This is a genomic window from Paenibacillus sp. CF384 (assembly GCF_900106745.1).
GTDB lineage: Bacteria > Bacillota > Bacilli > Paenibacillales > Paenibacillaceae > Paenibacillus_Z.
Genome location: NZ_FNNV01000001.1, coordinates 922,745 through 1,038,087, shown reverse-complemented (window position 1 = coordinate 1,038,087; position 115,343 = coordinate 922,745). Strand labels below are relative to the sequence as shown.

Genomic DNA, 115,343 nt, shown 5'->3' with positions numbered 1-115,343 from the left:
GGAGACGAAGCAGGAGGGCTTAGAACAAATTCGTGCATTTGTTCAAGAACTGCGCGGTTAAATCATCGATTGAGTACCCTTTGAGCTGCCTCAGGCAGCCCGAAGGGTATTCCTTTATTTCTAAGCATCTATAAGTTTCACTGTTATAAGAGAGCTTAGAAATCTCCGGATTGAAACGCGCTGCGCCGTGCAAGGACGGCGTCAGCCGTTTCACCTTGTATGAATCGCTTCTGTACATAAAAGCTTAAAAGCGCGAAAGAAAATGGGGCAAATAGCTTTTAAATGACCCCAACATGTGAGACAATGTTGGAATAGCAATTCTAAACTAAACGCCACATATACGAGGTGACTATTGATGCAACCCAAACAAAGTATCGTTCATTTGCCAGTGTATCAACCGGGCAAACCGATTGAAGAAGTAAAGAGAGAGCTTGGCCTTAAAGAAGTCATCAAGCTAGCATCCAATGAGAATCCATTCGGAAGCTCCGAACATGCGAAGGCTGCCATTCAGAACGAGCTGAACAACATCAGTCTTTATCCGGACGGCGGAAGCGTCGAGTTAACGAAGGATTTAGCACAATATCTCGGCGTAAAACCGAATCAGATTATTTTCGGTGCAGGTTCCGATGAAGTCATTCTCATGCTTGCCCGTGCTTATTTAACGCCTGGCGACGAGACGATTATGGCGGATGAAACTTTCCCTCAGTACAAGCATAACTGCGAAATCGAAGGCGCGACGATTATCGAAGTGCCTCTGAATAATGGCACGCATGATCTGCCAGCGATGCTGGCTAAAGTTACGGATCGTACTAAGATCGTTTGGGTGTGCAACCCGAATAACCCAACGGGTACAATCGTGCGTAAGGAAGAGCTCGAAGCATTCGTACGTCAAGTACCTTCGAACGTACTCGTTGTATTGGATGAGGCTTACTACGAGTACGTAACGGATGCCGGTTATCCAGATGGCATATCGCTGCTGCCCGAATTTAAGAACGTCATCGTATTGCGTACGTTCTCCAAAATTTACGGACTTGCCTCGCTTCGTATCGGCTATGGCGTCGGTCACGAGGATGTTATTCGTTCGATCAATCAGGTTCGCGAGCCGTTTAATACATCTCGTTTCGGTCAAGCTGCTGCGAAAGCATCGCTTGCTGATCTCGAGTTCCTAAACAGCTGCAAGGAGCGCAATGCGGCAGGCATTACTTATATGTACGAGCAATTTGACCGCCTTGGACTAAGCTATTTCGAAGCGCATGGCAACTTTGTGATGGTGGATGTGAAGCTTCCTTCCCAGCAAGTATTCGACGGATTGCTGCGCAAAGGCATCATCTCACGTGCCCGCTGGTCTTACTACCCGACTCATATTCGCATTACGGTAGGCAGCCAGGAGCAGAATGAAGCGTTCGTTCGCGCGCTGGAAGAAGTACTTTCAGAAGCGGCGGTGCTGGGGTAACATCATGACTAAAATTGCGATATTCGGCGTCGGACTAATCGGCGGCTCGCTCGCGCTTTGTTTTAAAGGCAAACCGGGTTTAACGGTCGTCGGTCATTCCGTTCGTGAATCATCCGCAGCCAAGTACCTCGAGAGAGGCGTTGTCGATTACGCGACGACGTCTCTGCGCGAGGCGGCAGAAGGCGCGGATTTTATTTTTCTGTGCGTGCCTGTAGGCTCGCTGGAGCAATATGTACATGATTTAAGCGGCCTCGACTTAAAGCCGGGCTGCATCATTACGGATGTAGGCAGTACCAAAGCATCCGTTGCCGCAACGGCACGCAATGCTCAATTAGGCAATGCCGTGTTTATCGGAGGTCATCCGATGGCAGGCTCAGAGCGCTCCGGTGTAGAAGCAGCCTCCTATTATTTATTCGAGAATGCTTTCTATGTATTGACGCCGGATGCCTCAACAGCGCAGCGTGATATCGATAAGTTGACTGAATTACTCGCCTATACAAGAGCTAATATCGTACATGTGGCTCCTGAAGAGCATGACGAGATTGTTGGCGCCATTAGTCATCTTCCTCATATTATTGCGGTTGCACTTGTGAATCTGGTTCGCGGTTATAATGACACCAATGCATTATACAGCGTTCTGGCAGCCGGTGGCTTCCGCGATCTTACTCGCATCGCCTCAAGTGAACCGGGGGTTTGGCGAGATATACTGGTGAATAATCGTGAAGTGCTGTTAAAGCTTCTGCGTGAATGGCAGGAGGGGACAAGCGGCTTTATTGAGATGCTGCAACAGGAAGATGGAGCGGGCATTGAGCAAGCTTTTCAACAATCCGGGCAATTCCGCAGCAAGCTGCCGGAGCGTCGCAAAGGCATGATTCATTCGGTATATGAATGCTACATTGACGTACCTGACCATCCCGGCATAATCGGCCATGTGGCAACAGAGCTCGGCAATAGCAACATCAACTTGAGCAATATCCAAATTATCGAGAGCAGGGAAGATGTGCCGGGTATACTCAGACTCAGCTTCCGCAAGCAAGAGGATTTGGATCTCGCTGTCCAGAAATTGGATAATATTGGGTACTCTGTTCATTTTTAAATGAGTTGGCATACAAAATGAAAACGCTTATTGACAGAATGAAAACGTATACATATAATAAAGGTACAGTATGGTTTCTCTCCACTCCTATCCAAATCCATCGCATAATTTTGCGGGGCCGCCTTTTAGGCGGTCTTTTTTTTTGTCTAAAACCCATTTTCGATGAAACATTAAACGCGGCTGGTTCGTCACTTACAAGAGAGGGCTAACGGAAGTTCTACAGTTCCTTATCATAGACACTCCCATTAAATTAGCTATAGAGAATGGTTTCTTTGTGAAAAATTTACCCCACCATGGAGCAAGCCATGTTACAATCGGTGTAGATTATGTAAAAAAGTGGGTCAAGGCATTATGTCGAAATAAGCAGGATTTTCGGTTTATATAACGAAATTAATTTAGATGAATAATGCGAGGAAACATTTTTTTGATGATCGCGCAACTTTTCACTCTCGTGCCGGTACAATATAGTACCGAACCGGGAGCACTCCTAAGGCCAAGGAGGGTCGCCCGCGATGACGGATTCCCAGCTTATACGCGAAATCAAAGATGGTAACATACAGCTATACTCCGAATTAATGCGGCGCTACCAACGTAAAATCCTTGCCTTTATCTACCACATGTTAAAGAGCGCCAAGCTCGAACTGCTGGCTGAGGATTTATGCTCGGAAACGTTCTACAAGGCGTATCGTAGTCTGCATTCATTCCGGGAAGTTGATGCTTCCTTCTCTACATGGTTATACACCATTGCACGAAATACGGTACTTAGCGAATTGCGCAAGCAGAAAGCAGGCAGCGTATCCTTTGACGAAGTAGGATACATCCCTATCGCGCCGCCGGAAGCCGTTCCGGAGCAGCGTTTGCTGCAGAGCGAGCGGATGTCGATGGTTCGGGATGCGATCAACAGCCTGCCGGAGAAACAGCGATCAGCCCTTATTTTACGAGAGTATGACCAACTGGATTATCAGGAAATTGCCAATATCCTCGGTCAAACGGTAAGCTCAGTAAAGTCGCTCCTGTTTCGTGCACGCAGCAGTGTTAAAGTACAGCTTGAACCGTATTTCGGCGAATCGCCAATGCTGGAGGAATACGAGGGGATGAAAATGCGATGAAGTGCCTCGAAGTACAACAATCGTTTGGCGTCTATTGGGATTTATCCGAAGATGATAGCGAACGAAAGTCAGTCAACGAACATCTTCTGACCTGCGAGACTTGCAGGGAGGAATTTCGTATATGGGAAGAAAGCGAGCAACTAATCAAGTTCTTCTCTGATCATTCCGAAGAAATCGGCCCGATCGATCATCTGAATACCGGGGTCATGGACCGTATTTATACGGAACAGTCCTGGTATATGCCTGTTTCTAATCGCAGCTACCAATTCTCCAAGTCATTCCGCAGGAATGTGACGGCTATTATTGCCTGCTGTATGGCGATGTTCGTTTCCGGACTTTTCTATTTGTTGAAGGGAATCGGAAATTCCTCTTCGGTCGAGGTAGCCAAACTGACAGGATTGCTTGAAACAGCTAACGTTGCGAGCGATAGTTCCGTCATCAGTGCAGACTTCTACGCAGATGTTCCTGTTGCCAGCATCAGCGATCCAATCGTGCTGAATATAGTGCCGACTGTACCGCAATACTATGTGGCGTTATCGTTACTCGGCATTATCATTACCTTACTTATCCTCAATTGGTTCTCTCGTACGCGGAATTAACGAATACGTCTACATAGATGAAGACTTCTTAATTGAAAGAGGGATGAATGTTGCGGATCGGACTCATACGCCATGGTAAGACAGACTGGAATGGACTTGGCAAAATCCAAGGACAAACCGACATTCCGCTAAACAGTGAAGGAATCAGGCAAGCACAAGCGCTGGCTTACCGGCTGCTGCATGAGCCGATGAAATGGGATGCTGTCGTGTCCAGCGACCTGTCCCGTGCCATCGAAACGGCACGAATCATTGCCGACACCTTAGGCATTCCGTTGTTGGCGGGCGATGCGAGACTTCGCGAACGGTTCTACGGAGAGATCGAAGGCACGACAGAATCCGAACGCCTTGCTAAATGGGGACCGAACTGGAAACGATGCGACTGCGGACAAGAGAACGATGCATCCGTTCGAGAACGATCTCTTGCTTTCGTGGAGGAAGCTGCAGCCGCAGTACCTGCCAGAAACTTGCTGGTCGTGACGCATGGCAGCTTGCTTGCTCAGCTACTGCAAGCGATGTGCACCGATCTGACGGACAAACCGATCCACAATTTATCGTTCTCGATCATGGAGCGGGAAGGAGCAGCATGGACACCGCTGCTTCATAATTGCACGCTTCACCTCGAGCAGCTTCAACAAAGCTGACGACAACGACATATAATGAAAAGACAGCCACCGACCACGAATGACGAGGTCGGTGGCTTTTTTTATGTCCGGAGGTTATAAATTTCGCCAATGTTCCCATAATGGTAGTAAACCTGCAAGCGGGGCCGGGAACGGAGGTTTGGTAGATGAATTTAGCGGACATGCTTAGCTACGCGGATATTGGTCAGCTGAGCCGGATTGCGACAACCTATCAATGTGAGTGCAATGGAAACTCGAAGAATGATTTGATTCAGTCTATTTTGTCCACGGTGAATCGCAGGGATGTATTTGAAGCACAAATTGGAGCTATGAAGCTAGAGGATCTCCGATTTATCAATTCTCTCTTGTTTGATGCTAGAGATGCTTTCAGTCTGGAGGAGCTAATTGCACGTGTGCAGCAAAGCAAATTCAGCAGTCCGGAAGCGGATACGCAGATAGAAACCGGAGTTGGCCAGGTGGCTACCACACCAGAAACGGTGGTCGAGTCTAAGAGAAGCCGTACTACCAAAGCCAAAGCTAATACCAATGCAAATGCAAAGCCGAAGCCAACCAGTAAGACCAAAGCAGCCAAAGAGAAACAACAGCCTGAAGCCGGGCCAAGAGATACGATTTCGAGATTTAAGCAATACGGATGGTTGTTCAACGGATACGCCGGAGCGGACCGTTATTTATTCCAGGTTCCGAGTGATTTGAAGGAACGGTTTAAAGAAACGATGGAACGCAGGCTCGTCTCTCAAGTTACTTATACAGACGAAGAGCCTCACGCATACCGGGATGAGCAAATGTTAATGGGGGACGATGTTTCACAGCTTCTGACCTATATACACTTGAATGAAATCTCCCTGACTTCTGAAGGAAACATGTATAAGCGGAATATTCTGCAGCTTCTTGAGCTCTTTGGCGTGAAGGAGCAGCTTCCTGGTAAAGGGGAATGGCGCTTTGGCTACGGGAGAAGAATCAAGGAATATCCGAGTCGACTGTCTCTCCTGTACGACTATTGCTACTATAAAGGCTGGATTATTGAAACCGAATCGATGCTTGTGCTAACCCCGGCAGGCAGAGACAGACAAGTGTTGAAAACGCCGGAGCCGGCGGACAAGCTCTATCAATTCTGGCTCAGACTGTACAAAGGTCCAATTCCTAATATACGGGCAATTGTACACTGGATCGATAAGCTCGGGAGCCGGTGGGTCAAAGCCCAGACCATCATGAGTACGCTGACCCCCTATATCAAACCTTTCTATTATGATCAGCCCGAAACGATTATCGAACAACGGCTAATCAGCATGATGATGCATCTGGGCTTGCTGAGAATCGGGGAGCATGCTGAGTTTGGACAAGTGATCCGGATGACTCCGCTAGGCAGGACAATCGTAGCGGGTCAAAGTATCGACGATGAAGCGATTGTTCTGAACCGTTAATCAGGCAAATGTCCGGTAAAACGGTAGGCAAGAGCACATTCGTAGCCCTAAGAGGGCCATCGTCCTTAGCGGAGTTCATTGTGATGAATATGATTTAGTAGAGCCGGTTCGCTCAATGATGGGGTTTACACAGATGGAACCCACCTATACGCTTTCACTTATTCGCCTGCGGGAATCGTCACAACTTCAGACAAGAAAGACGATCGGCCTTGATCAACAAAAGACGATGGAGAGCGGCTTATTTAAGGAAAGGAATATAGGATCTCTTAAACGTGGTGTTGGAGGTGTATCCTATGGACAAAATGAAAGTATCGTACGAAGTGATGCTCGGGCTTGCTGCAGAAATGTTACTTGATGAAGCTGTACTCAAATTCCGTAGGGATAAGCTTTATCAAGCTATTGATCAGGCGCTTGCCTCCGGCGACAAGGATAAATTCCGTCGCCTGACTGACGAGCTGAAATCTTTATACGCATAAGCCAGCAGTGTTCATGCTGCCTACAGCCAAGTCTGCATTCCGCTTCGGAGTCATCCGACAAGCGGCTTGCGGGCTTTTTTTTGTGGAACTATGCTAGCTGAGATGCTAGAATACCCTAAGTACGTTTGACGCATGCTTATATGAAGAAGGAATGGTGAGAGGGATGAAATTCAGCGAACTAAGCGCTGAGCAATGGGCGGAACTGCAGCCTTATCTGGACACGGCAGTGCTGCCGGTTACCGGACTAACGGGAGGCGAAATGCCTCATGAAGCAACCGCTGCACTGGAACGGCTTCGGGATGTGCTAGATTTGATCGAGAATCCGTTCAAAGGAAGGATTGTTACATACCCAGCTTGTCAGTATGGCGAATGGGAACCGGCATTCATAGCTCAGCTTAAAGGAATTTGTGACCATTTACGTGGAATCGGCTTTAAGCATGTCATCGTTGTCACTGCGTTTTATGTCGCAACCGAAGGTGTCGAAAGCGGTGCGGACCTGATCGTACAGCCTGTCGAAAGCGGGCATTTACCAAGCGCAGCCGAGGTTAGTGACGCTGTTCGGAAGCTTTGGCTGGGAAGAGCGTAGTAATCTTATGCTGCTAGGGTATCCGATTGCATAAGGTGACAGCTCTTGGGGAAAAACAAATCCCAGACAAGGTCAATTGTGACAAAATGATAACAAATCTTAGAAGCGTTTTTGATCCGAACAGCAAATTGCCCGCCATATTCTTGACGCTCCAAATCACCTAGGCTATTATAGGTAATGTCCTAGTTCATCATATGTTTTGCCTTCTCCGGCAGAACACAAGATATGGCTCAGCAAAGGGGGTAGAACAGAAGATGAGTAACCATGAACAACACGAAAACTCGCATCGCCCGTTGAAACGGAGCGGAATGTCACGACGTCAATTTTTGTCGTATACGCTTGGAGGCGCAGGCGCATTCATGGCTGCAGGCATGTCACTTCCGATGATACGTTTTGCGGTTGACCCGATTTTGAAGAAAAAATCCGGCGGTACCTGGATTAAAGTTGTCGAAGCGAACAAGCTTACGAACGAACCTCAGGAATTTAAATTTAAAATTCATCAGGTTGACGGCTGGTACGTCAGCGATCCGGAATTAACGGCTTGGATTTCGAATGACGATCAAGGTAAAGCATTCGCGCTTTCCCCAGTGTGTAAGCATTTGGGATGCACAATCGCGTGGAACACGGAGAAAAACAACGAGTATGTTTGTCCGTGTCATAACGCCCACTACACCAAGGACGGTAAGAACTTGATTGTAGCACCTAAGCCTCTCGATGAGTATGACCTCAAGATCGAGAATGACTGGGTATATCTTGGACCAATTAAAGCAAATACACGGGTATAAGGAGGCGTAAGCTCAGATGTTAAAAGGTGTATACAACTGGATTGACGAACGTCTTGATATTACGCCGATGTGGAGGGACGTTGCGGACCATGAAGTTCCGGAGCACGTTAACCCTGCTCATCATTTCTCCGCATTCGTGTACTGCTTTGGCGGATTGACGTTTTTCATCACAGTCATTCAAATTTTGTCGGGTATGTTCCTGACGATGTACTTCGTACCGGATATTATCAATGCTTATAAGAGCGTTGACTATCTCCAGCACAAGGTTGCATTCGGCGGTATCGTCCGCGGTATGCATCACTGGGGTGCATCCCTCGTTATCGTCATGATGTTCCTACATACGCTTCGCGTATTCTTCACAGGTTCATACAAGGCGCCTCGCGAAATGAACTGGGTTGTCGGGATGTTGATTTTCTTCATCATGCTGGGCCTTGGATTCACAGGCTACCTGCTTCCTTGGGATAACAAAGCCTACTTCGCGACGAAGGTTGGTATTCAAATCGCAGAATCCGTACCGTATATCGGTACATATATCAAAGAACTGATGCAAGGCGGCGAGATCGTAGGCGCTGAAACGCTGACGCGCTTCTTCGCTATCCACGTCTTCTTCTTGCCAGGCGCATTGCTTGCGCTTCTTGCGGCACACTTCTTTATGATCCGGAAGCAAGGTATTTCGGGACCACTATAAGCCGAAAGGAGGCATTTTGCGAATGGCACACGGCCACAAATCAAACGAAAAAGTTGTCTTCGTTGGTGACTCGCGGGTTCGTAAAAAAGCGGTAACTGGACCGATTACACCACCTGACTATTCCGCTTATCCAGGCAAATCGGAAGCATTTATTCCGAACTTCCTGCTTAAGGAGTGGATGGTTGGTGTTGTCGTACTCGTTGGATTCCTTGTTCTGACGATTTCAGAGGCAGCTCCGCTCGGTTATCCGGCGGATCCTACGAATGCAGCTTTTATTCCGATGCCGGACTGGTACTTCCTGTTCCTGTATCAATTCCTTAAATTGCAATACGTATCGAAGGACTATGTCGTCCTAGGTACAGTAGGCGTTCCGGGTATCGCATTCGGTGCGCTGATGCTTGCTCCATTCTTGGATACAGGGAAAGAGCGTCGTTTCTACAGACGTCCGATTACTTCGATCCTGATGTTCATGTCGCTTATCTCCGTCTTCTACCTTACGAAGCAATCGTGGGATCACTACCAGCACGAGCTGAAGCTGACGAACACGATTCCTGAGCATATCGTACGTGAAGAGAAAGCGCGTGAAGCCGCAGAGAAAGCCGCAGAATCCGGCGGCGGCGGCGGAGAAGCAGCGGCTGTTGAAGTTCCGATCGTGGATAAAGACGACCCAGCTGTCGAACTGACTAAGAAAGCACAATGCGTAGCTTGTCATGGTGCGGACCTGAAAGGTAACGAAAGCGCAGGAATTCCATCTTTCCATGGTATCGGTGATGAATTCAGCAAGGAAGAGCTTGTTGATATCGTAACGAACGGTAAAAACAACATGCCTTCATTCAAAGACAAGCTGACAGCTGAAGAAATCGATCAACTGACAACTTGGCTGGCGAAGCAAAAAGCAAAAGCTGAATAAACATAGCACAAACTAAACCTGATCGTACGCTGCGATCAGGTTTTTTTATCAACTAAATGCGGTGTTTGTAACCTTGCCCTGGTAGAGGAGAGTGTTCTGGTGTTGAAAACTGCGGGATTCTTGTGGAGTCGCGGTTTGTGGACGAATCGGCTGTTTCTGTGGCTGATGGTGTTAACGAATGCTGCAGGAACTGTATACGGTTACATCTGGTACGGGAAGCAGATGGAATATACGCTGCAATTTCATCCGGCGTGGCGGGTTGTTTTCGTACCGGACAGTCCTACGGCCAGCTTGTTTTTTACGTTATCCTTGCTGTTTCTCCTGCTTCCTGTGCTGGCAAAGCCGAATCCCTTCTACATAGGACTACGCTCGATAATTGAAGCACTCGGTATCGTCACTTCCATTAAGTATGGCATATGGGCTGTCACGATGATTGCTGCAGGTGCGGCCCAAGGCGATCCGCTGGAATGGCAGCATTACATGCTGATCGTATCCCATTTGGCGATGGCTGTCGAAGCGCTGATCTATATTCGGTTTATGGTGTTTGGCCGATTTGCTGCTTTTCTGGCGCTATTGTGGCTGCTCCTGAATGATACGATGGATTACACCTGCTTCATCTATCCGTGGCTGCCGGATGTGCTGGAGAATGATTTGCCGGCGATACAGTCCTTTACCATGGGACTATCCGTCGTAAGCGTGCTGGCGACTTGGCTTTTTATCTCATTTCGTAAGGTCTAAGTTGGGACATCCCCCCATACGTTGATAGTGGGGGGGATGAGAGCATGCGTTCATCAACGTTTTTCGCGCTGTTATGCAGTGTAGTGATTATCGTTCTGCTTTCCGGCTGTAATCTGTCCACTTATGCTGCCGGAAATTTGGCCAAGCCTGCATCGACATTGGAGCCTGATTCCGACCAAAAGCCTAATGCGATTGCGCAGTTAAGCGCATTGTCTGACCAAATTTATACGGCTGCATATGGGTCGAACCGCCAGCTGGTGTATACGCTGCTGCAGCGGCTTGAAACGATTTCGGCGGCCAAGGCCGTACGGGAAAGCGGTACGGCTGCAGGCTGGGCTGCTTTTGACGAAAGTATGGCTCTAGCCAAGGATGCGCTCTTACAGAAGCAAGCAAGCAGGTTATGGTATACGCAAGCGGCAAGACTTAAGCTGGCCGGAGATGCGTTAAACAGGCCGAAGGTGCCGCTGTGGCTTCAATATGAAGGTGTATTGCGAGAAGATGAACAACGGATTCGAACGGCTTGGCAAATGCAGTCAGAGGGACGTGCGGAAGCAGCTTCAGTGACGCTCGGCATTTACAAGGAGCATGTGGAACGCTTCGAGGTTGCTGCCTTGATGCAGCGCGATGAAGAGAGCTTGCGGCAATTGAAGGAACAGATGATGTATGCGGAGCAGGTGCTAGTAGGGGTCGATGGTGGAACGGCGAGTCCGGAAGCGGTGCTAATTGCGCTGAGTGGGCTGGAGCATGCTGCAAATCAGGTATTTAAGCGCGCGGACGGGGAAGCCGCAATCGCGGAAGTGATTCCGCCGGGAACGACCGTTGGCAGTCTTCGCAATGGCCGCGCCCAAATCGCGGAAATGTTTATTGCCGCATTCGTCATGGCCATTCTGGCCCTGGCCGGCTGGCGCAAGTACAGGCAGCAGCCGAACAGGATTCCGTTTCCACGCGAACGTTTCAAATAATCCATTTACTCTTCTTTAAACCCTTCACCGAGCACATCATGTACTTCGGATATGACGATAAACGCAAGCGGGTCTATACTGCGAACGATCGATTTCAACTGTCGGATTTCATGACGGGCGACGACGCAGTAGAGGACCTGTTTTTCTTTGCCCGAGTAAGCGCCTTTCGCCGGGAATACAGTCACGCCGCGCTCCATTTCTTTCGTGATTTGCAGGCCGATCTCATCGCCGGATTCCGTAATGATGGAGAATGCTTTCGCCGCATAAGCACCTTCTTGGATAAAATCGATCATCTTCGATGCAATGAATACGGCCACGAGCGTGTACAGCACTTTCTCCTTCGAGATGTAGAGCAGTGAGACGCCGATGATGATAATATCGAGTGTCAGAATGACTTGTCCCATGCTCCAGCCTTTCAGCTTAGAGGCGATGCGCGCAATGATATCAACACCGCCGGTGGTACCTCCGAAGCGGAAGACGATGCCAAGTCCTGCCCCGAGCGTTACACCTGCGTATAGTGCAGCCAGTATGTAGTCATTAGAGGTTTGAAACGGTACAATCCAGCCTGCCTCGATCATTTTCTCCATTAAATAGAGAAAGAACGACAAGGACACACTGCCGAATATGGTATAGCCGGTATGCGAGCGCCCAAGCACCTTCCATCCTAAGAAATAAAGCGGAATGTTGAGCACGAGGGTCGAGATCGAAAGCGGCCAGTCGAGCGAGTAATTAAGCAGGATCGCAATACCGGTGACGCCGCCTTCCATGAGCTGATTCGGAATCAGAAAGTAATGGAGCCCGAATGCATAGATGGCCGTGCCCAGCATGACCATCGGAAGCGTGCGCAGCAGCTGTGCATAATTGGTTTTCAAGCGTTATTCTCTCCTTTCCGTAAGGTCGTAAAATTATGAAGGCTTTAACATAGTATGTCTCTTTGCAGGGATTGTCAAAAGCATTGTTTTCAAAAGCGCTTTGATATAACATATGAAAAGAACCTCATGACTAGAGAGGATGTTTCATGTGTCAGAGAAATCTATGGCCGAGCTGCAGCGGGAAGTCGACGCTTATATCTCGCAGTTCAAGGAAGGTTACTTCAGTCCGCTGTCCATGCTGGCCAGAATGTCGGAAGAAGTAGGCGAGCTTGCGCGTGAGGTGAATCATCAATTCGGCGAGAAACCTAAGAAAAGTGATGAAGCAGACAACTCCATCGAGAATGAGCTGGGTGACATCTTATTTATCGTCATTTGCTTTGCAAATTCTTTAGGGATTGACCTTACCGAAGCACATGACCGTATCATGCACAAGTTTAATACAAGAGATGCCGATCGCTGGACACGAAAAAACGTCGAACCGTAAGTCGTGTCCTTACATATGCTGTACCATCACCTGTGTACAAGGAGGATGGGCGGATGGACGGAGAGAGCAGGATTAAGAAAGCTTACGAAGCCATCCTAAGCGGCGATTTCGAACAGGCAATCCTGTTTTTTGAAGAAGCGATTGCGCTGGAACCGAGTAATGGAGCAGCTTACTATAAATGCTCGATCACTTGTGCCCGCAGCGGAAAATGGCAGAAGGCGCTCCACTATGCAGAACAGGCGGTACAACTGGAACCTTTGCAAGTGATTTATCAGTTTCATCTGGAAACCGTAAAGGCTAAAGCGCTTGTCCTGCAAGCTGAAGGATTGTTGTCTCGTTCACCAACGCATACCGAGGATGCGCTTGCCTTGCTTCATGAAGCAACAAGGCTGGATCCTCTCAATATCGAGGCGCTGCTAATGCTAAGCGCAGCCTATGCGACGGTCAGCCGGTTTGAAGAGGCTTCCCTCTACGCTCGCGAGGCGGTTAGGCTTGAGCCTGAACATGCGGCTGCACGCCGGTTATTCGCCGATATGAATCGCAAGCGGCGGATGCTGAGAGCGAACAGTCAACGTACTAAACGGAAAAGGAACAGGTGAAAGCAGGATGTCAACGGAATTGATTCGAGTAGCAGTAATGGGAGCAAGCGGCCGCATGGGTCGTGAGGTCGTCAAGATGGTACTACAGGATGAAATGCTTACACTGGCGGCTGCGGTATCTCCATCAGCAGGTCCGATCGATGCCGGTACATTGGTCGGACTTCAGCCTTGCGGCGTTACAGTCAGCGCAGATTTAAACGAAGCGCTTGCCGCTGCAAATGCAGACGTGCTTGTTGATTTCACAGTGCCGAGTGCCGCATATGGCAATACGACAACAGCGATTGCTCACGGTGTCCGTCCGGTTATCGGAACGACGGGTTTATCGCCTGAGCAAATGACTGAATTGGACGAGCTGTGCAAGGAGAAAGGCATCGGCGCTCTGATCGCTCCAAACTTCTCTATTGGTGCAATCCTTATGATGCGTTTCGCCGCTCAGGCAGCCAAGTATATGCCTCACGTTGAAATCATTGAGTACCACGGAGATCAGAAGCTCGATGCACCTTCAGGGACTTCCATCAAGACGGCAGAGCTGATCTCTGCTGCGCGTCAGGAGCTGCGCCAAGGGAACCCCAAGGAAGAAGAAATTATCGAAGGAGCACGCGGCGGTTATTATAATGGATTCCGTATACATAGTGTTCGTTTACCGGGTGTGTTTGCACAACAAGAGGTTGTCTTCGGCGGTCATGGGCAAACGCTCAAAATTCGCCATGATTCTTACGAACGTGCCGGTTATATGCCAGGCGTCAGCGTAGCGTGCAAGAAAGTAATGACGTATACGGGACTTATTTATGGCTTCGAGCATTTGATGGACTAATATAACCTATTAAACCGCACAAATAACATCATATGACATGCGGATATTCAGGAGAGGAGTGCGGCTGGTAATGAACATCGCGTTTATTGCGCACGATCGAAAGAAAGATGAAATGGTTAACTTTGTCATCGCCTACGAGCATGTTTTTCAAGGCCATAATCTCTATTCCACAGGTACGACGGGCACGCGGATTATGGAGCAAACGAAGCTGTCGATTCATCGCTTCATGTCAGGACCGCTTGGCGGCGATCAACAAATCGGTGCTCTTGTGGCACAAAATGAAATGGATCTCATCATATTCTTGCGCGATCCCTTGATGGCGCAGCCGCACGAGCCGGACATCATCGCACTACTCAGGCTTTGTGATGTACAGGGTATACCGGTAGCAACGAATGTGGCGACAGGCGAGCTGCTGGTCAGAGCCTTGCAACGCGGCGACTTCGCATGGCGCGAGCTTGTACACAAATATAAGCCGGGTGAAGCGGAATGATCGAAGCCGTTGATATTCTCGCTTTCGGCGCGCATCCCGATGATGTAGAAATCGGCATGGGCGGTACAATTGCCAAACATACTTCAGAGGGCTTCAAGGTGGCCATTTGCGATTTGACTGAAGCAGAAATGTCCTCTAATGGCACCGTGGAAACGAGGCGGCAGGAAGCTGCCGAAGCTTCTTCGGTGCTTGGATTATCACATCGTTCGACGCTTAAACTGCCGGACAGGGGCTTAACGGGATCAGCGGAACAGATCGCAGCTATCGTAACTGAAATTCGCCGATTGCGGCCGCGTCTCGTCTTCGCACCTTATTGGTCGGACAGGCACCCGGATCATGTCAGCTGCAGCAGACTGATCGAAGAGGCCGTGTTCAATGCCAAGCTTCGGAATTACTTGCCTGAACTGCCGCCTGTACAAGTGGAGCAGTTATATTTCTACTACATAAACGACAGCAATGAGGTAAGTCTCATTACCGATATTAGCGAGCATATGGAGACGAAGATTCAATCGCTTCAAGCCTATCGCTCTCAGTTTGCGCCGCCCCAGCAAGGGGAAGACCGCGTACAGACGCCGTTAACCGATCGCTATATTCAGCGTGTCGAAGCGCGGGACATGTTACTCGGGCAGACGAGGGGCTGGGCTTATGCGGAAGGATTTGCAATCAAACGCCCGTTTGCGGTAACTTTATTTTAAAGAATGGTTTGGGGTAGCGAAATTCGCCTAATTAAGGGCATATAATTGATAAAACGAGTTCATTCGCTCGAAGGATGGCGAATCCGTTAATCTTAAAGCCATAGCGTGGTACAACAGGAGGTGGAAGACATGGCCAAACGCTTGAAAATCGGGATTACTTGTTATCCGACACTTGGCGGCTCCGGCGTTGTTGCAACGGAGCTTGGAAAGCTTCTTGCAGAGAAGGGGCATGAAATTCATTTTATTACGCATAGCGTTCCGTTCCGTCTTGGGCAATTCCAGAAAAACATCTTTTATCATGAAGTGGAAGTAAACGATTATTACGTGTTCCGTTATCCGCCTTATGATTTATCATTGGCCAGCAAAATGGCGCAGGTCGTCAAAAATCAGCAGCTGGATGTCCTTCATGTTCATTATGCGGTACCGCATGCCGTCTGTGCATTCTTGGCGAAGCAAATGGTCGGCGATCATCTAAAGACCGTCACGACACTGCATGGAACGGATATCACGGTTCTTGCGCAGGATGAGTCGCTCAAGGATTTGATTCGGATGGGGATTAACATGAGTGATGCGGTGACTGCAGTCTCGAAAGATCTGATTTGCGAAACGCGCGATCTGCTCGATATTACGAAACCAATTGAGCTCACCTATAACTTTGTCGATAAACGCGTCTATTACCCGCGGGAATGCAGCTCGCTGCGAAGCGACTTTGCGAGTAAAGACGAGAAGATACTTATGCATATTTCCAACTTCAGACCTGTAAAACGGCTTAGTGATGTCGTAGATATCTTCGCGAAGGTAGCCAAGGAAGTACCAAGCCGATTGCTGCTTGTCGGCGAAGGACCGGATCTGCCGAAGGTTCAGCAGCGCATTCGTCAGCTTGGCTTGCAGGATCGGGTTCATTTCCTCGGCAAACAGGATGATGTGGCGCAGGTAATCTCCATTGCGGATGTCATGCTGCTGCCTTCGGAGAAAGAGAGCTTCGGACTTGTTGCACTCGAAGCCATGGCTTGCGGCGTTCCGACGATCGGATCGATTGCCGGCGGCATTCCCGAGCTTGTCACGCATGGCGAAACCGGCTACTTATCGCCGATTGGCGATACGGACAGCATGGCTGCCAACGCGATTCAATTGCTTCGTAATCCAGAGCTGTATCGCAAAGTCCGTGAAGCTTGTCTTCACCGGGCACGCAGTCAGTTCTGCAACGATTTGATTACGGCTGAATACGAGCGTATTTATTACAAGGTGCTCGGCATTGAAGCTGAGATTCCGGTACCGGTCTGCGATTAATGAAACAGGATAAACGATAAACAAAACAGAGGAGGGAGTGCCGATGTCGTGGAGTGATGCGCTGACAAGGGCGCTCCCTTTGCTTCATACTCTTGAAAGCTTAGGACATGAAACGGTGTTTGTTGGCGGATGTGTACGCGATACCATCATGGGTCGGACGCTCAAGGATGTTGACATTGCAACCGCAGCATCCCCCGAGCAAGTAATTGCTGCATTTCCGCATACGATTCCTACCGGCCTGCAGCATGGAACAGTAACGGTCGTGCATGAACGAATAACCTACGAGGTAACCACGTTTCGCACGGAATCGGTCTACGAGAAATTCAGGCGGCCTGCGCAGGTGCAATTCGTAAAGAGCTTGGACGAGGATCTGCTGCGGCGCGATTTCACCATAAACAGCATGGCGATGCGAAGTGACGGTTCAATCTATGATCCATTCGGGGGGCTGCGGGATTTACGAGATGGCATTCTGCGGTGCGTCGGCGATCCGGATGCAAGGCTGCAAGAGGATGCGCTTCGCATCGTGCGCGCGGTGCGATTTGCGGCCTCATTTCATCTGCGGATCGCGACTCAGACCTGGCGCGCGATACTGCGCCATAAGCATCTGCTGGCACACATTGCGATGGAACGAATCGGCCTGGAGTTCGACAAAATGATCAGCGGCAGAGATCCTGCACGTGCAGCCGCCTATCTTGCGGTCAGCGGTCTGCTCCTGCATACGAAAGAACAACTGCCGCAGCTCATGATTGAAGCTGCGGAACAGTATAAGGCTTCAATGCAATCTGCCGACTCTAGCAGAACCGCCGTTATACAAACCATAGTTCGGCTGGAGTCCGATGAGGATCGCTGGGCTGCTCTATGCATGGCGCTTCGGCTTGATCAAGGACAAGCCGACGAATTGTTTGCTAGGCTCCGTTATGCTACAGCTCGCAGTACACAGTTGAAGGCTGTAATCGGCATTCATGCCGCGCTGCAGGTTGATCTTCAATTGGATGAGACCGGACGTCGCGAGTGGATCCGTTATATGTTGCAATATGGGAAACAAGCGGCACAGCAGTGGCTGCGTATAGGGAAGGTAATTCCTGAGCTTGTTTCGGCAGAGGCAGGAATGGCCAATAATAGATTAGATCAGCTGCACACATGGTTGGATGCTGTTCCGGCTGCTACTGTTCGGCAGCTTGCTGTCAAAGGAACGGATATTCTAACCATCTCGAAACAATCTTCCGGGCCTTGGCTTGGCAATCTGTTAAGTGAATTGTTGAATGCTGTGGCATTAGGAGATATTCCAAATGACAAACAAGCTTTGCTGAAGGCATCGTCTGACGCATTGCTCCATAACCATAGATCGGGAGTCCAAGAGGAGTTAACATGAATCGGATACTAGAGCTGTTAGAGCAGCAATCGACTGGTTACCTTTCAGGCGAACTGCTAAGTCAAGAGCTCCAAATCAGCCGAACGGCGGTTTGGAAGCATATTAAGAAGCTGGAAGCAGCAGGGTACCAGATTGAGGCATCAAGGCGTTTGGGCTATCGATTAATCGGTCGTCCCGATAAGCTGACACCGCAGGAATTGACGATGAAGCTGCAGAGCAAGGGATCTTCCATTATACAGAAGATCCGGTTGTTCGACTCCGTGGATTCCACGCAAAATATTGCGCAGCGATTAGCAGAAGAAGGTGCTGCAGAAGGCACGCTGGTGATCGCGGAGCAGCAAACAAGCGGAAGAGGACGGTTAGGGCGCAAATGGGTGTCGCCAACCGGTAAAGGCATTTATATGAGCTTTATCCTGAGACCCGGAATGCCCTTGCACTTCGCCCCGCAGCTGACGCTTCTGACAGCAGTGGCATTGTGCCGCGCGCTTAGAGCTATTGCGTCCCCGCTCGATATCGGGATTAAATGGCCCAATGACCTGCTGATCGGCGGCAAGAAGATTAGCGGAATTCTGCTCGAATCCACCGCTGAGGAAGAACGGCTGCGTTACGTCATTGCCGGCATTGGGATTAGCGTCAACCTAACAGCCGAGGACTTCCCTCAGGAGCTGCTGGATATTGCAACTTCGCTCCAAATCGAGCTTGGTCGACCGCTTGATCGGGCTGAAATTATCGCAGGTTTCTTCGAACAGTTCGAGCAGCTTTATACGATTTATCAGAAGGACAGCTTCGGTCCGATTCGAATGTTATGGGAGGCGCTGTCTGTTACGCTGAATAAGCCGACAAGACTGATTCTCTCGAGCGGGGAAACGATTGCAACGCCGATCGGACTAAATGAGCAAGGTGCTCTGCTTGTACGCAAGAGCGATGGGACGATCGTACCGATATTTTCGAGCGAACAAGTGCCCCAAGGATAGGCGAAGGGTTCATAGACGCGGCATCGTTTTTTTGATATACTCGCCTTACTAGCATGCTCCATTAATGGGTGGTATCGTCACGCGCGAACTGCACCGGAAAGTGGAGCTTCAGTTTTCAGTTTGCGGATAGAATTGGATGTATCGTTAGGCAGTGCGCATTCTGCTCTGAGCCGTTAGGGACCGAGACAGAAGGAAGCTCTTCTTGAAACGTGCTTCTCCGCCAATAGGCCGGTGACAGTCGTTTCACCTTGAAACAGGACGTTCCTTTTTGGATTGGACCTTTGTAGCGGGTGCTAGAAGGTTTTTTTGTGTTGATCACATAGGACGACCCGCGATCGTGAAAGCTTAAACTAAGCTTTACAGATCCACGAGAGGGAGTCGGACCAATCCCTGAAGGAGGACGGAGCCATGAAACAACCGTTGACTATTACGAAGCTCAAAAAAATGAAGCAAAGCGGCGAGCCAATTTCCATGCTGACCGCCTACGATTATCCTTCGGCTAAGCTTGCCGAAGAAGCGGGAATTGATGTTATTCTTGTCGGTGATTCACTCGGTAACGTAGTGCTCGGCTATGATACGACAATTCCTGTAACCTTAGATGATATGGTTTATCATTCCAGAGCAGTAGCTCGTGGTGCAACAAATACATTTATCGTCGCGGATTTACCATTCATGACGTACCGGCTTGGCAAAGAGACAACGCTCCGCAATGCGGGCCGATTGCTGCAAGAGGGTTATGCGCATGCCGTTAAACTAGAAGGCGGCGCCGATATTGCAGATGAGGTCGCCGCTTGTGTCAGAGCAGGCATTCCGGTTATGGGGCATATCGGGCTTACGCCACAGTCCGTTCATCAGCTCGGCGGTTATCGCGTGCAAGGCAAGCTTGAACGCGAAGCGCAGCAGCTGATCGAAGATGCCAAGGCGCTTGAAGCCGCCGGGGCATTCTGTATCGTACTGGAGCTTGTGACGGAACCGCTGGCTGAAGCCATCTCGTCGGCACTTTCGATTCCGACGATCGGGATCGGCGCAGGACGCGGTTGTGACGGTCAGGTGCTCGTCTATCATGATATTTTGCAATATGCGTCGCCATACCGGGAGAAACGGTTCGTCAAGACTTATGCGGATCTCGGAACAACGATCCGAAACGCCATCGGCGCATACGTCTCCGAAGTGAAGTCCCGCGAGTTCCCGCAAGAAGCGCATGCGTTCCCCATGGAGCAGGAGATGCTTAGACAGCTCTACGGCTCGGGTTCGAGCGCAAGCGCAAGCGCAAGCGCAAGCGCAAGTGCGACTTCCAACTCCGACAAAGGAGAATCGTCGGCATCAACGTCATCCCAACAGGCGGAGAAGCCTAAGGTAGATGCCGTTAAAGGAGGCGGACCGGTATGATCACTTGTACCACGATTCAAGAACTTAAAGCTCAGCTGGCACAGCAGCGTAAGAATAAACCGGATGGGCTTATCGGGGTCGTTCCTACAATGGGATTCCTGCACGAAGGTCATGCAAGCCTAATGAAGCAGGCACGTGAAGAATGCAATTATACGGTGTTAACTATATTCGTAAACCCGCTTCAATTTGGACCGAATGAAGATTTCGACCGCTACCCTAGGGACTTGGAGAGGGACTCCGCCCTAGCTCAGGCGAACGGAATTGACTTGCTGTTTGCACCATCCGTCCAGGAGATGTATCCGTCCAAACCGTTAACCAAAGTACTGATTACCGAGGTTACGGAACGATTGTGCGGTGCTTCGCGGCCGGGCCATTTCGATGGCGTCGGTATTGTCGTCAGTAAGTTGTTTAATCTGATTCAACCGAATCTTGCCTACTTCGGCATGAAAGACGCCCAGCAAGTTGCAGTCATTGAGCAAATGGTACATGATCTCAATATGCCGGTTCAGATTGTGCGCTGCGAAACCGTACGGGAAGCTGATGGCCTCGCTATGAGCTCGCGTAACGTGTATCTAAGCGCCGACCAGCGCAAGCAGGCCGTAATCCTGTCAGAGACGCTTAGAGCGGCTGAGAGCTGGCTCAAGCAGTCTGGAATGACGCGTCTGAAGCTGTCTGAGTTGATTGCGGCTTCGATTCGATCCGTTCCGCTAGCAGAGATTGATTATGCTGAACTTCTTACTTACCCCAATTTATCGCCTTTGGCTGACAATACCGAATTATCGGCTTTATCTGAAACCATTATTATTGCGCTTGCGGTCAAATTCGGCAGTACGCGCTTGATTGACAATCGTTTATTTCAACTCGGCGGAGGTGACACAAATGTTCAGAACGATGATGAAATCCAAACTTCACCGGGCGACCGTCACGGAAGCGAACCTCAATTATGTGGGCAGCATCACCATTGATGAGGACTTGATGGAGCTTGCCGATCTTTGGGCTAATGAGAAAGTGCAAATCGTCAATAATAACAACGGTGCTCGTCTGGAAACCTACGTCATTACAGGGCCGCGCGGTTCCGGCGTGATCTGTTTGAACGGCGCAGCGGCACGCCTCGTGCAACCCGGAGACAATGTCATTATTATTGGTTACGGCATGATGACCGAGGAAGAAGCCCGGACGTACAAGCCAAAGGTTGTCATCCTGGATGCAGGGAACAAGCCAGTTCAAATGCTTGAGCAGGAATTGCATTCCACAATTCTGTAAACCGGCAGCTGCGCGACTTGATGCCAGCGCTGTGAAACGTCTGGGACAGAGTATGAAAAGCGGTGCCGGGGCAAAGAATGAGCATAACAAATTCACTTCTATCCTGGCGTGAAGGTGGGTGCGTACGATATGTTCAAACATGTATTTGCTACCATGCAGGAAATGCTCGAAGAAATTATTATCCATTATCCGCACGCAAACGGCGCACAGCGCAAGCAGCTTGATGATCAGTTGTCCTCCCTGAAACAATTCAGCGATACCTTTATCGAGGAATGGCTGCAATTTGAAGAGAAGATGGCGGATTTCCGAGATCTGCAGCTGGCACACTCGAAAGGCAGCAGCAGCGGCCAAGCACCTCTGAAGCCGGCAGCGCCTGCATCTGGTTATCCCAAGATCATCTCGGCTGTCCCTGCACCTCCTGTCCAGCAGCATAAGCCTGCCGCTGCAAGCAAAGGGAATCCGCCCGTGGCCGCAGCCATCGAGAAGTCGGATCCATGCGATGATTTCGATGATGATGCCGCGTTCGAGATGCAGCAGGCGATGTCCAAAGGCCAAGGCTATTTTAAATTATTTATGTTTAAAGATGCATTCAAGCATTTCCAAGACGCGGTCAGAAGATCGCCGGACGATAATCGTGCACGGCTGTTCCTCGGCATGACATGCATGCATTTGCAGGAATGGCATGAAGCTCAGCGTCACTTCCAGCTGCTCGTTGAAGTTACCGAACATCCGAAGTGGAAGGCGATTGGTCTTAACGCATTGGGCTGCATACAAGCTGTCCGCATGAATTTAGAACAGGCGGCCGTCTACTTCGAGAAGGCTCATGAAGCGGATCCTAATTTTACGGATCCATTGTCGAATATGAAGTCATGCGAGCAGCATGCAGGCCAGTTATCCCTGTTATTCGGGAGTGGCCAGCTTTAGTTTTTGTGAGAGGATACTTACCGGATGAATTATGCCGTACTGGATTTGGAAACGACCGGTCATAGTGCCGGTGATGAAATGATACAAGTAGGTCTTGTGCTGCTGGATGAAGAATTAAACGTGGTTCAGTCTTACAGCACATTCGTCAAACCGACGATTGCGATTCCGCCTTTCATAACGCAGCTGACCGGCATTGATGAAGCGATGGTTGCGGATGCGCCGGAGCTGGATGAGGTTCTGCTTGAGCTCATACCCCTACTCAGCGATGCCGTTCTCGTGGCGCACAATGTCGGCTTTGATGCAGGCTTTCTTAATTCGGCGCTGGACCGCTGCGGTTATTTGCCTTTTGACGGAAGACGACTGGATACGATCGATTTATTGCGCATTCTTTATCCTACCTTAACGACTTATCAGCTGGGCGCGGTGACGGAATTGTTCGGGATCGAGCATGACCAGCATCACCGCGCGGACAGCGATGCAATGGCTACAGCAGAACTGTTCAGCATTTGCTATAACAAGCTGAAGGGATTACCGCTGTTAACGCTGCAGCGTCTTGCAAACCTGCTCGGTGATGACTTGGATGATTTAGGCTGGTTCGTTTCTCAGATGGCCTTCATGAAAGAAACGCAAACGTCCATCGATCCCGATGCTTATCATTACTTCCGTCAATTTGCCATGAAAGCCGGCGATTGGTCTGAGGAACAGCATCCAAGGGAGAATATGGACGAGGAATCCGATACGTCTGTGACGGACTGGACTTTCCCGCAATTTCTGACGCACATTAAGAGCGAAATTGCAGCCCTTGTTCCCGGTTATGAAGAGCGCGAACCGCAGAATATGATGTTCCAAGAAGTGATCGATGCGCTGGAAGAAGAGCGTCATTTGCTCATAGAGGCGGGGACCGGCACAGGAAAATCGCTGGGCTACCTCATCCCGGCTCTATACTATGGTGTCCAGCACAATAAGAAGATAGTCGTCAGCACGCATACGATTAACCTGCAGGAACAACTGCGGGCACGCGATCTGCCGCTGCTGCAGGCTGTCATGCCTTATCCATTCCGAGCCGCCGTCTTTAAGGGACGCGGCAATTATTTATGTTTGCGCAAGTTTGAAGGTAAAGTAAATATGCGTGACTTCGCTTCACCGGCGGAGGATCGCATTACGGCTTCGCAGATGGTCGTATGGCTGAGCGAATCGAATCACGGCGATCAGGAAGAGCTTAATTTCGGCAATCGCGGTGCTGATTTCTGGGGAACGGTTGCCAGTGATACCGACTCGTGTCTCAATCGTGCTTGTCCGTGGTTCAAACGCTGCTATTATCATCGCGCGAAGCAGGAAGCCAATATCGCGGATGTCGTCATTACGAATCATTCGATGCTGTTCACGGATATACGCGCGGATCATCGATTGCTTCCCGGTTATGAGCATCTCATCCTTGATGAGGCTCATCATTTGGAAGAGGTCGCAGGTAAGCATCTTGGCACGCAGGTTTCCTATTATTCCGTCCAGCATCCCGTACTAAGACTTTGCAAAGATGCACGTAATGGCCAGTTGATTGCGCTTAAGAGCAGATTGGCGAACGAGGATGTCGAGAAAACCCAGAAGTGGCGCGAGGAAATCGACGAGGTTGTTCCGGTGTTCGGCGACTTGCGGGATGAGTGGGATCGTTTGTTTGAAATGCTGTACACGCTGATGGGTAGCGGGGCTTCAGGTACGAAGAGCACCGGGGACGCCTCAAGCGGAGAAACCGGGCAATATGTGCTAAGGCTCCGCAGCGGCAAGCTGCCGGATTATTGGTCGGATGCACAGCTCATTGAGGAAGCGATTAACGGCTATCTGAGCCAAATCATTCGTCCTCTCGATAAAGTGTTTGCAGCGATTAAAGAAGAGATCGATGATCCCGGCATCGCCGCATTGGTGACGGACTTAAGCGGCACGATCAAAGACCTGTCCCGGGCCAGAGATGACTTGAGACAATTCATGAAGGCAGATAAGACCGATACGGTATACTGGCTTGAAGCCAACAGTAATTCAAGAGCCAAATCGATTCAGCTATACGCTGTACCTGCGGATGTGAGCAGCCAGCTGCGAACTTATTTCTTCGATATCAAGAAAAGTGTCATTCTCACTTCAGCGACCTTATCCGTTCAGAAATCATTCCAATATGCATGCGAGCAATTGGGTTTAACGAAAGATGAAGAGCAGGGACGCCTGAAGACGGTTCAACTGCCGTCACCGTTTAATTACAGAGAACAAGCGTTGGTCATTATCCCGCGTAACTTCCCCGTATTGAAAGGTGCTGCAGGAGATCCACAGTTCAATGAGATGCTGGTGAAGTCATTGACAGAGGCGGCGATTGAGACTAAAGGTCGTATGCTCGTTCTGTTCACGTCTTATCGGATGCTGAAGCAGGTCTATGACCCGCTCAAGGAAGCGCTGGCGCCAACCGGAATTCACGTTCTGGGACAAGGAATTGACAGCAGCAATCGCAGCAAGCTCACCAGAAGATTTCAACAACAGCAAGCTTCTGTGCTGCTTGGAACAAGCAGCTTCTGGGAAGGCGTAGACATACCCGGCGATGCACTCACCTGTCTGGCGATCGTCAGACTTCCGTTCCAGCCGCCTAACCATCCGCTGGTGGAAGCAAAGTCTGAATTGCTGCAGGAGCAGAAGCAGAACCCTTTCATGAAGCTTTCTATCCCGCAAGCTGTCATTCGCTTCAAGCAGGGCTTTGGCCGTCTTGTGCGGACCGGTAAGGACCGCGGCATTGTTCTTATCTACGATACCAGAGTGATTGATACGTATTATGGCAAATATTTTCTGTATTCGCTGCCGGGTCCGAAGATCGAGCATATGCATTTAGAGCAGATTGTTCCGCGCATACGCGAATGGCTTGCACCAAGTCCAAGTTCAACTCCAAGTGAAGAAGAGGTGGAGAAATGAAGCCGATGAAAATATCCGAGGCAGTCGTTCGCAGACTACCGGTTTATCTGCAGGTCTTGAACGATCTGAACATGCGGGATGTTCAGACGGTTTCATCACAAGATCTTGGCAACAAGCTGGATCTGAATCCGGCGCAAATCCGGAAGGATCTCGCTTACTTCGGCGATTTTGGCCGAAAAGGGATCGGGTATGATGTCACTTATTTGATCGAGAAAATCCGTCAAATTCTAAAGCTGGACCAGCCGCTGAATGTAGGGCTGGTCGGAGCCGGGAACTTAGGCCGAGCACTCTGCAACTATAATACGTATCTGAAGGATAATATGAAAATCACGGCTGTCTTCGACGTTCATCCTTCTATGGTCGGTGCTTCCATTAACGGGTTGACAGTCATGCCGATGGATAAGCTGAAAGAAACGGTCGCAGAACTCAATATCCGCATCGGAATCATTACAGTACCTGCAATTGAAGCGCAGAACGTAGCGGATAAATTCGTGGAGGCCGGCGTGGATGGCATCTTGAATTTTGCTCCTACGATTCTCAGAGTGCAGGAGCATGTGCGTATCCATTATGCGAATTTCACTACTGAGCTGATGAGCTTAGCGTATTACTTGGACGAAGAAGGGGACGACGAGAATGAAACGGTTGTGGATTGAGAACGGAACTTTTGTCACGATGGACGAGCAGCGTCCCGTATTGAAAGGGCATATGGTTGTGGAAGGCGATACGATTCTATATCTGGATGAGCAAGCACCTGACCCGATTCCGGCAGGAGCTGAACGTATAGATGGACAAGGGCTTGTATTCATGCCCGGTTTAATTAATACGCATGGACATGCTGCAATGTCACTTCTCCGCGGCTATTCCGATGATGAAGCGCTGCAAGTATGGCTCGAGCAGAAGATGTGGCCGATGGAAGGCAAATATACGGATGAGGATGCTCGCTGGGGGACTGCTCTGGCTGTTGCGGAGATGCTGAAATCCGGAACAACAACATTCGTCGATATGTATGATCGGATGCACATCGTAGCTGAAGTTGTCGAGCAATCCGGTATGCGCGGCCTGCTTACTCGCGGTGTAATCGGTCTTTGCCCGCCGGACGTGCAAACGGCGAAGCTGGATGAAGCGAAGCAATTTGCGCAAGAGTGGAACGGAAGAGCAAACGGCCGTATTCGTACGATGCTGTCACCGCATGCTCCATATACTTGTCCTCCGGATTATATCGCTCGTATTGTTGAAGCTGCGAACGAATTGGATTTGCCACTGCATACGCATATGTCGGAAACGGCTGCGGAAGTGCAGTTCAACGTCAATGATTACGGCTGCCGACCTGTCGAGCATTTGGATAAGCTTGGATTCTTCTCCCGTCCGGCTTTGGTCGCGCATGCGGTTCATTTAACGGATGATGAGATCGCGCTTCTTGCTGAGCGTGGCGTAAGTGTTTCCCATAACCCTGCCAGCAACCTGAAGCTTGCTAGCGGTATTGCCCGCGTACCGGATCTGCTGAAAGCCGGCGTAACCGTATCGCTTGGGACGGACAGTGCGGCAAGCAATAATAACTTGGACCTGTTTGATGAAATTCGGTTGGCAGCATTGATTCACAAAGGGATCTCCGGCGACCCGACTGCCGTTCCGGCCTGGGAAGCACTTAAGCTTGGTACCGTATACGGTGCACGAGCGATCTGGCAGGAGGAACGCTTAGGCGCGCTTAAACCGGGTATGAAGGCTGACTTTATCGCGTTGAATATCGAACAGCCGCATTTCTATCCACAGACTGAAATTGTCTCCCATTTGGTCTATTCCGGATCAGGCCGCGACGTGGTCCATGTATGGGTTGATGGTGTTCAAGTCGTGAAGCAAGGCGAATGTGTCTTCCTGGATGAAGCACAAATTCGCGTTGAGGCGCAGCGCTGCTTCGAAAGGCTGCTCTCCAGCTAATGCGTGCCAATCGACGCAAAAGACCGCCGGTAATGTCAGCAGGCCGCTGGATTGCGCTTAGTTGCACCGCGATCGTCCTTATTCTGATTGCGCTAAACTGGTATTATCGGTCTGTGCAGACGCCTGTTTGGAAAGAAGAACAAGCTGCTGAAGCCGAAGCAAAGGATCGCGGCAGTCTCAGCAGCGTGGACAGCTCCTATCATTATGTTTGGGATGAACCGGTCTGGATCGTGAAAGGGAAAGACCATAACAGCCACACTACATATGTATGGTTAAAACCAAATGAGTCGTCCATTACACTGCGCGAGGATGAAGGTATTACGAAAGACGAGATGAAGGAACGGTTTCTCCTTGGGAAGCCGGACGCCTCCATCTCGCATCTTAAGCTCGGACTATTCGGCGGCGAGCCGGTGTGGGAAGTGTTCTATTCCCGTGATCAAGCCGGCGTGACGAATCATTATTACGAGTTCTATCGCTTCCGCGATGGCGTGTTTCTGATTACGTACAAGCTTCCTGCCAGGTAGGAGTAGAACCATAATCATGCTGTAAGATCGACCATAGTTCCCTTTTATTACACGTCCTCTGTATCTGCAGGTTGTGATATACTTTCGTATAGCAGCAAGTGATAGACGAAAGTGCAGCGCAAATTGTTCGATGAAGGGGGCTTTTTGCTATGAAAATACGTTTGCTTCCAGCCATTATTACTGCAGTTATTACTGCCGGATTATTAGTTGGCGGTTGGTATATACACCGTAATGTGGCGACGATTGAGCCGCTTGAACGCATCGTTGCCGAAACACCGGGAGTCATAGAAGGCGTGCCGGTCATTGACCGAAGCTCGGTTACGATCGCATTGAAACTAGACCGTGATGCAAGTCTTCGGGATGTGTATGATACGATTGCAACGAAAGGCGATGACATGATCGGGAAACGTGAGCTGAAGCTTGAATTCCGTAATGACAATACGACGAAGCAATTGGATGCTGTGTGGTCCACGATGCTCTTCGATATCGCGCAGGCTATGGAGCACCGTAATTATGCGGATATTCCAGCAACCTTGAAGCAAGTCCAGAACAAGTTCGCCGGCGTGACGGCAGAATCTGAGATGGATGACGTGAATGTATATATAACGCTGAAAGACAGCAAATCTGAGAAGCATATCGTGCTGCCCCGTACGCCAAATACGTTAGGAGCGTGGCCGAATGTTTAAGTATGGAAAAGAAATGGCGATCGGCTTCGTGCCGGTCTTTATCTTATTTCTACAGTTCTTTGTGGGTTTGAATACAATTCCGCTCGTATTGCTAGCTGTAATTGTTGGCGGATTACTGTATATGGCCAAGACGCGCGGCAATCTGGCTACGGTAGGCGGCTCAAGCAGAGGGAAGGCAAGACCGACAAAGCCGCTTTCGTTTGACCAAATCGGTGGTCAGGACCGAGCGAAACAGGAGCTCGTCGAAGCGCTTGATTTTCTGATCCACGTCGATCAAATTTCGAAATTCGGTATTCGTCCGCTCAAAGGTATTCTGCTTACAGGTCCTCCGGGAACAGGGAAGACATTACTCGCGAAAGCGGCAGCGCATTATACGGATTCGATCTATGTGGCCGCATCCGGTTCCGAGTTCGTGGAAATGTATGTCGGCGTCGGCGCTAGCCGCATCCGTGAATTGTTCAAGGAAGCCCGTCAGAAGGCGGTTAAGCAGAACAAGGAAAGCGCCGTTATTTTCATTGATGAAATCGATGTTATCGGCGGCAAACGCGACGGTGGACAGCAGCGCGAGTATGACCAGACGCTGAATCAGCTCTTAACGGAGCTAGACGGTATCCATACGTCGGATACACCGCGAATTCTGTTGATCGGCGCGACGAACCGCAAGGAAATGCTGGACAGCGCATTGCTTCGTCCGGGCCGGTTCGATCGTCATATCGCCGTTGATTTGCCGGATAAGAAAGGCCGCTCCCATATTCTTAATATCCATGCGCAGAATAAACCGCTTCATACCGAGGATGTGAACCTCGATAAGATTGCGGAAGAGTCATTCGGCTTCTCCGGCGCACAGCTGGAGAGCGTCATGAATGAAGCAGCCATCTATGCCATGCGTGAAGAAGGCGAAGTGATTAGCCAACGTCATCTATCCATGGCTATCGATAAGGTGATGATGGGTGAGCGTACGGATCGCGAAGCGACGAGCGAAGAGCGTGAACGTGTGGCTTTGCACGAATTGGGCCATGCGATTGCAGCGGAGCTCATACGTCCGGGCAGTGTTTCTCAGGTAGCCTTGCTGCCTAGAGGACAGGCGCTGGGGTATGTGCGTCATAATCCGCAGCAGGATAAGTATTTGTATACGAAGCCTTTCCTGGAAGGCCAGATTATGATTGCGTTAGGCGGAGCTGCAGCGGAAGAGATCTTCTATGGCGGACGCAGCACAGGCTCCAGAGGTGATTTCGATCAGGCGATGAGTATCGTTCGTTCTATGGTGGAATCGGGTCTTACCGACCTTGGCATTATCGACAGCTCGATGATGACGCCGGACAAGTGGGCGGATGTGAACGGACGCATCTTAAATGAGCTTATGGAACGCGTGAAAGGCATGCTGGAGAATAATCGTGAAGTGTTTACGTCTTCACTAGACGTGCTGACTGCAGAAGAAACGTTAAGCGGCGACCGCTTCCGTTCTTTGCTTGGCCAGGTCGTTTCAGAGGAACAGCTGCTCGCAGCACAATAATGGATGACCAAGAAGGCGGAGCCCCTCCGCCTTCTTATTTGATTTAAAAATATGTATAATAGACACAGAACTATGGAGGTGTGAACGTTGACAGCGGTACGTAAAGCAGGCGTCGTTGGCGCTGGTACGATGGGGCAGGGCATTTGTGAAATGCTGGCCTTTAACGGTCTTGAGGTCTACATGGTAGAACAAGACCAAACACGATTGGATCATGCGATCAGCATGATTGAACAAAGCTTAGACAAGCAGATGGAGCGTTGGGCGCTTACGTCAGCGGAGAAGAAGCTGGTTATGAACCGGATTCATCCGATGGAGCAGCTTTCCGATTTGGCTGAATGCGAGCTTGTCATTGAGACGATTACGGAGGATTTGGACAGCAAGCTGGACATCTTCAAGCAGCTGGATCAAATTTGCGCGCCGCAGGTTATTCTGGCGAGCAATACGTCAACACTAAGCTTAACCGAGCTTGCAAGTGTGACGAACCATCCGGAGCGTGTAATCGGCATGCATTTTGTCTATCCGGTCAGCAAGACGGATTTGGTAGAGATCGTGCGCGGTCTCAAAACCTCAGATGAAACCTTCGAGCAAACCAAACATTTTGTCGAGGATACGATACATAAGAAAGGCGTCATGGTGTTCGAGTCGCCCGGATTCGTCACTACGCGGCTTATCTGCCTGTTCATAAACGAGGCGTTGCATGTGCTTGAGGAAGGAGTCGCCTCGGCGGACGATATAGACAGCGCCATGCGCATTGGCTATTCGTTCCAGCATGGGCCATTCGAGATGGCGGATCGATTCGGTCTCGACGCGGTGCTGGCGGCCCTTGAGCGGATGTTCCGAGAATATGGGGAGCTCAAGTACAGGCCATCCTTCATTCTGAAGAAAATGGTGCGAGGCGGGCAGCTCGGCGTGAAAAGCGGCGCCGGCTTCTTCAGTTACGATAAAGATGGAGGCCGAGTATGATCATTCTCGTTATGAATGCAGGCAGCTCTTCGTTGAAATATCAGTTGTACAACATGGAGGATGAATCGGTTCTCGCCCAAGGCCGCGTAGAGCGAATCGGCATGGATGATTCGATTCTGACCCATGAACCGACAGGCGGTATTGAGGTGAATCGGGTTAGTGAAATTCTCGATCACAATGAAGCTGTTCGCAAAGTCAGCAATATATTGATCCATCGCGAACATGGCGTATTGAAATCGTTGGATGAAATCAAGGCCGTCGGTCATCGGGTGGTCCACGGCGGCGAGAGCTTCAAACAATCTACCCTCGTTACCGTGGATGTGAAGAAAGAAATCAGGCGGTTGTTCGACTTGGCGCCGCTTCATAATCCGCCGGCGATGATGGGCATTACTGCCGTTGAATTGAACCTGCCGGATGTGCCGCAGGTTGTCGTATTCGATACGGCGTTCCACCAATCCATGCCGATAGAGACGTTCTTGTATCCCATCCCTATGGTGCTGTACCGTCGCCACAAAATCAGACGTTACGGCTTCCACGGCACTTCGCATAACTATGTAAGCAAGCTGGCCGCGCAGAAGCTTGGCAAGCCGCTGAACGAGCTGAAGATCGTAACCTGCCACATCGGCAACGGCGCCAGCTGCACGGCCATTCTGAACGGGCAGTCCTTTGACACCAGTATGGGATTAACGCCGCTTGAAGGGCTGATGATGGGGACGCGGAGCGGGGATTTGGATCCGGCAATCGTACCTTTTACGATGAACAAAGAAGAACTGACGCTGAATGAAGTGAACTCTATGCTTAATAAACATAGCGGACTCATGGCCATCAGCGGCATCAGCAGCGATATGCGTGAAATCGTGACCGCGATGGAAGAAGGCGATAAGCATGCGAAGCTGGCTTTCGATATGTATACCTACCGCCTTCGCAAGTATATCGGTGCCTATGCGGCCGGCATGAATGGCTTGGATGCGGTCGTGTTTACAGCCGGTGTCGGCGAGAATTCCGTTGCCGTCCGTAAAGCGGTCTGCGAGCAGTTGACGTTCCTTGGGATCGAGCTCGATGAAGAACGCAACGCAGAGCGATCGAAGGAAGTGCGGTATATTACGAAGGATGGCTCACGCGTCAGCGTGCTTGTCGTTCCGACGAATGAAGAGCTATTGATTGCAAGAGATACGTATGAGATCGTGAAAGAATAGATGATGAATGGAATAAGTAGATCCGTATAGACGGAAAGGGCGGAAAAGAACGATGAAAACATTAACGACGATCGGACAATTAAAGGATCATGCCGGACAATCCGTATGGATTGGCTGCTGGCTAAACGGGAAACGCTCCAGCGGTAAAATCCAATTTCTACAGCTGCGCGATGGAACAGGTTATGTGCAAGGTGTCGTTGTAAAAAGTGAAATCGAGGAAACGATCTGGAATTCCGCGAAGGAATTGACGCAGGAGAGCTCCCTTTACGTGAAAGGCATCGTGCGTGAGGAGCCGCGCAGTCAATCCGGCTACGAGCTAACCGTTGAAGATATCGAAGTGATTCAAATTGCGCAGGACTATCCGATCACGCCGAAGGAGCATGGCGTCGACTTCTTGATGGATCGCCGTCACTTATGGCTGCGTTCGCCGAAGCAGCGGGCTATTCTCGTTATTCGTGCGGAAATTATCCGCTCGATTCAGCAGTTCTTTGACGATCGCCAATTTACGCTCGTGGATCCGCCAATTCTGACGCCTTCTTCTTGCGAAGGCACGACGAACCTGTTCCACACGAAATATTTTGATGAGGATGCTTATTTGACGCAGAGCGGGCAGCTGTACATGGAAGCCGCAGCGATGGCGCTTGGCAAAGTGTATTCCTTCGGCCCGACGTTCCGTGCTGAGAAATCGAAGACTCGCCGTCATTTGATCGAATTCTGGATGATCGAGCCCGAGATGGCGTTCGTGGATCATGAAGAAAATTTGCGCGTGCAGGAGCAATTCGTTTCTTTCGTGGTGCAAAATGTCGTTAAAAACTGCCGTAAGGAGCTTGAAACGATTGGCCGCGATATCAGCAAGCTGGAGAATATCGTAGCGCCGTTCCCGCGTATTACGTATGACCAGGCGATCGATTTCTTGCAGGAGAACAAGCATGAAATTAAGTGGGGCGAAGATTTCGGGGCGCCGCATGAAACAGCAATCGCGGAGAGCTATGATCGACCGGTGTTCATCACCCATTATCCGGCATCGTTCAAAGCGTTCTATATGAAGCCGGATCCGAACCGTCCGGAGGTTGTCCTTTGTGCGGATATGATCGCGCCAGAAGGGTATGGCGAGATTATCGGCGGTTCGCAGCGGATCGACGATCCGGAGCTGCTGGCAGAGCGCTTCTCTGAGCATGAATTGTCGACAGAAGCGTACCAATGGTACCTGGACCTGCGCAAATACGGCACAGTGCCTCATTCCGGCTTCGGACTGGGCCTTGAGCGTACAGTGGCATGGATCTGCGGTTTGGAGCATGTGCGTGAAACGATTCCGTTCCCTCGTTTGCTGTACCGTCTGTATCCGTAAGCGCAAGGGGAGGGAGGACGAACGGTGAAAACCGAAATGTGGAAGGCCTACGCACGCGGAATGGCTGCCGCCATGAACGGCGGCGGCGTCGTGGTGCCGGCCGGTCTGCTCCGTGCTTATCGCGGCATCGGGCTGACGGATACGGAGATGCTGCTTATGCTGCAGCTTATGACGTACCGCCAGGTCGAAGGCATCGATTTTCCGACGCCGGAGCAGCTGGCCGAGCGGCTCGGCATTCTGCCCAATGCAGCGCATCAGCTGCTTAGCCGCTTGATGAAGGAAGAGCTGCTCGCCATCGATGAGGAAATCGACCCGGTGAGCGGCATGCAATTCGAACGCTACAACTGGAACGGCTTCATTATCCGCAGCGCGGAATGGCTGGCCGAAGAGGCGCGATTGACGTTTGAGAATGATCGGGAGCTGCAGCGCGCTGCGAGCGTCGGGGTTGGTTCCGGTGCTGGAGCGGTTTCAGGCGCAGGAGCGGGTTTAGGAGCATCAGGTGGATATATGGCTGGTGGAGCGGGTTCCGGCGGCGTAGGAGCAGGTGCTGGCGGAGCGCATGCCGGGGTAGCAGGCGAGTGGCCGAAGCAATCGGATTTATTTTCTGTATTCGAGCAAGAATTCGGCAGACCGCTATCTCCGATGGAATGCGAGACGATCAGCGCGTGGGTGGATCAAGATCGTTATCCGGACGAGTTGATCCGATTCGCACTTAAGGAGTCGGTCTTCGCCGGTAAGCTGCATTTTCGCTATATCGACCGCATTCTCATTGAATGGAGCCGCAACCGGGTGACCAACACCGATGAAGCCAAAGCACATACACAGAAATTTCGCGGTGGCCGCGGGTCTTCATGACCTGCGGTTTTTTTTGTTCCCGGACACGCTTGATTGCTCCGCCAGAGTGAAATGGTGGGGAATAGGACGGAAAGAGGAATAGTCGCTTACAGCGGTGTGATGCGTGAGGCTGCTGCTGTGTTAAGCGCATGCTTATCCGTAAACGAAATAGGGCGAAGTTGCATAAGCTGTGTCATGGCTGTGTGAGTGGGCTTCACCCTAGGAAAGCGGAGAGGATGACAGGACAGCGATGCCGGATTATTCGTTTTGGCAAGGTAGACAGGTGTTTGTGACGGGGCATACGGGTTTCGTGGGAACATGGCTTAGCTTATGGCTGCACCGCTTAGGGGCGGTTGTAACAGGCTACAGCGATGAATTGCCGACTACGCCGTCGATGTACCGTCTGTGTGGACTTGAGCACATCATTCCATGGACGAGAGGCGATATACGGGATACCGAGAAGCTTACGGCCGCACTGAGGGATGCGAAGCCGGAAGTGGTGTTTCATTTGGCAGGACAATCCGAACATCAAGGGAAGCATAGTACGGTTGAAATCTTTGATGTCAATGTTGCTGGGACAGCTGCGCTGCTGGATGCGGTGCGTATCGTACACGAGGATCACCCGATCCGCGCTGTAGTGGCTTTGACCGCGGCGGATTGTTACGCGCCGCGCGATTGGGTGCTCGGCTACCGCGAAGCCGACGGCCTCGGCGGAGCGGAGCCCGGCTCCGCGAGCAAAGCATGCGCGGAGCTTGTCGTGTCCGCCTTCCGGCGCGCGTACTTCGCCGGAAGTGCTGACGGGCCCGCGGTTGCGACCGTCCGCGCGGGCCATCTCATCGGCGGCGGCGACTTCGCGAGCGGCCGCCTCGTGCCGGACTGCGTGCGCGCCGCGGCCGGCGAGCGCGCAGCGCGCCAGAACCAGCAGCCATGGCCGAGCGGCTTCCGGCCATGGCTGCACGTGCTTGAAGCGCTCGCGGGCTGCCTCGCGCTCGCGCAGCGGCTGTTCCCGCCCGGCGGCGGCGATTTCGCCGAGGCGTGGAACCTGGGTCCGCGCACATGCGAAGCGCGGACCTCGACCTGGCTGGCCGAGGCGCTGCGCGCTCGCCTCGGCGGCCAGGCGGCAGTGCCTGCCGGCGGCGGAGCTGCAGGCGCATCAAGGGAGCGGCAGCATACGGATGCGGCAGCGCCGATGCTGCTCGACACGACGAAGGCTGCTTCTCGCCTAGGCTGGCGGCCCCGCTGGGATGCCCAGCTGACTGCTCAGCTCACGGCGGACTGGTATGCGGCTTGGTTGCAAGGCGCGCCGATGCGCGATGTCAGCGTTTCGCAGATTGTGCAATATGAAACGTGATTACGAATAGGTCGTGAAGAGAGCAGCCGCTTGGCTGCTCTCTTTCATGCTATGTCATACTATCGAAATATGCTAAACTAAGGATATCACTTCCGAAATAGCAGCTGTAACAGCGTGAACCTTCGGAATATTGGAAGGACGTTTATCGATGTCAGAACTTCATTCCCATTCCCATACTCATAACCATTCGGATGCTCATAAATCGCAAGATACCGTTAAGCAAATGATTGAAATCATGTCGCAAAGCGGCTGGCGCATTACCGAGCAGCGCAGAGAGCTGGCTGAGATTTTCGCGAAGACGGAGGGGTATTTGTCTCCGAAGGACGTATATGACCATATGTCGCGCGCTTATCCGAGCGTGAGCTTCGATACGGTTTACCGTAATTTGCGTCTGCTGAGCGAGATGGGTGCGCTGGAGCAGTTTTATTTTATGGATGGGGGCTTGAAGTTCCGCGTGAGCTGCCTGTCTCATCATCATCATCATTTGATTTGCATCAATTGCGAGAAGACACTTACTTTCGAATATTGTCCGATGGACCAGCCGCTTGATCTGCCGGGTTCGTTCAAGATTATGAATCACCGATTTGAAGTATACGGCGTCTGCGAGGTCTGCCAACGGGAATCGGGTGCATGATGTTCATGTATCCGGCTCCCGTTTTTTTATTAGCCAATCAAGGATCGCAGCTGGGCTTGGACATCTCCGCGGAACAAACCGCCATGGTAGCAAATAACCTGGTCGATCGGATAGGAGAGGAATTGCTCCAAGGAACGAAGAGCGGCGTCGTTGTCAGTGTTCAAACGTGAATCGGCAATTCGCAGCGTGCCATCTTGAAGAATAAGGGCATCCCCCGCAATCAACGTACGGCTTGCTTCATGAAAGAGGCTAATATGACCAGGCGTGTGGCCGGGAGTGTCGAGTATGAGCAGACCGTCTAACGCGGAGAAGCGGTTTCCGTCGCCGTAGCCAATTAGCTGTGTGACTTTCCCTTTGGGCGGATGCTCCAGGGCATATCGGAATGCTTGACGTTTCTCTTCCGGCACCTCGGGCGGGAGTGAACGAACAGCTTGTTCAATGGCAGCTTGCGAGATTTTGATGAGCATTTTCTCTCCTTGAATATAAGGCTGCTCCATTCTTGAGGCCCACACTTGAAGTGGGGATTCGGATGTCTGAAGCAGGGTTGGAAGACTGCCGATATGATCGATGTCTTGATGCGTGAGGATAATATCGGTCAGTTGCTGAAGGGGAACCCCGATCTGGTTTAATGCTTCTTGAATGAGTGGAAGCTGACCGGGATAGCAGGTGTCAATGAGGACTGCCGTGGATTCATTCCATATCAAAACGGGATGTAAAGTATCCTGCCTGCCCATGACGGTAGCAGTGATTTCAAGCATGGCAATTCCTTTATCGATAAACACGGATATCCCTCCATTAAGTAAGATAAGGAGTATGATATCGTAAGAAATAATTATTGTAAACATAAATTTTTAATTATACCACAAAATAATTAATAAGTCAATATAATTATTTTGGAGAGTGAATTTGAGTGCGCGGCAAGTAAAAAATCGTACATTCAAGTGGGATGGCTATGCATTTGTCAAAGCATAAATTCCAGCGAAATCAAAAGGCATAACCGGCCGATCATCAGCCGGTTATGCCTTATTTATTTACACGATGAACATCGCAACGATCGTCGTCACAGCCAGCCCGAACATAACCGGCTTTAAGTTGCGGCGAGCGAGTTCGAACGGATCGACACCGCAAATGGCTGCAGCGGGAATGAGGGCCCAAGGGATCAAAGTGCCTCCGCCGACCCATATGGCAGCAACCTGGCCGAGTGCAGTGAGCGTTGCCGCACCGGAGCCGATTGCGGATGCGAAGAGCTGCGCAATCGAGCCGGCAAGCGATATCCCTGAGAAACCGGAGCCGTCAAGGCCGGTAATGGCGCCGGTGACTGCAAGCGTAACCGACCCGATTGCTTGATTAAGCGGTACGTGATTGGCGAGTGCCACGCCTAGGTCATTCACAATGCCATGCGATCCTTCCGGCAGCCCCCCGCCGAACAGTGCGGTGAACGCCGAGTCTCCCAAGTAGAAGAAGGCTGCGATTGGAATAACGGGACCAAATACTTTGAATCCAAACTGAAAGCCCTCGATGAGGTACGCGGTCGTCTGCTCCAATCCTTTGTTGCGATGGGCCAGCATCGTGACGAGGATCAGAATAAACACGGCTGTACCTCCGATTAAGGCCGTCGCATCGCCTCCTTGGAGATTGAGCACGAACATCGCGACGACATCGACAATAAACAAGAGCGGAATGAGAATGGCGAGCGTCTTCTTCCATGTCGCCGGCATGCTGACTCGATCTTCGGTTATTGAATTTACGGGATTCGTATTTGCCGCGATCAGTCCATCTCTCCATTTGCCTGTTCGCATATCTCTGCGCATCATCCAGAAGGCTGTAAGCGTGGTCACTACTCCCATTACAATGACAAGCGGCACGCTTGCCTGCATGACACTGGTAACGGATAATCCTGCTGCATCGGCGGTCAGCTTCGGCGCACCTTGAATGATATAATCACCGGATAGTGCAATGCCATGACCGAACAGGTTCATCGCCATTGCAGCACCAAGCGCCGGAAGTCCGACACGGACGGCAACCGGCAGCAATACAGCCCCGATTAACGCAACGCCCGGAGAAGGCCAGAAAAACCACGAGGTCACCATCATAATCAATCCGATTCCCCAGAAAGCGAGAGCCGGTGTGCGTAAGAAACGCGTAAGCGGTTCTACCATCACTTCGTTAATGCCGGTAATAATCAAGATCCGGCTCATCGCAACGATGATCGAGATGATGAAAATCGTGCCGAGCAGCTCCTTAGTTGCATAGATAAAGCTGTTGAAAATACCGCTCACCGAATCGCTTAAGCTTTCAGTAGCGATAAGGCCAAGCGCAAAGATGCCGACCACGCAAACGAGCGTCGTATCTCGTCTTTTGATCAGCACACCCAAAATAAAAACGATAAAGGCAAGATACACCCAGTGTATTGGAGCTAAATGCAATTCCACCAACCATCACCCTTTCCAGCGGCTGCTGCCTATATCGTATGCTGGCGGTTAATTAGGCGTTCATCCTGGCTGCAGCACCGGTCTGGGACGATTGCCTGTGACCAAGCTGGTACGAATCTCATATATATGTTAATAGGTTGCTAGTTCGAAATGGTAGGGAGGTGTCGTGTTCAGATGGACAAACAATCCTTTTTTGCCCTGCTGCTCCCGGTTGTGAAACAGCTTTATACAGAAGGCTCACCTGTATTCCCATCCGTGCGGTTAGCCCAAAGTTGGTTGGAAACAGGCGGCAATATTCCTTACTGGAATAACCTTGCAGGTTATAAAGTCGGAGCAGGAGTGCCCAATGGATATTGGAAAGGCGCGATCGTGGATAAACGGACATGGGAAGTCATTGACGGTAAACGAGTTACGGTGACGGCGACATTCCGCGCTTATGATAGCATTTATGATTTCTATAAGGACCAAGATTTGTTATTTGCACGCAGCCGGTATGAGCGAGTGCGGATGGCTAAGACGCCTTTTGAACAAGCCCAGATGCTGCTTGCATGCGGCTATGCGACGGATCCTGCTTATGCGAGTAAATTGACTGCTATTATCAATGGGAGCAACTTGACGCAATATGACAACAAGAGCAAAGGGGATGAACCGATGACTGCAGAAGAGAAGAAGGCATTCGATGAGCTGCAGAGAATGGCCTTGAAGCTAAAGGCAGACAATGATCAACTCAAGATCGCGCTGCTAGACCAGACGAATGCATTAAAAGAGCTGCAATTATGGGCGCTTAAAATCGATGCCACCAATGAAATGGATACCGTGCCAGATTGGGCAAAAGATGCTGTCGATGCAGCAGTGAAATCGAAACTGATCGATACGCCAAAAGGCGGCAGCTATGATTTTTACCGTTTACTGTCCGTGCTGCACAGGAAGAAATTGATTTAACGATGTATATATTCGCCTGAACTGGGCATTCTTAAGATATCGGCGTCGCGAGATGCCGTAGACAACCGCGGAGAAGACTTACGTTTCCCCATAAGCTCTTCGTCCGGTTTCTCCTCTCCCATGAAAGGGGCCCCAGCAATGGGGCCCCGGATTTTTTTGTAAAAGCTCAAGTAAGTTGGATTAGTCACGTTATTATTAGTGTAACAGGCTGCATCATCATGATGATACAGGCTGTTTTCCAAGTAGATATGAACAAGAGGCAGCCTGCTTATAGGTTGCCTTTTTCTGTTGAGAGCTCAATCTAAGAAAGGTTCATAAAGACTTTACAATTAGCTGTGAATTGCAATTGATGAGGAAGTGCTCCTATGTTAGAGTGATTATCGTTACCGAGGTGAGATCGGTTGTGAGAATGATTATAATTTTGGGGGACAAAAAATGGCAAAAAAATCGAAACCAACGCCTTCGCGAAAAGGCAATGGACCTTCAAGCAAGCAACTTGTTCTTTTTACGCTGCTAATCGTAGGCTTATTCGTACTCATGTTTGTCATTAACCAAGCAGCAGATAAGACTGGAGATTCATTTGAACATGCACCTGTGATTAGCAATCAACCTATTGAAGGCAACAAAGACGCCAAAGTCTCCATCATTGAGTTTGGCGATTATAAATGCCCGTCTTGCAAAGCTTGGGGCGAACAATTGTATCCGAAATTGAAGGAAGCATATATGGATAACGGGAAAGCCAATTTCTCTTATATCAACGTTTTATTTCATGGTGATGAATCCAAGCTTGGAGCGCAAGCCGGAGAGGCGGTTTGGTCCCAGAACCCTGAAGCATTCTGGTCGTTCCATAAAGCGTTGTTCCAAGCGCAGCCGTCGCAAGATCATGATGCTTTATGGATTACAACGGACAAAATCAAAGAAATTGCTGCAACCATTAAGCCGGCAATTGACTTGGACAAACTGATTGCTGCGATGAGCAGCGAAACGGTTCAAAACGAAGTAAGCAGTGACGAAAAATTGGTTCAGGAATATAGAGTGACGCAAACACCGAGTATCATGATTAATCAAGTGATGGTGAAAGATCCTTTCGATTATGCGGCCATTGTTGAGCTGATCGAGAAACAATTAAACGAGTAAATTAGGGATGCCGACATGTTCATAACAGTAGTTTAATCAACAAAACCGCGATGGCCAATCATCGTGGTTTTTTTGTTGTTTCACTTGCAAGCTATACGAAATTATCCTTGACGAAAATAAATCCTAATGATAGGATAATTTATATCCTAAATATAAAATAAATAATAATAGGATAAAATAAAAGTGGATAAAGGGAGAGAGTTGCGTGTTTTCAATCATTCTTCAAATTGTACTGGGTATTGGCTTTCTGATGTTTGGCTTTATGAAGTTCGGGTCTCAAATGGTCGAAGAATTCAAGCGTTATGGTTATTCGGCAGGGTTTAGGGTATTTACAGGTCTAGTTGAGATCATTACCGCAGCATTGCTTATTTCAGGGATTTGGAGTGAGCAATTAGCTGTTTGGGGCGGTTGGTTCGTTGTTGTAATCATGCTAGGTGCTATCGTTACGCATATTAAAGTGAAGGATGCGGCAAACAAAATGATGATGCCGTTCATTTTATTCATTCTGGGAATCGTTGTATTACTTATCAACTATTGATCCTTGTATCTCAAGGGTTTGAATTGATATAACAGGCTATGTTAATCATTAGTACAGCCAGAGAGTTGCTATTAAAATGCTGTCGATCTTTGTATCGACGGCCTTTTTTTTATGACCGGAAAGTCTCGGCAGCCCGGGAAATTCCTGAGGAGTTAGAGTTAACGGTCGCAGCTGAGGGTCGCCAAATGGAACTCTCAGCATCATTTTGGCGAGGTATTAGCGCTGAGAGTTCAGTTCTGCACGCTTAGCATACATCGCAGGGGAGGGGTTAAATTGTTCCGCCGATTTGATCCAAATTAGGGATCTCCACTCTCTGAGGCTGTACTATTCACAATAGTACAGCCTCTTTTTTTGTTCAACGCCAAGGTCTAGATAATTCCGCCACTCAAGTAGGAGCCAATGAACCTTAAGCTTCTCACTGTGCCGGTTGGGGTTAACGTCTCCGTTTCAAAACATGCAAAAAACGCTATATATAATGAAGAAACTTTTTTGAGAAAACGCGTTACAGCAATAAAGCTACACTCCGTATATGCGTTGAAGTAATAAAGGAGTCTGAAAAGTCGCTGAAATCATCTGAAATTAGTTCGCATCCAGGCATTTATGCGGTATGATCAACGTAGTGGCATGCCGTAAGAAATACTCGGATTATTGCAGAACGAAGGGGAGAATTAAGCGATGAGAATTGTAGTCTTGGATGGATTTACGTTGAATCCGGGAGATCTGGATTGGGCTGAATTCAGCAAGCTTGGAGAGTTGATTGTATATGAGCGGACAGCGCGCGAGGATATCGTGAATCGAGCGTTAAGTGCCGATATTGTGCTCACGAACAAAACGCCGATTTCTGCGGAAACAATCGCTAAGTTGCCGGAGCTTAAATACATCGGAGTACTAGCTACCGGTTATAACATCGTGGATACGAAAGCAGCTGCAGAGCATGGCATCGTGGTGACGAATGTGCCGGATTACAGCACGCATTCCGTTGTTCAATTGGTCTTCGCGCTTATGCTGGAGCTGACTTATCATGTAAGTGCCCACAGCAGTGCCGTACATAGTGGACGTTGGTCCGCAGGACCTGATTTCACATTTTCGCTGCATCCTCTGATGGAGCTATCGGGCAAAACGATGGGGATCGTCGGCTATGGCCAAATCGGTCAGCAGGTTGCCAGAGCGGCGCTGGCTTTCGGTATGAAGGTTGTCGTACAGACGCGCACGCCTCGCGAGGTTCCGGGTCTTGAATCCGTTACCTTTGTCACGAACAGTGAATTGTTCCGCACAGCAGATGTGATCTCGCTGCACTGTCCTTTGACGCAGGACACTACCGGACTTGTGAACCAGCGTACATTAGGACTCATGAAACGTTCGGCGATCCTTATTAACACTGCTCGAGGCGGTCATATCGTGGAGCAGGATTTGGCGGAAGCGCTTAACAGCGGTCGGATTGCCGGAGCGGGACTGGATGTCCTGAGTGTGGAGCCGCCTGCAGTCGACCATCCGCTGCTGCATGCCGCGAATTGTACGATTACCCCGCATATCGGCTGGGCAACAGTCGAAGCACGAAGAAGATTGATGGGGATTGCAGCCAATAATTTGCGCTCGTTTATGCAAGGCGATATTCGCAATCAGGTGAACTAAGGCGATGCGCGGGTTTTGCATTATTATAGGGTTTGATGGATTGGGCTGGCTGCTGCATCAATTTGCTTCAGTTCCGCTTCCCTCACATGTTTTAGGGCTGCTGCTTCTGTCGGCAGCTTTATTTATGGGAATCGTGAAGCTGGAGTGGGTGGAACAAAGTGCGGGGTTTCTGAATCGGCATATGATGCTGTTCTTTATCCCGTTGCTGGCCGGTGCAGCAGCATTCGGACCGCAAATCGGATCATCCTGGTTAGCGGCGCTTGTTAGTCTTACCGCAGGGACATTAACGATCGTCATCCTAACAGGATTATCAACCAAGATGCTGGTTAAGCGGAAGGAGCGTGCAGGGAATGAGGAGTGAACTGTTCGCTGATCCGATGTTCGGCATCGGACTGACGCTGGCCGCCTACGCTGTCGCCGTACTCATTAGGCGTCGATGGGGTTGGCTGCATCCGCTGCTAAGCGCACCGATCCTTGTTTATTTGGTGCTGCAGCTTGGCGATATCTCCTATCCTGCCTATAGGGCAGGCGGTGATATCGTGACCTTTTTTCTCGGCCCTGCAACGGTTGCGATGGCGGTTCCATTGTATAAGCATGCCATGAGGCATCGCCGCATGCTTCCGTCTTTATTGCTAGGTGCTCTTGTCGGAAGTTTTGTTGGCCTTCTGGTGAATGCTCTGTGTGTAGTGCTGTTTGGCGGAACGGAAGACTTTCTTCGCTCGGCGCTGCCCAAGTCGGTAACCGCCGCGGTAGCCGTTGATTTATCAGGATGGCTGGGTGGAGCGCCGGAACTCACTGCTGCTCTTACCGTATTGACCGGCCTTGTCGGAAGTATTGCAGGTCCTCCGCTGCTGCGATTATGCGGTGTACGAGACAACATTGCATCGTCGATCGCAATAGGTGCTGCCGCACATGGAATTGGGTCGGCGAAGCTGCTTTCCGAATCGGAAGAGCAGGGAGGTCTCAGCGGATTCTCCATGGCTGCTTGCGCCATGTTTACGCCTGTACTTTTGCTGCCTGTGCATGCTTGGCTGTTTTGACGAATTTCCGATTATTTCGTCATATTTCATCTTATCTTAAGGTTTAAGCGGGTTATACATGATATAGTGTCACAGTAATGTTAAAACTGATTGCAAATGCCGGAAGGGAGTTTTCAAGTTGAACGAGAAAGATAAAGAGAAAAATTTGAATGACAATGAGCTTGAGGCAGTAACGCAAGAAACGAACGAAACGAAAGAGGATATGTCCTCGAATGAAACGGCTGAGGTTTCAGCTGTTGAACACAACGAATCGACAGAGAGTGACAAGGTACAACCTGCAGTTGTTCACCCTGTATCAGAGGCAGCAGCTCCTGCAGCAACGAATAGCGGCAAGGCATGGATGTACATTTCGATCGGACTAGCTGTTATTCTGATCTTCACCATTGTGAAAATGCCATTTGGCGGCGGCAGCAGCGATACAGTGGGCTCCGTTAACGGCGTGGCGATCACGAAGGATCAATTGTATGACGAGATGGCGAAGGTTGGCGGCGAGCAAACGCTTGACAACATGATCCAGGACGAGCTTATTAAGCAAGAAGCAGATAAAGCGGGCATCGTGGTTGGCGATGCTGAAGTGACGAAAGAAATCGACAGCATCAAGAAACGTTTCCCATCCGAAGCGGAATTCGAGGGGGCGCTGCAGCAAGCAGGCATGACGCTCGACGATTTGAAGAAACAAACACCAATGCAGCTTCGTATCCGCAAAATTCTGGAGCCGCAGGCGAAAGTAACGGACGAGGATGTTAAAAAATATTTCGAAGAGAATAAAGCGCAATTCGATGAGCCGGAACAAGTGAAGGCTTCGCATATTCTTGTAGCAACCCAAGAAGAAGCGGATGCAATCGAGAAACAGCTTAAAGAAGGCGCGGATTTTGCAACGTTGGCCAAAGAAAAGTCCACTGATCCAGGCAGCAAAGAGCAAGGCGGCGACCTTGGTTTCTTCGGCAAAGGCGCTATGGATCCGGCATTTGAAGAAGCGGCATTCAAGCTGAAGAAAGACGAAATCAGCGCACCTATTAAAACGCAGTACGGCTTCCATATCATCAAAGCAACCGATCATAAAGCTGCGAAAGCGGCAACGCTTGATGAGAAGAAAGCCGATATTAAAGAGCAATTGATAGCGCAGAAGGTACAGGAACTGTCGCCGACTTGGCTCGAAGATCTGAAGAGCAAATCCAAAATTACGAACACGATCAAAGATGCAGCTGCTAAGGATGCAGCGCAAGAACCAACTACGGGCAATGCTGCGACAAACGGTTCGACAAACGCGAAGTAATCCCGAAACCCAAATAAATAAGACGACCATCACAGGTAAAATTTGGCCTGTGGTGGTCGTCTTATTTTGTGGCACAATAAGTTCGTAAAAGCTAGTAAGCACAAGGGCTGAATACGCTACCAGTCACGTTCTTGTTAACTTATATGACACGAAAAGATAGTAAATCTTTACAACTGTTCAAAATGTGTTTTACAAATGTTTAAAATCGTTGTATTATTGGCTCTGGGTTTAAAAAATTACATTTATCAACATGGAGGCGGGTTCTAAGAATGAAAAAGAAAATGCTAGTTCTAGTTTCACTCATGCTCGTTCTAACAGGCGTATTGTCTGCCTGCGGGAAAAGCGGATCGGGTAGCGATCAAACGTTCCGGATGAACCTTACATCCGAGCCGCCTAGTCTCGATGTTGCACAAGCACAGGATCAAGTATCCTTCACTGTGCTGAGCGGACTCTTCGAGGGTCTGACACGTATGGACGACAAAGGTAATATCGTTCCAGGCGTAGCTGAGAAATGGGACATCTCTGAAGACGGTAAGAAATTCACGTTCCACCTTCGCGACGATGCGAAATGGTCCAATGGTGACCCTGTTACTGCTGGCGACTTCGAATACTCCTGGAAACGTACTTTGGATCCTAAGCTAAACCCACCGGCTCCATATGCTTACCAGCTCTATTACATCAAAAATGCACAAAACTATAACATCGAGACTGACAACCCAGATCACATCGCTGATCCGGCACAAGTCGGCGTTAAAGCCCTCGATGATAAAACACTTGAAGTACAGTTGGAAAACCCAACTCCTTACTTCTTGAATATCACAGCATTCTTCACTTCCTTCCCGGTTCACAAATCGGCGAAAGAAAATGCTAACTGGGCTGCTGAGTCCAAAGACTACATCAGCAATGGTCCTTTCAAATTGGCATCGTGGAAACACGGCGATTCCATTGAGCTTGTACCTAACGAGAACTACTGGGCTAAAGACGAAATCAAATTGTCCAGCGTTAAATTCTCGATGGTTAAAGACGCTAACACCGAGCTGAACATGTACAAAACAGGTCAACTTGACTGGGCAGGCGCTCCGACAGGCAGCATCCCGCCGGAACAGCTTGACAAGTTCCGCAAAGAAAACAACAAAGAATTGTCTGTAAAAGGTATCGCAAGCACATACTACTACAACTTCAACAACACGAAGAAACCTTTCAACAACGCGAAAGTGCGTAAAGCACTTGCTATGGCTGTAGACCGTCAAGCAATCGTTGACAACGTAACTAAAGCCGGTCAAGTACCTGCTTACGGTTTCGTTTCCACTGGTATCCACGGCGTGAACGGCGAATACCGTGCAGAAGTGAAAGACGACTACTTCAAAGAAGACGTAACAGAAGCTAAGAAATTGCTTGCTGAAGGTTTGGCTGAAGAAGGCATGACTTCGATGCCTGAATTCTCGCTTTCCTTCAACGAAGGCCTTCACAAGAACGTTGCTGAGGCAATCGCTGACATGTGGAAAACAAACCTTGGCATCACAGTTAAACTGGATCTTCAAGAGTGGAAAGTATTCTTGAAAAACCGTCAAAGCTTGAACTATGATGTTGCACGCGCTGGTTGGGGTGCTGACTACAATGACCCGATGACTTTCATCGACATGTTCACATCCAAAGGCGGTAACAACGATATCGGCTTCAAGAGCCCAGAGTACGATGCACTGGTTAAAGAAGCTTACAGCACGAACGATCAACAAAAACGTGTAGACGCAATGGCTAAAGCAGAGAAATTGCTGATTGGCGACAATCAAGCTCTTATGCCGCTTTACTACTACTCCTCTGCACAATTGGTTAAATCGTACGTGAAGAATGCAGTTGTAGATTACAGCGGTAACGTTGACTACACTCGTATCTCGATCGAAAAATAATAGCAGCAAGAAAATACTAAGGGGTATAGGGATATATGTGGGTTCCCCATATATATCCCTTCTCTTTGATTGAGGGGGGCTTGGGATGGCTCGGTATTTAGGTGGTAAGTTCGTTAATATTGTGATTTCGTTGCTAATTCTAGCCACCGCAACCTTTTTCTTGATGAAGGCTGTCCCAGGGGACCCTTTTACACAGGAAAAAGCAATTCCGCCGGAGATTAAAGCGCAAATTATGGCGCATTACGGCTTGGATAAACCGATTGGCACGCAATACGCGATTTACATGAAAAACTTGTTCCAACTTAATCTTGGTGAATCCATGAGAAGTCAGAACCGTACTGTATCGAGTATTATTACGGATTCCTTCGGTACTTCGCTTAAAATTGGTTTGATTGCAGTAGTTGTTTCGGTAATTGTCGGGATTTACCTCGGTATGATGGCAGCGCTAAGACATAAGAAATTGATTGATAACCTGGCGATGTTCATTGCCGTTATCGGTATTTCAGTGCCAAACTTCGTTATCGGTGCCATGATTCAATATTACCTTGCCGTTAAGGTGCCGATATTCAATGTTGCAGGGTTGGAAAGCCCGCTTGATTACGTGCTTCCTGTTATCACCTTGTCGACACTCCCTATTGCATTCATCGCGAGACTAACGCGTTCAACAATGCTCGAGGTACTGACCTCGGACTATATTCGTACTGCTAAGGCAAAAGGGTTGACGCCGTCAGCTATTCTGTGGCAGCACGGACTTCGTAACGGTATTTTGCCTGTTGTTACCTATTTGGGTCCAATGACAGCGAACATCATTACAGGTTCCGTCGTAGTTGAACAAATTTATGGTCTTCCGGGTTTGGGTGCTCACTTCGTGGACAGTATCACTAACCGTGACTACACGCTCATTATGGGTATTACGATTTTCTACGCCGTAATTCTTATGGCAGCACGCTTCTTGACAGATGTGGCTTACATTCTTGTCGATCCGCGTATCAAAGTCAGCGGAGGTGTCGTTAAAAAATGAGTACGCGTCTGAAAGAACTGCACCTGGAAGAGCAGATTGCCAAAGCGCCATTCGAGAAATTGACCCAAAGACATACGGAAGCTGAAGTGATTACAGCTCCAAGCCGTTCCACGTTCCAAGAGAACTGGGCACGTCTTCAGAAGAACAAATGGGCGATGACAGGGATGTATGTCCTGATCGTCATGATAATTTTGGCAGTTGTTTGTCCGATGTTTTCGCCTTATGATTCATCTACGAACGATTTGAAGAATACCTATGCTTCGCCATCGGGCAAGCACTGGTTCGGAACAGATAACCTTGGCCGTGATCTCTTCACGAGAACATGGATGGGCGTTCGTATCTCGCTTCTTGTTGGTTTTACGGCTGCTTTTATCGACCTTGTAATCGGTGTTGCTTATGGCGGCGTTATGGGCTTTGCAAGCAAACGTGTCGGCGATGCAATGAACAAGCTTGCTGAAGTGCTTTATGCGATTCCGCATCTGCTTGTCGTTATCTTGCTGTCCGTCGTAATGGGCTCAGGTCTTTCGACCATCATTATCGCATTATCCATCACCGGTTGGATTACGATGTCGTGGATCGTTCGCGGTCAGATCCTGCAGCTGAAGAACCATGAATATGTGCTTGCAGCACAATCGATGGGCGCCAGCGGTTCCCGCATTTTGTTCCGCCATTTGATTCCGAACACACTCGGTCCGATCATCGTTACCGTTACGTTGTCGGTACCGTCCGCTATATTTGCAGAAGCATTCCTAAGCTTCTTGGGTCTAGGCGTTCAATCGCCGGCAGCTTCGCTTGGTACATTGATTGGCGAAGCGATGTCCTCTTGGACACTGTACCCATGGCTGATGCTGATTCCTGCATCCTTGTTGAGTATTACAATGCTTGCCTTCAACATTTTCGGTGACGGTCTTCAAGATGCGTTTGATCCGAAAATGAAAAAATAACAGCGCAGGGAGTGAGCTTATGAGTAATCCGATTCTAAGTATTTCTGATTTGCATATCTCGTTTCACGTGCGCGGTGGAGAGGTTCAGGCTGTTCGCGGGGTCGATTTGGAGATCAACCCCGGAGAGTCTGTTGCGATCGTCGGCGAGTCCGGCAGCGGCAAGAGCGTTACCGCTCAATCTATTCTTCGTCTGATCCCTACACCTCCTGGTGTGTACAAGAAGGGTTCCATTGAATTTATGGGCGAAGATCTACTAAGCAAAAGCGAGAAAGAGATGGAGTCCATTCGCGGCAAGGAGATCGGCATGATCTTCCAGGATCCGATGACTTCGCTTAATCCTACCCTTACAGTAGGTCGCCAAATTACGGAAGTACTCATCAAACATCAGAAAATGAGTGCATCGGATGCAACCGGCCGTGCAGTAGAATTGCTGAATTTGGTTGGTATTCCGAATGCGGGCGAACGCGTTAAGCAGTTCCCGCATCAGTTCTCAGGCGGTATGCGTCAGCGCGTTATGATCGCAATCGCACTTGCTTGTAACCCGAGATTGCTTATTGCGGATGAGCCGACGACAGCGCTCGATGTAACGATTCAAGCGCAGATCATGACGTTGATGAAGGATTTGCAGCAAAAAACCGGTACATCGATCATCCTGATTACGCATGACCTTGGTATCGTTGCCGACATGTGTGACCGTGTTGTTGTTATGTATGCGGGTAAAGTTGTCGAAACCGGCACGAAGCAAGAAATTTTCAAAAATCCACAGCATCCATACACGAGAGGGCTGCTTCGTTCCCTTCCTCGACTGGATCACGATAAGAATGAGCCGCTTATTCCGATTGTCGGAACACCGCCGGATATGTCATCGCCGCCGACTGGTTGCGCGTTCTGCGCGCGTTGTGATGAAGCGATGCGGATCTGTGTAGACAACGATCCTGCTGCTTACACAATCAGCGAAACGCAAGCAGCTAAGTGCTGGTTGCATGACGCGGCCCTCAAAGGGGGAGAAAGTGCATGAAATCAAACAATGAAATGTTGATCGAAGTCGATCATTTGATGAAGCACTTCGATATTGGCAACGGCAAGACGGTCAAAGCGGTTAATGATATCTCATTTGGTATCCGCAAAGGCGAAACGCTTGGCATGGTGGGAGAATCCGGCTGCGGTAAATCAACAGCGGGACGTACCCTTCTTCGTCTATACGAACCGACTGCAGGAGCTGTGAAGTTCCAAGGTCAAGACATTATGACAGCTAAAGGCTCCAAGCTGAAGGCGCTCAGACGCGAAATGCAAATGGTCTTCCAAGATCCATATGCTTCGCTGAACCCACGCTGGAAAGTTGAAAATCTGATTGCCGAGCCGCTTGATATTCACGGTTTGGCTGGCAGCGCTAAAGAAAGAAAACTGCAAGTCGAGCGTCTGCTTGACCGTGTAGGCCTTCGTTCGGATCACGCGAAACGTTATCCGCATGAATTCTCCGGCGGTCAGCGTCAACGGATCGGGATTGCTCGCGCACTTGCGCTCAATCCGAAGTTTATCGTTTGCGATGAGCCGATCTCTGCTCTAGACGTTTCCATCCAAGCGCAAGTAGTTAATTTGCTGCAGGATTTGCAACGTGACTACGGCTTGACATACTTGTTTATCGCGCATGACCTTGCGATGGTTAAGCATATCAGTGACCGTGTAGCGGTTATGTATTTGGGTAAAATGGTTGAGCTTGCAAGCAGTGAAGACCTCTATGCCAATCCGAAACATCCGTATACCAAAGCGCTGATGTCCGCGATTCCGGTGCCGGATCCAGATGTGGAAGAGAACAAAGAGCGTATCGTCCTGACAGGCGAGCTGCCGAGTCCGGTTAACCCGCCTAGCGGCTGTAATTTCCGGACACGCTGTCCGTTTGCAACGGAGAAATGCGCTGCAGAAGTGCCTGCATTCCGAGAGGTTGCACCTGACCAATGGGCTGCCTGCCATTATGCATAATGAAATGAGAAGGACGGTTCGCATCTCATGCGAATCGTCCTTTTTGGCGTATTCGGTTCACTTGTATCTTCTATAATATACGTTCCCCGAGCAATGAGCCGATGAGCTCGACAGCGAGTCTGGCCGTGCGGCCATTCGTATCCAGCAGCGGGTTTACTTCTACGATATCGGCAGAGGTTACCATTCCGCAATCGAATAACATCTCCATGGCCAAATGCGCTTCTCTGTAATTAAGGCCGCCGCGTACGGGAGTGCCCGTCCCCGGGGCTTCGCCGGGATCGACGCTGTCGATGTCGAAGCTGACGTGCACGCTTTCGGAGCCATACGAAGCGATTGCGATCGCTTTCTCCATCACGCGCCCCATCCCGAGTCGATCGATATCATGCATGGTGAAGCAGGTAATGCCGCTTTCGTATATATTTCTCTTCTCACCTTCGTCGAGTTCTCTGACGCCGACAAGGACGACACGCTTGGCTTGTAATTTAGGTGATCGCCCGAGCAGATCGGTAAACCGCGGATCGCCAAGTCCAAGGCTCGCGGCCAACGCCATCCCGTGAATGTTGCCCGTCAGAGACGTTTCCGGCGTGTTCATATCGGCATGTGCATCAATCCAGATGACGCCTAACTGCTGAATATGCTCTGTAATTCCGGCGATGGTGCCGATTGCAATGCTATGATCTCCTCCTATAGTGAGCGGGAAGGTTTCGTTTGCGATGGCCGATTGCACCGATCGTGCGAGAACTTCACTCATCGCAAGCACGCGTCCCCAGTTGCGTAACCGATCCAATGTCCGGCGTTCGATCGCGGATTCGGCGGATTCTATCCAAGGTAATAGAGAGTAATTCCGATTCAGCAGCTGAAGCTTCTCGGGTAATCCTGCTTGAAGGACGGCCTCCGGACCGCCGCTTGCACCGGGTCTGCTGGCTCCGTAATGAAAGGGGACGGGAAGGACTGTGACGGGCTGCCGCTCTTTGTTCATGGGAATCCCTCCTATGGAATGTGTTGCGCCTGCATGGTTATATATAGACGCGAAGGGGCGAAGACATGACAATCCGGAGGCAATCCTTTAATATGCCGGCCCAATTGTGGTACGATACAAGCAGCAGTAAGGATGGCTAAGGTGAAAGGGGAAAGAGCGGCTTTGAGAGTAATTGCAGGCACGGCAAAGGGCCGGACCTTAAAGGCGGTACCGGGCAAGAATACACGTCCGACGACCGATAAAGTAAAAGAAGCGATTTTCAGTATGATCGGTCCTTTCTTCGATGGGGGGCTTGTGCTTGATCTCTTCGCAGGCACCGGAGGTTTAGGTATTGAGTCGTTAAGCAGAGGGATGGAACGCGCGGTTTTTGTCGATTTGGATGGAGGAAGCATCGAGATTATCAAGCAGAATGTACAGGCTGCCGGGGTGGCGGAACAAGCGGAAATTTACCGTACGGAGGCGGTGCGAGCGGTGAAAGCGCTGGCGAAGCGCGGGCTTAAGTTCGAGCTTGTTTTCCTTGACCCGCCTTACCGAATGAAAGAAATGGACACTTTAATGAATGAGCTGGCAGAACGCGACCTGTTAGGAACGGCCGCGACGATCGTCGTCGAGCATGATGCAGACCATGTTTATCCGGAGACGATGGATGTTTTCCGACAGATCAGACATGCGAAGTATGGCGACACGGCAGTGACGATTTATCGGTTTGAGAAGAATGCAGAGTCGAATGTACATATGGAGGCGTAAGCATGACAACACCAACAGGAATGCCGAAACAGCGTGTGGCCGTATATCCGGGCAGCTTTGATCCCGTTACATGCGGGCATTTGGATATTATTAAACGCGCAGCTAAGCAGTTTGATCATTTGATCGTTGCCGTCCTGAACAATTCCAGCAAAAATCCGCTGTTTACGGTGGAGGAGCGCAAAGCGCTGTTAACCGAAATCACCAAAGAACTGCCGAACGTGACGATCGACAGTTTCCGTGATCTGCTCGTTAATTTCATGCGCTCGCGCAATGCGGATTGTATCGTGCGTGGCATTCGTTCGGTTACGGACTTTGAATATGAGCTGCAGATGGCTTCGACCAATCATCAGCTTGATGGCGAAATCGAGACGATATTTATGATGACGAATCCCAAATATTCGTATTTGAGCTCCAGCATCGTGAAGGAAATTGCCAAGTTTAAAGGTAACGTGAAGGATCTGGTGCCTGATGAGGTGCGAGAAGCGCTGATTGCCAAATATGCGGATCAGGATTAATGGGTCTTGGATTGAGGTGCGGCGAGCATAGAAGCGATCAAGAGTGCCAGCAGGATGAAGAGGAATAGGACTAACAGGACAGGTGTATACGGCCACAGTGAATGTAAATCTCCTGCGCGGATGATGGCATTCGAGGCGGCGCCTGTCTTTTCTGTTTGTAACATAGCAGGAGCGGCAGAAGGGATGACGCGTCCGAGCAGTGAAGTCATCGGATTCCATGCTGCAAGGGTTAGGATGAACGCGAGCAGGCTCTGAAAGAGCCGTGTAGCGGCGAGCCGCTTCAGGGATAAACCGGTACCGGTGATGGCGCTGCCGGCTTGGAGGAGGGCGCTAAGACCGCCGAAGCTGAGTACGGCTGCGATAGCTGCCGCGTTCCAAGGCAGGCCGCCTGTGAAGGTAGATGAAGCCGCGGCGTACGTGCCGATATGGCTTTCGATTAGCCCGGGCAGCAGGAACGCGGGCGTACCTTGCGGCAGCAGCGGCTGCGCGAGCTTAACGAGAACGGCGCCGAACATCATGAAGCCGCCTATGGCCATCAACTTGTAGACGGAGACGGTAACGGAATCGCCAAGCGCTTTGCCGAAGGTTCGGCCATCGCGTTTTCTTGCGGCCTGCATGGCGACCGCTGCTTGTTTCAGCAATGTGGATAGGGATGCGGATTCTGATGGCTGAATTGGCTTGCTTGATGCAGCAGATCTATGTTTGGTGAAACGAGCGTGTAAGAAAGCTGTGAGCAGTGCGGAGACCCAGACGGCTGCGGCAATTGCGGCTCCGATTGCCGGTTGTTTTAAGAAACCGGCTCCGACGACGAGGAGCATGAACAGAGGGCTTGGCATATGGGTCAGCGCGAGCAGTCTCTGTCCTTCCTGGGCAGTTACCGTTTCGCTGCGGCGCAGTGCTGCTGTCGTCTCCGCACCGCAGGGGAAACCTCCGGACCATCCCAGTGCGATCGCAATGCCGGCTTCGCCCGGCAGACGAAACAGCTTGCGCATGAGTGGCTGCAGCAGTGCTCCGAAGCCGTGGATCGTCCCGAAGGCGAGCATCAGCTCAAGTAAAGTAAGGAACGGGAGCAGTCCGGGGAAGACGAGATTCCACCAGACCGTCAACCCTTGCAAGGACGCTTGAAAGGCTTCTCCCGGCCGAAGGATAATAGATGCGACGAGCAATATCGACAAACATGCGAGCATGATGGATCGCGTCATGGGTTTCACTCCATTGATTCATGTAGGGACTGGGACAAACACAGCCACTACATTTTTACGCTTGTCTGCGTAAGGATAGACCAAAGTCATGGAATCCGTCTTAGATTTAGATTGTGATCGGTCTCTCGTAATAGTCACGGAAGAGATCATGAGGGCTTGCATCCGGCCAGCCGAGCGCATATACCGAAGTTGCCTGAACATCAAGCTCCAGATAGGGAGCGTCTTGCTGTGACCTTGCAGCGCTGTTTAAGATCGGAAGCTTAGCCGTCTTGCGCATGCGCTTAAGCAGCTCTTGCCCTCGAGGGCTGTATCCGAGTATCCTTATGTATTGAATGCCGGTGCGCAGCCGCTCCGGTGACAAGAGCTCCTTCGAATGACCGAGCAGTACGGAGAGGAGCGCGCGCTGCAATTTCGTGCGCGTGTAGCGTTTCGTCTTTAGTTTATCGAGCAAGGGTTCGAAGGCAAGCGCATCAAGCGCGGGAAGTGTCTTCTTCAGCCTATATTCCAAGCCTTCGGTCATTTCGTGATAGCTGCCAAGCGTGGCTGCCGACTCGCTGACAAGCTTATGAAACAGCTGTGATCTATATTGCTCCCAGCCGCCCCGCCCTCTGCCGATTGCATGATCGCGCAGCAGCAGCTCGAGTGTTGAACGCGGCACGTAAGGTGCGGCTCCTTCGGGGGAAACTGCCTCGAGCGTCAACTTGCGGATCGCCGTTGCGCTTGCGATTTGCGCATCCGTAATGGTTGTCTGCGAGTAGCCTGCTTTCTCGCGCTTCAGAGAGAAAGGCTCTATAGCGCTTCCAAGCCTCTCGAGCGCAAGCAAATAATGCAGCCCCAGCGTGTTGTTCGGCTGGGCGAGCGGGAAAGCAGCCGCTTCAGCGTCGCCTTCCGCTTCCATATACAAGCGAACAGCTTCGCTGTAAGCTGCGGGATAGCTGGCGCCGGTCCGCAGGCAATCCGCCATGAGCGCGCTGAAGGCCGCCGGCTCATGTGCGAGCGTCCGAGCAACCCGGCGCAGCGGATCGATCTCGCCGGCCTCGCTGCCGAAGCAGAGCGCGTCTACGACGCCTGTCGCCTCCAGGAGCGCGACCGCGCCGTAGCCGAACCATTCTGCCGCCTGCGTAGAATAGGCGACAGGCAGCTCGATGACGACGTCGCAGCCTCCGCGCAGCGCCATCTCGGTCCGCGTCCATTTATTAAGCAGCGCAGGCTCGCCGCGCTGCAGGAAGTGGCCGCTCATGACGGCGATGACGGCGTCGCTTTCCGTTATTTTGAGCGATTGCTGCAAATGATAGTGATGTCCGTTATGAAATGGGTTATACTCGACAATGAGCCCGACGGTTCGCATGAATGTAAGCCTCCAAAAGGGGATAGGGTATTTTTTCACTATATCACGGCGTGAAAATGTTGACAAAACGATTCAATAGTCGATATAATAAACTTTGTTTGTTTGGAGTGATGGTATGGAGATTTATGTCCGGGAATTAATCGCCAAAGGATTGAAAGTTCCCACTCAGTCTAGCTTAAATACGGATTGGCTGCTGCAAGTTCGTAAAGACGTATTACATGCAGACCCTATGCAAGTCAACATGACAGCTTGGGGCGAAGACGGTATTGCTCATGTGGAGGGCGAACTGTCCGTTGATGTCGATCTTGCATGCTCGCGGTGTTTGGAGTCGACGAAAGAACATGTTGTCGTTCCATTTCACGAGCGTTTCAAGCCGAAAGCCGCTTTAAACGGAACTGAGGAAGAAGAAATCATTCCGGTGGAGGAGGACAAGCTTGAGTTTGAGCCATTTCTTGAAGAAATGCTGATGCTCGCTTTGCCTTTCGTACCGCTTTGTTCAGAGGACTGCAAAGGACTTTGCCACACATGCGGCACCAACTTAAATGAGACAAATTGCGGATGCCAAAAGGACGATATCGATCCCAGACTAGCCGCGTTGAAAGATTTGTTTAAGTAAGAACAAAGCTGGATTTTTTTCTAGCCAGGTTTGTTCCAAGAAGTATGGAATTCTGTTAAGGAGGTGGGAAACATGGCAGTACCACAACGTAGAACATCCAAAACACGTCGTGACAAACGTCGTACGCACTTTAAACTCGCGGTGCCGGGTATGATTAAATGCGATCAATGCGGAGAGTTGAAATTGGCTCACCGGGTATGCAAAGTGTGCGGAACTTACAAATCAAGAGAGATCATCAAACAATAGTTATAAGCGTAGTAATAGTACTTCATCCCGTGATGAGGTGCTATTTTTTTGCCCAAAATGGCGGTCAAACATTGCGCTCGGCTGCTTTCTTGACTATACTATTAGTACCTGGTTATAATAGCTGATTGTAATCAGTGTGCTCAAACATGGTGTATGATAATCAGCCGAGGTACATACTTAGAACATTAGGCAAAGGTGGTGCGGACCATCGAACGTCTTCCGAAAAGACAAAGGCATCAGCTGCTGACCGGACTTATTGAGGATAATCCGTTCATCACGGATCAGGAGCTGACGCGTCAGTTGAAAGTAAGCATCCAAACGGTGCGGCTTGACCGGCTGGAGCTTGGCATACCAGAGCTGCGGGAGAGAATGAAGCTGATGGCGGAGCGTTCGTATGACGCCGTCCGTTCACTGCCGCTGCATGAGGTAATCGGAGATATAGTGGATTTGCAGCTGGATAACAGCGGTATTTCTATTTTTGAAATTAAGGAAGAGCATGTATTTTCAAGAACCGGCATCGCACGCGGTCATCATGTCTTTGCACAAGCGAACTCACTCGCGGTAGCGGTGATTAACGATGAAATTGCTTTAACGGCAACAGCTGACATTAGATTCGTACGATCCGTGAAGCTTGGTGAGAAATGCATCGCCAAAGCTTACGTTCGTTCCGGCGGCCGCAGCAAAGCAAAGGTTGAGGTTTGCTCGTACGTAGCTGACGAATTGGTGTTCCAAGGCCATTTTGTCATCTATCGTTCCGCAGGCGCAGGCGAACCGGGTATCGAAGGAGGAATGGATGGTGCGGATCGCAATTGACGCGATGGGGGGCGACCACGCTCCTTCTCTGATTGTTCAGGGAGCGCTGGAAGCAGCACTTGAGTGGCCGGCAGTACACTTGATTCTCGTTGGGGATACGGCTCAGATTGAAGCGCATCTTGGCTCTAAGCGGCCCTCGAACATCGAGATTCTGCACGCGGAGGATGTAATTGGTCCTGATGATGAACCGGTTAAAGCCGTTCGCCGGAAGAAGAATTCTTCGATGGTTATGGCGGGACAGCTAGTGCGCGAAGGCAAAGCGGAAGCGATGCTTTCAGCCGGCAACACCGGCGCACTGATGACCACGGGACTTCTGGTAGTAGGACGGATGGAAGGCATTGAGCGCCCTGCGCTCGTCACGATGCTCCCGACTATGGATGATAAAGGCGTTCTCGCACTCGATCTTGGTGCGAACATGGATGCCAAACCAGAGCATCTGCTGCAATATGCCATCATGGGCAGCTTATATCGCAGCAAGATGAATGGCATGGATAAACCTCGCGTTGGTCTGCTCAATGTAGGGACAGAAGCGATGAAAGGCAATGAGCTGACAAAGGCGGCTTATGAGCTGCTGGAAACAGCGCCGATCCATTTTATCGGCAATGTCGAGGCTCGCGATGTTCTGGTGCGTAATTGCGATGTGCTGATTTGCGACGGTTTTGCCGGCAATATCATGCTCAAAGCGATGGAAGGTACGGCAGGCACATTATTCAAAACGATGCGTGACGTGTTCACGAGCTCCCTGTTATCCAAACTCGCGGCAGCTATCGTGCAGCCTAAGCTCAGAGCGCTTCGGAACAAAATGGATTACAAGGAACATGGCGGTGCGCCGCTTCTTGGCGTAAACGGCCTGGTCGTTAAATGTCACGGCTCCTCGGATGTGAAGGCGGTTAAGAACGCCGTGCGTCAAGCGAAATTAGCCATCGAGAGCCATTTAATATCATCTATTGCAGCGGAAATTAGCAGGAAGTGAGTGGGACCATGCAGCTACATCCCGTAGGCATTATCGGCACAGGCAAATATGTGCCGGAACGCATTTTGACGAATAAAGATTTGGAACAAATGGTAGAAACGAATGACGAGTGGATCGTAACGCGGACCGGCATGCGTGAACGCCGCATTGCGGCTCCGGATCAGGCGACATCGGACTTGGCGCTGCATGCATCCAAGAAAGCGCTCGAAGCAGCTGGCATTTCGGCAGAAGAGCTGGACTTGATCATCGTAGCAACCATTACACCGGATATGTTCTTCCCTTCGACAGCTTGTCTGCTGCAAGAGAAGCTCGGTGCTAAGAAAGCTGCTGCTTTTGATTTGTCTGCCGCTTGCTCGGGCTTTATCTATGGTCTTGCAACGGCTTCAAATATGATCGCGACGGGTATGTACAAGCATGTTCTGGTCGTTGGAGCAGAATGTCTCTCCCGGATTACGGATTATACGGACCGCAACACTTGCATTTTGTTCGGTGATGGTGCAGGTGCGGTTGTTCTTGGACAAGTGGCTGAAGGCCGCGGTTTCCGCTCATTCGAGCTTGGTGCAGACGGCGCCGGCGGTGAACTGCTGAAAGTGTGTGCAGGCGGCTCCCGTACTCCTTCCTCGCCGGAGAGCATCGAGAACAAGCAACATTATATTTATATGGCTGGTAATGAGGTCTATAAATTTGCAGTACGGATCATGGGGAACGCAGCCGAAGAGGCGCTTCGCAAAGCAGGTCTCGATAAGAGCAAGATCGATCTTCTCATCCCGCATCAAGCGAACATCCGTATCATTCAATCCGCTCTTAACCGTCTGGATCTCTCGGAAGAGAAGTGCATGATTAATTTGGATAAGTACGGCAACGTGTCGGCGGCATCGATTCCGATTGCCCTTGCTGAAGCGGTCGAACAGAACCGTGTGAAGGAAGGCGATCACCTGGTGCTGGTTGGCTTCGGAGGCGGTTTGACTTGGGGCGCTTCCGTTCTTGTCTGGTAATGAAGCAATGCCATCATACATGCATATTTAGATTCATTTATTAGCACGGAGGTGCAGTGAAGCTTGGGTAAAATCGCATTTGTTTTTCCCGGTCAGGGGGCGCAAGCCGTCGGCATGGGCAAAGACGTATATGAAGCATTCGACGCATCGAAAGCTGTAATTGACGCTGCGGACGAAGCGCTCGGCTTTAAACTGAGCGATATTATTTTCAACGGACCCGAAGAGCAGTTGAAACAAACCGCGAATACGCAGCCGGCACTGCTGGCAGTGAGTATCGCTCTGCTGGAAGCATTGAAGGATCGCGGCTTGAAGCCCGACTTCGTTGCAGGCCACAGCCTAGGCGAATACAGTGCACTCGTCGCTGCCGGTACGCTCTCATACCAAGACGCAGTGCGTACCGTACGCGCTCGCGGTGAGTTCATGGAGCAAGCTGTGCCAAGCGGTCAAGGCGCAATGGCAGCCGTTCTCGGTGCAGAACGCGAAGCGCTTGCAGCACTCTGTGCAGCAGTATCTTCTGAAGTAGGCGCAGTGGAGCTGGCTAACGTCAACTGCCCTGGCCAAATCGTAGTCTCCGGCACAGCCGCAGGCGTACAGGGCGTAGTCGAACGCGGCAAAGAAGCAGGAGCGAAACGTGTTATTCCGCTCGAAGTCAGCGGACCGTTCCACTCTTCGCTAATGAAACCAGCAGCCGATCGTCTTGAAGGCGTACTGGCATCTATTTCACTTAGCGATGCTTCCGTACCCGTCATTGCAAACGTAACGGCTCAGCCGGTAACAAACGCAGACGAAATCCGCAAGCTCTTGGCCGAGCAAGTATACTCGCCGGTGCTCTGGGAAGACAGTGTACGCTACTTGATCGAGCAAGGCGTAGACACCTTCGTCGAAATCGGATCAGGCAGCGTACTCGCTGGCCTAATCAAGAAAATCGACAAAACCGTCAACATCATCTCGATCAACAGCCTAGACTCGCTGAAAGCAGCCGTTCTTTAAAAGCCGCTTGCGGCTTGGTTTGGTTGGTCTGGGTCGGTCTAATTCGCCAATCAGGCGAACGGCCCTGTGGCACCGCAGGTGCCATGCCCTTGACCTAACGGCTAAATGCGAAGCAGCCGGCCCAAGAAGCCAGCCGCAGGCGCAGGCTGACCCAACGCCTGCACCAAAGGTAAAGCGTGTCCCGAATGGGACGAAAGCGAGCATAAGCACGTACCCCCACCGGCGCGTCTCTGGAGCAGTCCACGTTACCAAGTGTCCCGCAAGGGACAACAGGTAGCTAAACGGCACAAAAGGTAAAGCGTGTCCCGCACAAGGGACGAAAGCGAGGACCCGCACGTACAACACACGCGAGCGATTCTCTGCAACTCCAACGTTATACCTTCCGGGTGTCCAGAGGGTCGGAGACCCTTGGGGTCCCCCTATATAGGGGGATTTAGGGGGTAATTAAAGGATAGGAGGTAAGTTCTCAATGTTTGCAGATCTCTCTGGCAAAATCGCATTAGTAACAGGAGCATCCCGCGGAATCGGCCGATCCATCGCAATCGCATTGGCAGAAGCCGGTGCAGACGTGGCAATCAACTATTCAGGTAGTGAAGCGGCAGCAGCAGAAACAGCGGAAACAATCCAAGCGCTCGGCCGCCGCACGCTGGTGCTGAAAGCTAACGTAGGCAAGACCGATGAGTTCGACGGCATGGTCAAGCAAGTCGTGGAAACGTTCGGCAGCATCGATATTTTGGTGAATAATGCGGGTATTACGCGCGACAACCTCATCATGCGGATGAAGGAAGAAGAGTTCGACCAAGTCATCGAAACGAACCTCAAAGGCGTATTCAATGGCATTAAAGCGGTCACTCGACAAATGATGAAGCAGCGTTCCGGACGCATCATCAATATATCGTCCGTAGTAGGTGTTCTGGGCAATCCGGGGCAGGCTAACTATGTGGCTGCGAAAGCAGGCGTCATCGGACTCACGAAAGCGTCAGCTCGCGAGCTGGCTTCCCGTGGAATCACAGTGAACTGTGTCGCACCGGGCTTTATTCAAACCGATATGACAGACAAATTGCCGCAAGAAATGCGTGAGAAGCTTGCTGCGGACATCCCGCTTGCAAGGCTCGGCGACCCGCAGGATATTGCTGCTGCAGTTCGTTTCCTTGCTTCGAACGCGGCGGGATACATGACCGGACAAACGATTCACGTGGATGGCGGCATGTACATGTAATCTAGGCGGAAAGTCCGCAGGGACGCCGCTGGGACATGGTCGGTATGGCATTTTGTCCGCAATTCTCGTATAATACCATGGAGGAGGTGAACCGGATGTCCGATGTATTTGATCGTGTGAAGCGCATCGTTGTCGACCGCCTTGGCGTTGACGAGTCGGAGGTGTCTCTTGAGGCTTCTTTCAAAGAAGATCTTGGAGCTGACTCTCTTGATGTCGTTGAACTTGTCATGGAGCTGGAAGATGAATTCGATATGGAAATCTCTGATGAAGATGCAGAGAAAATTACCAGTGTGGGAGAAGTAGTGAACTACATAGCTTCCCTAGCTAAGTAATACAAATGATTAGTCCCGTTGTTATAGGCGGGACTTCTCTCCATATTCTTGTGCTTTACCATAATAACTGCTGTAAGCGCATTAGCGTTTTTATAGATAGATTAACCAATTGGGTTTCCCATCAGAGGTGAATAGGTATGAAACAGAGAGTAGTCGTTACGGGCATGGGGGTTATGACTTCGCTCGGTTCCGATTTGAATACGTTTTGGGGTAATTTAATGGAAGGGAAATCAGGCGTCTCGTTAGTGGAAGCTTTCGACGTTTCTGAGTATCCGACTCGAATTGCCGCAGAAATCAAGAACTTTAACCCGGAAGATTATCAGATCGATAAGAAAGAAGCGCGTCGTATGGACCGTTTCGTGCAATTCGCAGTTGTTGCGAGCACACTGGCTGTTAAGGATGCCGCACTCAAAATCGGCGAAGAAGTCGATGCAGAGCGCGTTGGCGTTATGATCGGCTCGGGTATCGGCGGTCTGGGCACTTGGGAGGACCAGCATAACATTTTGCTGGAAAAAGGTCCGAAGCGCGTTAGCCCATTCTTTATTCCGATGATGATTGCGAACATGGCTTCCGGCCAAGTTTCGATGAATACCGGTGCCAAAGGTCCGAACAGCACAGCGGTTACAGCTTGTGCAACAGGAACGCATTCCATTGGTGATTCCTACAAAATGATCCAGCGCGGTGACGCCGATGTCATGATTTGCGGCGGCGCAGAAGCGACGATCAGACCGACAGGTATGGCTGGATTCTGTTCCTTGCGTGCAATGTCGACAAGAAACGATGAGCCGACTAAGGCTTCCCGTCCTTTCGATGTGGACCGCGACGGATTCGTTATGGGCGAAGGCTCAGGCGTATTGATTCTGGAATCGCTGGAACATGCACAGAAACGCGGCGCTCGCATTTATGCGGAGATCGTCGGTTATGGCATGAGCGGCGACGCTTATCATATGACAGAGCCGGATCCGGATGGCGCTGCTCGTTGTATGGTGAAAGCTCTTCGCGACGGCGGAATCGAACCGTCCCAAATCGATTACATTAATGCACACGGTACATCGACTCCGGTTGGTGACAAGTCCGAGACAACGGCCATTAAGAAAACATTCGGTGAGCATGCCTACAAGCTGGCTGTAAGCTCAACGAAGTCGATGACCGGTCACTTGCTTGGCGCTGCCGGCGGTGTGGAAGCCGTTATTCTCGGTCTTTCCCTGCAGAATGGCGTTATTCCGCCGACGATCAACCTGGAGAATCAAGATCCGGAATGCGATCTCGATTACGTGCCGAACACTCCGCGTAAAGCCGATCTCACTTATGCATTGTCCAATTCCTTCGGATTCGGCGGTCATAACGCAACGATCGTGATGAGAAAATATGAAGCATGATAAGTTTGATGAGCTGCAGCAGCGTCTGCAGCTCCATTTTCGTACCATCCGACTTCTTAGACAGGCATTTACACATACCTCTTATGTGAACGAACATCGCCAAACCGCAATGGAGCACAATGAACGGCTGGAGTTTCTCGGCGATGCGATTCTACAGTTAACTGTTTCCGAGTTTCTGTACAAGACATTTCCGGAACGGCCGGAAGGTCAGTTGACTCGCATGCGCGCTTCGATCGTTTGTGAACCTTCGCTTGCACGGTTTGCGGATCTGCTGGATTTAGGCTCCCATGTTCTTCTAGGACGCGGTGAGGAACAGCTGGGCGGACGACAACGTCCTGCACTGCTTGCGGATTTATTCGAAGCATTTGTAGGTGCCATTTACTTGGATCAGGGCTTGGATGCGGTTCGTGCGTTTCTGACTGCGCATATGTTTCCGCATATCGATAGCGACGGCGGCTTGCTGGTGAAGGATTTTAAATCGAACCTGCAAGAGAAAGCACAGCACGCCGGAATGGGCACGATCGAATATCGCATAGTAGAAGAACGCGGTCCGGCGCATGATCGAGAGTTCATTGTGGAAGTCTTTATCGGAGATACCAGCTATGGCTCCGGTTCAGGCCGAACGAAGAAGGAAGCCGAGCAGCAGGCAGCCGCAGAAGCATGGCGTAAGTTGGCATAGCATCGATGTGAAACAAAATTCTGGTCGCCACTGGTAACCGGGATTTTTTGCATTTACAGGGCGAGGTGGATGCAGGACTTGGAAACGCCTTCCTTTAACAGATGCTTAAGGCATGCGAACTGCGGATTTCGGGCATTTTTCGACGTTTTTCGACCTGACCTTTTGGGACAGTTATGGTACAATAATCGTTGAGGTGAAGGTAAGCGATGTTCCTGAAAAGGATAGAATTAGCAGGCTTTAAGTCGTTTGCCGACAAGACGGAATTGGAATTCGTCCGCGGTATCACGGCGGTCGTTGGCCCCAACGGCAGCGGTAAGAGCAATATCAGCGATAGCATTCGCTGGGTATTAGGGGAACAAAGCGCGAAGAGTCTTCGTGGCGGCAAGATGGAAGACATTATTTTCGCGGGAAGCGATGCGCGTAAAGCGGTCAATTTCGGCGAAGTATCGCTCACGTTGGATAATTCCGATAACGCGCTTCCGCTTGATTTTAACGAAGTAACGGTCACGCGCCGTGTGCATCGCAGCGGTGACAGCGAATATTTGATCAACAAGCAGTCATGCCGACTGAAAGATATAACAGAATTGTTTATGGATACAGGGATAGGTAAAGAAGCCTATTCCATTATCGGACAGGGCCGTATTGAAGAAATTCTAAGTACGCGCTCCGAGGATCGACGCGGAATCTTCGAGGAAGCTTCCGGAATCGTCAAATATAAATCACGCAAACGCGAGGCCCAGAAGAAGCTGGAGGAAACAGAAACCAATCTGCTTCGGATCCACGATTTGGTCACGGAGCTGGAGGATCAAGTTGAGCCGCTGCGCGTGCAATCCGAGAAAGCCAAACAATTCAAGCTGCTGCGGGAACAGCTGAAGCAGACCGAAATTTCGATGTATGTACATAACATTGAAACCGTTCATCATTCATGGAGCGATTCCAATGCGCGCATGAGCAAGCTGCAAGAAGAACAATTGTCCTTATCAACCGTAGTAAGCAAGCATGATGCGGTGCTTGAGAAAGATCGGTTCAAGCTTCGCGAACTGGAGGAAGCGCTAGATCGTTTGCATGAATCGATGCTGCAATACAGCGAAGAGTATGAGAAATGCGAAGGCTACGGCGAGGTACTCAAAGAGCGCAAACGGAACCTGGAGCAGAATCGCACGCAGCTGGAAGCAACGATTGCGACGCAAAACGAACGGATCGGTGCATTGACGAAGGAAGAAGCGGAGTTCCGCGGCAAAGCAGCGTCATTGGAGAATGAGTTGAATTCGATTCGCTTCAAGCTTGCGGAAGAAGAGGCGCAGCTTCTTGGTACGTCGGCTTCCGCTTCGGGCGATGCCGAAGAATCACTCAAAGGCGAGCTCTTGGATGTGCTGAGCACGATGGCGCAGCTGCGCAACGAGATTCGTTACGCTCTCCAGCAAGAAGAAGCGCTGCAGCGCAGAATGGAGCGGCTGGGCGACGAGCATTCCAAGTGGCAGGAGCAGCATGAGCGCGTAAGTGCCAGACGAATGGAGCTTAAGCAACGACTCGAAGCTACACTTGCTGAGATTAATAAAGTCCGGAATCGCTACATTACCGAAGCGGAGCATCTCCAGAACGGACAGAAGCTGCTTGAAGAAGCCCAGTCTGCTGTGCGCAAATGGGAGCAGAAGCTGGAGGCGCTCACCTCAAGGCGCGATACGATGAAGGAAATGCAGGATGATTTGGACGGCTTCATGCAAGGCGTCAAAGAAATCCTGAAAGCATCTCGTCGCACAAGCGGCGGCGTGGAAGGCGTACATGGTGCTGTAGCGGAGCTGATTCGCGTTCCTGAGAAAGTGGAACTTGCCATTGAGACTGCACTCGGCGGAGCGCTCCAGCATGTTGTCATGAACGATGAACGCAGCGCGCGCGCAGCGATTGCTTTCCTGAAGCAGCGACAGCTTGGACGTGCAACGTTCCTCCCGCTGGATGTCATTCGCGGACGTCATATTCCGGAGCATGATAAACGCACGATCTCGGGAATGGACGGTTTCGTAGGCGTAGCGGCAGAGCTGATCTCCTGTGATGCGAAATATGCGCATATCGCCGAGAGTCTGCTCGGCAACGTACTGGTCTCCGAAACGTTGGAGCATGCCAACCGAATTGCGGCGAAATGCCAATATCGGTTCCGCGTCGTAACGCTCGAAGGCGATGTCGTCAATGCCGGCGGATCCATGACCGGGGGAAGCATCCAGAAGAAAGGCGCCAACCTGCTGGGAAGACAGCGCCAAATCGAACAATTGGACCAAGAGATTCGTTCAACGGACGGGCAGCTCGTTAATCTTCGCGACAAGATCAGCGACTTGCGCAAGGAGCAATCCATCCGCAATCAGAATGTAGATGATCTGCGGGAGCAAGGCGAGAAGCAGCGCATTGAGGAGCAGCACATCCGTGCAGAGCTTCAGCAGCTGGATAACGAGAAGCGTCACTTGGATGAGCAAGCGCAGCTGTTCCAAGCGGACAGCGCCGGTCACAAGTCCGAGAAACAGCAGATTAGCCAATCCGCGCAGGACGCGGAGACCCGCCTTGAAGTGCTGACCAAGGAAGAGGCTCGCTTGCAGGAAGAGATCCGATCCGCGGAGGATCGCAGGAAAGCCGGTGAATCGGCGAAGGAACAGCTGCAGGATCAATTGACGGATCTGAAGATCGCGCTCGCGAAGACGGATCAGGAGAAAATGTCATTCGAGGATCAAGCTACTCGCGTTCGATCGGATATCGGTCGTGCGAAGCAGGAGCTTGCCGGGCTGCGTGAAATGCTGCAGCGCCAAGAGGAAGAAGCCGAGCAGCATCTAACCGAGAGTGTGAAGCAGGTCGAGCAGCTAAACGCACTGAAGCTGAAGAAGGACGGCTGCTCCGAGCAGACGGATCTTAAGCGTGCACAGCGTGCAGAGCTGACTCGTGATTTGGAGCAAGGCGAGAGTGAGACGAAGGAGCAGCGTGCACAGCTTCGCAGCATTGAGGATCAATTGCGGCAGATCGAAATTGCCGCGAATCGACTCGATGTGGAGCTGGACAACCTGCTTCGCAAGCTGAGTGAGGAATATGAGCTCAGCTATGAGCTTGCGAAGGAACGCTACCCTGTGCCGGAGGACGTGCAGGCTGCACAGAATGAGGTGCGTGATCTCAAGCGTCGTATTTCAAGCTTAGGCGAAGTCAGCCTTGGTGCGATCGATGAATACGAGCGTGTCAAAGAACGGTACACCTTCCTGGACGATCAGAAGAATGACCTTATCGAAGCCAAGACAACGCTGTATCAAGTTATACGCGAGATGGATGAAGAGATGAGCAAACGATTCCGTACGACATTCGAAGCGATTCGCGGCCATTTCGTGGTCGTCTTCTCGAAGCTGTTCGGCGGCGGACGCGCGGATCTAATCATGGTTGATCCGGAGCGGGTTCTTGACAGCGGTATCGATATCGTTGCTCAACCTCCCGGTAAGAAGCTGCAAAATTTGCAGCTCCTCTCCGGTGGTGAACGTGCTTTAACCGCGATTGCCTTGCTGTTTGCAATTCTGCAAGTGAAGCCGGTTCCGTTCTGCGTACTCGATGAGGTTGAAGCGGCACTTGATGAAGCCAACGTTGCTCGCTTTGCGCAATACTTGCGCGAGTTCTCGGAATTGACGCAATTTATCGTCGTTACTCACCGCAAAGGAACAATGGAAGAAGCAGATGTTCTTTACGGGGTTACGATGGAAGAAGGCGGCGTTTCGAAGCTGGTATCGGTACGACTCGAGGACGAAGACGAAGCATACTCGGCATAAAAAGAATCAAAATCACGAATACACACGTACTATGAGAAGCCGGAGCTTGGCGCACCCTGCGTCACAGCCCGGCTTTTGCAAGTAAAGGATGGAGGACTGTAACATGAGCTTCTTTAAACGTTTGAAAGAAAGCATTGCCCAGAAAACCGAAGCGGTAACATCCAAGTTCAAAGAAGGGCTGACGAAGACCAGAACGGCGTTCGTTGGCAAAATCGAAGAGCTGATCACGCGTCGCAAAAAAATCGATGAAGCTTTCTACGAAGAGCTTGAAGAAATTCTGATCGGCGCCGACGTTGGCGTGAATACGGTTATGCAGCTAATCGATGATTTGCGTGCCGAAGTGAAGAAACGCAAGATCGAAAATGCAGCCGACTTGCAGCCTGTCCTCTCGGAGAAGCTGGTGGAATTGCTTAAAGGCAATGCGAAAGCAGAGCTGCGTATGGCTGATCAAGGGATGACTGTTATTTTGTTCGTCGGCGTGAACGGTGTCGGTAAGACGACAACGATCGGCAAGCTGGCCCATAAGTTCAAGAGCGAAGGCAAGAGCGTATTGCTTGCAGCAGGAGATACTTTCCGTGCCGGCGCGATTGAGCAGCTTGAGGTTTGGGGCAAACGCGTAGGCGTCGATGTGATTAAGCAAGAGTCCGGCGCGGATCCTGCGGCAGTTATGTATGATGCCGTCCACGCGGCCAAGCAGCGTGGAGTAGATGTCCTGCTTTGCGATACGGCGGGCCGACTGCAGAATAAGCACAACCTGATGGAAGAGCTGAACAAAATTTTCCGTGTCATTCAGCGTGAAGTGCCAACTGCGCCTCATGAAGTACTGCTGGTGCTCGATGCGACAACCGGTCAGAACGCACTCAGTCAAGCGAAGCTGTTCGGCGAGAAGAGCGGCGTTACCGGTCTTGTGCTGACGAAGCTCGACGGGACGGCGAAAGGCGGTATCGTCATTGCCATCCGTAATGAGCTCGATCTTCCGGTGAAGCTCGTCGGACTTGGCGAGAAGATGGATGATTTGCAGGAGTTTGACTCCGAGCAGTTCGTTCATGCGTTGTTCGGAGGCCTTCTGCAAAGCACCGAAGAAGAGACTGAGGAAGGCTGAAAGCTGGTGATAAGCGACGATCTCCATCTTTCAGCCCTAGTGACAAGTAAATATACTTGACAGTCTATAGGCCGCTGAGCTATGATAAACGTCGTGGAATTGATGTAAAGGTATTTGCCTTGACGCAAAGGAGTGGCTGGCATGAAGACGGTCCATGAAGCTGACGCCTCGGTGAAGAAAACTCATCTTCCGGAAGCAGATGCATTGGCGAAGACAAACCGAATTAATATGTTGTTTGACTTCTACGAGAAGCTGCTTACGGAGAAACAGCAAACCTTTCTGAAATATTATTTTCATGACGATTATTCACTTGGCGAAATTGCAGCTGAGTTCGATATTAGCAGACAGGCCGTTTATGAGCATGTTAAACGTGCAGAGACGGTACTGGAGAGTTATGAAGGCAAGCTTCAACTGCTTGCCAAGCATGAAGCGACAGCGCGCATGCTCGCCCAGCTCGAAGAGCTTGTGGAGCAGGTCGTGACGCAGAAGGAATTAAGTATGGAACTGCACAAGCTCACCCAGAGCTTTCGTGCTCATATACAAGGTGTTACATAGCAGCGACTAGGAGGTGACGATCATGGCATTTGAAGGGTTGTCCAGCAGACTGCAGAATGTATTCGGCAAACTGCGCGGCAAAGGCAAAGTGTCTGAGGATGATGTTAACGAAGCGATGCGTGAAGTACGATTGGCGCTTCTGGAAGCCGACGTTAACTTCAAAGTCGTCAAGGATTTCATCGCAAAGGTGAAGGAACGGGCTGTCGGACTTGATGTCATGAAGAGCTTCACGCCCGGCATGGTCGTCGTCGACATCGTAAATAAAGAACTAACCGAGCTTATGGGCGGTACGCAGTCCAAGCTAGCGAAGTCTAATAAGCCGCCGACAGTCATTCTAATGGCGGGTTTGCAGGGTGCTGGTAAGACAACGTCCACTGCGAAGCTTGCGAAGCTTCTACTCAAGGACAAGCATAAGCCGCTAATGATTGCAGGCGATATTTATCGCCCCGCTGCCATCAAGCAGCTGCAAGTATTAGGTGAGCAAATCGGTGTTCCGGTCTTCACGCTTGGAGATCAAACATCGCCGGTTGAGATTGCTCGTGCAGGTCTGCAATTTGCCAAAGATAACGGTCATGATTACGTAATCGTGGATACAGCCGGTCGACTTCATATCGATGAGGCACTCATGGGAGAGATTCGCCAAATCCATGATGTAACTAAGCCGGATGAAGTACTGCTTGTCGTAGATGCGATGACAGGTCAAGAAGCGGTTAACGTAGCGCAAAGCTTCCACAGCCAGCTTGAACTGACAGGTGTCATCCTGACGAAGCTCGACGGCGATACGCGCGGTGGTGCCGCATTGTCCGTCAAAGCCGTTACAGGCTGCCCGATTAAATTCGCGGCAACCGGCGAGAAGATTGAGCCGCTTGAGCCGTTCCATCCGGAACGTATGGCTTCGCGTATTCTCGGCATGGGCGATATGCTGTCCCTGATCGAGAAAGCACATTCTACGATCGACGCTGAGAAAGCGGCCGAGATGGAACGCAAAATGCGTACAGCGGAATTCACCTTTGAGGATTTCCTTGACCAAATGGAACAAGTTCGCAAGCTCGGACCGCTGGATCAATTGCTTGACATGATGCCTGGTATGGGCAAAATGAAGGATATGAAGAACCTCAAGGTGGATGAGAAGCAAATCGGACGTGTCGAAGCGATCGTGAAATCGATGACGAAGGCCGAGAAGCAGAAGCCCGAAATTCTCAATCACAGCAGACGTAAACGGATTGCAACAGGCAGCGGAACTTCCATTGCGGAAGTAAACCGACTCATCAAGCAGTTCGACGATATGAAGAAAATGATGAAGCAGTTCTCGTCGATGATGGGTCCTAAAGGACCTAAAGGCGGAATGAAGGGTCTTAAAGGGATGCTTCCTAAAGGAATGAAATTCCCGTTCTAATATAAAGCTCAGAAATTTTTTGAAGGAGGTGAATTATCATGGCAGTACGTATTCGTTTGAAACGTATCGGTGCGCACAAAGCGCCTTTCTACCGTGTGGTTGTATCGGACTCCCGTTCCCCACGTGACGGTCGCTTCATTGAAGAAATCGGCACTTATAACCCGGTTGCACAACCGGCACAAGTGAACATTGATGAAGAGAAAGCTCTTAAATGGCTTCAAGACGGAGCTCAAGCTTCTGACACAGTTCGCAACTTGCTTTCCAAAGCAGGCGTAATGACTAAGCTTCATGAACTGAAGCTTCAAAAATAACTACTCGATGCGGGGGGCCTATTGTGATGAAAGATTTGATTCTTGTCATAGCGAAGGCTTTAGTGGATTACCCGGAGGACGTACGTGTCGACGTGAAAGAAGACGATCGCGGCACCGTCTATCTGTTATCCGTGAATCCCGACGATGTTGGGAAAGTCATTGGTAAGCAGGGACGGATTGCTAAAGCGCTTAGGACGGTTGTCACATCGGCAGCCGTCAAAACGCAAAAGCGTGTCATGGTCGATATTGTTTCGTAGCGATCGTACATCGAAGCAGGGTTAGGATACGAAGGTATCCTAGCCCTTTTTCGATGCTAAATTACGAAAGAGATAGGTGAACACAATGGATCAATGGCTATCGGTAGGTAAGCTTGTGAATACGCACGGCATTCGCGGTGAAGTAAAGGTCGTATCCCAAACGGATTTCCCTGAGGAGCGGTTTGCTCCGCGTAAAATACTTACGTTGCTAAACCCGGAAACCAAGCAACAGCTTGAGCTCGAGGTGGCATCGGCAAGATTGCACAAAAACATGTATATCATCAAGTTCCGCGGCTTCGAGGATATCAATCAAGTCGAGAAGTACAAAGGCTGGGAGCTTAAAGTTTCCAAGGATGATCTTGTTGAGCTGGAAGAGGGCGAGTACTACCAGCATCAAATTATCGGCTGCACAGTAGTAACGGACGAAGGCGCAATACTTGGTTCTATTACCGAAATCCTCGTTCCGGGTGCTAACGATGTCTGGGTCGTTCAACCGCCAAAGGGCAAACAAATCTTGATTCCTGTCATCGATGAAGTCGTGCTTGATGTCAACGTGAAAGACAAAGTCGTAAAGGTTCACCTGATGGAAGGGCTGATTTAACGTTATGCGCATTGACGTATTGACGCTGTTTCCGGAAATGTTTCACGGCGTGTTCGGAGCGAGTATTCTTGGAAAAGCGAAGGATAAAGGAATTGTCAGCCTGAATGCGGTTAACTTTCGCGAATATGCGAATAATAAGCATAATACGGTTGATGACTATCCTTATGGCGGCGGCGGTGGCATGGTATTGAAGCCGGAGCCGTTGTTCGCTGCTGTAGAGGACTTGATGCCCGAAGGCGCTGAGCGGCCTCATGTAATCCTGCTATGCCCGCAAGGGGAGCCTTACACACAGAAGAAAGCCGAAGAACTGTCGGCTCATAAACATCTTGTGTTTGTATGCGGTCATTATGAGGGCTATGATGAGCGCATTCGTCAGCATTTGGTGACAGATGAAATCTCATTAGGGGATTATGTGCTAACCGGCGGCGAGCTTCCCGCAATGGTTATGATCGATAGTATCGTTCGCCTCCTGCCCGGCGTTCTCGGCAATGAGAACTCGGCTGTGACGGATTCCTTCAGCACAGGTTTACTGGAGCATCCGCATTACACACGCCCGGCAGTATTCCGTGATTGGGAAGTGCCTGAGGTGCTCATGTCCGGCCATCATGCCAATGTAGAAGTGTGGCGTCGTCAGCAGTCTATATTGCGCACATTGGAACGTCGTCCGGAGATGCTTGAGACCGCGGAGCTTACGAAGAAGGAACGTCAATGGCTGAATGAGCAGATCCGTTCTAGGGAACAAAGCAGGAACAACTAGCTTGGCTGCTATGGTTTAAAAAGTTTATGAAATGTTATTGTGTTACTGGGCCTCAGTGTGTTATAATTTCAGATGTTGCTTTTGCAAAGTCGGACGGTCCGCTATAAAGCCATGATCCGGTTTTCAAGTTGTTACCGGTTAGCTTATAAGAACGTCTATGGTGGAAGGAGTGAAAACTACAATGAATCTTTTACAAATCATTGCACAAGAAAATCTTCGTACTGACCTTCCGAGCTTTCGTCCAGGCGATACGTTGAAGGTACATGTAAAGGTTATCGAGGGAACTCGTGAGCGTGTACAGCTGTTCGAAGGCGTTGTTATTAAACGTCGCGGCGGCGGTATCAGTGCTACTTTTACAGTGCGTAAAATCTCGTACGGTGTTGGTGTGGAAAGAACTTTCCCACTTAACTCGCCGAAGATTGAGAAGATCGAAGTTGCTCGTCGTGGTAAAGTTCGCCGCGCGAAACTGTACTATCTTCGCGAACTTCGCGGTAAAGCTGCGAGAATCAAAGAAATTCGTTAATGATCGACAAGAGAGGGGACTTGCGCAAACAAGTCCCTTTTCGTTTTTTTATAATACTAGATTTACTTACATAACTAACAATAGACCCAGCATAGAAGAGGGTGGATTTAATGGATCAACAAAACCGCACAGAAGAGAATGGACAAGAGTCGAACGAACCGAATCAACGTGATCATGGACATGCTGCAGCAGACGGTGTTGATCCTACAATCAACGCGTCCAGATCTAATCGATCGAACGGCAGTCGCGCGCAGAAAGAAGTGTTTGAGTGGGTTAAAGCACTCGCCATTGCAGCTATATTAGTGCTTGTGATCCGTTATTTCTTGTTTGCACCGTTCATTGTAGATGGCCCGTCGATGGAGCCAACCTTCTATACAGGGGAACGACTCATCGTAAACAAAGTGATCTATGATATCCGTGAACCGCATCATGGCGAAGTAGTCGTTTTTCATGTTCCCGATGAGGGAAGGGATTTTATTAAACGGGTTATTGGCGTACCGGGCGATAAAGTCAAATATGAAGGCGATGATTTGTTCATTAATGACAAGAAGGTCGATGAGCCGTATTTAAAGGAATCGATCGAGAATGCTAAAGCTAACGGTGAAATCTTCAACAACCAAGGAACAGACCGTAATTTCCCGAATGCTAATTTTACAACCGACGTTGTACCTGAAGGAATGATCCTTGCATTTGGCGATAATCGCCGCAACAGCAAGGACAGCCGGATGATCGGTTACGTATCGATGAAGGAGATCGTTGGCCGTGCGGATATCATTTTCTGGCCGATGGACAAAATTTCTTTCGTGAAACACAAATGAGGTGAAGTAGTTAGATGACCATTCAATGGTTCCCCGGTCATATGACGAGAGCGAGAAGGGAAATCCAAGAGAAGCTCAAGCTGATCGATATTGCGATTGAGCTGCTGGATGCCCGTGTACCGCTTTCGAGCCGGAACCCGATGATTGACGAAATTTTATTGAATAAGCCTAGACTGATTTTGCTGAACAAATCGGATTTGGCGGATGCGCGTACGACTGAGAAATGGATGGCTTATTTTGCAGACCTTGGTTATACCAGCTTATCTATCGACTCTTCGACTGGTACACGCGTCAATGAAATTCCGGTTAAAGTAAGGCAGCTGCTCCATGACAAAATCGAACGACAAATATCCAAAGGGATTACGCCGAGGGCCATTCGCGGACTCATCGTCGGCATTCCGAATGTTGGTAAGTCGACACTCATCAACCGTTTAGCAGGCCGTGCAATTGCGGCTACCGGAGATCGTCCGGGTGTGACGAAAGGACAACAATGGATTAAAGTCGGCAAGGAAATGGAGCTGCTCGATACGCCCGGTATTCTATGGCCGAAATTCGAGGATCCGCTCGTTGGCCAACGACTTGCTATGACAGGAGCGATTCGTGAACAGGTTCTGAACATCGAAGATGTCGCTTTCTTCACAGTCAGAGAACTGGCGAAGCGATACTGGCCGATGCTGTCGGAACGTTTCGGCTTGAAGGACCCGCCGAAGGATTACGAAGACAATGACGAAATCGTCCGTTTGATGGAGGATATCGGTCGCAAGCGTGGCTGCTTGATTAGTGGAGGCCGCGTTGATTTGGAGAAAACGTCGGGCATCATTTTGCGCGAGATGCGGGCAGGTAATATGGGCCGGCTTTCGCTTGAAGCTCCGGAGGATTTCATGTAGAAGGCAGATTGGATTGCGTATGAAGCCGAGGCTTCACATGCAGCAGTTTGCCATTGGGACGGCTGCCTTGATTGTAAGGTAGCCGTTTGTTTTGTATATGATGGATAATGGATTGCTGGAAATGCAAAAGTAGCTGTTGTGGGGATTTTGTGTTCGGGGGAGCGGGATTGTGATGTTGGAGTTTGAGAAGCCGTTATGGGAGCAAGGCTATCGGAATATTGCCGGCATCGATGAGGTTGGGCGAGGTTGCTTGTTTGGCGACGTGGTGGCTGCTGCCGTTATTTTGCCGGAGGGTTTGATTCTGGATGGCGTCGATGATTCCAAGAAGCTGTCGGAGAAGAAACGTGAGGAGCTGTATGAGCTCATTATGGATCAGGCTGAAGCTTGGGCGGTATCTTGCGTGAATGCAGCAGTGGTTGATTCCATTAATATTAAGCAAGCTGCAAGACTTGCCATGAAACAAGCGGTAGAGCTGCTTGCTGTTCCGGCAGATTATTTGCTGGTGGATGCGGAGAAGGTGGACATCGACCTTCCGCAAGCGTCCATTATTAAAGGAGATGCGAGAAGCCAGTCTATCGCAGCTGCTTCGATTATTGCGAAGGTTACGCGAGACCGGCTATGCAAGGGAGAATGGGATCAGCTTTATCCCGATTATGGAATTGCCATACATAAAGGCTATGCGACGAAGCTGCATCGGGAGAAGCTGCTGGAGCTCGGTCCCAGTCCGATGCACCGGCAGAGCTTCCTTGGGAAGCTGTTTATGGAGCAGCAGGTGCTGTTTTAGTAATGCGTACAGCTGAAGTATGCTAATTAGAGAAGAATAGCTGCGTGTTGACCGTTCGTTCCTATATAATTTGGGATGGACGGTTTTTTATTATCGATGCGTTAATCTGTATCTCATCTGAGCCGATAATAACGATATAGGATAAACATCGGTTCCAGGACAGGGAATAGGAAGTATGACAGGAAGGAAGCGGTCGCGTTATGTCATTATCGATCGGACAATTGATGAAGGGACTGCTTGGCGATGTGCAGCCCGGCGACAGTAAGGCATTAGAGCTTAAGGTCGGCCAAATTGTACGCGGCGTGCTGGTTAAGATGTTAAACGATCAGGAAGCGGTCATTCAAATAAATGGGACACAAGTACAAGCTAAATTGGAAACGCCGCTGCAGCCGGGACAATCGACCTTGCTTCAGGTGCAGCCGCAGTCTGTCGATGGCATGCTTGTTCTCAAGCTGGCTGATCAGCAAACGGCCACTATGAATGAAGCAAGCTTGAAAGAATGGCTGAAAGCATCAGGGCTGCCTGAGCAGAAATGGACGCAGGAGCTTGTGCGCGATTTGCGCCGTGAGGGCGGTACTTTGACTCGCGAGACGGCGAGTCAATTTAAGCAGGCGCTGACTGCTATGCCGCAAGGCAGCGATGCGCAGGCTTGGGCAAAGGCGGCCGCGCTCGCGAATAAGCGCGGGCTGCCGATGACAAGCGCGACGATCGGAGCGCTTGCACAGACGCTCTCCGGCACTCCGGCGCATACGCTGCTGGAGTCGCTGGAGCAGGGGCTTGCCGCTTGGAGCGGCGCGTCGTCCGCCGGCGGCGAAGCGGCGGGCGATGCCGCGCAGCCGCCGTCGGCGGCGCAAGCGGCTGCAGCGAAGCTGCAAACGCTGCTGCGCGAAGGCGCAGCGTTGATGCGCGCAGCGCCGGGCGGGGCCGGGGCGCAGCCGGCGCCGGGGCCGGCGGGAGCAGCGGGGTCCGCTGCTGCTCCCGCCCCCGCTGCGCGCAGCGCAGCGGGCGATGGCGCGGCGGCTGGCACAGCCGCGCCGAGCGGCGGCGGCGCAGCTGCGGCGGCGAGCGCGCAGCCCGCAGCTGCGCCGCGAGCAGCCCCGCCAATCACGCCTGGCGGCGGGGCTGCCAAGCCGGCTTCGCCGGATGGCGCAGCCCACAATCATGCCGCAGACGCTGGCACTACAGCCCCATCGCCGCAGCCGGCTGGATCATCCTCCAACTGGGTGGGCCAGATGATGAAATGGCTGGGCGTCGATCATGAGCGTCTGCTTGCAGCTGCAGTTACAGAAGAGCAGCAGCAAGCAGTGAAGCAGCCGGAGCAGCTGAAACAATCCAGTGATCCCGCGATTCAAACGCATCAAGAAAACAAAGCTGTTGCGACTAGTCAGTCCCCGAAGGATGGCCTGGATCGGAATGCTGTCGTTGCCGGCTTGATCAATGATCGAGTTCAGCTGCAGCAGGGAAACACGTCGCTTCCGACTGTGCTGCCTTCTTCGGATTCGCTCGATGCCGTCAAGAACGCCGCCGACGAATCAATGAAGAGCGCATTAATGACGCTTGCTTCCTCGGATGATGTGCCGCCGGCTCTTCGGGATACGGCGCAGCAGCTCGTTTCCCATATTACGGGGCAGCAATTGCTGTTATCCCCGGAGAAAACCAGCTCGTTGTTGTCGCATGTGACGATGTTTATTCCGATGCACGGTCAAGACGGAGGACAGACAGCCTCGGTACACATTCAAACAAGACGCGGCCGTAAAGGCGAGCTCGATGCAGATAATTGCAGACTTTTATTTGATCTGCGCATGAAGTCGTTAGGTGATACTGTCGTAGATGTACAGGTCGTCGATAAAATCGTCAGTCTTAACTTATGGAATGATCATCCCATGGCTGGTTCACTTATAGAGACATCCCGTGCTGAGTTGTCGGAAGCGCTGCAGCGTGCCGGCTATCAACTGTTATCATTGAAAGCAACTCCGATGCCGGAACGAATGGCGGAACGGATGAACGCTTCGGAGACAATGGCGGCTGGACCGGGTTCGACCGAGTGGTCGACGAAGCCATACAAGGGAGTAGACTATCGCGTATGAACGAGAAAGAGAAACAGGGACAATCCCAAGATAATCTCTTGCATAATAAAAAAGCAGTTGCACTCAAATATGAGCCGGGAGAGCGCAACGCTCCGGTTGTCGTAGCCAAAGGCCGCGGTAAGATGGCGGAGGCAATACTGGACAAAGCAGCAGAGAGCGGGGTACCGATTCAACAGGATTCCTCTCTAGTCGAAGTGCTGTCCAAGCTCGATGTGGATCAAGAAGTGCCGCCTGAGCTTTATACACTGGTTGCGGAGATATTATCGTTTGTTTATCGATCGGATCGTAAAGCGGGTGGAAGCGGAGATTGAAAGCAGATAACCGAACATCCCGGACCGATACGAGACAAGCGATTGGCAAGTTTGGCGAAGAGGAAGCCGTTCGATACCTGAAAGAGCAGGGGTATACGATCATACATCGCAATTGGCGATGTCGAATGGGAGAATTGGACATTGTTGCAAAAACAGATTCCATCCTTATCGTAGTTGAGGTACGAACGCGAAGAGCAGGCGGTAGATTCGGTACTGCTGCTGAATCCGTAGATATACGGAAACAACTGAAAGTCAGGTCTATAACAGAGGTATATTTGTCCATGAATAAGCTGCAGCATACTGCTGTGCGCTTTGATGTTGTTGCAATCACGGCTGTAGCCGTTCAAGGTGAATCACTCGAGCCCTTTCTTGTCACTGAACTCAAACATATTGAATCCGCGTTCTAATTTCACTTCACACATGACAGAAAGAGATGGCCGCGGCCATCTCTTTCTTGTATATATACTTACAAAGCATGAAGCTTTCGATCCAGACTGCGATAACCGATCGCCTCAGCGACATGCTGGCTATCGACGAGATCGCTTGACTCCAAGTCAGCAATCGTTCGTGAAAGCTTGAGTATCCGGTCATGCGCACGTAAGCTGACGCCAAGCGTATCAAAAGCTACACGTAGCAGTTGTTCAGCTTCTCGTGTTAAATGTACGGCCTTACGAAGCGACACACCGGCCAATTCGGTAATCGAACGACCGGTAAGGCTGCCTGCTGTTCGAGCCTGTTGCCGCTCAACTGCCGCAAGCACAATAGCTCTCATTTGAGCAGATGTCATCCCGCTTGTCAGACCCTCGGTCGTCGGTGGCCTTGGTACTTCAATATGCATATCAATACGGTCCAGAAGCGGGCCGGAAATCTTCGCACGGTATCGTGCGAGCACTAACTCGCTGCATACGCAGCGGTGTTCGTCAGTCTCATGTCCGTAGTAGCCGCATGGGCACGGATTCATTGAGGCGGCAAGAAGAAAGGAGGCCGGAAATCGGAATACAGCACGTGATCTGGCTATCGTTACTTCCCGATCCTCGAGCGGCTGCCTAAGCACTTCCAATGAAGCGCGTGAAAATTCAGGGAGTTCGTCCAGAAACAACAGCCCTCGATGGGCAAGTGTAACTTCGCCCGGTCTAGGAATAGACCCGCCTCCAATCAAACCGGCTGCTGAGATGGTGTGATGAGGGCTGCGAAAGGGACGTTCTCTCATTAATGTAGGAATGCCCCCTGGCAGCTTACCGGCAGCACTATAAATCTTCGTAACCTGCAACGCTTCTTCTTCGCCTAGCGGAGGCATAATACCCGGTAACCTTCTCGCGAGCATGGTCTTACCTGTTCCGGGAGGGCCCGATAGAAGGACATTGTGTTTCCCGATGGCCGAGATGAGCAAAGCTCGCTTCGCATGATGCTGGCCCAGCACATCCCCATAGTCCCCAAAGGCAGCCCCATAATCTCTTGAACCCGGTGCAGAGTCGTGCTCCGCAGCGCTATCGTATCGAAGCTGCTCCCAAGAGCGTTCATCCGCATTCGCTTCGCCTAACTCGCGCAAATGAGAAACGGCAAACAGCTGCATGCCCTCTATACATGCGGCTTCTGCAGCGTTCGCCTTCGGCAGAAGCACATTCCTGATGCCGCTAAGTCGAGCCTGCTCAACCATGGCAAGAACCCCGGGAATTCCCCGAAGCTCGCCGTTTAGCGCCAGTTCCCCCAGAACTAATACCTGTTCAAACCACTTGCTCTTCAACTGTCCGCTTGAGGTTAGAACGCCTACGGCAATAGCCAAATCAAATGCAGTGCCTTCTTTGCGAAGGTCTGCAGGCGCAAGGTTGACCGTAATTCGTTCCATCGGAAATGTGAACCCGCAATTCTTGACTGCTGCTCGAACGCGTTCAATGGATTCCCTAACTGCCGGATCGGGAAGGCCAACCACGTTGACTTGGGGAAGACCATTAGAAATATCGACTTCTACGGCGATTGATTTACCTTCCACGCCATAAACGCTTCCGCTGCAAATTTGAGTATACATAACAAAAAACACCTCCACCATATAGTCGGATGAAGGTGCTTCCTCACAGGTCCGTATGCAATAATTGCTCTATTGAAATCATAGCTCAGCTGCAAATCAACTGTCAACGAGGTCGAATTATGCCCCGATAAACCGATCGATCTCATCCAGATGATGCCGATCATGTGCAACAAAGTCATCTAGATAATGGTGAATCGTAAAGGGATTGCCGTCTCCATCGGTGTAATTCCATTCTCTCTTCTCTTCAGAGAGGGCCGTCAGAAGTCTCCATAGTTCTTCTCGGACGGACATGCATTCTGAGAGCAGCTGCTCTTTACTGATCGAATCTGCATATGCAGCAGCATGGCGATTAAATGTATCGTAATCCGAGTGACGAAGTGTCAGCGGTCTGCCTTCGACAATTGGCATAATCGCCTCTTGCAGAAAGTGTCGATCCCACAGCATGATATGACCGATCACGGAGCGGGTAGACCATTTATCAGTCTTAAGCGGAGCGCTCCACATCTCATCTGACAGTGAACGAAGAGAGGCCGCAAATGGAATTAGGGATTGGAAGGTTGACAATAGTCCGGTAAAAGTATTCAATCAATGACCTCCTAAATAATGCTTATTCACAGGATACTAGAACGTATGTTTGGTGTCAATAATTAGTTAAACTTAGGTAATACTAGTCAGGTAATCCTTATTTTAGCCTTTGCATCTCAAAAATGAGTGCATTTCATCTATTCCATATCGAAATGAGATTGATATGAGATGAAACTAATATCAAAAAAGATGGCATTTCAGGCTAAAAAAATAGGAAACACATGACGAAACGTGTTACAATACTTATGGTTTTGTGTACATACGTAGGATTTGACTGCGGATAGGAGGATTTTCGTCAATGAATATCCATGAGTATCAGGGTAAACAACTGCTTAAGCAGTATGGGGTTGCCGTACCGGAAGGTAAAGTGGCGTTCTCTGTCGATGAAGCGGTGGCAGCAGCGGAAGCGCTGGGCACACCGGTTGTCGTTGTAAAAGCGCAAATTCATGCAGGCGGCCGCGGTAAAGCGGGCGGCGTTAAAGTTGCCAAAAATTTGGATGAGGTTCGCACTTATGCCAGCCAAATTCTGGGCAAAGTTCTCGTAACCCACCAAACGGGTCCTGAAGGTAAAGAAGTAAAGCGCCTGCTTATCGAGCAAGGCTGCGACATCAAGAAAGAGTATTACATCGGTCTTGTTGTTGACCGCGTAACTGGACGGATCGTCATGATGGCATCCGAAGAGGGCGGCACGGAGATCGAGGAAGTTGCTGAGCACTCGCCGGAGAAGATTTTCAAAGAAGTTATCGACCCTGCTGTCGGTCTTCAAGTATTCCAAGCGCGCAAGCTGGCATACTCCATCAACATCCCTAACGAATTGGTCGGCAAAGCGGCTAAATTCATGCTGTCTCTGTATGCGGCTTTCGTAGAGAAAGACTGCTCGATCGCAGAGATCAACCCGCTCGTCGTAACAGGCGACGGCAACGTTATGGCGCTTGACGCCAAACTGAACTTCGATTCCAATGCCTTGTACCGTCATAAAGACATCTTAGAGCTTCGTGATTTGGATGAAGAGGATGAGAAGGAAATTCAAGCGTCCAAGTTCGATCTGAGCTACATCGCACTCGATGGCAACATCGGCTGTATGGTTAACGGCGCAGGTCTTGCAATGGCGACAATGGATATTATTAAGTACTACGGCGGCGACCCTGCTAACTTCCTGGACGTAGGGGGCGGTGCGACCAAAGAGAAAGTTACGGAAGCGTTCAAGATCATCCTCTCCGACGAGAAGGTGAAGGGCATTTTCGTTAACATTTTCGGCGGTATCATGAAATGCGATATTATCGCAGACGGTGTTATTTCAGCGGCTAAAGAGCTCGGTCTTGACCGTCCGCTTGTCGTTCGTTTGGAAGGCACTAACGTTGAACTGGGCAAGAAAATGTTGAACGAATCCGGACTAAACATCGTGGCTGCAGACTCTATGGCCGACGGTGCACAAAAAATCGTCGCGCTAGTAAAGTAAGACTTAATTGTCGCACTTTACGCGGCATACGAATTCATTTAGGGGATGTGAGTTTCGATGAGCATTTTGGTAGGCAAAAACACAAAAGTCATTACCCAGGGTATTACTGGTGCCACAGGGTTGTTTCATGCGAAGGGCGCCCTGGAATACGGTACCCAAATGGTTGGCGGAGTTACGCCGGGCAAAGGCGGAAGCAATGTTGACATTACACTAGAAAACGGAACGGTAGTCTCGCTTCCTGTATTCAATACAGTTGCAGATGCAGTTGCCAAAACAGGCGCTACTGCGTCCGTTATCTATGTTCCGCCTGCATTCGCAGCAGATTCCATTCTGGAAGCTGTAGATGCGGAGCTAGACCTGGTTATCTGTATTACAGAAGGTATTCCGGTTATCGACATGATTAAAGTAACACGGTACATGGAAGGCCGCAAAACGCGCCTGATCGGACCGAACTGCCCAGGCGTTATTACGCCGGGTGAATGCAAGATCGGCATCATGCCGGGCTACATTCATACAAAAGGCCATGTAGGCGTCGTTTCCCGCAGCGGAACGCTCACTTACGAGGCTGTACATCAGCTGACTACTCGCGGAATCGGTCAATCCTCCGCAGTAGGTATCGGCGGCGACCCTGTTAAAGGCTCCGAATTCATTGACATCCTGAATATGTTCAATGAAGATCCGGATACTTACGCTGTTATCATGATTGGTGAAATCGGCGGCTCTGCTGAAGAAGAAGCGGCAGAGTGGGTTAAAGCAAACATGAAGAAACCGGTTGTCGGCTTCATCGGCGGCGCTACTGCACCTCCGGGCAAACGGATGGGACATGCAGGTGCGATTATTTCCGGCGGTAAAGGAACGGCAGCCGAGAAAATCGCAACGCTTGAGAAATGCGGCATTCGCGTAGCTCCTACGCCTTCCGAAATGGGTTCTACCCTTGTAAGTGTTCTGGAAGAGCGCGGCATGCTGGACAAGTGCAAAACGCACTAACAGCTGCAACACCATAGCTTCAATTAAAAGGTAAGCAACCTTTCGATTTGCCCTATATGGGCATTCGGAGGGTTGCTTTTTTTCATTATTCTGACCACTTGGCTTGCATTCTCCTTGCTGCACGGTCACAATAAGGTAGAATGCAGGCCGTCACCTTGAAGGGACGGTGCATTATTAATGAAGGAATACATTCAAGAGAGAGAACTTCTGCTTACTCTACATGAAACGCCCGGCATTGGGTGGCATTCGATACGCAAAGCTGTAGAATATGGTCAATGGCGGTTATATGAACGATTTTCGCCTGAAGCGTGGGTTTCATCAGTCGGGTTAAAGCCGGATCAGGCAAAAGCGATTTCACATGCGTTCTCAACGGTTAAGGTGGAAGAACGACAGGAACGAATGTCGAAGCTCGGCATTCAATGGATAACGCGTTTTGATGAATCCTATCCTCATTTACTGCGAGAAACCCCTCAGCCTCCTTGGATCATATACGCAATGGGGCGAGTCGAGCTGCTAAACCGACATGCAATTGCCATTGTAGGAACGAGAGGGCCGACAGCATATGGCCGCAAAACAGCTTCAGACCTAGCTAGGAGGCTCTCTGAGCGAGGAATGACAGTTGTTAGCGGAATGGCGAAGGGAATAGATACACTGGCCCATGAAGGCGCACTGGAGGCCTTTGGAAGCACGGTTGCCGTATTAGGCACTCCGGTGGATCGTATATATCCCACAGAGAACCGTGGGCTCTACGAGCAAATTGTGAGAAAAGGCGTCGTTATTTCGGAGGTCGCACCGGGCACACCTTTTCATCCCGGTTTGTTTCCGCTGCGGAATCGCATCATAGCCGGATTATCACTAGGCACTGTTGTAGTAGAAGCTGCAGAGCGAAGCGGGTCATTGATAACAGCAGACCAAGCACTCGACATGTCGCGGGACGTATTTGCCGTTCCGGGCCCGATCTCTTCCCCGAAGAGCGCAGGGACAAACGGATTGATTCGTCAAGGGGCAAAGCTCATCACATCAGACCAGGATATTATGGAGGAGTACGAGGGATTGCTCCAGCAACCGGGAATATCGAACGCACAAGTAGGTTTGAAGTCTGAATTGCAAGTCGTGCATTTGGATGAGAATGAAGCTGTTTTACTTCAATTCTTACAGGATGGTCCGCTATCTATCGACCGTCTGCATGAGCTCTCATCCTTTCCTTTTGGACTTTTGCATTCAGTTCTGATAAATTTATGTATAAAACGGAAGATTGAACAGCATCCAGGTTCCATATATAGTGTAATGTAGCATGCATTGGAGAGGAGGGCGCATCAATGGCAGATTCACTTGTCATCGTCGAGTCACCGGCAAAGGCGAAAACAATCGGTAAATATCTAGGAAGCAAATTCATCGTTAAAGCATCGATGGGTCATATCCGAGATTTGCCGAAGAGCCAGATCGGTGTAGAGGTCGAGAATGATTTTAACCCCAAATATATAACCATTCGTGGAAAAGGGAGCGTCCTGAAAGAATTAAAAGACGCCTCCAAAAAAGTGAAAAAAGTCTATCTCGCAGCTGACCCTGATCGCGAGGGTGAAGCGATTGCGTGGCATTTGGCACACTATCTCGAGATAGACGAGAGCGACTCCTGCCGAGTCGTATTTAATGAGATTACGAAGCAGGCCGTGAAGGATGCTTTCAAAACACCAAGACCGATCAATATGGATCTTGTTAACGCGCAGCAGGCAAGGCGGATACTAGACCGTCTTGTGGGCTATAAGATCAGCCCGCTGCTGTGGAAGAAAGTAAAGAAGGGGCTGTCTGCGGGACGGGTGCAATCTGTTGCCGTGAAGCTCATTATTGATCGCGAGAATGAGATTGATGCTTTTGTTCCCGAGGAGTATTGGTCGATTACCGCTCAATTGAAACAAGGCTCCACCACCTTCGAAGCGAAGTATCATTCGCTTAATGGCGGCAAGCGGGACCTTGGCAACGAAGCGGATGTTCAAGAGGTGCTGCAGGCCATGGGCTCTTCCGCGTTCACGGTCAGTGAAGTGAAAGAGAAAGAGCGTCTGCGTAACCCTGCGGCTCCGTTTATTACAAGCTCGCTTCAGCAGGAAGCAGCGCGTAAGCTTGGTTTCCGTGCGTCCAAGACAATGTCAGTCGCCCAACAGCTTTATGAAGGGGTTGACCTCGGAAAGGAAGGGACAGTCGGTCTCATCACTTATATGAGAACGGATTCCACTCGGATCTCGACGATCGCTCAAGAGGAAGCGAAAGCTTATATAGAAGAGAAATACGGAGCAGCTTTCGCACCAGAGCAGCCTCGTGTTTATGTGAAGAAGAACAGCAATGCCCAAGATGCGCATGAAGCGATTCGTCCAACTTCCGTCATGCGTGATCCGGATTCGATGAAAGAATTCTGTAGTCGTGATCAATTCAGGTTGTATAAGCTTATTTGGGAGCGTTTTGTAGCCAGCCAAATGTCTTCAGCCGTACTGGATACGATGACAGTCGACTTTAATGTCGGTAATGGAGCGGTGTTCCGGGCAGTGGGTTCCAAAGTGAAGTTCCATGGTTTTATGAAGATCTATGTCGAAGGCAACGATGACGGTACGACGGACGAGGAGAAATTCCTTCCGCCTCTGTCGGCAGGAAATGTTGTCGGCACGGAATCCATCGACCAGAAGCAGCATTTTACTCAGCCGCCGCCTCGATATTCAGAAGCACGTCTCGTGCGGATGATGGAGGAAGTGGGCATTGGGCGTCCAAGTACGTATGCACCAACGCTCGAAACGATCCAGAAGCGGGGCTATGTTGCCATCGAAGAGAAGAAATTCATTCCGACGGAACTAGGCGATCTGGTCATTCAAATGATGGAAGAGTTTTTCCCGGAAATTCTGGACGCCGAGTTTACAGCGCATATGGAAGATGACCTTGACCATGTGGAAGACGGGAAAGAAGACTGGGTAAAGGTACTGGCTAATTTCTATACTTCGTTTGAGAAGCGGCTTGAAGTTGCTGAGGACGAGATGAAGGAAGTTGAGCTTCAGGATGAAATATCCGATGAGATTTGCGAGAAGTGCGGTCGTCATCTGGTATTTAAAATGGGCCGATTCGGCAAGTTCCTGGCTTGCTCCGGATTCCCGGATTGCCGCAATACGAAGCCGATTGTCAAAGACATCGGTGTTCCTTGTCCGAAATGTGCGGAAGGGAAAATTATTGAGCGCCGCAGTAAGAAGGGACGTTACTTCTACGGCTGTGATCAATATCCTGGCTGTGACTACGTGTCATGGGATAAACCGACTACTAAGCCATGTCCGCAATGCAACAGCTTAATGGTAGAGAAGCGGAATCGCAGCGGCGCGAAGCTAGCCTGCACGCAGTGTGAATATAATGAAGAAGTACCTGAGGAGCAAGAACCGGCTGAAGGTTAAGATTGAAAGGATGGTAAGTTCATTGTCAGAATTACAACATGTAACAGTCATCGGCGCAGGTCTTGCAGGCAGCGAGGCTGCTTGGCAAATCGCTTCGCAAGGAGTGCCTGTTACGCTTTACGAGATGAGACCGGCGACCAAGACGCCGGCTCACCATACGAATAACTTTGCTGAGCTGGTATGCAGCAACAGCTTGCGTGCAAACGGTCTTTTTAACGCAGTCGGTGTACTTAAAGAAGAGATGCGCAGAATGAACTCTCTGATCCTCGATTGTGCGGATCGTAACGCGGTCCCTGCCGGCGGTGCGCTTGCCGTTGACCGTGACGGCTTCTCTGGCGATGTCACGAGAATCTTGAAAGAACATCCTCTGATTGATGTTCGGACGGAAGAGATGACGGAAATTCCGAAGGACGGTATTGTTTTGATTGCTACCGGACCTCTGACGGCTCCCCGTCTATCCGCCCAAATTCAAGAGCTGTTAGGTCAAGAATATTTCTATTTCTATGATGCCGCAGCTCCAATCGTGGAGAAGGATTCCATTGACATGTCGAAGGTCTACCTTGCTTCGCGATATGATAAGGGAGAAGCGGCATATCTCAACTGTCCCATGACAGAAGAAGAGTTTGAACGGTTCCATGAAGCTCTTACAACGGCGGAGACCGCTGAAGTGAAGGAATTTGAGAAAGAGCAATATTTCGAGGGTTGTATGCCCATTGAAGTGATGGCTAGCCGCGGCAAGCAAACGGTGCTGTTCGGCCCAATGAAGCCTGTTGGTCTGGTTAACCCGCACACAGGCAAGCTGCCTCACGCCGTCGTTCAGCTTCGTCAAGATAACGCAGCGGGCACTCTGTACAATTTGGTTGGATTCCAAACTCATCTCAAATGGGGTGAGCAGAAGCGGGTGCTATCTCTGATTCCTGGATTGGAGAATGCGGAATTTGTACGTTTCGGCGTTATGCACCGCAATACATTTATCAATTCACCGAGGCTGCTTCGTTCTACCTACCAAACAAACAGTCGCGATAATTTATTCTTTGCCGGACAAATGACCGGTGTTGAAGGTTATGTTGAATCCGCTGCTTCAGGTTTGATCGCAGGATTGAATGCAGGCCGATTGGCGCGCGGCTTAGAACCGCTTGTCTTCCCTGCTGATACTACGCTTGGCAGTATGGCGCAATACATTACAACGGCGGACTTCAAGCATTTCCAGCCGATGAATGCGAATTTTGGCTTATTCCCGCCGCTTGAGAAGCGGATGCGCAGCAAGAGAGATAAGAACGACGCGATCGCCAATCGCGCGTTAGAACAGCTTGCTCGCTTTAAACATGAACACCTTGGCTATCCGGCTGAAGAACCTGCCCAAGTAGAAGCAGAAACAGTCACAGAGTAACCATACAACCAGAACAGGCAAAAGAGCAGCGGCTTCGTTCGATTCCTCGGCCGCTGCTTCCTTTTTGCATATATATGCTCCCTTCTATTAAGAGTTTTTGCAAAACTCGGGCTATTCTAACGAAGTAGTATTGTTATCGTTATCTGAAAGATTATTTTCTTCGCGAAACTTAATCCGATCCTTACGAAGCAGTTTCGCCTATGCGAGACTTTTAGGAGGCTATTAATGATGGAAATGCAATTTCATGCGACGACGATCTGTGCGGTTCGGCATAATGGGAAAGGTGCTATTGCAGGCGACGGGCAAGTGACGTTTGGCAATAGTATGGTCATGAAACACCATGCGAAGAAGGTTCGTCGTTTATATCGTGGGCAAGTCATTGCTGGTTTTGCCGGATCGGTTGCTGACGCGATTGCACTCTTTGAGAAGTTCGAAGGTAAGTTAGAGGAGCATCACGGCAATTTACAAAGGGCCGCTGTTGAGCTTGCGAAGGATTGGCGCTCAGATCGGGTGCTGCGCAAACTCGAAGCCATGATGATCGTTATGGATGCGACTGGTTTACTGCTCATTTCAGGCGGTGGAGAGATTATTGAACCGGATGATGGCATCTTAGCAATAGGTTCGGGCGGCAGCTTCGCGCTTGCGGCAGCACGTGCTCTCTATCAGCATGCGCCTCAGCTCGAAGCTAAGGACATGGTTAAATCCGCACTTGAGATTGCCGCAGATATTTGCGTGTTTACAAACCGGAATATCATTGTGGAAGAAATAGGCTAATATAAGCTTTTAATTCGGACTCAATTGGAGGGATCGGAAATGTCAAATGAAGCGATGACACCGAAGCAAATTGTGACGGAGCTTGATAAATATATCGTGGGTCAGAAGCCGGCCAAACGTTCAGTGGCGGTCGCACTGCGCAATCGTTACCGGAGAAGTCGGCTTGATGAAGCGATTAGAGACGAAATTGTGCCCAAAAACATTCTCATGATTGGACCTACGGGCGTTGGTAAAACTGAGATTGCAAGACGATTGGCGAAGCTGGTAAATGCACCGTTCGTTAAAGTGGAAGCAACCAAATTTACTGAAGTAGGTTATGTTGGACGTGATGTGGAATCCATGGTTCGCGATCTCGTGGAAACTTCGATTCGGATGGTTAAGCAAGAAAGAACCGAGAAGGTGAAGGATAAAGCGGAGAAACAAGCGAATGAACGCATCGTAACGCTGCTGGTGCCATCCGCAGCCAAACCCAAAAGCCAGAAGAATCCACTTGAAATGCTCTTTGGCAGCACGCAAGGCACGAAGGAGCCTGAGGTTGAGCCTGAAGAGTCTGCTTCAGTTATCGAACGTCGCAAACAAGTGAAGGAACAACTAGCAGCCGGGAAGCTTGAGAATGAGATGATTGAAATTGAGGTAGAGGATAACTCGCCGAATATGCTGGATATGCTTGCCGGACAAGGCAATGAAGGCATGGGAATGGGCGCTAACATGCAGGAATTGTTCGGTCAATTGATGCCGAAGAAATCCAAGAAACGGAAACTGCCTGTCAAGGAAGCCCGTAAGGCACTAACGCAGGAAGAAGCCAACAAGCTAATCGACATGGATGATGTCATCACCGAATCAGTCAGCAGGGCAGAGCAGACGGGCATCATTTTCATAGACGAAATCGACAAAATCGCAAGCTCCTCAAGAGGTTCGGGGCCAGATGTTTCCCGTGAAGGCGTGCAGCGGGATATATTGCCAATCGTTGAAGGTTCGACAGTGATGACGAAGTATGGCCCAGTGAAAACAGACTACGTCCTGTTTATTGCTGCAGGTGCTTTCCACATGGCTAAACCATCGGATTTGATACCGGAGCTTCAAGGGCGATTCCCGATTCGGGTGGAATTGACGAATTTGACCTTGGAAGATTTTGTTAAGATTTTAACTGAGCCTAAGAATGCGTTAACTAAACAGTACACGGCACTTCTCGAAACGGAAGGGATTACAATTACCTTCTCCGAGGAAGCCATTCGTGAGCTTGCATCTATCGCAGCAGAAGTAAATAAAAATACAGAAAATATTGGCGCGCGTCGTCTTCATACGATTTTGGAGAAGCTGCTTGAAGATTTATCCTTTGAAGCGCCTGAGCTTTCTCTCGAAGAGCTGGTAATCACTCCGGAGTATGTCCGTGAGAAATTAGGCAGCATTGCGAAAAATCGCGATTTAAGTCAATATATACTGTAAAGGACCGGTAAGGAAAGTAGGGGGCAAAAGGCAATGATTTTATTGGCAAAAACAAGAACGCTTAACCGTCTGCTGCAGCGCGCGGCAGGCGGAGCGCTCAATTTTCGTGAAATGGCAGAGGTGCTCTGCACAACCATTCAAGCCGACGTGTTCGTCGTCAGCCGTAAAGGTAAAGTGTTAGGTTGCGCGGCAGTAGGTCCATTCCAGCATGAACAACTGCGGGCGCTGCCTGTTGCAGATTTACGGTTTTCTACTGAAAGCAATGATCGGTTTATGAATATGCAAGAAACGGTCAATAACGTTGCTCCTGATGAAGGGATCAGCGAGTCTTTCCCTATGATGGCGGGACAGCGTAAGATGACCGTAGTTCCGATAGTTGGCGGCCGCGAGCGTATCGGGACGTTGATTCTACTTCGCAATGCAGAGCCTTTCGGTGATGACGAGTTGATTCTGGCGGAGTATGGAAGTACTATCGTTGGCATGGAGATTTTGCGTGAACGAGCGGAGGAAATTGAACATGAAGCTAGAAGCCGCACAGTTGTTGCGGTGGCAGTAGGCTCTCTCTCGTTTAGTGAACTTGAGGCCGTTGAGCATATTTTCGAAGAATTGGATGGCAAAGAAGGGCTTCTTGTCGCATCCAAAATTGCAGATCGGGTTGGAATCACCAGATCCGTAATCGTTAACGCACTTCGGAAATTAGAGAGTGCAGGAGTGATCGAAACGCGTTCATTGGGGATGAAAGGAACTTACATTCGTATACTAAATACCCAGCTTCTCCAAGAGCTAAAAAAGAACAAAAATTAAAATATTAGACAGTTACATTACAAAATCATTCATAAACCAGTACAATAATCCCATTTCCAGGTCCTATCTTCGACAAAGATAGGGCTTTTTTCTTATTGTAATAAATTAGGAAAGTGAGGAAGATTAACTTGACGGAAAACTTCGACACAACTCTCTCATATTTTTAATAATTCTTTGTCGAAAGAAGGAGGAATGAGAGGGATTCTGTTGAATTGAATATATTACACAGAATGGAAAGTGGGGTTTTTCAGTGAACCTGTTGAATGGCCCTGGATTTAGTCGATTACAGGGTGCTATGAATGCTGCAGAAATGCGCCAACGCATCATCTCCAACAATATAGCGAATGTAGATACGCCGAAATTCAAGCGCTCTGAGGTTGTTTTCGAACAAATGCTGGAGCAAAGCATGGGCGGCAGTAACTTCCAGATTATTGGAAAAAGAACGAACGGTCGCCATATTCCCATCGGTGCTTCATCCTCTGTTCCAGGCGCTCGAATCATTACGGACGAAACAAGCGTGATGAACAATGACATCAACAATGTCGATATTGATCGAGAAATGTCGCTTCTTGCAAAAAATCAATTGAACTATAACTATTACGTTCAACAGATAAATCACGAAGTGAAAATGATGAGATTAGGCATTGAAGGGAGAGCTTGATTATGAGATTAACGAACGGATTTGATGCCAGTGCATCAGCTTTGACTGCTCAGCGCCTCCGAATGGACGTCATTTCTTCAAATATCGCGAATGCAGAAACGACAAGAGCGAATTTTGTGAACGGTCGATATGAACCTTACAAACGTAAATTGGTCGTGCTCGAGCCAAATTCCAAATCATTCGCCGACGTACTAAACGGACAATTGAACGGCAAAGGTTCTTCTCCAGGCGTTAAGGCATCACGTATTATTGAAGACCAGACGCCATCAAAGCTGGTTTATAATCCGAGCCATCCTGACGCTGATGAGAATGGTTATGTGAAAATGCCTAACGTCGACGTGCTGAAAGAGATGGTAGACATGATCTCTGCTTCAAGATCTTACGAAGCTAACGTAACGGCATTGAACGCCACTAAAGGGATGTTTGTCAAAGCGCTTGAAATCGGCAAGTAAACAGAGATAAAGCGGAGGGATACCATTGATTAACCCATTGTCATTGAATATGCTGCAATCGCAAAATGTTAAACTTTTTGATTCAGGTATTGAGAAGACGGATGTGAATGCAGAGGGAGCTGCTTCCGCTTCAGACATGACGAAATCATTCAGTGATTTCCTGAAGAACGCATTGGATGGTGTCAGTGCGCAAGAGAAGAACGTACATACAATGAATGACCAATATTTAATAGGCAATGTGGATATATCGCAAGTAATGGTCGCCTCGCAGCAAGCGGAGCTCGGCTTGCAGCTCACCTCACAAGTCCGCAATAAAGTAATCGAAGCTTATCAAGAGATCATGCGGATGCAAATCTAATAGCAGCAAGAATCGCATTAGAGCATAACAGTGAGGTGAAATTGTGAACGAGAAATTTGCCCAGTATCGAGCTAAAGCGGCTCAATATTGGAACGCAATGGAGAAGAGACAGAAGATTTGGCTGGGAGCCTCGGTAGGTGTACTTGTTCTAACAATTGTATTACTAACCATGATTTTCTCGAGAGTGAGTTATGAAGTCGCGTTTCGCGATTTGGACAGTACGGATGCAGCAGCGGTTATGGAATACTTGGACACAAGCAAAATTCCTTACAAACTCCAAAACGGCGGACAGAGCATACTGGTTCCGGCTGCGGATGCCGCAAAGGTCAAAATCGAAGCAGGTTCGCAGGGGATTGTTCGCAACGGTTCAATCGGCCTCGATATTTTCAATGATACTAATTCCATGTTCGGATCTACGGATCGTGAATTCGATGTCAAATTAAGAAACGCTTTGAACGGAGAAATTCAGCAACTGCTTAACGGTATGCAAGGCGTTCAGAAATCGAATGTTCTCGTAACGATTCCGAATGAATCTCCGTTTATGACAGAAGAAGAGAAAGAACAGTCTTCTGCTGCAATTACAATGACTTTCCGTCCGGGTTATCGTCCAAGTCAGAAAGAAGTTGACGGCTACTATAATCTCGTGAAGAGCTCGATCCCTAATATCAAAACCGACAATATTACGATTTCTAGCCCTGAAGGAGAACTGCTTGCCTCGGATGGGATCGGCGGTGCAGCCACTGGCGGAGATTTAATTGAGACTCACTATCAACTTCAACGAAAGTATGAGAATGATCTCAAACAAAAAATCCAAACGTTCCTAGCACCAATGGTGGGCATGGAAGATTTGGTCGTCAATGTGTCCAGCTCGCTGAATTTCGAGAAGAAAGTTTCTGATCAGAATCTCGTAAGGCCGCTGGATAACAACAATAATAATGGCATTGTTGTCAGTGAAACTCAAAACAATAAAACTGCGACCGGCGCAGGCGGTGCTGGCGGAGTTGCAGGGACCGGCGAAACGGATGTTCCCGGGTATACGGCAGATCAAAGTGCTGGCAGCACCTCTGAAGAAAACAATCGGATAACAAATTATGAGTATGATAAGATTCATAATCAAATTGAATCAGGACCCTATGCCATTAAGGACCTTTCTATTAGTATCGGTGTAGAGAAGAGTAAACTTAATGACGAATCCAAGAACGATATTAATAATTTCTTAATATCTCTCGTTCGCTCGCAATTGATAGAGTCTGGTCAAGATGTTAATGATGACGCGTTACTTGCCAAAAAAGTTTCGATCATGGCACAAACTTTTGTCGACAATGGCAGTACTTCAACTTCTGCAATCTTATCGACAGGCTGGTTAACCGGAATTGGTCTTGCTGCTCTAGCTATCATTGGTGCACTTGGTTATGTCGTTGTAAGACGTCGCAATCAAGCAGCTCAAGCAGAAGAACTTGCAGCAAATCAGGCGAAAGTCGAATACCCGACAATCGATTTGGAAACGGTCCAGAACGAGAGTCAAGTACGCAAGCAGCTTGAAACACTTGCCAAGCGCAAACCAGAGGAATTTGTTAATTTACTCCGGACTTGGCTCGTTGATGAATAGAGGTGGCCAAGATGGCAAGGACGCATGGATTTAGCGGGCGGCAGAAAGCGGCAATATTGTTAATCTCGCTCGGACCTGAAGTTTCCGCGCAAATCTTCAAACATTTGAGAGAAGAAGAAATTGAACAGCTGACGCTGGAAATTGCTAATGTTCGCAAAGTAGATACGCTGGACAAAGAAACGATTCTAAATGATTTTCATCAAATCTGTGTTGCACAAGAATATATTTCGCAAGGCGGCATTACCTACGCTCGTGAAATACTTGAGAAAGCGCTCGGCGAAAGCAAGGCTATGGAAGTTATCAACCGCTTAACTGCGACATTGCAAGTTCGGCCTTTCGACTTTGCCCGCAAGGCGGAAGCGAGCCAAATTCTCAACTTCATTCAGAACGAGAATTCGCAAACGATCGCATTGGTGCTTTCCTACTTGCAAGCAGAACAGGCTTCTCAGATTCTTTCTTCCCTACCTCAAGAGAAGCAAGCAGAGGTTGCTCGTCGCGTAGCGCTTATGGACAGCACTTCACCGGAAGTTATTTCGCAAGTAGAACGCATTCTCGAACAGAAGCTATCCGCTACCGTTACTCAAGATTACACAAGTGCGGGTGGTATTGAATCAATTGTTCAAATATTAAATGGTGTTGATCGCGGAACAGAGCGTACCATCCTGGATGCGCTTGAAATTCAAGATCCGGAACTTGCCGAAGAAATCAAGAAAAGAATGTTTGTCTTCGAAGATATCGTCAATATCGACAACCGTTCGATCCAACGTATCATTCGCGATATTGAGAATGCCGATCTGCAGCTTGCACTTAAAGTTGCTAGTGAAGAAGTTCGTGAAGCGATCTTCCGCAACATGTCCAAGCGAATGGCGGAGACATTCAAGGAAGAGATGGAATACATGGGACCAGTTCGGCTGCGTGACGTTGAGGAAGCTCAAACACGCATCGTAGCAACGATCCGTAGACTCGAAGAGTCCGGTGAAATCATCATCGCCCGCGGTGGAGGGGATGATATCATTGTCTAAGTTGTACAAATCTTCGCATGTCATTTCAGTAGAAGATTTAAAGCGGCTTGAATGGTATAACAGGTATGTTCAAACGCCTGCGGCTAACGAAGCGCAAAGCGAACCAACAGGTCCAAGTGGAGAAACGCTTACTTTGCGAGATCAAATCCTGGGTGATGCCGAACAATTCGCGATGCAGCGCATTCAAGAAACAGGCGAACAGATTGAGGCCATGCACGCAGAAGCGAATGCTCAAATTGACCAATGGTGGTTAGAACGTCGACTGCAGGACGAACAGCTGATGGAACAAATCCATCAAGAAGGTTTTCAGCAGGGCTACCAAGAAGGGAAGGCGCAAGCTGAAGCGGATGTACAGGCTCACTGGGAAGTGATGCTGACGGAAGCCAGATCGATTCTCGATTCTGCCTATGACACGAAGGAACAAATCATTCAAGAAGCGGAACCCTTCGTTGTTACGCTCAGTACGGCAATTGCTGAGAAGATCATACAGAAGCAATTAACGATAGATCCCAATTGGTCACTGGACATTATTCGCAAGTCGCTGGAACGGCGTCGGGAGCAAGGCGTTATCACCTTGTGCGTGTCCCCTCTGCAACTAACTTTCGTGCAGGCAGCCCGCGAAGAATTGTCACTCGTCATTGATTCCCAAGCTGAATTGCAAATTGTGCCGGATGTTTCGGTCAAGGAATTCGGTTGTGTCATCCGCTCTTCATTTGGCAGCATCGATGCACGAATTGATACGCAGTTGACTGAAATTAAACGTGAACTCATCCAATTAGCACACCAAGCGGATGAGCGAGGAGCAGCTGATGTCAACTAATAGGTTGGATGTAGATCGCTACATTGAACATTTACGTCCAATTGATCCCGTTCGCGTCAATGGCAAAGTCACACAGGTTATCGGTTTGACCGTAGAATCCGAGGGTCCAGACGCCAGTATCGGCGATGTTTGCTTGATCTACCCTGCCAAGTCTACGAAACCGCTGAAAGCGGAGGTCGTCGGTTTCCGCAATAACAAGGTCATACTTATGCCGCTTGGTGAGCTCCAGTCTATTGGACCTGGCTGTGATGTAGTAGGTACAGGTAAGCCTTTAACAGTGCAGGTTGGTTCTGACTTGCTAGGTAAAGTGCTAGATGGTCTCGGTCAGCCGTTAGATGGATCTTATATCTCGAGCCGTATGCCGCATCATTCTACTCATAATCTGCCGAGCAATCCACTATCAAGACCGAGAGTTAAAGATCCTCTCAGCATCGGTGTTCGTGCGATTGATGGCTTGTTAACGGTAGGGCAAGGTCAGCGGGTTGGTATTTTTGCAGGCTCCGGTGTAGGGAAGAGTACACTTCTCGGCATGGTCGCAAGAAACACCTCGGCAGACGTCAACGTTATCGCATTGATCGGTGAGCGTGGTCGGGAAGTTCTTGAGTTCATAGAGAAGGATCTTGGCCCCGAAGGACTTGCTCGCTCAGTGGTAATTGTTGCAACCTCTGATCAACCGGCATTAATTCGAATTAAAGGTGCGCTTATCGCCACGACCATCGCGGAATACTTCCGTGATCGAGGACTGAATGTCATGCTGATGATGGATTCCGTAACACGATATGCAATGGCACTTCGTGAAGTCGGTCTAGCCATCGGCGAACCTCCTGCAACCAGAGGTTATACACCTTCTGTGTTTGCAAATCTGCCCAAGCTGCTGGAACGTGCAGGTACAGGCGAGCGAGGTTCCATTACAGCGTTCTATACCGTCTTGGTTGATGGTGACGACATGAATGAACCTATTGCCGATGCGGTTCGAGGAATACTCGACGGACATATCGTACTCAGCCGTGCTTTAGCACATAAAGGTCATTTTCCTGCAATCGACGTCCTTCAATCCATTAGTCGAGTCATGAAGGAAATTGTGCCTGAAGAACAGCAGGAAGCTGCGAATGAACTGAAACGTTTGCTCGCTATTTATAAAGATTCGGAAGATCTGATTAATATTGGGGCGTACCAACGCGGATCTAACGAAAAAATTGATCAAGCCATTGATTCTATCGATAATATCTGGTCTTTCACTCGTCAGAAAACGAACGAAAAGGTTGACTATCAAGAATCAAAGAAGAGGCTCATTGATGAATTTCATGCCTCACACGGGAGATGAACCAGCTAGATGGCACGATTTCATTACGCCTATCAAAAAATCGTCGACTTAAAAACGAACGAGAAATCGCAAGCAGAATGGCAATTGTCCGTTGTCGTCGGTGAGCTTCAGACGGAGGAACAATCACTCTCGAAGCTTCATCGGGACCGATCCGAGTGGAGCGACCGTTTACAGCTTTCATCGAATCAAGCAGTGACGCTCTCTGAACTTATGGTCATACAAGAGTATATCGATTATTTGGATATTTGCATCAGGCAGAAAATGATGGATGTCAAGAAAGCTGAAGCTGCCGTCGAAGTGAAGCGGAATGAATTGTCTGAGCGAATGAAAGACGAGAAGGTATGGCAGAAATCGAAGGATAACGCGCACCAGCGTTTCCAAGCAAACATGTTGCTGATCGAACAGAATGAGCTTGATGAAATGGCATCTATGCGGTTCATGTATGCAGCGCACTAACAGTTGAGATGTTTTGCGAATCGGGAGCCAATACCCGAGGGAGGGACTTATTTTGGCGGATTTGGAAATGGAAAAGCAGGGGTACAGCGGGTTTGAACGATTTATGTTTTTTGTTACCCCGATCTTGTTTACACTCATTCTTCTTGGCGTACTGGTTACTTTGTTTAATTTCGACTTGCGGAATAAGGCACTAGAAATCGGAAATTCCGTTCCGTTCTTAAACAAAGTGCTTCCGGAGCCTGCGACGAATGAGAATGCGGCTGTTGTCGATGAAGGCAAAATTAAAACGGAAAATACGACAGCTAAGATCAGTGAGCTGCGGGCGCAGCTCACTGTTAAAGAAACCGAGCTCAGCAAGACTGCGGATGAGAAAACGAGATTGTCCCTGCAGCTTAAGGATCTTCAGGCTCAGGTAGAGCAGCTCAAGCAAGATGGAACGAAGAAGGCGCTTGAGGATGCAGAGTACCAGAACAAAATCAATGAGCTTGCAGCCATGTACGGCAAGATTACGCCTAGCAAAGCTGCACCGATCCTGGAAAGCATGGAGATGGATGAAGCGGTGCTCGTGATGGATGCGATGAAACCGGATGATCGAGTTCGGGTGCTTGAGAAGATGAATCCGAAGAAAGCGGCAGAAGCCACCGTGAAGTTGAAAGATGTGAAGACTGCGAAGGATCGCCAAATCGCTGCGCTGCAAGCTAGAATTAAGAAACAAGATTCCGCAGTGGCGCAACCAGAGATTGTTCTTAGCAAAGCACAGCTCAACACCACATTCTCGACAATGGATCCTGCAAGTGCCGGAGAGTTGCTGCTTAAGATGGCGGATGTGAGTCCAAGTAAAGTACTTCGCATTCTAAACGCTGTTGACGATGCATCACGCTCCAAAATTATCGCGGAAATGTCAGGCTTAAACAAAGATATTACGGCACAACTAGTTTCCAAACTCATGTTAGGCAAATAACAGTTTGCTGAAGGAGGTGAAAACAATATGAAAATGCCAGTATCCAATGCAACACCAGTTCATGCACCATCTACTGTATCAGGCACATCGACTGTCAAAGGGACGGAAGGCAATGAGTTTAACCAGACCTTAGTTCAGACGCTTGCCGGTAACGGAGCCGGTTCGACTCCTGCACAGCCATCCAAAGAAACAGCGGTTGTCTCCCAATTACCTGTGAATTCGCTAGCCTCTCTACTAGGCGACAATGTTTCGGCTGGCGATTTGCTTGCTGCAATAGAAGAGCTGCTCAAGAAGCTTGACGCTGCGGACTCAGAAGAGTTGGCTCAAACGACTACGGAAGGCAGTTTGAGTGATGCTTTGGCTCAATTAGACAATCTACTGAGTATGTTGTCTGGCATGCCAGCAGCACAACCGGTACTTGCGCTAACAACCAATCAGACAGCGGATAGTAATAACGCACCAAACCAAGGCGAATCAAACGGCGGGATTAATGAACTGCTAACTATCATTGCGGGATTGAATAATGGCCAATCGATAGCAGCCAACATTCAGGGTCAAGCGTCTCCAATGACTACAGATGCTTCGAGCACAGAGTCAGCCAATCTGGAAGCAATCGCTGCATTGAAATCAGGCTTGCAGGATGCATTATCCGATTTGCGGTTACTCTTGCAGCAACAAAAAGGAAATGCGGCCGATAGCGAACAAAATGGTTTGGTTAGTAAGCAGCTGATTGCGATTGAACAATTGATTAATGGGAAGAAGTCGGAGGCGGCAGTTATGGCTGCAGCACAGTCTTCCAATCCATCAAACGAAATCGATTCCGTTCGAGCTTTACAAACAGCGCCTTCTACTAATAATCATCTTCAGCGTATGGCGCATCAATTGCTTCATGTAGGACTAATGAAAGCAGCAGCCAAGCCTGAAGGAACTGAACAGTTTGAAGTTGAACCTTTTCAGTCACTATCTGAGCCAAGCAGTATTAATCTAGCTCTGTTAGCCGGCAATCAAGAATTGCAACGCCAGACGCTGACAGCAGCCAAGCAGTTGGTTGAACAACCTGTTCCCATTCAACAATTTGCTTCCACGATCCAGAAGATGGTTGTGAGTCAGTTCAATGTAACGGCTAGCAATGGCATGTCCAACGCGCAATTGACTTTATTCCCTGAGCATCTCGGTCAAGTTAATGTCAACATCTCGATGCATAACGGTACATTGACAGCGCAGTTCGTGACAGATTCCGCTCTTGCTAAGGATATGCTGGAGAATCAAATGGCACAGCTTCGGACCTCACTGCTATCGCAGGGGATGCAAGTAGAGAAGCTTGAGGTAACGCAAGCTCCTGTATTGCCGAATATGTTCCAAGACCGACAAGGTCAAAGCGGTAGAGATCAAGGAACGTCCAAACGTCAATCCGGCGACGAGGCAATCGGAGAGATTGATTTTGAATCCGGTCTGGAAGAAGTGACTATGGAGCAAGCGGTTGACCGTGATCTAGGCTTAGGCCGGGGCATTCATACGAGAGCATAACCTTTCGCGGTTATGAATGATAACGATGAACCTATAGATCGGAGGTGACGAGAAAAATGTCCGGTGATAATATTTCAACCCGCAACGTTTGGCCTTATTACAGTGCCAGCAATGTGCAAGCAGCAGCTGAGAAGAAAGAGGATAAATCCCTTGGCAAAGATGATTTTCTACGGATTCTTGTAACCCAGCTGCAGAATCAAGACCCTATGCAGCCTTTGCAAGATAAGGATTTCATCGCGCAGATGGCGCAATTCTCTTCTGTCGAGCAGTTGGTTAACATGTCAGATCAGTTAACGATGCTTCGTCAAAACCTTGGAATGGCTTCTAGCATGATCGGTAAGGAAGTTCAGTGGTATGAATATGCCAATACAGGAGAAATGCTGGCAGTAACTGGTAAGGTAGATTCCATTATTATTAAAGATAAAGCGCAATACGCAAGAATCGGTGATAAGGATATCAAGCTGGATGACATTGTATCGATCGCTGATCAAGGCGGTGAAGACGCCAATGGATGATATCTTGAAGATCGGACATTTACGATTAACAGGTAACAGTCAGATTCGCAAACCGAACCAGCAGGAAAGCACGGCAGCCCATACATCTTCATTTAAAGAAGTGCTGGACCGTAATGTGCTTAAATTCAGCAATCACGCCGAAACCCGAATGGCGCAGCGCGGTATCACATTCAAACCAGAAACGATTTCCAAAATCGTAAGCGCAATCGATCAGGCTGCAGCAAAAGGTGCGAAGGATTCGCTCGTCGTTTATCGGGACATCGCGATGATTGTCAATGTTCCAAGTCGTACTGTCATCACCGCAATGGACGGCAATTCACTCCAAGGCAATGTATTCACTCAAATCGACAGTGCAGTCATTGTATCTTAATCGGCTGGACCTTCTTACAGGAAGCCGAAGAGTCGTGGATCGATTGAAGCGACTCACACGATAGACTTCTTTTGCAAGGCAGAGCAACTGTACTTACACCATTAGGAGGTTGAGATTTCATGTTAAGATCAATGTACTCCGGCGTTTCAGGCATGCGTGGTTTCCAAACGAAGCTAGACGTCATCGGTAATAATATTGCGAACGTAAATACGGTAGGCTTCAAAGCGGGCCGTGTTATGTTCAAAGATATTCTAAGCCAAACGGTTTCCGGCGTAACGCGTCCTGAAGAAGGAACGACGGGCGGCGTTAATGCGAAGCAGGTTGGCCTTGGTGTTGCCATTGCATCGATTGACACGATCCACACACCGGGTAGTGCAATGACCACCAATGTTCCTACAGACGTTCGAATTGATGGCGATGGATTCTTCGCCGTATCCCCATCTGCTGACGGTGCTGAAGCTCCTTATCTGACTCGTGCAGGTAACTTTACTCTTGATGCATCAGGTCAGCTCGTCAATGGCGATGGTATGTTTGTACTGGATTCTAACGGCGGGCCGATCGTACTCGATCCAGCTGAGGTAAAATCCTTCACAATCTCACAAGATGGCTCCATCATCTCGGTTGGTGCAGACGGTCAAAGCCAACCATCAGGTTTCCAGCTCGGAGTAGTGAAAGTGACGAACCCGAACGGACTTGAAAAAATCGGAGGCAACCTTTACCGGATGACGCCGAATGCGAACGTTGATGGAGAAGTTGTCATGACTACAGCGGGTGATGCTGAGGCAGGTACAGGCGCAATTATTGCCGGTCAACTCGAGATGTCTAACGTGGATTTGACATCAGAATTCACCGAAATGATTGTTGCGCAACGTGGCTTCCAAGCTAACTCTCGAATTATTACGACTTCTGACGAGATTCTGCAAGAGGTTGTTAATCTGAAACGCTAGGTGAATAACCGAAGGGGAGGCCAACCTGCCTCCCTCCTAGTTTAAGGAGGAAGTTCATGATCGCAGTAAAGCGTTTGAATGGAAAGACATTACATATTAACGCGCTCCTAATCGAGCAAGTTGAAGAAACACCCGATACATTGATTACCTTAACGACTGGAAAGAAAATATTGGTATTGGAGAAAGCTGATGAAGTCATTGCCTCCATACAGTCGTATCTTCGCTCCATAGGCGTTTATGCGGCTACCATTAAGAGTGAACATTCGGAGGGACCCTCGACATGAAAAAAATGCTGCCCTGGCTGATTACCATCTTACTTGCTATCACATTAATTGCTATCGTAGCTGTTATTCTGTACAACTCCCTGATGGGTGGGGAAGATCCGAAGGACGCTGCCGGCAAAGCGGCTAATAATGCAGAAGCCGTAAAGGTGGTCAAACTGACTGCAGATGAACGGGTGAAATTAACCAGTGAAATTGCGGATATTAAAACAAACCTGGCGGACCCGGAATACATCGCAGTACTTGGGCTTGCTTTTCAATTAGATGAGAAATCGACGAAAGAAGATTTCGATAAAATTAAAGACATTCAAATCAAACCTATCATCATTCGTACACTGTCCGACATGAAGCCTGATGAAGTTAAAGGTTCTGCTGGTAAAGACGAGCTGTGTGCCAAGCTGCTGAATTTAATCAACAAGGAACTGCCGGAAGGCAAGCTCATTAAGGTACAGGTAACAAACTTTATCGTGACGACGCTGTAGTTATGCAACATGACGCATTCCTTGAAGGGGGTGAAATAATTGGTTGATGTTCTGTCGCAGAACGAGATTGATGCGTTGCTCGCTGCATTATCATCCGGTGAAATGGATGCAGAAGAATTAAAAAAAGAAGAAACGACTAAGAAAATTCGTTTATATAACTTCAAAAATGCGACCCGTTTCTCGAAGGATCATATTCGCAGCTTAATAAGGATACACGAAAACTTTGCGCGATATTTAACCACCTATTTCTCAGCTCAGCTTCGTACATTTGTTCAAATTAGTGTAGTCGACGTTGAACAACTGCCGTATGACGAGTTTATCCGCTCCATCCCTAAGATGACGATTCTGAACATTTTCGAGGCTGAGCCTCTTGAAGGCAGAATGGTGCTTGAGGTTCATCCGAATGTCGCTTATGCAATGCTGGATCGACTATTGGGCGGTCAAGGCTTTGCGCCTTCCAAAATCAATTCGCTTACTGAAATCGAGACCAACATTATGGAACGAATTTTCAGCCGAGCTTTTGAGAGCTTACAAGAAGCATGGAAGACGATTATCGACATCTCACCTCGTATGGAAGCGCTCGAGACGAATCCGCAGTTTATGCAGATTGTTTCTCCGAACGAAACGATAGCGCTCATTTCGTTTAGCACGAAAATTGGCGATACAACAGGGATGATTAACTTATGTATTCCACATGTTGTTATCGAACCCGTCATGCCAAGGTTGTCTGCTCATCATTGGTTCGTTTCGCAGAAGAAGACGAGGGCACCTGAAGAACTTGAGGTTCTGAAACAGCGCGTAAGTAAAGCAAAGCTGCCGATCGTTTGCGAGCTTGGTCAATCTAGCATTTCGATTCGCGAGTTTTTGGGGCTTTCGATTGGAGATGTCATTTCGCTGACAAAACCAATAGATCAAGGACTTGATATTAAAGTTGGGGATAAGTTGAAATTTATCGGCAGCCCAGGATCGATCAAAGATCGTATGGCTGTTCAGATCGATGAAGTCATCACAGAAGGAGTGGTAGAAGAGTATGACGAGTAAAGATTACTTATCTCAAGAAGAAATCGATGCCTTGCTGCGTCAGACTGCCGATGTGCCTGAGATGCCGGAATCGTTGAGCCGGGAGCAGGAACTTAATAATTATCTGAGCTCGATCGAGCAGGATGCACTTGGTGAAATCGGTAATATCACATTCGGAAGCGCAGCAACTGCTCTTTCCACATTGCTTGGTCGTAAAGTAGATATCACAACTCCAAAAGTATCATTGATCAGACGCAGTGAGCTTGACAATGAATTTCCGAAGCCGCATGTAGCCGTTTCCGTTAGCTATGTCGATGGGTTCCAAGGAATCAACTCTCTTGTGATTAAAACCAAAGATGCGCAGACCATCGCGGATTTAATGCTTGGCGGCGAAGGAAAGCTGCTTGGTTCAGAGCTGAATGAGATCCACATCAGTGCCGTGCAAGAAGCGATGAATCAGATGATGGGTTCATCTGCTACATCGATGTCTACCATCTTCAACCGTTTTGTTAACATCTCACCGCCTGGTATTGATATTTTGGATATTAATAGTGGTTCGGGAGTCGAGAAGCTTCCGCCGGATGATCTCTTCATTAAAGTATCGTTCCGTCTGGCTATCGGAGATTTGATTGATTCCACCATTATGCAGCTGCTGCCGATTTCATTTGCGAAAGAAATGGTAGACACATTAATGGGCGGGACTTCAGCTGAACCAACGCCAGCACCAATACCAACTCCTGCTCCAGCGCCTGTACATACGCCTGCAGCAGCTGCACCGGTATACGCTTCGGCCCCTGTACATACACCGCCTCCGGCGTATATACCGGAACCGCCTGCAGCTCATATGCCACCTCCAGCGGCTTACATGGAGCCACAGATGCCGCAGTATGCAGCAGCTCCGGTAGCGCCTCAAACATATGGTGTCGCACAGAACCGCAATGTGAATGTACAGCCTGTACAATTCGCTAATTTCCAAGGTGCGCCGTACGTGCAAGCAGATGATTCAAATTTAAATTTATTGCTCGACATACCGCTTAAGGTCACAGTAGAATTAGGAAGAACTCAGAAGCAAATTAAGGATATTCTTGAATTGTCGCAAGGGTCGATCATTGAGCTGGACAAGCTTGCAGGGGAACCGGTTGATATCTTGGTTAATAACAAACTGATCGCCAAAGGCGAGGTAGTCGTTATCGATGAGAACTTCGGTGTCCGTGTCACTGATATCGTAAGCCAATGGGACCGCATCCAAAAATTACAATAACATCTTAGGGGGAAGAAACAATGGCAAATCGCATTTTAATCGTAGACGACGCAGCATTTATGAGAATGATGATCCGCGACATACTTACAAAGAACGGATTTGAAGTAGTTGGGGAAGCACAAGACGGTGCACAAGCGATCGAGAAGTACAAGGAACTGAAACCGGATCTGATTACAATGGATATCACAATGCCGGAGATGGACGGTATCGTTGCGTTGAAAGAAATCAAGAAACTGGATGGCAATGCCAAAGTGATCATGTGTTCTGCAATGGGACAACAAGCTATGGTTATCGATGCAATCCAAGCCGGTGCAAAAGACTTTATCGTTAAACCTTTCCAGGCTGACCGCGTTATTGAAGCGATCAAGAAAACACTAGGTTAATAGAATGAAGTTTGTACAACGTGTTCGACTTGCTGCTATGGCTGTCTCCGGCTGGCTTTCGACAGCAAGTCTTGCGTCAGCAGAGATTAGTGGCGATGAAGATAAGCCGGTCATCGGAACGAGTATCGGATATTACATCTGGGTTATCATTGCGCTCATGCTGGTCGTAGGATTAATCATTCTCGTTATTAAGTGGCTATCCAGTCGCAATCGTGGTTGGGGGACCAATCGGGCGCTTCGATCACTCGGGGGCATTCCGCTTGGTCAGAATAAATCGTTGCAAGTGGTTGAGCTCTCCGGCAGAGTTTACGTTGTTGGCGTTGGCGAAGATATCACCCTCCTCGATAAAATCGATGACCCCGAAACCGCAGCGTCAATATTGGAAGCAATTGATCAGCAGAACGGCCGTACTTGGAATACACCGACTTTGACGGATGTTATCGGTCGATTCCGCAAAAGCAATAAGGCGGATGAGCCTACCAGCGAACCTTGGCAAGCTGCAACTTCTTTCAAGGAGCTGCTCAATAACGGGATCATGCGTCAGTCGGATCAGAAGCAGAAGGTAGAAAAGCTGCTAAAAGAGCAAAATCATAATGATCGGTTGTTGGACGAATGAACAAAAAACTATTACTAGCGGTTATGGCAGTACAATTGTTCACTTTGTTGTTTCACGCCCATGCCTTTGCAGAGCCGCTGCCTAATGTCAGTGTAACTATTGGAGACAGCGGCGGTGAAACGCCTGGAACGAGCGCGCTTTCCCTATTACTGATGATCACCGTTTTAAGTGTCGCTCCGGCCATTCTCGTATTAATGACCAGTTTCACTAGAATCGTAATCGTACTTGGATTCGTTCGGACATCGCTTGGTACGCAAACAACGCCTCCAAACCAGGTATTAATCGGTCTCGCGATGTTTCTCACTTTCTTCATTATGGCGCCGACCTTAGGTGCAGTTAATCAAGTGGCACTTCAACCTTATCTCAAGGGAGAATTGACTCAAACCGAAGCGCTGAACAAAGCTGCTGTCCCTATGAAGAAATTCATGATGAAGCAAACGAAAGATAAAGACTTACTTTTATTTCTGAAATATACGAAGACGGAGAAGCCGAAGTCCATCGAGGATGTTCCGATTACCATTATGGTTCCGGCTTATGCACTAAGCGAGCTTCGAACTTCGTTTCAGATGGGATTCATGATATTCATACCGTTTCTCATCATAGACATGGTGGTCGCCAGTACGCTGATGGCGATGGGGATGATGATGCTTCCGCCGGTGATGATCTCTCTGCCTTTTAAGATTCTGTTATTCGTCCTGGTAGATGGTTGGTATTTGATCGTCAAATCATTGCTATTAAGTTTTAATCCGTAGGTTCTGTCAGGAAGGAGTGCAAACATGAGTACTGAATTCATCATCGCCTTAGCTGGACAAGCCGTGTATACGGTATTAAAAGCCAGTGCACCAATGCTCTTAATTGGTCTTGTAGTAGGGCTTATCGTTAGTATCTTTCAAGCTACTACTCAGATTCAAGAGCAAACATTGGCATTCGTTCCTAAGGTGGCGGCTGTGTTGCTCTCCATCTTGCTATTCGGACCATGGATATTGAATACGCTGGTCGATTTCACCTACAACCTGCTGAATAACCTGTATAAATATATCGGATAGGCTGTGGATCGATGGAGTTGTTTCTTCAAGGATTCCCTATTTTTTTGCTTATTTTTTGTCGAATTACAGCGTTTTTCGTCGTGGCGCCTATCTTTTCGACTCGAAATGTGCCGAATACATTTAAATTGGGATTCTGCTTTTTTATCTCGCTGCTGGTTTTTCTTACATATGGTCTCAAACAAACGATCGTACCCGATGCTGACTATGTATTAGCGATTATTCGCGAAATACTGGCCGGTGCATTGCTTGGATTTACAGCGTATCTGTTTTTTACAATCGTATCTACAGCGGGCAGCTTGATCGATATGCAGATGGGCTTTGGAATGGCTAATATTATTGATCCTATGACAGGTGCATCGGCGCCGCTCTTGGGTAACTTCAAGAATATGATCGCAACTCTCGTATTCTTGTCAATTAATGGTCATCACTTCTTGCTTTCCGGATTACTGCAAAGCTATGAATGGGTTCCGCTAACGAACTCACTATTCGCACATGTTAGCAGCGGGAGCATTACTAGCTTCTTGACCGCGATGCTCGGACAAACGTTTCTGTTAGCCATTCAGATGTCAGCGCCATTGGTTGTTGCTATGTTCTTAACGGATGTTGGGCTTGGTTTTCTGGCGCGGACTGCACCACAATACAATGTTTTTGTAATCGGGATTCCAATTAAGATTTTAGTCGGCTTTCTCATGTTGGCTGTCATGATGCCGGGTCTAGTAATCCTGTATGAGCACTTGTTCGAACTGATGTTCACTGCCATGCAGAAGCTATTTGACATGTTACAAGGTCCTGCAGCTTAGGTAGGAGGCAGATTTATGGTTAACTATCGTTGGACGCTCGATCTTCAGATGTTCTCCCAAGAAAAAACAGAGCGTGCAACACCGAAGAAAAGGCAGGATGCCCGAAAGAAAGGGCAGACCGCCAAGAGCCCGGAAATTCCGGCTGCTCTTATTCTCTTCTTTGTTTTTCTAAGCTTCATTATGATGGGCGATTACTACAAGGTTCGATTGATGCGCATGTTTGGTTTGTTATTGGAACAGAAGCTATTGATGCAAGTGACGACAGATAATGTGGTTACTTTGTTTTCTGATCTCATGATGCAGGGCTTTATGCTATTAGCACCAATCTTTGCAATCACGGTAATCGTGGCGATATTAGGCAATTACGCTCAGATCGGAATTATCTTTACCGGTGAGCCGCTCATGATGAAATTCAGTAAAATCAGCCCATTAAAAGGGTTTAAACAGATTTTCTCTTTGCATTCAGTAGTAGAGTTTGTGAAAAATATTTTAAAGTTGCTTCTCATTGGCTTCATGGTCTACTGGATTCTGTGGAGTGAATTGGATGTCATTATGCAACTTGCAACGGTTTCTATTGGCGGCATCTTCAGCTTTATTGCAAGAGTCACCATTAAACTAGGTTTATTCATCGGAGCAATTCTTGCTGTACTGGCTATTTTCGATTATTTATTCAAGCGATATGAACACGAGAAGAGCTTGAAGATGTCCAAACAAGACATCAAGGACGAATATAAGAAAGCTGAAGGAGATCCGCTCATTAAAGGCAAAATTCGGGAACGGCAGCGCCGGATGGCTCTGCAACGAATGATGCAGGATGTACCTAAGGCTGACGTCGTCATCACAAACCCTACCCACTTCGCCATCGCCATTCTATATGAAGGCTCGAAGATGGAAGCCCCTAAAGTAATCGCAAAGGGGATGGATTTTGTGGCCCTTCGCATTAAGGAAGTGGCAAAGGAACACGGCGTAATCATGATGGAAAACAGGCCGCTTGCCAGAGCCTTATACGATCGAACGGAAATCGGCGACACGGTTCCCGTTGACCTATTCCAGGCTGTGGCGGAAGTACTGGCATATGTATATAAGCTCAAAAAGAAAGTGTAATCATCTACATCTATCTATGGAGGAGGGAACGTCATGAAGGCTAGAGACCTGACCATACTAATCGGGATCATCGGCATCGTTCTTATGATGGTCATTCCGATTCCACCAGCTTTACTTGACGTGCTCCTAATAGTCAATATTTCAGTCGCGCTCATGATTTTGCTGATCGCGATGAATACGCAGAATGCTTTGGAATTTTCCATATTTCCGGCTTTGTTGCTCATTACAACCTTGTTTCGCTTAGCACTAAACGTTTCAACAACCCGAAACATTCTCCAACATGCCCATGCCGGTAAAGTAGTTGCGACTTTCGGTAATTGGGTAGCTGGTGGTCAAATTGCAATCGGTTTCGTTGTGTTCCTCATTCTGGTTGTTGTTCAGTTCCTCGTTATTACCAAAGGGTCCGAACGTGTCGCAGAGGTTGCCGCAAGGTTTACATTGGATGCGATGCCCGGTAAACAGATGAGTATTGACGCCGACTTGAACGCAGGTCTCATCAATGAAGTACAAGCAAGAGAGCGTCGTCAAAAAATCGAACGTGAAGCTGATTTCTACGGTTCGATGGATGGTGCCAGTAAATTTGTTAAAGGGGATGCCATTGCATCCATCATCATACTTATCATTAACCTTCTTGGCGGATTTGTAATCGGGATGTCGATACATGGCATGAGTTTTTCCGATTCCTTACATACGTTCTCCGTTCTAACGATCGGTGATGGACTCGTCAGTCAAATTCCGGCCCTATTGATTTCGACGGCAACAGGCTTGATTGTGACACGTGCTGCATCTGACGGTAACTTAGCCCATGATGTGACTACACAGCTGTTTCGTTATCCGAAACTGCTCTACATTGTAGCGGGTACAATCACGCTGCTTGGAGTCGGAACACCTATCGGACCGATAGCGACACTACCTTTTGCGGCTATTGTTACGTATGGTGCCTATCGGATGCAAAAGTCGCTCTCGAAGGAACAGGAGGCACAAGAGCTTCTTGTGGAAGAACAAGAAATTGAAGAGGTTAGAAGCCCTGAAAGTGTAATCAGCCTGCTGCAAGTTGATCCGATCGAATTCGAATTTGGTTATGGATTAATCCCGCTTGCTGATACGCAGCAGGGAGGCGATTTGCTGGATCGGATTATTATGATACGCCGACAATGTGCGCTAGAACTTGGCCTTGTCGTTCCGGTCATCCGGATTCGAGACAATATTCAGCTTAAACCGAATGAATACATAATTAAGATTAAAGGGAATACGGTAGCACGCGGAGAGCTTCTACTCAATCATTACCTTGCAATGAGCCCTGGATTTGAAGATGATTCGGTTATCGGTATCGAGACTGTGGAACCGGCTTTCGGTTTACCGGCCATCTGGATTGATGAGGCAACCAAAGAAAGAGCTGAATTGACAGGTTATACGGTCGTGGACCCGCCGTCAGTTGTTGCAACTCATTTGACAGAGCTTATTAAACGACATGCGCATGAGCTGATCGGGCGCCAAGAGACGAAAGCTCTCGTGGACAATGTCAAAGATTCATACCCTGCTCTGGTGGATGAACTCATTCCGTCAATCCTCAATGTCGGAGAAATCCAGAAGGTTCTATCAAAGCTGTTGCGTGAGAAAGTATCCATACGTGATATGGTAACGATCTTCGAAGCGCTTGCGGATCATGGGACCTACACGAAAGATACTGATATTCTGACCGAGTATGTTCGTCAAGCATTATCGCGACAAATTACACAGCAATTTTCCCACAATGGGGATACGCTTCGCGTAATAACGGTTGGCCCGACGCTAGAGAAGAAGATAGCAGAATCGGTTCAGAGCTCAGATCAAGGAAGCTACTTGGCTCTTGATCCTGTCTCTACTCAAACCATCTACCAGAAGTTGAACGAACAAGTAAATAAACAAATTCAATCCGGCAATCAGCCGATCGTGCTCGCATCACCTACGATTCGCATGTATTTAAGACAAATCGTGGAACGTACTATGCAGGATGTGCCTGTTCTGTCTTATAGCGAGCTGGAACCGAGTATTGAAGTACAAAGCATTGGGGTGGTGAATCTATGAAGGTAAAGCGTTATGTGGTCAATGCATTACCCGAAGCGCTGCCGATGATTCGCAATGAGCTTGGTGTGGATGCCATTATTTTGAATACGAAAGAGATTCGCGTGGGCGGATTTCTTGGCATGTTCGGCAAGAAGAAAACCGAGGTTATTGCAGCAATTGAGGCGGGGAGCAAATCAGCACCTACACCTAAGTCGCCTCCACGCCCCCAACCGGCTAAGCAGCCAACGGTTTCACCTTCAATGATGGCTTCAATCGGCGCTATGTCGTCAACCGCCGTTGCAGAACAACAAACCATGAAAGAAAAACAACTCATACAGGAAGCAACCGTTCAATTTGCACCTGATGTGACGGAGGCAGTTCGTGTATCTCCAGCAGCTGCTTATGAGGTTCTAACTGGTGTACAACAGCAGCAGCAACAATCTAGTGCAGACAATCGAAAGCCTCGAATGACAGAAGAAGAATTAATTACTGAAATCCGGGATATGAAGCAATGGATTGTAAGGATGTCGAAGCAGCAGAAGCTGGAAACTAGACCCGAGGCATTGCAAGCTTTACAGGATCGTTTGCACGAACAAGAAGTCAGTCAGAAGTTGATTGATCAATTAATAGAAGAAATTGAGGGGAGATTGGAAGTTTCAGATTTATCCAATCCAACGACTACAGTTGATCGATCTACCGTTTGGCTAATCGCCGAACAGATCCTGCTAGACTGGCTTAAGGACTTTGAAGCAAGTGTCATTGGAAGGGATACACATGTGATCCATTTCGTAGGCCCTACCGGAGTTGGAAAGACGACATCTATTGCCAAACTGGCTGCAGAGCAAACGTTGAAATTAGGCCGGAAGGTTGGTTTCATTACCTCTGATACTTACCGAATCGCCGCGGTTGATCAATTGAGAACGTACGCTACGATATTGAATGTCCCGCTTGAGGTTGTATTCTCGCCATCCGAAGTTTCCAGAGCTTTCCGGCAGCTTGAAGATCGCGAGTTAATATTCATGGATACGGCAGGGCGGAATTTTCGCAACGAGCTTTATGTATCTGAAGTGAACAGCTTGCTTCAAACCGACCGACGATCAGAAACGTTTCTTGTCCTCAGTTTAACCGGCAAGTATGCCGACATGTCGAGCGTTGCCGAGAATTTTGCGAAATACGGTATTGATCGTGTGCTCTATACCAAACAGGATGAGACTAACGCGTGCGGAGCCATTCTCAATTTGGCTTTAGAACAGGGGCTCCGTCCTACTTACATTGCATACGGCCAAACAGTACCTGACGATATTACGACATTCAAGGTAGCGAGTTACGTTTCGCAATTGTTGGGGGCTTCCCAGTGATGACTGACCAGGCGGAAGCACTTCGAAATTTAGTGCGTAATCAAGAACAGAAGGATGAAGGACGCACGACAAGGGTCATTACGGTGACAAGCGGCAAAGGCGGCGTTGGGAAATCCAACTTTAGTCTGAATTTCTCGCTTGCTCTGCAGCGTATAGGACAGAAAGTTCTCATTTTCGATGCCGATATCGGAATGGCCAATATCGATGTATTAATGGGCGTATCGTCCCCGTATAACCTCTACCATCTCTTAAAACAAGAGAAGACCATTTGGGAGATTATTCAAGAAGGACCGCAAGGCGTCCATTTTATTGCAGGCGGATCAGGCTTTAAGGATCTCCTTGATTTATCGGAAGCGCAGTTGGATTACTTCGCTGAACAAATTAACAAGCTGCACGGTCAATATGATTTTATCTTGTTCGATACGGGAGCGGGGCTATCAAAGGAAACCGTGAAGTTCATTACCGCCGCCCAGGAAACCATCGTCGTTACGACACCTGAACCGACCTCGATCACGGATGCGTACGCTCTAATTAAGATGGTCACGGCAATGGAGCATGACGTTCAGTTTAAATTGATCGTGAATCGGGCGATTGATACAAAGGAAGGCAACGCAACCGCAGACAAAATCGGTCTAGTGGCAAAGCGTTTTCTAAATATTGAACTGCCGGTGCTTGGTATTTTACCGGATGATCCGAATGTAACAAAAGCTGTGAAGAAACAAGTTCCTTTTTCTATGGCCTATCCGAGTACTGAAGCGTCGAAGTCGATCTTGGAAATTGCTAAACGATTTGTTGACGTACCTCAACTTCCTGCCGCCGCAAATAGCGGTGTCAAAGGATTCCTACATAAGATGTTCAGACGTTCATAATAATCCTTTGAATCGAGGAGGCGCATCAATGAATACGATCTCGCGAGTATTGGTTGTAGATGATTCTGCCTTTATGCGGAAAATTCTATGTGATCTGATCGCTCTTGATCCCCAGTTTGACATTATTGCAACCGCCAATAATGGCCGCGAAGCAATCGATGCTGTTCGAACGCTTAAACCGGACGTCATTACGATGGACTTGGAAATGCCGGAGATGAACGGGCTTGAGGCATTGGAACGTATTATGCGAATCCATCCGGTGCCGATTATTATGCTCTCCAGCATAAGCGATGACGGTACTAGAGAGACCATCAAAGCGCTGCAAAATGGTGCTTTTGATTTTATCCGCAAACCATCTGGTCCGATGTCTCCTGATATCCATACAGTTGGCGAGCAATTGCTGGAGAAGTTGCGCATTGCAGTACTGACGAATAGGCAATCTTACTTGTTCCAGCCTTCGAAACCGGTCCCATCAACGAAGAAGCCAAGTATGGCTAAAGCGAAGTCAACGACTATCAGCTTCGAAACAGCCCCGTCGGTTAAGGATGAGCTTCAACTGAAGCCCATTCAACCGTTGGAAGAGTTAACGAGTCTTCGTGAGCGAAAGCCTGCTGCTGCACAAGAGAAATTAGAGAAACCAGCGCCAACAATTGAGGTTAACAAACGGCCGACTAAGAAGGAACTTGAGCCGACATCTCCACCAATGGATCAAGAACTGGAAACGGCTATTAAGCCAAACAAGCTTGTTCGTTCCAAAAGTTTCAAACATCTGGTTGCGATTGGAACCTCAACCGGCGGACCGCGCGCCCTTCACGAAGTCATATCGACACTTCCGATTGACTTCCCGGCTCCTGTGCTGGTTGTACAGCATATGCCTCCTAAGTTTACGCGCTCCTTAGCGCAGCGGCTCGATACGTTCAGTTCTCTACATGTTACAGAGGCTATACATGGTGAACGAGTAGAGGCAGGAGTTGTCTACATCGCACCAGGTGGTTATCATATGGAGCTTACCAAAGAAGGCGGGAGCTATTCGATCAAATTATCCGAAGAAGCGCCGCGCGGCGGGCACAGACCATCCGTTGATACGATGTTCGAATCTTGCGCTGCATTCCCGGAATTACGCAGACATTCAGTCATCATGACAGGTATGGGAAGCGATGGAGTAAAAGGAATGAAAGCTCTAAATGACAGCGGAGCAGAAACTGCTATTGCCGAGTCGGAAGAGACTTGTGTTGTATATGGAATGCCCCGTTCCGCAGTAGAAGCAGGCGTCGCAAAGTCTATTGTGCCGCTTCGACAAATCGCAACCGCAATAACCCATGCCGTCAGAAAGTAAGGCTCACATTTTCGCATGGCAACCATTTATATAGGAGGTGCATGGAAATGGATATGAACGCCTATCTATCAATGTTTATTGACGAGTCAAATGATCATTTGCAGTCATTAAACGAGAATCTGTTGAAACTTGAAAGCGCTCCGGAAGACATTAGCATCGTTCAAATCATTTTCCGCTCTGCTCATACATTAAAAGGGATGTCAGCGACCATGG

Annotated in this window: 121 protein-coding genes (2 of these 121 running past the window's edge); 113 read left to right on the top strand and 8 right to left on the bottom strand. The window is 49.4% G+C overall.

What is annotated here, in order from left to right; genetic code table 11:
• From trpA to BLW29_RS04845, 14 genes are all read left to right on the top strand, one after another.
• Window positions 1–61, top strand: the 3' portion of a protein-coding gene (trpA, locus tag BLW29_RS04910) for a tryptophan synthase subunit alpha (RefSeq protein WP_090977152.1). 749 nt of this gene lie to the left of the window's left edge; only the last 61 of its 810 coding nucleotides appear in the window; the start codon falls outside the window, past its left edge; its stop codon occupies window positions 59–61.
• A 294-nt stretch (window positions 62–355) separates the two neighbouring features.
• The gene (hisC, locus tag BLW29_RS04905) at window positions 356–1,453 is read left to right on the top strand and encodes a histidinol-phosphate transaminase (protein ID WP_090976707.1); all 1,098 of its coding nucleotides are present in this window, start codon (window positions 356–358) and stop codon (window positions 1,451–1,453) included.
• Between the two features lie 4 nt (window positions 1,454–1,457).
• Window positions 1,458–2,549, top strand: a complete 1,092-nt coding sequence (locus BLW29_RS04900) for a prephenate dehydrogenase (RefSeq protein ID WP_090976705.1) — start codon at window positions 1,458–1,460, stop codon at window positions 2,547–2,549.
• Between the two features lie 512 nt (window positions 2,550–3,061).
• A complete protein-coding gene (locus tag BLW29_RS04895; protein WP_090976703.1) occupies window positions 3,062–3,658 on the top strand; it encodes an RNA polymerase sigma factor in 597 nt (198 codons plus the stop codon).
• Window positions 3,655–4,257: an anti-sigma factor family protein gene (locus BLW29_RS04890; RefSeq protein ID WP_090976701.1), complete on the top strand. Its 603-nt coding sequence runs from the start codon at window positions 3,655–3,657 to the stop codon at window positions 4,255–4,257. Before BLW29_RS04895 ends, BLW29_RS04890 begins: the two co-directional genes overlap by 4 nt.
• 50 nt (window positions 4,258–4,307) lie before the next feature.
• On the top strand, window positions 4,308–4,898 hold the full coding sequence (locus tag BLW29_RS04885) for a histidine phosphatase family protein (RefSeq protein WP_090977150.1): 591 nt from the start codon (window positions 4,308–4,310) through the stop codon (window positions 4,896–4,898).
• A 146-nt stretch (window positions 4,899–5,044) separates the two neighbouring features.
• Window positions 5,045–6,319 (top strand): hypothetical protein, encoded by a 1,275-nt coding sequence (locus BLW29_RS04880; RefSeq protein WP_090976699.1) that lies wholly within the window; start codon window positions 5,045–5,047, stop codon window positions 6,317–6,319.
• Window positions 6,320–6,612: 293 nt separating this feature from the next.
• The gene (locus BLW29_RS04875; protein WP_090976696.1) at window positions 6,613–6,795 is read left to right on the top strand and encodes an IDEAL domain-containing protein; all 183 of its coding nucleotides are present in this window, start codon (window positions 6,613–6,615) and stop codon (window positions 6,793–6,795) included.
• Window positions 6,796–6,958: 163 nt separating this feature from the next.
• The gene (locus tag BLW29_RS04870) at window positions 6,959–7,381 is read left to right on the top strand and encodes a DUF2487 family protein (protein ID WP_090976693.1); all 423 of its coding nucleotides are present in this window, start codon (window positions 6,959–6,961) and stop codon (window positions 7,379–7,381) included.
• Between the two features lie 254 nt (window positions 7,382–7,635).
• Complete coding sequence (locus BLW29_RS04865) at window positions 7,636–8,166, top strand: Rieske (2Fe-2S) protein (protein WP_090976691.1); 531 nt, start codon at window positions 7,636–7,638, stop codon at window positions 8,164–8,166.
• 16 nt (window positions 8,167–8,182) lie between these two features.
• Entirely contained in the window at window positions 8,183–8,854 is a 672-nt protein-coding gene (gene qcrB / locus BLW29_RS04860; RefSeq protein WP_090976689.1) for a menaquinol-cytochrome c reductase cytochrome b subunit, read from the top strand.
• A 22-nt stretch (window positions 8,855–8,876) separates the two neighbouring features.
• Window positions 8,877–9,764, top strand: a complete 888-nt coding sequence (locus tag BLW29_RS04855; RefSeq protein WP_090976687.1) for a menaquinol-cytochrome c reductase cytochrome b/c subunit — start codon at window positions 8,877–8,879, stop codon at window positions 9,762–9,764.
• A gap of 165 nt (window positions 9,765–9,929) precedes the next feature.
• Window positions 9,930–10,502: a DUF1405 domain-containing protein gene (locus BLW29_RS04850; RefSeq protein WP_090977148.1), complete on the top strand. Its 573-nt coding sequence runs from the start codon at window positions 9,930–9,932 to the stop codon at window positions 10,500–10,502.
• Between the two features lie 44 nt (window positions 10,503–10,546).
• Window positions 10,547–11,464 carry a sporulation protein YpjB gene (locus tag BLW29_RS04845; RefSeq protein WP_090976684.1) on the top strand — a complete coding sequence of 306 codons (918 nt, stop codon included), beginning with the start codon at window positions 10,547–10,549 and terminating at the stop codon, window positions 11,462–11,464.
• A 5-nt stretch (window positions 11,465–11,469) separates the two neighbouring features.
• Here BLW29_RS04845 and BLW29_RS04840 read toward each other — a convergent pair whose 3' ends face one another.
• Complete coding sequence (locus tag BLW29_RS04840) at window positions 11,470–12,297, bottom strand: YitT family protein (RefSeq protein WP_090977146.1); 828 nt, start codon at window positions 12,295–12,297, stop codon at window positions 11,470–11,472.
• Window positions 12,298–12,499: 202 nt separating this feature from the next.
• Here BLW29_RS04840 and BLW29_RS04835 point away from each other — a divergent pair, with 202 nt between their 5' ends.
• The 24 genes from BLW29_RS04835 (at window position 12,500) to BLW29_RS04720 (ending at window position 36,557) form a co-directional block, all read left to right on the top strand.
• On the top strand, window positions 12,500–12,820 hold the full coding sequence (locus tag BLW29_RS04835) for a nucleotide pyrophosphohydrolase (protein WP_371264682.1): 321 nt from the start codon (window positions 12,500–12,502) through the stop codon (window positions 12,818–12,820).
• Between the two features lie 53 nt (window positions 12,821–12,873).
• Window positions 12,874–13,419 carry a tetratricopeptide repeat protein gene (locus BLW29_RS04830; RefSeq protein ID WP_090976680.1) on the top strand — a complete coding sequence of 182 codons (546 nt, stop codon included), beginning with the start codon at window positions 12,874–12,876 and terminating at the stop codon, window positions 13,417–13,419.
• Between the two features lie 7 nt (window positions 13,420–13,426).
• Window positions 13,427–14,233 carry a 4-hydroxy-tetrahydrodipicolinate reductase gene (gene dapB, locus BLW29_RS04825; RefSeq protein WP_090976678.1) on the top strand — a complete coding sequence of 269 codons (807 nt, stop codon included), beginning with the start codon at window positions 13,427–13,429 and terminating at the stop codon, window positions 14,231–14,233.
• Window positions 14,234–14,303: 70 nt separating this feature from the next.
• A complete protein-coding gene (locus BLW29_RS04820; RefSeq protein ID WP_090976676.1) occupies window positions 14,304–14,723 on the top strand; it encodes a methylglyoxal synthase in 420 nt (139 codons plus the stop codon).
• On the top strand, window positions 14,720–15,418 hold the full coding sequence (bshB1, locus tag BLW29_RS04815; protein WP_090976673.1) for a bacillithiol biosynthesis deacetylase BshB1: 699 nt from the start codon (window positions 14,720–14,722) through the stop codon (window positions 15,416–15,418). The genes BLW29_RS04820 and bshB1 overlap by 4 nt, the downstream gene beginning before the upstream one ends.
• 129 nt (window positions 15,419–15,547) lie before the next feature.
• Window positions 15,548–16,708, top strand: a complete 1,161-nt coding sequence (bshA, locus tag BLW29_RS04810; RefSeq protein WP_090976672.1) for an N-acetyl-alpha-D-glucosaminyl L-malate synthase BshA — start codon at window positions 15,548–15,550, stop codon at window positions 16,706–16,708.
• Between the two features lie 43 nt (window positions 16,709–16,751).
• The gene (locus BLW29_RS04805; protein WP_090976670.1) at window positions 16,752–18,080 is read left to right on the top strand and encodes a CCA tRNA nucleotidyltransferase; all 1,329 of its coding nucleotides are present in this window, start codon (window positions 16,752–16,754) and stop codon (window positions 18,078–18,080) included.
• Window positions 18,077–19,054 (top strand): biotin--[acetyl-CoA-carboxylase] ligase, encoded by a 978-nt coding sequence (locus BLW29_RS04800; RefSeq protein ID WP_090976668.1) that lies wholly within the window; start codon window positions 18,077–18,079, stop codon window positions 19,052–19,054. The genes BLW29_RS04805 and BLW29_RS04800 overlap by 4 nt, the downstream gene beginning before the upstream one ends.
• Before the next feature lie 408 nt (window positions 19,055–19,462).
• Complete coding sequence (gene panB, locus BLW29_RS04795; RefSeq protein ID WP_090976666.1) at window positions 19,463–20,443, top strand: 3-methyl-2-oxobutanoate hydroxymethyltransferase; 981 nt, start codon at window positions 19,463–19,465, stop codon at window positions 20,441–20,443.
• Window positions 20,440–21,408 carry a pantoate--beta-alanine ligase gene (gene panC / locus BLW29_RS04790; RefSeq protein WP_090976664.1) on the top strand — a complete coding sequence of 323 codons (969 nt, stop codon included), beginning with the start codon at window positions 20,440–20,442 and terminating at the stop codon, window positions 21,406–21,408. Before panB ends, panC begins: the two co-directional genes overlap by 4 nt.
• The gene (gene panD, locus BLW29_RS04785) at window positions 21,323–21,706 is read left to right on the top strand and encodes an aspartate 1-decarboxylase (RefSeq protein WP_090976662.1); all 384 of its coding nucleotides are present in this window, start codon (window positions 21,323–21,325) and stop codon (window positions 21,704–21,706) included. Before panC ends, panD begins: the two co-directional genes overlap by 86 nt.
• A 129-nt stretch (window positions 21,707–21,835) precedes the next feature.
• Complete coding sequence (locus BLW29_RS04780) at window positions 21,836–22,630, top strand: tetratricopeptide repeat protein (protein ID WP_090976660.1); 795 nt, start codon at window positions 21,836–21,838, stop codon at window positions 22,628–22,630.
• Window positions 22,631–22,654: 24 nt separating this feature from the next.
• The gene (dinG, locus tag BLW29_RS04775; RefSeq protein WP_090976658.1) at window positions 22,655–25,573 is read left to right on the top strand and encodes an ATP-dependent DNA helicase DinG; all 2,919 of its coding nucleotides are present in this window, start codon (window positions 22,655–22,657) and stop codon (window positions 25,571–25,573) included.
• On the top strand, window positions 25,570–26,226 hold the full coding sequence (locus BLW29_RS04770; RefSeq protein ID WP_090976656.1) for a redox-sensing transcriptional repressor Rex: 657 nt from the start codon (window positions 25,570–25,572) through the stop codon (window positions 26,224–26,226). Before dinG ends, BLW29_RS04770 begins: the two co-directional genes overlap by 4 nt.
• Window positions 26,207–27,508, top strand: coding sequence for an amidohydrolase (locus tag BLW29_RS04765; RefSeq protein WP_090976654.1), 1,302 nt, complete (start codon window positions 26,207–26,209; stop codon window positions 27,506–27,508). The genes BLW29_RS04770 and BLW29_RS04765 overlap by 20 nt, the downstream gene beginning before the upstream one ends.
• Window positions 27,508–28,032, top strand: a complete 525-nt coding sequence (locus BLW29_RS04760; protein ID WP_090976652.1) for a cell wall elongation regulator TseB-like domain-containing protein — start codon at window positions 27,508–27,510, stop codon at window positions 28,030–28,032. The genes BLW29_RS04765 and BLW29_RS04760 overlap by 1 nt, the downstream gene beginning before the upstream one ends.
• Before the next feature lie 149 nt (window positions 28,033–28,181).
• A complete protein-coding gene (locus BLW29_RS04755) occupies window positions 28,182–28,718 on the top strand; it encodes a hypothetical protein (RefSeq protein ID WP_090976650.1) in 537 nt (178 codons plus the stop codon).
• On the top strand, window positions 28,711–30,231 hold the full coding sequence (locus BLW29_RS04750; RefSeq protein ID WP_090976648.1) for an AAA family ATPase: 1,521 nt from the start codon (window positions 28,711–28,713) through the stop codon (window positions 30,229–30,231). The genes BLW29_RS04755 and BLW29_RS04750 overlap by 8 nt, the downstream gene beginning before the upstream one ends.
• An 87-nt stretch (window positions 30,232–30,318) precedes the next feature.
• On the top strand, window positions 30,319–31,194 hold the full coding sequence (locus tag BLW29_RS04745; RefSeq protein WP_256208338.1) for a 3-hydroxyacyl-CoA dehydrogenase family protein: 876 nt from the start codon (window positions 30,319–30,321) through the stop codon (window positions 31,192–31,194).
• Window positions 31,191–32,390 (top strand): acetate/propionate family kinase, encoded by a 1,200-nt coding sequence (locus BLW29_RS04740; protein ID WP_090976646.1) that lies wholly within the window; start codon window positions 31,191–31,193, stop codon window positions 32,388–32,390. The genes BLW29_RS04745 and BLW29_RS04740 overlap by 4 nt, the downstream gene beginning before the upstream one ends.
• 52 nt (window positions 32,391–32,442) lie before the next feature.
• Complete coding sequence (gene asnS, locus BLW29_RS04735) at window positions 32,443–33,738, top strand: asparagine--tRNA ligase (RefSeq protein ID WP_090976644.1); 1,296 nt, start codon at window positions 32,443–32,445, stop codon at window positions 33,736–33,738.
• 24 nt (window positions 33,739–33,762) lie between these two features.
• Window positions 33,763–34,593, top strand: coding sequence for a DnaD domain protein (locus tag BLW29_RS04730; protein ID WP_090976642.1), 831 nt, complete (start codon window positions 33,763–33,765; stop codon window positions 34,591–34,593).
• Window positions 34,594–34,822: 229 nt separating this feature from the next.
• Window positions 34,823–35,923 (top strand): CDP-glucose 4,6-dehydratase, encoded by a 1,101-nt coding sequence (gene rfbG / locus BLW29_RS04725; protein ID WP_090976640.1) that lies wholly within the window; start codon window positions 34,823–34,825, stop codon window positions 35,921–35,923.
• Between the two features lie 148 nt (window positions 35,924–36,071).
• A complete protein-coding gene (locus BLW29_RS04720; RefSeq protein ID WP_090976638.1) occupies window positions 36,072–36,557 on the top strand; it encodes a Fur family transcriptional regulator in 486 nt (161 codons plus the stop codon).
• A 29-nt stretch (window positions 36,558–36,586) separates the two neighbouring features.
• Here BLW29_RS04720 and BLW29_RS04715 read toward each other — a convergent pair whose 3' ends face one another.
• Complete coding sequence (locus BLW29_RS04715; protein ID WP_090976636.1) at window positions 36,587–37,339, bottom strand: MBL fold metallo-hydrolase; 753 nt, start codon at window positions 37,337–37,339, stop codon at window positions 36,587–36,589.
• A gap of 249 nt (window positions 37,340–37,588) precedes the next feature.
• Window positions 37,589–38,989, bottom strand: coding sequence for a hypothetical protein (locus tag BLW29_RS04710; protein WP_090977142.1), 1,401 nt, complete (start codon window positions 38,987–38,989; stop codon window positions 37,589–37,591).
• 174 nt (window positions 38,990–39,163) lie between these two features.
• On the opposite strand from BLW29_RS04710, the gene BLW29_RS04705 reads away from it, so the two are divergent.
• From BLW29_RS04705 to BLW29_RS04650, 12 genes are all read left to right on the top strand, one after another.
• On the top strand, window positions 39,164–39,931 hold the full coding sequence (locus BLW29_RS04705) for a glycoside hydrolase family 73 protein (RefSeq protein WP_090976634.1): 768 nt from the start codon (window positions 39,164–39,166) through the stop codon (window positions 39,929–39,931).
• 435 nt (window positions 39,932–40,366) lie between these two features.
• Window positions 40,367–41,068 (top strand): DsbA family protein, encoded by a 702-nt coding sequence (locus BLW29_RS04700; RefSeq protein WP_090976631.1) that lies wholly within the window; start codon window positions 40,367–40,369, stop codon window positions 41,066–41,068.
• A 205-nt stretch (window positions 41,069–41,273) separates the two neighbouring features.
• Window positions 41,274–41,606: a DoxX family protein gene (locus BLW29_RS04695; protein WP_256208335.1), complete on the top strand. Its 333-nt coding sequence runs from the start codon at window positions 41,274–41,276 to the stop codon at window positions 41,604–41,606.
• 675 nt (window positions 41,607–42,281) lie between these two features.
• A complete protein-coding gene (locus BLW29_RS04690) occupies window positions 42,282–43,238 on the top strand; it encodes a D-2-hydroxyacid dehydrogenase (RefSeq protein ID WP_090976629.1) in 957 nt (318 codons plus the stop codon).
• Window positions 43,239–43,242: 4 nt separating this feature from the next.
• A complete protein-coding gene (locus BLW29_RS04685; protein ID WP_090976627.1) occupies window positions 43,243–43,599 on the top strand; it encodes a CidA/LrgA family protein in 357 nt (118 codons plus the stop codon).
• Window positions 43,589–44,278: an LrgB family protein gene (locus BLW29_RS04680; protein ID WP_090976625.1), complete on the top strand. Its 690-nt coding sequence runs from the start codon at window positions 43,589–43,591 to the stop codon at window positions 44,276–44,278. The genes BLW29_RS04685 and BLW29_RS04680 overlap by 11 nt, the downstream gene beginning before the upstream one ends.
• A gap of 118 nt (window positions 44,279–44,396) precedes the next feature.
• Window positions 44,397–45,554 (top strand): peptidylprolyl isomerase, encoded by a 1,158-nt coding sequence (locus BLW29_RS04675; protein ID WP_256208334.1) that lies wholly within the window; start codon window positions 44,397–44,399, stop codon window positions 45,552–45,554.
• Window positions 45,555–45,823: 269 nt separating this feature from the next.
• A complete protein-coding gene (locus BLW29_RS04670; protein ID WP_090976623.1) occupies window positions 45,824–47,461 on the top strand; it encodes a peptide ABC transporter substrate-binding protein in 1,638 nt (545 codons plus the stop codon).
• Window positions 47,462–47,546: 85 nt separating this feature from the next.
• Window positions 47,547–48,482, top strand: coding sequence for an ABC transporter permease (locus BLW29_RS04665; protein WP_090976621.1), 936 nt, complete (start codon window positions 47,547–47,549; stop codon window positions 48,480–48,482).
• Window positions 48,479–49,426 (top strand): ABC transporter permease, encoded by a 948-nt coding sequence (locus BLW29_RS04660; RefSeq protein ID WP_090976619.1) that lies wholly within the window; start codon window positions 48,479–48,481, stop codon window positions 49,424–49,426. The genes BLW29_RS04665 and BLW29_RS04660 overlap by 4 nt, the downstream gene beginning before the upstream one ends.
• Before the next feature lie 19 nt (window positions 49,427–49,445).
• The gene (locus tag BLW29_RS04655) at window positions 49,446–50,444 is read left to right on the top strand and encodes an ABC transporter ATP-binding protein (RefSeq protein WP_090976617.1); all 999 of its coding nucleotides are present in this window, start codon (window positions 49,446–49,448) and stop codon (window positions 50,442–50,444) included.
• Window positions 50,441–51,406, top strand: a complete 966-nt coding sequence (locus BLW29_RS04650; protein WP_177186484.1) for an ABC transporter ATP-binding protein — start codon at window positions 50,441–50,443, stop codon at window positions 51,404–51,406. The genes BLW29_RS04655 and BLW29_RS04650 overlap by 4 nt, the downstream gene beginning before the upstream one ends.
• A gap of 70 nt (window positions 51,407–51,476) precedes the next feature.
• On the opposite strand, the gene rocF is transcribed toward BLW29_RS04650, so the two are convergent.
• The gene (rocF, locus tag BLW29_RS04645; RefSeq protein WP_090976615.1) at window positions 51,477–52,385 is read right to left on the bottom strand and encodes an arginase; all 909 of its coding nucleotides are present in this window, start codon (window positions 52,383–52,385) and stop codon (window positions 51,477–51,479) included.
• A 162-nt stretch (window positions 52,386–52,547) separates the two neighbouring features.
• Between rocF and rsmD the strand changes: the two genes are divergently transcribed.
• Both rsmD and coaD read left to right on the top strand, forming a co-directional pair.
• Window positions 52,548–53,132, top strand: coding sequence for a 16S rRNA (guanine(966)-N(2))-methyltransferase RsmD (rsmD, locus tag BLW29_RS04640; protein WP_090977134.1), 585 nt, complete (start codon window positions 52,548–52,550; stop codon window positions 53,130–53,132).
• A gap of 2 nt (window positions 53,133–53,134) precedes the next feature.
• A complete protein-coding gene (gene coaD, locus BLW29_RS04635; RefSeq protein ID WP_256208333.1) occupies window positions 53,135–53,647 on the top strand; it encodes a pantetheine-phosphate adenylyltransferase in 513 nt (170 codons plus the stop codon).
• Here coaD and BLW29_RS04630 read toward each other — a convergent pair.
• Window positions 53,644–54,849 (bottom strand): nucleoside recognition domain-containing protein, encoded by a 1,206-nt coding sequence (locus BLW29_RS04630; RefSeq protein WP_090976613.1) that lies wholly within the window; start codon window positions 54,847–54,849, stop codon window positions 53,644–53,646. The genes coaD and BLW29_RS04630 overlap by 4 nt on opposite strands.
• A 106-nt stretch (window positions 54,850–54,955) precedes the next feature.
• Window positions 54,956–56,197, bottom strand: a complete 1,242-nt coding sequence (locus tag BLW29_RS04625) for a nucleotidyltransferase (protein WP_090976611.1) — start codon at window positions 56,195–56,197, stop codon at window positions 54,956–54,958.
• Window positions 56,198–56,312: 115 nt separating this feature from the next.
• Here BLW29_RS04625 and BLW29_RS04620 point away from each other — a divergent pair, with 115 nt between their 5' ends.
• From BLW29_RS04620 to BLW29_RS04500, 25 genes are all read left to right on the top strand, one after another.
• Window positions 56,313–56,813 (top strand): YceD family protein, encoded by a 501-nt coding sequence (locus tag BLW29_RS04620; protein WP_090976609.1) that lies wholly within the window; start codon window positions 56,313–56,315, stop codon window positions 56,811–56,813.
• Between the two features lie 72 nt (window positions 56,814–56,885).
• Window positions 56,886–57,059 (top strand): 50S ribosomal protein L32, encoded by a 174-nt coding sequence (rpmF, locus tag BLW29_RS04615; RefSeq protein WP_090976607.1) that lies wholly within the window; start codon window positions 56,886–56,888, stop codon window positions 57,057–57,059.
• Window positions 57,060–57,254: 195 nt separating this feature from the next.
• On the top strand, window positions 57,255–57,872 hold the full coding sequence (fapR, locus tag BLW29_RS04610) for a transcription factor FapR (RefSeq protein WP_090976605.1): 618 nt from the start codon (window positions 57,255–57,257) through the stop codon (window positions 57,870–57,872).
• The gene (plsX, locus tag BLW29_RS04605; protein WP_090977130.1) at window positions 57,856–58,845 is read left to right on the top strand and encodes a phosphate acyltransferase PlsX; all 990 of its coding nucleotides are present in this window, start codon (window positions 57,856–57,858) and stop codon (window positions 58,843–58,845) included. Before fapR ends, plsX begins: the two co-directional genes overlap by 17 nt.
• A gap of 8 nt (window positions 58,846–58,853) precedes the next feature.
• The gene (locus BLW29_RS04600; protein WP_090976604.1) at window positions 58,854–59,840 is read left to right on the top strand and encodes a beta-ketoacyl-ACP synthase III; all 987 of its coding nucleotides are present in this window, start codon (window positions 58,854–58,856) and stop codon (window positions 59,838–59,840) included.
• Window positions 59,841–59,903: 63 nt separating this feature from the next.
• On the top strand, window positions 59,904–60,830 hold the full coding sequence (fabD, locus tag BLW29_RS04595) for an ACP S-malonyltransferase (protein WP_090976603.1): 927 nt from the start codon (window positions 59,904–59,906) through the stop codon (window positions 60,828–60,830).
• 469 nt (window positions 60,831–61,299) lie between these two features.
• Window positions 61,300–62,049 (top strand): 3-oxoacyl-[acyl-carrier-protein] reductase, encoded by a 750-nt coding sequence (gene fabG, locus BLW29_RS04590; RefSeq protein WP_090976602.1) that lies wholly within the window; start codon window positions 61,300–61,302, stop codon window positions 62,047–62,049.
• Between the two features lie 95 nt (window positions 62,050–62,144).
• Window positions 62,145–62,381 carry an acyl carrier protein gene (gene acpP, locus BLW29_RS04585; protein ID WP_090976600.1) on the top strand — a complete coding sequence of 79 codons (237 nt, stop codon included), beginning with the start codon at window positions 62,145–62,147 and terminating at the stop codon, window positions 62,379–62,381.
• Window positions 62,382–62,518: 137 nt separating this feature from the next.
• Complete coding sequence (fabF, locus tag BLW29_RS04580) at window positions 62,519–63,760, top strand: beta-ketoacyl-ACP synthase II (protein ID WP_090976598.1); 1,242 nt, start codon at window positions 62,519–62,521, stop codon at window positions 63,758–63,760.
• Window positions 63,750–64,439 carry a ribonuclease III gene (gene rnc, locus BLW29_RS04575; RefSeq protein ID WP_090976596.1) on the top strand — a complete coding sequence of 230 codons (690 nt, stop codon included), beginning with the start codon at window positions 63,750–63,752 and terminating at the stop codon, window positions 64,437–64,439. The genes fabF and rnc overlap by 11 nt, the downstream gene beginning before the upstream one ends.
• A 206-nt stretch (window positions 64,440–64,645) precedes the next feature.
• On the top strand, window positions 64,646–68,224 hold the full coding sequence (gene smc / locus BLW29_RS04570) for a chromosome segregation protein SMC (protein WP_090976594.1): 3,579 nt from the start codon (window positions 64,646–64,648) through the stop codon (window positions 68,222–68,224).
• 103 nt (window positions 68,225–68,327) lie between these two features.
• A complete protein-coding gene (gene ftsY / locus BLW29_RS04565) occupies window positions 68,328–69,326 on the top strand; it encodes a signal recognition particle-docking protein FtsY (RefSeq protein ID WP_090976592.1) in 999 nt (332 codons plus the stop codon).
• Between the two features lie 228 nt (window positions 69,327–69,554).
• Window positions 69,555–69,881, top strand: a complete 327-nt coding sequence (ylxM, locus tag BLW29_RS04560; protein WP_371264681.1) for a YlxM family DNA-binding protein — start codon at window positions 69,555–69,557, stop codon at window positions 69,879–69,881.
• A gap of 22 nt (window positions 69,882–69,903) precedes the next feature.
• Window positions 69,904–71,277, top strand: coding sequence for a signal recognition particle protein (ffh, locus tag BLW29_RS04555; protein ID WP_090976588.1), 1,374 nt, complete (start codon window positions 69,904–69,906; stop codon window positions 71,275–71,277).
• Window positions 71,278–71,315: 38 nt separating this feature from the next.
• Window positions 71,316–71,588, top strand: a complete 273-nt coding sequence (gene rpsP / locus BLW29_RS04550) for a 30S ribosomal protein S16 (protein WP_090976586.1) — start codon at window positions 71,316–71,318, stop codon at window positions 71,586–71,588.
• Between the two features lie 26 nt (window positions 71,589–71,614).
• Entirely contained in the window at window positions 71,615–71,845 is a 231-nt protein-coding gene (locus BLW29_RS04545) for a KH domain-containing protein (RefSeq protein ID WP_090976584.1), read from the top strand.
• Between the two features lie 85 nt (window positions 71,846–71,930).
• Window positions 71,931–72,446 (top strand): ribosome maturation factor RimM, encoded by a 516-nt coding sequence (gene rimM / locus BLW29_RS04540; protein WP_090976583.1) that lies wholly within the window; start codon window positions 71,931–71,933, stop codon window positions 72,444–72,446.
• Between the two features lie 4 nt (window positions 72,447–72,450).
• A complete protein-coding gene (gene trmD / locus BLW29_RS04535; RefSeq protein ID WP_090976581.1) occupies window positions 72,451–73,203 on the top strand; it encodes a tRNA (guanosine(37)-N1)-methyltransferase TrmD in 753 nt (250 codons plus the stop codon).
• A gap of 181 nt (window positions 73,204–73,384) precedes the next feature.
• The gene (gene rplS, locus BLW29_RS04530; RefSeq protein ID WP_090976579.1) at window positions 73,385–73,726 is read left to right on the top strand and encodes a 50S ribosomal protein L19; all 342 of its coding nucleotides are present in this window, start codon (window positions 73,385–73,387) and stop codon (window positions 73,724–73,726) included.
• A 110-nt stretch (window positions 73,727–73,836) separates the two neighbouring features.
• Window positions 73,837–74,544: a signal peptidase I gene (lepB, locus tag BLW29_RS04525; protein ID WP_090976577.1), complete on the top strand. Its 708-nt coding sequence runs from the start codon at window positions 73,837–73,839 to the stop codon at window positions 74,542–74,544.
• 14 nt (window positions 74,545–74,558) lie between these two features.
• Complete coding sequence (gene ylqF, locus BLW29_RS04520) at window positions 74,559–75,431, top strand: ribosome biogenesis GTPase YlqF (RefSeq protein ID WP_090976575.1); 873 nt, start codon at window positions 74,559–74,561, stop codon at window positions 75,429–75,431.
• 172 nt (window positions 75,432–75,603) lie between these two features.
• Window positions 75,604–76,215: a ribonuclease HII gene (locus BLW29_RS04515; protein WP_090976573.1), complete on the top strand. Its 612-nt coding sequence runs from the start codon at window positions 75,604–75,606 to the stop codon at window positions 76,213–76,215.
• Window positions 76,216–76,415: 200 nt separating this feature from the next.
• Window positions 76,416–78,302, top strand: a complete 1,887-nt coding sequence (locus BLW29_RS04510) for a flagellar hook-length control protein FliK (RefSeq protein WP_090976571.1) — start codon at window positions 76,416–76,418, stop codon at window positions 78,300–78,302.
• Window positions 78,299–78,613, top strand: coding sequence for an EscU/YscU/HrcU family type III secretion system export apparatus switch protein (locus BLW29_RS04505; RefSeq protein ID WP_090976569.1), 315 nt, complete (start codon window positions 78,299–78,301; stop codon window positions 78,611–78,613). The genes BLW29_RS04510 and BLW29_RS04505 overlap by 4 nt, the downstream gene beginning before the upstream one ends.
• Complete coding sequence (locus BLW29_RS04500) at window positions 78,610–79,020, top strand: YraN family protein (RefSeq protein WP_090976567.1); 411 nt, start codon at window positions 78,610–78,612, stop codon at window positions 79,018–79,020. Before BLW29_RS04505 ends, BLW29_RS04500 begins: the two co-directional genes overlap by 4 nt.
• Before the next feature lie 59 nt (window positions 79,021–79,079).
• Here the strand turns inward: BLW29_RS04500 and BLW29_RS04495 are convergent, their stop codons facing one another.
• Window positions 79,080–80,639 (bottom strand): YifB family Mg chelatase-like AAA ATPase, encoded by a 1,560-nt coding sequence (locus BLW29_RS04495; protein ID WP_090976566.1) that lies wholly within the window; start codon window positions 80,637–80,639, stop codon window positions 79,080–79,082.
• Between the two features lie 117 nt (window positions 80,640–80,756).
• Window positions 80,757–81,224, bottom strand: coding sequence for a DinB family protein (locus tag BLW29_RS04490; RefSeq protein ID WP_090976564.1), 468 nt, complete (start codon window positions 81,222–81,224; stop codon window positions 80,757–80,759).
• A gap of 298 nt (window positions 81,225–81,522) precedes the next feature.
• Here BLW29_RS04490 and sucC point away from each other — a divergent pair, with 298 nt between their 5' ends.
• The 36 genes from sucC to BLW29_RS04310 form a co-directional block, all read left to right on the top strand.
• The gene (sucC, locus tag BLW29_RS04485; protein ID WP_090976562.1) at window positions 81,523–82,683 is read left to right on the top strand and encodes an ADP-forming succinate--CoA ligase subunit beta; all 1,161 of its coding nucleotides are present in this window, start codon (window positions 81,523–81,525) and stop codon (window positions 82,681–82,683) included.
• A 57-nt stretch (window positions 82,684–82,740) separates the two neighbouring features.
• Window positions 82,741–83,670 carry a succinate--CoA ligase subunit alpha gene (gene sucD / locus BLW29_RS04480; RefSeq protein WP_090976560.1) on the top strand — a complete coding sequence of 310 codons (930 nt, stop codon included), beginning with the start codon at window positions 82,741–82,743 and terminating at the stop codon, window positions 83,668–83,670.
• A 177-nt stretch (window positions 83,671–83,847) separates the two neighbouring features.
• Entirely contained in the window at window positions 83,848–84,963 is a 1,116-nt protein-coding gene (gene dprA / locus BLW29_RS04475) for a DNA-processing protein DprA (protein ID WP_256208331.1), read from the top strand.
• Between the two features lie 26 nt (window positions 84,964–84,989).
• Window positions 84,990–87,092: a type I DNA topoisomerase gene (gene topA / locus BLW29_RS04470; protein ID WP_090976558.1), complete on the top strand. Its 2,103-nt coding sequence runs from the start codon at window positions 84,990–84,992 to the stop codon at window positions 87,090–87,092.
• Window positions 87,093–87,114: 22 nt separating this feature from the next.
• Entirely contained in the window at window positions 87,115–88,482 is a 1,368-nt protein-coding gene (trmFO, locus tag BLW29_RS04465; protein ID WP_090976557.1) for an FADH(2)-oxidizing methylenetetrahydrofolate--tRNA-(uracil(54)-C(5))-methyltransferase TrmFO, read from the top strand.
• A 228-nt stretch (window positions 88,483–88,710) separates the two neighbouring features.
• On the top strand, window positions 88,711–89,256 hold the full coding sequence (hslV, locus tag BLW29_RS04460) for an ATP-dependent protease subunit HslV (RefSeq protein WP_090976555.1): 546 nt from the start codon (window positions 88,711–88,713) through the stop codon (window positions 89,254–89,256).
• A 39-nt stretch (window positions 89,257–89,295) separates the two neighbouring features.
• The gene (gene hslU / locus BLW29_RS04455) at window positions 89,296–90,702 is read left to right on the top strand and encodes an ATP-dependent protease ATPase subunit HslU (RefSeq protein ID WP_090976553.1); all 1,407 of its coding nucleotides are present in this window, start codon (window positions 89,296–89,298) and stop codon (window positions 90,700–90,702) included.
• A 33-nt stretch (window positions 90,703–90,735) separates the two neighbouring features.
• Complete coding sequence (codY, locus tag BLW29_RS04450) at window positions 90,736–91,506, top strand: GTP-sensing pleiotropic transcriptional regulator CodY (protein WP_090976551.1); 771 nt, start codon at window positions 90,736–90,738, stop codon at window positions 91,504–91,506.
• Between the two features lie 250 nt (window positions 91,507–91,756).
• Window positions 91,757–92,167: a flagellar basal body rod protein FlgB gene (gene flgB, locus BLW29_RS04445; protein WP_090976549.1), complete on the top strand. Its 411-nt coding sequence runs from the start codon at window positions 91,757–91,759 to the stop codon at window positions 92,165–92,167.
• 2 nt (window positions 92,168–92,169) lie between these two features.
• Complete coding sequence (gene flgC / locus BLW29_RS04440; RefSeq protein ID WP_090976547.1) at window positions 92,170–92,619, top strand: flagellar basal body rod protein FlgC; 450 nt, start codon at window positions 92,170–92,172, stop codon at window positions 92,617–92,619.
• A gap of 25 nt (window positions 92,620–92,644) precedes the next feature.
• On the top strand, window positions 92,645–92,977 hold the full coding sequence (gene fliE / locus BLW29_RS04435) for a flagellar hook-basal body complex protein FliE (protein ID WP_256208329.1): 333 nt from the start codon (window positions 92,645–92,647) through the stop codon (window positions 92,975–92,977).
• A gap of 43 nt (window positions 92,978–93,020) precedes the next feature.
• Window positions 93,021–94,586 carry a flagellar basal-body MS-ring/collar protein FliF gene (gene fliF / locus BLW29_RS04430; protein WP_090976544.1) on the top strand — a complete coding sequence of 522 codons (1,566 nt, stop codon included), beginning with the start codon at window positions 93,021–93,023 and terminating at the stop codon, window positions 94,584–94,586.
• A gap of 11 nt (window positions 94,587–94,597) precedes the next feature.
• Window positions 94,598–95,608: a flagellar motor switch protein FliG gene (gene fliG / locus BLW29_RS04425; protein WP_090976542.1), complete on the top strand. Its 1,011-nt coding sequence runs from the start codon at window positions 94,598–94,600 to the stop codon at window positions 95,606–95,608.
• A complete protein-coding gene (locus tag BLW29_RS04420) occupies window positions 95,601–96,428 on the top strand; it encodes a FliH/SctL family protein (RefSeq protein ID WP_090976540.1) in 828 nt (275 codons plus the stop codon). Before fliG ends, BLW29_RS04420 begins: the two co-directional genes overlap by 8 nt.
• Complete coding sequence (fliI, locus tag BLW29_RS04415) at window positions 96,418–97,752, top strand: flagellar protein export ATPase FliI (protein ID WP_090976538.1); 1,335 nt, start codon at window positions 96,418–96,420, stop codon at window positions 97,750–97,752. The genes BLW29_RS04420 and fliI overlap by 11 nt, the downstream gene beginning before the upstream one ends.
• Window positions 97,753–97,761: 9 nt before the next feature.
• Window positions 97,762–98,208 carry a flagellar export protein FliJ gene (gene fliJ, locus BLW29_RS04410; RefSeq protein WP_090976536.1) on the top strand — a complete coding sequence of 149 codons (447 nt, stop codon included), beginning with the start codon at window positions 97,762–97,764 and terminating at the stop codon, window positions 98,206–98,208.
• Between the two features lie 52 nt (window positions 98,209–98,260).
• Complete coding sequence (locus BLW29_RS04405; RefSeq protein WP_090976535.1) at window positions 98,261–99,169, top strand: MotE family protein; 909 nt, start codon at window positions 98,261–98,263, stop codon at window positions 99,167–99,169.
• Between the two features lie 27 nt (window positions 99,170–99,196).
• Window positions 99,197–100,696 carry a flagellar hook-length control protein FliK gene (locus BLW29_RS04400; RefSeq protein WP_090976534.1) on the top strand — a complete coding sequence of 500 codons (1,500 nt, stop codon included), beginning with the start codon at window positions 99,197–99,199 and terminating at the stop codon, window positions 100,694–100,696.
• A gap of 56 nt (window positions 100,697–100,752) precedes the next feature.
• Complete coding sequence (locus tag BLW29_RS04395; protein WP_090976532.1) at window positions 100,753–101,211, top strand: flagellar hook capping FlgD N-terminal domain-containing protein; 459 nt, start codon at window positions 100,753–100,755, stop codon at window positions 101,209–101,211.
• Entirely contained in the window at window positions 101,162–101,581 is a 420-nt protein-coding gene (locus BLW29_RS04390) for a TIGR02530 family flagellar biosynthesis protein (protein WP_256208327.1), read from the top strand. Before BLW29_RS04395 ends, BLW29_RS04390 begins: the two co-directional genes overlap by 50 nt.
• Window positions 101,582–101,700: 119 nt before the next feature.
• Window positions 101,701–102,528 (top strand): flagellar basal body rod protein FlgG, encoded by an 828-nt coding sequence (gene flgG / locus BLW29_RS04385; protein WP_090976528.1) that lies wholly within the window; start codon window positions 101,701–101,703, stop codon window positions 102,526–102,528.
• 56 nt (window positions 102,529–102,584) lie between these two features.
• Complete coding sequence (locus tag BLW29_RS04380) at window positions 102,585–102,812, top strand: flagellar FlbD family protein (RefSeq protein WP_090976526.1); 228 nt, start codon at window positions 102,585–102,587, stop codon at window positions 102,810–102,812.
• Window positions 102,809–103,291: a flagellar basal body-associated FliL family protein gene (locus BLW29_RS04375; protein WP_090976524.1), complete on the top strand. Its 483-nt coding sequence runs from the start codon at window positions 102,809–102,811 to the stop codon at window positions 103,289–103,291. Before BLW29_RS04380 ends, BLW29_RS04375 begins: the two co-directional genes overlap by 4 nt.
• A 39-nt stretch (window positions 103,292–103,330) precedes the next feature.
• Window positions 103,331–104,332, top strand: a complete 1,002-nt coding sequence (gene fliM / locus BLW29_RS04370) for a flagellar motor switch protein FliM (RefSeq protein ID WP_090976522.1) — start codon at window positions 103,331–103,333, stop codon at window positions 104,330–104,332.
• Window positions 104,322–105,572: a flagellar motor switch phosphatase FliY gene (fliY, locus tag BLW29_RS04365; protein WP_090976520.1), complete on the top strand. Its 1,251-nt coding sequence runs from the start codon at window positions 104,322–104,324 to the stop codon at window positions 105,570–105,572. Before fliM ends, fliY begins: the two co-directional genes overlap by 11 nt.
• 20 nt (window positions 105,573–105,592) lie before the next feature.
• A complete protein-coding gene (locus tag BLW29_RS04360; protein WP_090976518.1) occupies window positions 105,593–105,955 on the top strand; it encodes a response regulator in 363 nt (120 codons plus the stop codon).
• A gap of 4 nt (window positions 105,956–105,959) precedes the next feature.
• The gene (locus BLW29_RS04355) at window positions 105,960–106,571 is read left to right on the top strand and encodes a FliO/MopB family protein (protein ID WP_090976516.1); all 612 of its coding nucleotides are present in this window, start codon (window positions 105,960–105,962) and stop codon (window positions 106,569–106,571) included.
• A complete protein-coding gene (gene fliP, locus BLW29_RS04350; RefSeq protein WP_090976514.1) occupies window positions 106,568–107,323 on the top strand; it encodes a flagellar type III secretion system pore protein FliP in 756 nt (251 codons plus the stop codon). Before BLW29_RS04355 ends, fliP begins: the two co-directional genes overlap by 4 nt.
• A 24-nt stretch (window positions 107,324–107,347) precedes the next feature.
• Window positions 107,348–107,617, top strand: coding sequence for a flagellar biosynthesis protein FliQ (fliQ, locus tag BLW29_RS04345; RefSeq protein ID WP_090976512.1), 270 nt, complete (start codon window positions 107,348–107,350; stop codon window positions 107,615–107,617).
• A gap of 11 nt (window positions 107,618–107,628) precedes the next feature.
• On the top strand, window positions 107,629–108,417 hold the full coding sequence (fliR, locus tag BLW29_RS04340; protein ID WP_090976510.1) for a flagellar biosynthetic protein FliR: 789 nt from the start codon (window positions 107,629–107,631) through the stop codon (window positions 108,415–108,417).
• 15 nt (window positions 108,418–108,432) lie between these two features.
• Entirely contained in the window at window positions 108,433–109,521 is a 1,089-nt protein-coding gene (flhB, locus tag BLW29_RS04335; RefSeq protein WP_090976509.1) for a flagellar biosynthesis protein FlhB, read from the top strand.
• A gap of 33 nt (window positions 109,522–109,554) precedes the next feature.
• Complete coding sequence (flhA, locus tag BLW29_RS04330; RefSeq protein ID WP_090976507.1) at window positions 109,555–111,588, top strand: flagellar biosynthesis protein FlhA; 2,034 nt, start codon at window positions 109,555–109,557, stop codon at window positions 111,586–111,588.
• A complete protein-coding gene (flhF, locus tag BLW29_RS04325; protein ID WP_090976506.1) occupies window positions 111,585–112,925 on the top strand; it encodes a flagellar biosynthesis GTPase FlhF in 1,341 nt (446 codons plus the stop codon). Before flhA ends, flhF begins: the two co-directional genes overlap by 4 nt.
• The gene (locus tag BLW29_RS04320) at window positions 112,925–113,794 is read left to right on the top strand and encodes a MinD/ParA family protein (RefSeq protein WP_090976504.1); all 870 of its coding nucleotides are present in this window, start codon (window positions 112,925–112,927) and stop codon (window positions 113,792–113,794) included. Before flhF ends, BLW29_RS04320 begins: the two co-directional genes overlap by 1 nt.
• 28 nt (window positions 113,795–113,822) lie before the next feature.
• Complete coding sequence (locus tag BLW29_RS04315; protein WP_090976502.1) at window positions 113,823–115,130, top strand: protein-glutamate methylesterase/protein-glutamine glutaminase; 1,308 nt, start codon at window positions 113,823–113,825, stop codon at window positions 115,128–115,130.
• A gap of 47 nt (window positions 115,131–115,177) precedes the next feature.
• On the top strand, window positions 115,178–115,343 hold the 5' end (the start) of the coding sequence (locus tag BLW29_RS04310; protein ID WP_090976498.1) for a chemotaxis protein CheA. 1,907 nt of this gene lie beyond the right edge of the window; 166 of the gene's 2,073 nt are visible here — the first part of the coding sequence; its start codon is at window positions 115,178–115,180; the stop codon falls past the right edge of the window.

Bases quoted from the DNA above. Each gene is read 5' to 3' on its own strand.
- hisC (WP_090976707.1), top strand. From the start codon at position 356: ATGCAACCCAAACAAAGTATCGTTCATTTGCCAGTGTATCAACCGGGC.
- BLW29_RS04900 (WP_090976705.1), top strand. From the start codon at position 1,458: ATGACTAAAATTGCGATATTCGGCGTCGGACTAATCGGCGGCTCGCTC.
- BLW29_RS04895 (WP_090976703.1), top strand. From the start codon at position 3,062: ATGACGGATTCCCAGCTTATACGCGAAATCAAAGATGGTAACATACAG.
- BLW29_RS04890 (WP_090976701.1), top strand. From the start codon at position 3,655: ATGAAGTGCCTCGAAGTACAACAATCGTTTGGCGTCTATTGGGATTTA.
- BLW29_RS04880 (WP_090976699.1), top strand. From the start codon at position 5,045: ATGAATTTAGCGGACATGCTTAGCTACGCGGATATTGGTCAGCTGAGC.
- BLW29_RS04875 (WP_090976696.1), top strand. From the start codon at position 6,613: ATGGACAAAATGAAAGTATCGTACGAAGTGATGCTCGGGCTTGCTGCA.
- BLW29_RS04870 (WP_090976693.1), top strand. From the start codon at position 6,959: ATGAAATTCAGCGAACTAAGCGCTGAGCAATGGGCGGAACTGCAGCCT.
- BLW29_RS04865 (WP_090976691.1), top strand. From the start codon at position 7,636: ATGAGTAACCATGAACAACACGAAAACTCGCATCGCCCGTTGAAACGG.
- qcrB (WP_090976689.1), top strand. From the start codon at position 8,183: ATGTTAAAAGGTGTATACAACTGGATTGACGAACGTCTTGATATTACG.
- BLW29_RS04855 (WP_090976687.1), top strand. From the start codon at position 8,877: ATGGCACACGGCCACAAATCAAACGAAAAAGTTGTCTTCGTTGGTGAC.
- BLW29_RS04850 (WP_090977148.1), top strand. From the start codon at position 9,930: ATGGTGTTAACGAATGCTGCAGGAACTGTATACGGTTACATCTGGTAC.
- BLW29_RS04845 (WP_090976684.1), top strand. From the start codon at position 10,547: ATGCGTTCATCAACGTTTTTCGCGCTGTTATGCAGTGTAGTGATTATC.
- BLW29_RS04840 (WP_090977146.1), bottom strand. From the start codon at position 12,297: ATGGTCATGCTGGGCACGGCCATCTATGCATTCGGGCTCCATTACTTT.
- BLW29_RS04835 (WP_371264682.1), top strand. From the start codon at position 12,500: ATGGCCGAGCTGCAGCGGGAAGTCGACGCTTATATCTCGCAGTTCAAG.
- BLW29_RS04830 (WP_090976680.1), top strand. From the start codon at position 12,874: ATGGACGGAGAGAGCAGGATTAAGAAAGCTTACGAAGCCATCCTAAGC.
- dapB (WP_090976678.1), top strand. From the start codon at position 13,427: ATGTCAACGGAATTGATTCGAGTAGCAGTAATGGGAGCAAGCGGCCGC.
- BLW29_RS04820 (WP_090976676.1), top strand. From the start codon at position 14,304: ATGAACATCGCGTTTATTGCGCACGATCGAAAGAAAGATGAAATGGTT.
- bshB1 (WP_090976673.1), top strand. From the start codon at position 14,720: ATGATCGAAGCCGTTGATATTCTCGCTTTCGGCGCGCATCCCGATGAT.
- bshA (WP_090976672.1), top strand. From the start codon at position 15,548: ATGGCCAAACGCTTGAAAATCGGGATTACTTGTTATCCGACACTTGGC.
- BLW29_RS04805 (WP_090976670.1), top strand. From the start codon at position 16,752: ATGTCGTGGAGTGATGCGCTGACAAGGGCGCTCCCTTTGCTTCATACT.
- BLW29_RS04800 (WP_090976668.1), top strand. From the start codon at position 18,077: ATGAATCGGATACTAGAGCTGTTAGAGCAGCAATCGACTGGTTACCTT.
- panB (WP_090976666.1), top strand. From the start codon at position 19,463: ATGAAACAACCGTTGACTATTACGAAGCTCAAAAAAATGAAGCAAAGC.
- panC (WP_090976664.1), top strand. From the start codon at position 20,440: ATGATCACTTGTACCACGATTCAAGAACTTAAAGCTCAGCTGGCACAG.
- panD (WP_090976662.1), top strand. From the start codon at position 21,323: ATGTTCAGAACGATGATGAAATCCAAACTTCACCGGGCGACCGTCACG.
- BLW29_RS04780 (WP_090976660.1), top strand. From the start codon at position 21,836: ATGTTCAAACATGTATTTGCTACCATGCAGGAAATGCTCGAAGAAATT.
- dinG (WP_090976658.1), top strand. From the start codon at position 22,655: ATGAATTATGCCGTACTGGATTTGGAAACGACCGGTCATAGTGCCGGT.
- BLW29_RS04770 (WP_090976656.1), top strand. From the start codon at position 25,570: ATGAAGCCGATGAAAATATCCGAGGCAGTCGTTCGCAGACTACCGGTT.
- BLW29_RS04765 (WP_090976654.1), top strand. From the start codon at position 26,207: ATGAAACGGTTGTGGATTGAGAACGGAACTTTTGTCACGATGGACGAG.
- BLW29_RS04760 (WP_090976652.1), top strand. From the start codon at position 27,508: ATGCGTGCCAATCGACGCAAAAGACCGCCGGTAATGTCAGCAGGCCGC.
- BLW29_RS04755 (WP_090976650.1), top strand. From the start codon at position 28,182: ATGAAAATACGTTTGCTTCCAGCCATTATTACTGCAGTTATTACTGCC.
- BLW29_RS04750 (WP_090976648.1), top strand. From the start codon at position 28,711: ATGTTTAAGTATGGAAAAGAAATGGCGATCGGCTTCGTGCCGGTCTTT.
- BLW29_RS04740 (WP_090976646.1), top strand. From the start codon at position 31,191: ATGATCATTCTCGTTATGAATGCAGGCAGCTCTTCGTTGAAATATCAG.
- asnS (WP_090976644.1), top strand. From the start codon at position 32,443: ATGAAAACATTAACGACGATCGGACAATTAAAGGATCATGCCGGACAA.
- rfbG (WP_090976640.1), top strand. From the start codon at position 34,823: ATGCCGGATTATTCGTTTTGGCAAGGTAGACAGGTGTTTGTGACGGGG.
- BLW29_RS04720 (WP_090976638.1), top strand. From the start codon at position 36,072: ATGTCAGAACTTCATTCCCATTCCCATACTCATAACCATTCGGATGCT.
- BLW29_RS04705 (WP_090976634.1), top strand. From the start codon at position 39,164: ATGGACAAACAATCCTTTTTTGCCCTGCTGCTCCCGGTTGTGAAACAG.
- BLW29_RS04700 (WP_090976631.1), top strand. From the start codon at position 40,367: ATGGCAAAAAAATCGAAACCAACGCCTTCGCGAAAAGGCAATGGACCT.
- BLW29_RS04690 (WP_090976629.1), top strand. From the start codon at position 42,282: ATGAGAATTGTAGTCTTGGATGGATTTACGTTGAATCCGGGAGATCTG.
- BLW29_RS04685 (WP_090976627.1), top strand. From the start codon at position 43,243: ATGCGCGGGTTTTGCATTATTATAGGGTTTGATGGATTGGGCTGGCTG.
- BLW29_RS04680 (WP_090976625.1), top strand. From the start codon at position 43,589: ATGAGGAGTGAACTGTTCGCTGATCCGATGTTCGGCATCGGACTGACG.
- BLW29_RS04670 (WP_090976623.1), top strand. From the start codon at position 45,824: ATGAAAAAGAAAATGCTAGTTCTAGTTTCACTCATGCTCGTTCTAACA.
- BLW29_RS04665 (WP_090976621.1), top strand. From the start codon at position 47,547: ATGGCTCGGTATTTAGGTGGTAAGTTCGTTAATATTGTGATTTCGTTG.
- BLW29_RS04660 (WP_090976619.1), top strand. From the start codon at position 48,479: ATGAGTACGCGTCTGAAAGAACTGCACCTGGAAGAGCAGATTGCCAAA.
- BLW29_RS04655 (WP_090976617.1), top strand. From the start codon at position 49,446: ATGAGTAATCCGATTCTAAGTATTTCTGATTTGCATATCTCGTTTCAC.
- BLW29_RS04650 (WP_177186484.1), top strand. From the start codon at position 50,441: ATGAAATCAAACAATGAAATGTTGATCGAAGTCGATCATTTGATGAAG.
- rocF (WP_090976615.1), bottom strand. From the start codon at position 52,385: ATGAACAAAGAGCGGCAGCCCGTCACAGTCCTTCCCGTCCCCTTTCAT.
- coaD (WP_256208333.1), top strand. From the start codon at position 53,135: ATGACAACACCAACAGGAATGCCGAAACAGCGTGTGGCCGTATATCCG.
- BLW29_RS04630 (WP_090976613.1), bottom strand. From the start codon at position 54,849: ATGACGCGATCCATCATGCTCGCATGTTTGTCGATATTGCTCGTCGCA.
- BLW29_RS04625 (WP_090976611.1), bottom strand. From the start codon at position 56,197: ATGCGAACCGTCGGGCTCATTGTCGAGTATAACCCATTTCATAACGGA.
- BLW29_RS04620 (WP_090976609.1), top strand. From the start codon at position 56,313: ATGGAGATTTATGTCCGGGAATTAATCGCCAAAGGATTGAAAGTTCCC.
- rpmF (WP_090976607.1), top strand. From the start codon at position 56,886: ATGGCAGTACCACAACGTAGAACATCCAAAACACGTCGTGACAAACGT.
- BLW29_RS04600 (WP_090976604.1), top strand. From the start codon at position 58,854: ATGCAGCTACATCCCGTAGGCATTATCGGCACAGGCAAATATGTGCCG.
- fabG (WP_090976602.1), top strand. From the start codon at position 61,300: ATGTTTGCAGATCTCTCTGGCAAAATCGCATTAGTAACAGGAGCATCC.
- acpP (WP_090976600.1), top strand. From the start codon at position 62,145: ATGTCCGATGTATTTGATCGTGTGAAGCGCATCGTTGTCGACCGCCTT.
- fabF (WP_090976598.1), top strand. From the start codon at position 62,519: ATGAAACAGAGAGTAGTCGTTACGGGCATGGGGGTTATGACTTCGCTC.
- rnc (WP_090976596.1), top strand. From the start codon at position 63,750: ATGAAGCATGATAAGTTTGATGAGCTGCAGCAGCGTCTGCAGCTCCAT.
- smc (WP_090976594.1), top strand. From the start codon at position 64,646: ATGTTCCTGAAAAGGATAGAATTAGCAGGCTTTAAGTCGTTTGCCGAC.
- ftsY (WP_090976592.1), top strand. From the start codon at position 68,328: ATGAGCTTCTTTAAACGTTTGAAAGAAAGCATTGCCCAGAAAACCGAA.
- ylxM (WP_371264681.1), top strand. From the start codon at position 69,555: ATGTTGTTTGACTTCTACGAGAAGCTGCTTACGGAGAAACAGCAAACC.
- ffh (WP_090976588.1), top strand. From the start codon at position 69,904: ATGGCATTTGAAGGGTTGTCCAGCAGACTGCAGAATGTATTCGGCAAA.
- rpsP (WP_090976586.1), top strand. From the start codon at position 71,316: ATGGCAGTACGTATTCGTTTGAAACGTATCGGTGCGCACAAAGCGCCT.
- BLW29_RS04545 (WP_090976584.1), top strand. From the start codon at position 71,615: ATGAAAGATTTGATTCTTGTCATAGCGAAGGCTTTAGTGGATTACCCG.
- rimM (WP_090976583.1), top strand. From the start codon at position 71,931: ATGGATCAATGGCTATCGGTAGGTAAGCTTGTGAATACGCACGGCATT.
- trmD (WP_090976581.1), top strand. From the start codon at position 72,451: ATGCGCATTGACGTATTGACGCTGTTTCCGGAAATGTTTCACGGCGTG.
- rplS (WP_090976579.1), top strand. From the start codon at position 73,385: ATGAATCTTTTACAAATCATTGCACAAGAAAATCTTCGTACTGACCTT.
- lepB (WP_090976577.1), top strand. From the start codon at position 73,837: ATGGATCAACAAAACCGCACAGAAGAGAATGGACAAGAGTCGAACGAA.
- ylqF (WP_090976575.1), top strand. From the start codon at position 74,559: ATGACCATTCAATGGTTCCCCGGTCATATGACGAGAGCGAGAAGGGAA.
- BLW29_RS04515 (WP_090976573.1), top strand. From the start codon at position 75,604: ATGTTGGAGTTTGAGAAGCCGTTATGGGAGCAAGGCTATCGGAATATT.
- BLW29_RS04510 (WP_090976571.1), top strand. From the start codon at position 76,416: ATGTCATTATCGATCGGACAATTGATGAAGGGACTGCTTGGCGATGTG.
- BLW29_RS04505 (WP_090976569.1), top strand. From the start codon at position 78,299: ATGAACGAGAAAGAGAAACAGGGACAATCCCAAGATAATCTCTTGCAT.
- BLW29_RS04495 (WP_090976566.1), bottom strand. From the start codon at position 80,639: ATGTATACTCAAATTTGCAGCGGAAGCGTTTATGGCGTGGAAGGTAAA.
- sucC (WP_090976562.1), top strand. From the start codon at position 81,523: ATGAATATCCATGAGTATCAGGGTAAACAACTGCTTAAGCAGTATGGG.
- sucD (WP_090976560.1), top strand. From the start codon at position 82,741: ATGAGCATTTTGGTAGGCAAAAACACAAAAGTCATTACCCAGGGTATT.
- dprA (WP_256208331.1), top strand. From the start codon at position 83,848: ATGAAGGAATACATTCAAGAGAGAGAACTTCTGCTTACTCTACATGAA.
- topA (WP_090976558.1), top strand. From the start codon at position 84,990: ATGGCAGATTCACTTGTCATCGTCGAGTCACCGGCAAAGGCGAAAACA.
- hslV (WP_090976555.1), top strand. From the start codon at position 88,711: ATGGAAATGCAATTTCATGCGACGACGATCTGTGCGGTTCGGCATAAT.
- hslU (WP_090976553.1), top strand. From the start codon at position 89,296: ATGTCAAATGAAGCGATGACACCGAAGCAAATTGTGACGGAGCTTGAT.
- codY (WP_090976551.1), top strand. From the start codon at position 90,736: ATGATTTTATTGGCAAAAACAAGAACGCTTAACCGTCTGCTGCAGCGC.
- flgC (WP_090976547.1), top strand. From the start codon at position 92,170: ATGAGATTAACGAACGGATTTGATGCCAGTGCATCAGCTTTGACTGCT.
- fliG (WP_090976542.1), top strand. From the start codon at position 94,598: ATGGCAAGGACGCATGGATTTAGCGGGCGGCAGAAAGCGGCAATATTG.
- fliI (WP_090976538.1), top strand. From the start codon at position 96,418: ATGTCAACTAATAGGTTGGATGTAGATCGCTACATTGAACATTTACGT.
- fliJ (WP_090976536.1), top strand. From the start codon at position 97,762: ATGGCACGATTTCATTACGCCTATCAAAAAATCGTCGACTTAAAAACG.
- BLW29_RS04400 (WP_090976534.1), top strand. From the start codon at position 99,197: ATGAAAATGCCAGTATCCAATGCAACACCAGTTCATGCACCATCTACT.
- BLW29_RS04395 (WP_090976532.1), top strand. From the start codon at position 100,753: ATGTCCGGTGATAATATTTCAACCCGCAACGTTTGGCCTTATTACAGT.
- BLW29_RS04390 (WP_256208327.1), top strand. From the start codon at position 101,162: ATGACATTGTATCGATCGCTGATCAAGGCGGTGAAGACGCCAATGGAT.
- flgG (WP_090976528.1), top strand. From the start codon at position 101,701: ATGTTAAGATCAATGTACTCCGGCGTTTCAGGCATGCGTGGTTTCCAA.
- BLW29_RS04380 (WP_090976526.1), top strand. From the start codon at position 102,585: ATGATCGCAGTAAAGCGTTTGAATGGAAAGACATTACATATTAACGCG.
- BLW29_RS04375 (WP_090976524.1), top strand. From the start codon at position 102,809: ATGAAAAAAATGCTGCCCTGGCTGATTACCATCTTACTTGCTATCACA.
- fliY (WP_090976520.1), top strand. From the start codon at position 104,322: ATGACGAGTAAAGATTACTTATCTCAAGAAGAAATCGATGCCTTGCTG.
- BLW29_RS04360 (WP_090976518.1), top strand. From the start codon at position 105,593: ATGGCAAATCGCATTTTAATCGTAGACGACGCAGCATTTATGAGAATG.
- BLW29_RS04355 (WP_090976516.1), top strand. From the start codon at position 105,960: ATGAAGTTTGTACAACGTGTTCGACTTGCTGCTATGGCTGTCTCCGGC.
- fliP (WP_090976514.1), top strand. From the start codon at position 106,568: ATGAACAAAAAACTATTACTAGCGGTTATGGCAGTACAATTGTTCACT.
- fliQ (WP_090976512.1), top strand. From the start codon at position 107,348: ATGAGTACTGAATTCATCATCGCCTTAGCTGGACAAGCCGTGTATACG.
- fliR (WP_090976510.1), top strand. From the start codon at position 107,629: ATGGAGTTGTTTCTTCAAGGATTCCCTATTTTTTTGCTTATTTTTTGT.
- flhB (WP_090976509.1), top strand. From the start codon at position 108,433: ATGGTTAACTATCGTTGGACGCTCGATCTTCAGATGTTCTCCCAAGAA.
- flhA (WP_090976507.1), top strand. From the start codon at position 109,555: ATGAAGGCTAGAGACCTGACCATACTAATCGGGATCATCGGCATCGTT.
- flhF (WP_090976506.1), top strand. From the start codon at position 111,585: ATGAAGGTAAAGCGTTATGTGGTCAATGCATTACCCGAAGCGCTGCCG.
- BLW29_RS04320 (WP_090976504.1), top strand. From the start codon at position 112,925: ATGACTGACCAGGCGGAAGCACTTCGAAATTTAGTGCGTAATCAAGAA.
- BLW29_RS04315 (WP_090976502.1), top strand. From the start codon at position 113,823: ATGAATACGATCTCGCGAGTATTGGTTGTAGATGATTCTGCCTTTATG.